At 59.5% G+C, this 111786-nt stretch carries 112 protein-coding genes, 1 tRNA gene and 2 pseudogenes (2 of these 115 only partly in view); 65 read left to right on the top strand and 50 right to left on the bottom strand.

Annotation, left to right across the window (positions count from 1 at the left end; translation table 11 throughout):
- Window positions 1–682, bottom strand: the 5' portion of a protein-coding gene (locus INS80_RS02230; RefSeq protein ID WP_192964007.1) for a manganese-dependent inorganic pyrophosphatase. It extends 239 nt beyond the left edge of the window; 682 of the gene's 921 nt are visible here — the first part of the coding sequence; it begins with the start codon at window positions 680–682; its stop codon lies off the left edge, out of view.
- Between the two features lie 210 nt (window positions 683–892).
- Here INS80_RS02230 and INS80_RS02225 point away from each other — a divergent pair, with 210 nt between their 5' ends.
- Entirely contained in the window at window positions 893–1402 is a 510-nt protein-coding gene (locus INS80_RS02225) for a hypothetical protein (protein ID WP_192964005.1), read from the top strand.
- 108 nt (window positions 1403–1510) lie between these two features.
- Window positions 1511–2218, top strand: coding sequence for a DUF2161 domain-containing phosphodiesterase (locus INS80_RS02220; RefSeq protein ID WP_192964003.1), 708 nt, complete (start codon window positions 1511–1513; stop codon window positions 2216–2218).
- Here the strand turns inward: INS80_RS02220 and INS80_RS02215 are convergent.
- From INS80_RS02215 to INS80_RS02205, 3 genes are all read right to left on the bottom strand, one after another.
- The gene (locus tag INS80_RS02215) at window positions 2204–3262 is read right to left on the bottom strand and encodes an acyltransferase family protein (protein ID WP_192964002.1); all 1059 of its coding nucleotides are present in this window, start codon (window positions 3260–3262) and stop codon (window positions 2204–2206) included. The two genes, INS80_RS02220 and INS80_RS02215, sit on opposite strands and share 15 nt — an antisense overlap.
- A gap of 356 nt (window positions 3263–3618) precedes the next feature.
- Window positions 3619–4143, bottom strand: coding sequence for a VPLPA-CTERM sorting domain-containing protein (locus tag INS80_RS02210; protein ID WP_226892536.1), 525 nt, complete (start codon window positions 4141–4143; stop codon window positions 3619–3621).
- A 302-nt stretch (window positions 4144–4445) separates the two neighbouring features.
- Complete coding sequence (locus tag INS80_RS02205) at window positions 4446–5024, bottom strand: VPLPA-CTERM sorting domain-containing protein (RefSeq protein WP_192963996.1); 579 nt, start codon at window positions 5022–5024, stop codon at window positions 4446–4448.
- A gap of 530 nt (window positions 5025–5554) precedes the next feature.
- Between INS80_RS02205 and INS80_RS02200 the strand changes: the two genes are divergently transcribed.
- The 8 genes from INS80_RS02200 to INS80_RS02165 all read left to right on the top strand — a co-directional run bounded on the left by INS80_RS02200 (window position 5555) and on the right by INS80_RS02165 (window position 12437).
- Complete coding sequence (locus tag INS80_RS02200; RefSeq protein ID WP_192963993.1) at window positions 5555–5842, top strand: co-chaperone GroES; 288 nt, start codon at window positions 5555–5557, stop codon at window positions 5840–5842.
- Between the two features lie 63 nt (window positions 5843–5905).
- A complete protein-coding gene (gene groL / locus INS80_RS02195) occupies window positions 5906–7558 on the top strand; it encodes a chaperonin GroEL (protein ID WP_192963990.1) in 1653 nt (550 codons plus the stop codon).
- A gap of 330 nt (window positions 7559–7888) precedes the next feature.
- Window positions 7889–8596, top strand: a complete 708-nt coding sequence (locus INS80_RS19450) for an HNH endonuclease (RefSeq protein ID WP_369411354.1) — start codon at window positions 7889–7891, stop codon at window positions 8594–8596.
- A 4-nt stretch (window positions 8597–8600) separates the two neighbouring features.
- A complete protein-coding gene (locus INS80_RS02185) occupies window positions 8601–9263 on the top strand; it encodes a DUF3885 domain-containing protein (RefSeq protein WP_192963988.1) in 663 nt (220 codons plus the stop codon).
- Between the two features lie 176 nt (window positions 9264–9439).
- Window positions 9440–9688 carry a hypothetical protein gene (locus INS80_RS02180; protein ID WP_192963987.1) on the top strand — a complete coding sequence of 83 codons (249 nt, stop codon included), beginning with the start codon at window positions 9440–9442 and terminating at the stop codon, window positions 9686–9688.
- Between the two features lie 75 nt (window positions 9689–9763).
- The gene (locus INS80_RS02175; protein ID WP_192963985.1) at window positions 9764–10123 is read left to right on the top strand and encodes a hypothetical protein; all 360 of its coding nucleotides are present in this window, start codon (window positions 9764–9766) and stop codon (window positions 10121–10123) included.
- Window positions 10124–10161: 38 nt separating this feature from the next.
- Complete coding sequence (locus tag INS80_RS02170; RefSeq protein WP_439650926.1) at window positions 10162–11028, top strand: DMT family transporter; 867 nt, start codon at window positions 10162–10164, stop codon at window positions 11026–11028.
- A gap of 257 nt (window positions 11029–11285) precedes the next feature.
- Window positions 11286–12437, top strand: a complete 1152-nt coding sequence (locus INS80_RS02165; protein ID WP_192963984.1) for an alpha-D-ribose 1-methylphosphonate 5-triphosphate diphosphatase — start codon at window positions 11286–11288, stop codon at window positions 12435–12437.
- A 115-nt stretch (window positions 12438–12552) separates the two neighbouring features.
- Here the strand turns inward: INS80_RS02165 and INS80_RS02160 are convergent, their stop codons facing one another.
- The 3 genes from INS80_RS02160 to INS80_RS02150 form a co-directional block, all read right to left on the bottom strand.
- A complete protein-coding gene (locus INS80_RS02160; protein ID WP_192963983.1) occupies window positions 12553–13626 on the bottom strand; it encodes a 5-(carboxyamino)imidazole ribonucleotide synthase in 1074 nt (357 codons plus the stop codon).
- Window positions 13619–14119 carry a 5-(carboxyamino)imidazole ribonucleotide mutase gene (purE, locus tag INS80_RS02155; protein ID WP_192963981.1) on the bottom strand — a complete coding sequence of 167 codons (501 nt, stop codon included), beginning with the start codon at window positions 14117–14119 and terminating at the stop codon, window positions 13619–13621. The genes INS80_RS02160 and purE overlap by 8 nt, the downstream gene beginning before the upstream one ends.
- A 327-nt stretch (window positions 14120–14446) precedes the next feature.
- Window positions 14447–14671 carry a YdcH family protein gene (locus INS80_RS02150; protein ID WP_192963979.1) on the bottom strand — a complete coding sequence of 75 codons (225 nt, stop codon included), beginning with the start codon at window positions 14669–14671 and terminating at the stop codon, window positions 14447–14449.
- 179 nt (window positions 14672–14850) lie between these two features.
- Between INS80_RS02150 and INS80_RS02145 the strand changes: the two genes are divergently transcribed.
- The 5 genes from INS80_RS02145 (at window position 14851) to INS80_RS02125 (ending at window position 18740) form a co-directional block, all read left to right on the top strand.
- Complete coding sequence (locus INS80_RS02145) at window positions 14851–15264, top strand: Hsp20 family protein (protein ID WP_192963978.1); 414 nt, start codon at window positions 14851–14853, stop codon at window positions 15262–15264.
- Window positions 15265–15269: 5 nt separating this feature from the next.
- A complete protein-coding gene (locus tag INS80_RS02140; RefSeq protein WP_192963976.1) occupies window positions 15270–15494 on the top strand; it encodes a DUF1150 family protein in 225 nt (74 codons plus the stop codon).
- 76 nt (window positions 15495–15570) lie between these two features.
- Window positions 15571–16917 (top strand): peptidoglycan-binding domain-containing protein, encoded by a 1347-nt coding sequence (locus tag INS80_RS02135; protein ID WP_192963974.1) that lies wholly within the window; start codon window positions 15571–15573, stop codon window positions 16915–16917.
- 25 nt (window positions 16918–16942) lie between these two features.
- On the top strand, window positions 16943–17827 hold the full coding sequence (locus INS80_RS02130; RefSeq protein WP_192963972.1) for a PhzF family phenazine biosynthesis protein: 885 nt from the start codon (window positions 16943–16945) through the stop codon (window positions 17825–17827).
- A gap of 52 nt (window positions 17828–17879) precedes the next feature.
- Complete coding sequence (locus tag INS80_RS02125) at window positions 17880–18740, top strand: glycosyltransferase family 10 domain-containing protein (protein ID WP_192963970.1); 861 nt, start codon at window positions 17880–17882, stop codon at window positions 18738–18740.
- A gap of 36 nt (window positions 18741–18776) precedes the next feature.
- Here INS80_RS02125 and INS80_RS02120 read toward each other — a convergent pair whose 3' ends face one another.
- The 3 genes from INS80_RS02120 to trxB form a co-directional block, all read right to left on the bottom strand.
- Window positions 18777–19892 (bottom strand): glycosyltransferase family 10 domain-containing protein, encoded by a 1116-nt coding sequence (locus INS80_RS02120; RefSeq protein WP_192963968.1) that lies wholly within the window; start codon window positions 19890–19892, stop codon window positions 18777–18779.
- 147 nt (window positions 19893–20039) lie between these two features.
- The gene (locus tag INS80_RS02115) at window positions 20040–22115 is read right to left on the bottom strand and encodes a bifunctional sulfate adenylyltransferase/adenylylsulfate kinase (protein WP_192963967.1); all 2076 of its coding nucleotides are present in this window, start codon (window positions 22113–22115) and stop codon (window positions 20040–20042) included.
- 327 nt (window positions 22116–22442) lie between these two features.
- Entirely contained in the window at window positions 22443–23384 is a 942-nt protein-coding gene (gene trxB / locus INS80_RS02110; protein ID WP_192963965.1) for a thioredoxin-disulfide reductase, read from the bottom strand.
- 223 nt (window positions 23385–23607) lie between these two features.
- On the opposite strand from trxB, the gene INS80_RS02105 reads away from it, so the two are divergent.
- Window positions 23608–24108, top strand: a complete 501-nt coding sequence (locus tag INS80_RS02105) for an Lrp/AsnC family transcriptional regulator (protein ID WP_192963963.1) — start codon at window positions 23608–23610, stop codon at window positions 24106–24108.
- A gap of 48 nt (window positions 24109–24156) precedes the next feature.
- Here the strand turns inward: INS80_RS02105 and INS80_RS02100 are convergent, their stop codons facing one another.
- From INS80_RS02100 to lgt, 4 genes are all read right to left on the bottom strand, one after another.
- The gene (locus tag INS80_RS02100) at window positions 24157–24915 is read right to left on the bottom strand and encodes a Hint domain-containing protein (RefSeq protein WP_192963962.1); all 759 of its coding nucleotides are present in this window, start codon (window positions 24913–24915) and stop codon (window positions 24157–24159) included.
- Window positions 24916–25524: 609 nt separating this feature from the next.
- Entirely contained in the window at window positions 25525–26280 is a 756-nt protein-coding gene (gene pgeF, locus INS80_RS02095) for a peptidoglycan editing factor PgeF (RefSeq protein ID WP_192963961.1), read from the bottom strand.
- Window positions 26277–27344 (bottom strand): class I SAM-dependent methyltransferase, encoded by a 1068-nt coding sequence (locus tag INS80_RS02090; protein WP_192963960.1) that lies wholly within the window; start codon window positions 27342–27344, stop codon window positions 26277–26279. Before INS80_RS02090 ends, pgeF begins: the two co-directional genes overlap by 4 nt.
- Window positions 27341–28240: a prolipoprotein diacylglyceryl transferase gene (gene lgt, locus INS80_RS02085; protein ID WP_192963959.1), complete on the bottom strand. Its 900-nt coding sequence runs from the start codon at window positions 28238–28240 to the stop codon at window positions 27341–27343. The genes INS80_RS02090 and lgt overlap by 4 nt, the downstream gene beginning before the upstream one ends.
- A gap of 109 nt (window positions 28241–28349) precedes the next feature.
- Between lgt and INS80_RS02080 the strand changes: the two genes are divergently transcribed.
- From INS80_RS02080 to INS80_RS02060, 5 genes are all read left to right on the top strand, one after another.
- Complete coding sequence (locus tag INS80_RS02080; protein ID WP_192963958.1) at window positions 28350–28598, top strand: accessory factor UbiK family protein; 249 nt, start codon at window positions 28350–28352, stop codon at window positions 28596–28598.
- A 348-nt stretch (window positions 28599–28946) separates the two neighbouring features.
- Window positions 28947–29447 carry a type III secretion system chaperone family protein gene (locus tag INS80_RS02075; protein WP_192963957.1) on the top strand — a complete coding sequence of 167 codons (501 nt, stop codon included), beginning with the start codon at window positions 28947–28949 and terminating at the stop codon, window positions 29445–29447.
- 43 nt (window positions 29448–29490) lie between these two features.
- Window positions 29491–30306, top strand: coding sequence for a pyrroline-5-carboxylate reductase (gene proC / locus INS80_RS02070; protein WP_192963956.1), 816 nt, complete (start codon window positions 29491–29493; stop codon window positions 30304–30306).
- Entirely contained in the window at window positions 30299–30637 is a 339-nt protein-coding gene (locus INS80_RS02065) for a tRNA-binding protein (protein WP_192963955.1), read from the top strand. The genes proC and INS80_RS02065 overlap by 8 nt, the downstream gene beginning before the upstream one ends.
- Before the next feature lie 3 nt (window positions 30638–30640).
- A complete protein-coding gene (locus INS80_RS02060) occupies window positions 30641–31591 on the top strand; it encodes a 2-hydroxyacid dehydrogenase (protein ID WP_192963954.1) in 951 nt (316 codons plus the stop codon).
- On the opposite strand, the gene INS80_RS02055 is transcribed toward INS80_RS02060, so the two are convergent.
- On the bottom strand, window positions 31588–32190 hold the full coding sequence (locus INS80_RS02055; RefSeq protein ID WP_192963953.1) for a thymidine kinase: 603 nt from the start codon (window positions 32188–32190) through the stop codon (window positions 31588–31590). The two genes, INS80_RS02060 and INS80_RS02055, sit on opposite strands and share 4 nt — an antisense overlap.
- 376 nt (window positions 32191–32566) lie before the next feature.
- Here INS80_RS02055 and INS80_RS02050 point away from each other — a divergent pair, with 376 nt between their 5' ends.
- Window positions 32567–33037 (top strand): hypothetical protein, encoded by a 471-nt coding sequence (locus INS80_RS02050; RefSeq protein WP_192963952.1) that lies wholly within the window; start codon window positions 32567–32569, stop codon window positions 33035–33037.
- 47 nt (window positions 33038–33084) lie between these two features.
- Here INS80_RS02050 and INS80_RS02045 read toward each other — a convergent pair whose 3' ends face one another.
- Entirely contained in the window at window positions 33085–34209 is a 1125-nt protein-coding gene (locus INS80_RS02045) for a beta-ketoacyl-ACP synthase III (protein WP_192963951.1), read from the bottom strand.
- A 204-nt stretch (window positions 34210–34413) separates the two neighbouring features.
- On the opposite strand from INS80_RS02045, the gene INS80_RS02040 reads away from it, so the two are divergent.
- The 6 genes from INS80_RS02040 to INS80_RS02015 all read left to right on the top strand — a co-directional run bounded on the left by INS80_RS02040 (window position 34414) and on the right by INS80_RS02015 (window position 42124).
- Window positions 34414–34908, top strand: a complete 495-nt coding sequence (locus tag INS80_RS02040; RefSeq protein WP_226892535.1) for a MarR family winged helix-turn-helix transcriptional regulator — start codon at window positions 34414–34416, stop codon at window positions 34906–34908.
- Between the two features lie 44 nt (window positions 34909–34952).
- Window positions 34953–35963 carry an efflux RND transporter periplasmic adaptor subunit gene (locus tag INS80_RS02035; protein ID WP_192967155.1) on the top strand — a complete coding sequence of 337 codons (1011 nt, stop codon included), beginning with the start codon at window positions 34953–34955 and terminating at the stop codon, window positions 35961–35963.
- Window positions 35964–35973: 10 nt separating this feature from the next.
- Entirely contained in the window at window positions 35974–39015 is a 3042-nt protein-coding gene (locus INS80_RS02030) for an efflux RND transporter permease subunit (RefSeq protein ID WP_192963950.1), read from the top strand.
- 332 nt (window positions 39016–39347) lie between these two features.
- Window positions 39348–40220, top strand: coding sequence for a delta-class carbonic anhydrase (locus INS80_RS02025; protein WP_192963949.1), 873 nt, complete (start codon window positions 39348–39350; stop codon window positions 40218–40220).
- A 106-nt stretch (window positions 40221–40326) separates the two neighbouring features.
- Window positions 40327–40815 carry a hypothetical protein gene (locus INS80_RS02020; RefSeq protein ID WP_192963948.1) on the top strand — a complete coding sequence of 163 codons (489 nt, stop codon included), beginning with the start codon at window positions 40327–40329 and terminating at the stop codon, window positions 40813–40815.
- Between the two features lie 190 nt (window positions 40816–41005).
- Window positions 41006–42124, top strand: coding sequence for a class I SAM-dependent methyltransferase (locus INS80_RS02015; RefSeq protein WP_192963947.1), 1119 nt, complete (start codon window positions 41006–41008; stop codon window positions 42122–42124).
- 79 nt (window positions 42125–42203) lie between these two features.
- Here INS80_RS02015 and carB read toward each other — a convergent pair whose 3' ends face one another.
- On the bottom strand, window positions 42204–45566 hold the full coding sequence (gene carB / locus INS80_RS02010; RefSeq protein WP_192963946.1) for a carbamoyl-phosphate synthase large subunit: 3363 nt from the start codon (window positions 45564–45566) through the stop codon (window positions 42204–42206).
- 359 nt (window positions 45567–45925) lie between these two features.
- On the opposite strand from carB, the gene aspS reads away from it, so the two are divergent.
- Window positions 45926–47704, top strand: a complete 1779-nt coding sequence (gene aspS / locus INS80_RS02005; protein ID WP_192963945.1) for an aspartate--tRNA ligase — start codon at window positions 45926–45928, stop codon at window positions 47702–47704.
- Between the two features lie 93 nt (window positions 47705–47797).
- On the opposite strand, the gene INS80_RS02000 is transcribed toward aspS, so the two are convergent.
- Entirely contained in the window at window positions 47798–47938 is a 141-nt protein-coding gene (locus INS80_RS02000) for a hypothetical protein (protein ID WP_192963943.1), read from the bottom strand.
- 1 nt (window position 47939) lies between these two features.
- A complete protein-coding gene (locus INS80_RS01995; RefSeq protein ID WP_192963941.1) occupies window positions 47940–48659 on the bottom strand; it encodes a response regulator in 720 nt (239 codons plus the stop codon).
- A 203-nt stretch (window positions 48660–48862) separates the two neighbouring features.
- Here INS80_RS01995 and mce point away from each other — a divergent pair, with 203 nt between their 5' ends.
- Both mce and INS80_RS01985 read left to right on the top strand, forming a co-directional pair.
- The gene (gene mce / locus INS80_RS01990) at window positions 48863–49267 is read left to right on the top strand and encodes a methylmalonyl-CoA epimerase (protein WP_192963940.1); all 405 of its coding nucleotides are present in this window, start codon (window positions 48863–48865) and stop codon (window positions 49265–49267) included.
- Between the two features lie 54 nt (window positions 49268–49321).
- Window positions 49322–49597 (top strand): DUF1467 family protein, encoded by a 276-nt coding sequence (locus INS80_RS01985; RefSeq protein WP_192963939.1) that lies wholly within the window; start codon window positions 49322–49324, stop codon window positions 49595–49597.
- 181 nt (window positions 49598–49778) lie between these two features.
- Here the strand turns inward: INS80_RS01985 and INS80_RS01980 are convergent, their stop codons facing one another.
- From INS80_RS01980 to INS80_RS01965, 4 genes are all read right to left on the bottom strand, one after another.
- Window positions 49779–50471 carry an EI24 domain-containing protein gene (locus INS80_RS01980; protein ID WP_192963937.1) on the bottom strand — a complete coding sequence of 231 codons (693 nt, stop codon included), beginning with the start codon at window positions 50469–50471 and terminating at the stop codon, window positions 49779–49781.
- Entirely contained in the window at window positions 50468–51046 is a 579-nt protein-coding gene (locus INS80_RS01975; RefSeq protein WP_192963935.1) for a nitroreductase family protein, read from the bottom strand. The genes INS80_RS01980 and INS80_RS01975 overlap by 4 nt, the downstream gene beginning before the upstream one ends.
- Before the next feature lie 292 nt (window positions 51047–51338).
- Window positions 51339–51776, bottom strand: coding sequence for a nuclear transport factor 2 family protein (locus INS80_RS01970; protein WP_192963934.1), 438 nt, complete (start codon window positions 51774–51776; stop codon window positions 51339–51341).
- Between the two features lie 213 nt (window positions 51777–51989).
- Complete coding sequence (locus tag INS80_RS01965) at window positions 51990–52229, bottom strand: DUF8831 family protein (protein ID WP_192963932.1); 240 nt, start codon at window positions 52227–52229, stop codon at window positions 51990–51992.
- A gap of 166 nt (window positions 52230–52395) precedes the next feature.
- Between INS80_RS01965 and INS80_RS01960 the strand changes: the two genes are divergently transcribed.
- From INS80_RS01960 to INS80_RS01935, 6 genes are all read left to right on the top strand, one after another.
- On the top strand, window positions 52396–53118 hold the full coding sequence (locus INS80_RS01960; RefSeq protein WP_192963930.1) for a M48 family metallopeptidase: 723 nt from the start codon (window positions 52396–52398) through the stop codon (window positions 53116–53118).
- A 2-nt stretch (window positions 53119–53120) separates the two neighbouring features.
- The gene (locus INS80_RS01955) at window positions 53121–53483 is read left to right on the top strand and encodes a YigZ family protein (protein ID WP_369411353.1); all 363 of its coding nucleotides are present in this window, start codon (window positions 53121–53123) and stop codon (window positions 53481–53483) included.
- 102 nt (window positions 53484–53585) lie between these two features.
- Window positions 53586–53870 carry a DUF6455 family protein gene (locus tag INS80_RS01950; protein ID WP_192963928.1) on the top strand — a complete coding sequence of 95 codons (285 nt, stop codon included), beginning with the start codon at window positions 53586–53588 and terminating at the stop codon, window positions 53868–53870.
- Window positions 53871–53918: 48 nt separating this feature from the next.
- Window positions 53919–54191, top strand: coding sequence for a DUF6455 family protein (locus tag INS80_RS01945; RefSeq protein ID WP_192963926.1), 273 nt, complete (start codon window positions 53919–53921; stop codon window positions 54189–54191).
- 211 nt (window positions 54192–54402) lie between these two features.
- Window positions 54403–55815 carry a 30S ribosomal protein S12 methylthiotransferase RimO gene (gene rimO / locus INS80_RS01940; RefSeq protein WP_192963924.1) on the top strand — a complete coding sequence of 471 codons (1413 nt, stop codon included), beginning with the start codon at window positions 54403–54405 and terminating at the stop codon, window positions 55813–55815.
- Between the two features lie 136 nt (window positions 55816–55951).
- Window positions 55952–57901 carry an AsmA family protein gene (locus INS80_RS01935; protein ID WP_192963923.1) on the top strand — a complete coding sequence of 650 codons (1950 nt, stop codon included), beginning with the start codon at window positions 55952–55954 and terminating at the stop codon, window positions 57899–57901.
- Between the two features lie 99 nt (window positions 57902–58000).
- Here the strand turns inward: INS80_RS01935 and INS80_RS01930 are convergent, their stop codons facing one another.
- From INS80_RS01930 to INS80_RS01915, 4 genes and pseudogenes are all read right to left on the bottom strand, one after another.
- Window positions 58001–59497, bottom strand: a complete 1497-nt coding sequence (locus tag INS80_RS01930) for a phosphomannomutase/phosphoglucomutase (RefSeq protein WP_192963921.1) — start codon at window positions 59495–59497, stop codon at window positions 58001–58003.
- A gap of 19 nt (window positions 59498–59516) precedes the next feature.
- Window positions 59517–60350, bottom strand: coding sequence for a 3-deoxy-8-phosphooctulonate synthase (gene kdsA, locus INS80_RS01925; RefSeq protein WP_192963919.1), 834 nt, complete (start codon window positions 60348–60350; stop codon window positions 59517–59519).
- A gap of 4 nt (window positions 60351–60354) precedes the next feature.
- Window positions 60355–62022, bottom strand: a pseudogene (locus INS80_RS01920) (KpsE/RkpR family capsule polysaccharide export protein).
- Window positions 62000–62659, bottom strand: a complete 660-nt coding sequence (locus INS80_RS01915) for an ABC transporter ATP-binding protein (RefSeq protein WP_192963918.1) — start codon at window positions 62657–62659, stop codon at window positions 62000–62002. Before INS80_RS01915 ends, INS80_RS01920 begins: the two are co-directional and overlap by 23 nt.
- Window positions 62660–62978: 319 nt before the next feature.
- Here INS80_RS01915 and INS80_RS01910 point away from each other — a divergent pair, with 319 nt between their 5' ends.
- Together INS80_RS01910 and INS80_RS01905 are read left to right on the top strand one after the other, a co-directional pair.
- Window positions 62979–63569, top strand: a complete 591-nt coding sequence (locus INS80_RS01910; RefSeq protein WP_192967153.1) for a uracil-DNA glycosylase family protein — start codon at window positions 62979–62981, stop codon at window positions 63567–63569.
- On the top strand, window positions 63569–64360 hold the full coding sequence (locus INS80_RS01905) for an SseB family protein (protein WP_192963917.1): 792 nt from the start codon (window positions 63569–63571) through the stop codon (window positions 64358–64360). Before INS80_RS01910 ends, INS80_RS01905 begins: the two co-directional genes overlap by 1 nt.
- Window positions 64361–64633: 273 nt before the next feature.
- On the opposite strand, the gene yghU is transcribed toward INS80_RS01905, so the two are convergent.
- Window positions 64634–65509: a glutathione-dependent disulfide-bond oxidoreductase gene (gene yghU, locus INS80_RS01900; protein ID WP_192963916.1), complete on the bottom strand. Its 876-nt coding sequence runs from the start codon at window positions 65507–65509 to the stop codon at window positions 64634–64636.
- Between the two features lie 269 nt (window positions 65510–65778).
- On the opposite strand from yghU, the gene INS80_RS01895 reads away from it, so the two are divergent.
- Entirely contained in the window at window positions 65779–66297 is a 519-nt protein-coding gene (locus tag INS80_RS01895) for a YHS domain-containing (seleno)protein (protein WP_192963915.1), read from the top strand.
- Between the two features lie 169 nt (window positions 66298–66466).
- Here INS80_RS01895 and INS80_RS01890 read toward each other — a convergent pair.
- Window positions 66467–67386 (bottom strand): annotated as a pseudogene (locus tag INS80_RS01890) (IS5 family transposase).
- Between the two features lie 168 nt (window positions 67387–67554).
- Window positions 67555–68142 carry a GcrA family cell cycle regulator gene (locus INS80_RS01885; RefSeq protein ID WP_192963914.1) on the bottom strand — a complete coding sequence of 196 codons (588 nt, stop codon included), beginning with the start codon at window positions 68140–68142 and terminating at the stop codon, window positions 67555–67557.
- A 193-nt stretch (window positions 68143–68335) separates the two neighbouring features.
- On the opposite strand from INS80_RS01885, the gene INS80_RS01880 reads away from it, so the two are divergent.
- On the top strand, window positions 68336–69154 hold the full coding sequence (locus INS80_RS01880) for an ABC transporter permease (RefSeq protein ID WP_192963913.1): 819 nt from the start codon (window positions 68336–68338) through the stop codon (window positions 69152–69154).
- Between the two features lie 7 nt (window positions 69155–69161).
- Here INS80_RS01880 and INS80_RS01875 read toward each other — a convergent pair whose 3' ends face one another.
- A complete protein-coding gene (locus INS80_RS01875) occupies window positions 69162–70049 on the bottom strand; it encodes a DMT family transporter (RefSeq protein WP_192963912.1) in 888 nt (295 codons plus the stop codon).
- Between the two features lie 341 nt (window positions 70050–70390).
- Between INS80_RS01875 and INS80_RS01870 the strand changes: the two genes are divergently transcribed.
- Together INS80_RS01870 and argF are read left to right on the top strand one after the other, a co-directional pair.
- A complete protein-coding gene (locus INS80_RS01870) occupies window positions 70391–71566 on the top strand; it encodes an aspartate aminotransferase family protein (RefSeq protein ID WP_192963911.1) in 1176 nt (391 codons plus the stop codon).
- Window positions 71567–71637: 71 nt separating this feature from the next.
- The gene (argF, locus tag INS80_RS01865) at window positions 71638–72564 is read left to right on the top strand and encodes an ornithine carbamoyltransferase (protein ID WP_192963910.1); all 927 of its coding nucleotides are present in this window, start codon (window positions 71638–71640) and stop codon (window positions 72562–72564) included.
- A 101-nt stretch (window positions 72565–72665) separates the two neighbouring features.
- On the opposite strand, the gene INS80_RS01860 is transcribed toward argF, so the two are convergent.
- Both INS80_RS01860 and INS80_RS01855 read right to left on the bottom strand, forming a co-directional pair.
- Window positions 72666–74165 carry an inorganic phosphate transporter gene (locus INS80_RS01860; RefSeq protein ID WP_192963909.1) on the bottom strand — a complete coding sequence of 500 codons (1500 nt, stop codon included), beginning with the start codon at window positions 74163–74165 and terminating at the stop codon, window positions 72666–72668.
- An 88-nt stretch (window positions 74166–74253) separates the two neighbouring features.
- On the bottom strand, window positions 74254–74712 hold the full coding sequence (locus INS80_RS01855) for an NUDIX hydrolase (RefSeq protein WP_192963908.1): 459 nt from the start codon (window positions 74710–74712) through the stop codon (window positions 74254–74256).
- A gap of 225 nt (window positions 74713–74937) precedes the next feature.
- Between INS80_RS01855 and INS80_RS01850 the strand changes: the two genes are divergently transcribed.
- Window positions 74938–75702 (top strand): SDR family NAD(P)-dependent oxidoreductase, encoded by a 765-nt coding sequence (locus tag INS80_RS01850; RefSeq protein ID WP_192963907.1) that lies wholly within the window; start codon window positions 74938–74940, stop codon window positions 75700–75702.
- Window positions 75703–75826: 124 nt separating this feature from the next.
- On the opposite strand, the gene hrpB is transcribed toward INS80_RS01850, so the two are convergent.
- Window positions 75827–78301, bottom strand: coding sequence for an ATP-dependent helicase HrpB (gene hrpB / locus INS80_RS01845; protein WP_192963906.1), 2475 nt, complete (start codon window positions 78299–78301; stop codon window positions 75827–75829).
- 119 nt (window positions 78302–78420) lie between these two features.
- Between hrpB and meaB the strand changes: the two genes are divergently transcribed.
- From meaB to INS80_RS01825, 4 genes are all read left to right on the top strand, one after another.
- Entirely contained in the window at window positions 78421–79398 is a 978-nt protein-coding gene (gene meaB, locus INS80_RS01840; protein ID WP_192963905.1) for a methylmalonyl Co-A mutase-associated GTPase MeaB, read from the top strand.
- A gap of 179 nt (window positions 79399–79577) precedes the next feature.
- Window positions 79578–79868 carry a 50S ribosomal protein L28 gene (gene rpmB, locus INS80_RS01835; RefSeq protein WP_192963904.1) on the top strand — a complete coding sequence of 97 codons (291 nt, stop codon included), beginning with the start codon at window positions 79578–79580 and terminating at the stop codon, window positions 79866–79868.
- Between the two features lie 124 nt (window positions 79869–79992).
- Complete coding sequence (locus INS80_RS01830; protein WP_192963903.1) at window positions 79993–80343, top strand: hypothetical protein; 351 nt, start codon at window positions 79993–79995, stop codon at window positions 80341–80343.
- Between the two features lie 71 nt (window positions 80344–80414).
- Complete coding sequence (locus INS80_RS01825) at window positions 80415–80900, top strand: copper chaperone PCu(A)C (protein WP_192963902.1); 486 nt, start codon at window positions 80415–80417, stop codon at window positions 80898–80900.
- A 99-nt stretch (window positions 80901–80999) separates the two neighbouring features.
- Here INS80_RS01825 and INS80_RS01820 read toward each other — a convergent pair whose 3' ends face one another.
- Complete coding sequence (locus INS80_RS01820) at window positions 81000–81707, bottom strand: NAD-dependent deacylase (RefSeq protein ID WP_192963901.1); 708 nt, start codon at window positions 81705–81707, stop codon at window positions 81000–81002.
- A gap of 47 nt (window positions 81708–81754) precedes the next feature.
- Here INS80_RS01820 and INS80_RS01815 point away from each other — a divergent pair, with 47 nt between their 5' ends.
- Entirely contained in the window at window positions 81755–82207 is a 453-nt protein-coding gene (locus INS80_RS01815; protein WP_192963900.1) for a low molecular weight protein-tyrosine-phosphatase, read from the top strand.
- 7 nt (window positions 82208–82214) lie between these two features.
- On the opposite strand, the gene INS80_RS01810 is transcribed toward INS80_RS01815, so the two are convergent.
- The 3 genes from INS80_RS01810 to INS80_RS19245 all read right to left on the bottom strand — a co-directional run bounded on the left by INS80_RS01810 (window position 82215) and on the right by INS80_RS19245 (window position 85434).
- On the bottom strand, window positions 82215–83195 hold the full coding sequence (locus INS80_RS01810) for a LysR family transcriptional regulator (RefSeq protein ID WP_192963899.1): 981 nt from the start codon (window positions 83193–83195) through the stop codon (window positions 82215–82217).
- A 197-nt stretch (window positions 83196–83392) separates the two neighbouring features.
- The gene (locus INS80_RS01805) at window positions 83393–83701 is read right to left on the bottom strand and encodes a hypothetical protein (protein WP_192963898.1); all 309 of its coding nucleotides are present in this window, start codon (window positions 83699–83701) and stop codon (window positions 83393–83395) included.
- Window positions 83702–83931: 230 nt separating this feature from the next.
- Window positions 83932–85434: a hypothetical protein gene (locus tag INS80_RS19245; RefSeq protein WP_226892534.1), complete on the bottom strand. Its 1503-nt coding sequence runs from the start codon at window positions 85432–85434 to the stop codon at window positions 83932–83934.
- Between the two features lie 120 nt (window positions 85435–85554).
- Here INS80_RS19245 and lepA point away from each other — a divergent pair, with 120 nt between their 5' ends.
- On the top strand, window positions 85555–87354 hold the full coding sequence (gene lepA, locus INS80_RS01795; RefSeq protein ID WP_192963897.1) for a translation elongation factor 4: 1800 nt from the start codon (window positions 85555–85557) through the stop codon (window positions 87352–87354).
- 87 nt (window positions 87355–87441) lie between these two features.
- Here lepA and INS80_RS01790 read toward each other — a convergent pair whose 3' ends face one another.
- Window positions 87442–87729 carry a hypothetical protein gene (locus tag INS80_RS01790; protein ID WP_226892533.1) on the bottom strand — a complete coding sequence of 96 codons (288 nt, stop codon included), beginning with the start codon at window positions 87727–87729 and terminating at the stop codon, window positions 87442–87444.
- Between the two features lie 458 nt (window positions 87730–88187).
- Between INS80_RS01790 and INS80_RS01785 the strand changes: the two genes are divergently transcribed.
- Complete coding sequence (locus INS80_RS01785) at window positions 88188–88676, top strand: MmcB family DNA repair protein (protein WP_192963895.1); 489 nt, start codon at window positions 88188–88190, stop codon at window positions 88674–88676.
- A 93-nt stretch (window positions 88677–88769) separates the two neighbouring features.
- Here the strand turns inward: INS80_RS01785 and INS80_RS01780 are convergent, their stop codons facing one another.
- Window positions 88770–88958 carry a DUF6324 family protein gene (locus INS80_RS01780; protein WP_192963894.1) on the bottom strand — a complete coding sequence of 63 codons (189 nt, stop codon included), beginning with the start codon at window positions 88956–88958 and terminating at the stop codon, window positions 88770–88772.
- 102 nt (window positions 88959–89060) lie between these two features.
- Here INS80_RS01780 and INS80_RS01775 point away from each other — a divergent pair, with 102 nt between their 5' ends.
- The gene (locus INS80_RS01775) at window positions 89061–89543 is read left to right on the top strand and encodes a GNAT family N-acetyltransferase (RefSeq protein WP_192963893.1); all 483 of its coding nucleotides are present in this window, start codon (window positions 89061–89063) and stop codon (window positions 89541–89543) included.
- A gap of 44 nt (window positions 89544–89587) precedes the next feature.
- Window positions 89588–89664: transfer RNA gene (locus INS80_RS01770), tRNA-His, on the top strand.
- Window positions 89665–89749: 85 nt separating this feature from the next.
- Here INS80_RS01770 and INS80_RS01765 read toward each other — a convergent pair.
- A complete protein-coding gene (locus INS80_RS01765; RefSeq protein WP_192963892.1) occupies window positions 89750–90061 on the bottom strand; it encodes a DUF6476 family protein in 312 nt (103 codons plus the stop codon).
- On the opposite strand from INS80_RS01765, the gene INS80_RS01760 reads away from it, so the two are divergent.
- Together INS80_RS01760 and rpoH are read left to right on the top strand one after the other, a co-directional pair.
- The gene (locus INS80_RS01760; RefSeq protein WP_192963891.1) at window positions 90060–91094 is read left to right on the top strand and encodes an RluA family pseudouridine synthase; all 1035 of its coding nucleotides are present in this window, start codon (window positions 90060–90062) and stop codon (window positions 91092–91094) included. The genes INS80_RS01765 and INS80_RS01760 overlap by 2 nt on opposite strands.
- Before the next feature lie 169 nt (window positions 91095–91263).
- Entirely contained in the window at window positions 91264–92160 is an 897-nt protein-coding gene (gene rpoH, locus INS80_RS01755; RefSeq protein ID WP_192963890.1) for an RNA polymerase sigma factor RpoH, read from the top strand.
- Between the two features lie 590 nt (window positions 92161–92750).
- Here the strand turns inward: rpoH and INS80_RS01750 are convergent.
- Window positions 92751–93923, bottom strand: a complete 1173-nt coding sequence (locus tag INS80_RS01750) for a dipeptidase (protein WP_192963889.1) — start codon at window positions 93921–93923, stop codon at window positions 92751–92753.
- 159 nt (window positions 93924–94082) lie between these two features.
- Between INS80_RS01750 and INS80_RS01745 the strand changes: the two genes are divergently transcribed.
- Window positions 94083–94352, top strand: coding sequence for a DksA/TraR family C4-type zinc finger protein (locus INS80_RS01745; RefSeq protein ID WP_192963888.1), 270 nt, complete (start codon window positions 94083–94085; stop codon window positions 94350–94352).
- Between the two features lie 26 nt (window positions 94353–94378).
- Here INS80_RS01745 and INS80_RS19445 read toward each other — a convergent pair whose 3' ends face one another.
- The 4 genes from INS80_RS19445 to INS80_RS01725 all read right to left on the bottom strand — a co-directional run bounded on the left by INS80_RS19445 (window position 94379) and on the right by INS80_RS01725 (window position 98262).
- Window positions 94379–94804: a BLUF domain-containing protein gene (locus INS80_RS19445; RefSeq protein WP_192963887.1), complete on the bottom strand. Its 426-nt coding sequence runs from the start codon at window positions 94802–94804 to the stop codon at window positions 94379–94381.
- A gap of 210 nt (window positions 94805–95014) precedes the next feature.
- The gene (locus INS80_RS01735; protein WP_192963886.1) at window positions 95015–96835 is read right to left on the bottom strand and encodes a M3 family oligoendopeptidase; all 1821 of its coding nucleotides are present in this window, start codon (window positions 96833–96835) and stop codon (window positions 95015–95017) included.
- A gap of 122 nt (window positions 96836–96957) precedes the next feature.
- The gene (locus INS80_RS01730; protein WP_192963885.1) at window positions 96958–97917 is read right to left on the bottom strand and encodes an alpha/beta fold hydrolase; all 960 of its coding nucleotides are present in this window, start codon (window positions 97915–97917) and stop codon (window positions 96958–96960) included.
- Window positions 97918–97971: 54 nt separating this feature from the next.
- A complete protein-coding gene (locus INS80_RS01725; RefSeq protein WP_192967151.1) occupies window positions 97972–98262 on the bottom strand; it encodes an SCP2 sterol-binding domain-containing protein in 291 nt (96 codons plus the stop codon).
- Window positions 98263–98361: 99 nt separating this feature from the next.
- Between INS80_RS01725 and INS80_RS01720 the strand changes: the two genes are divergently transcribed.
- From INS80_RS01720 to INS80_RS01695, 6 genes are all read left to right on the top strand, one after another.
- A complete protein-coding gene (locus INS80_RS01720; protein WP_192963884.1) occupies window positions 98362–98937 on the top strand; it encodes a tetratricopeptide repeat protein in 576 nt (191 codons plus the stop codon).
- A 20-nt stretch (window positions 98938–98957) separates the two neighbouring features.
- The gene (locus tag INS80_RS01715) at window positions 98958–101897 is read left to right on the top strand and encodes a helicase-related protein (protein WP_192963883.1); all 2940 of its coding nucleotides are present in this window, start codon (window positions 98958–98960) and stop codon (window positions 101895–101897) included.
- A gap of 6 nt (window positions 101898–101903) precedes the next feature.
- Complete coding sequence (locus tag INS80_RS01710; RefSeq protein ID WP_192963882.1) at window positions 101904–102278, top strand: RNA-binding S4 domain-containing protein; 375 nt, start codon at window positions 101904–101906, stop codon at window positions 102276–102278.
- A 63-nt stretch (window positions 102279–102341) separates the two neighbouring features.
- The gene (gene fdxA / locus INS80_RS01705) at window positions 102342–102680 is read left to right on the top strand and encodes a ferredoxin FdxA (RefSeq protein ID WP_192963881.1); all 339 of its coding nucleotides are present in this window, start codon (window positions 102342–102344) and stop codon (window positions 102678–102680) included.
- A gap of 377 nt (window positions 102681–103057) precedes the next feature.
- Entirely contained in the window at window positions 103058–103567 is a 510-nt protein-coding gene (locus tag INS80_RS01700; RefSeq protein ID WP_192963880.1) for a CarD family transcriptional regulator, read from the top strand.
- Between the two features lie 90 nt (window positions 103568–103657).
- Window positions 103658–104431 (top strand): ion channel, encoded by a 774-nt coding sequence (locus INS80_RS01695; RefSeq protein ID WP_192963879.1) that lies wholly within the window; start codon window positions 103658–103660, stop codon window positions 104429–104431.
- A gap of 4 nt (window positions 104432–104435) precedes the next feature.
- Here the strand turns inward: INS80_RS01695 and INS80_RS01690 are convergent, their stop codons facing one another.
- On the bottom strand, window positions 104436–105191 hold the full coding sequence (locus INS80_RS01690; RefSeq protein WP_192963878.1) for an adenosylcobinamide-GDP ribazoletransferase: 756 nt from the start codon (window positions 105189–105191) through the stop codon (window positions 104436–104438).
- 101 nt (window positions 105192–105292) lie between these two features.
- On the opposite strand from INS80_RS01690, the gene cobT reads away from it, so the two are divergent.
- On the top strand, window positions 105293–106309 hold the full coding sequence (gene cobT, locus INS80_RS01685) for a nicotinate-nucleotide--dimethylbenzimidazole phosphoribosyltransferase (RefSeq protein ID WP_192963877.1): 1017 nt from the start codon (window positions 105293–105295) through the stop codon (window positions 106307–106309).
- 17 nt (window positions 106310–106326) lie between these two features.
- Here the strand turns inward: cobT and INS80_RS01680 are convergent, their stop codons facing one another.
- The 3 genes from INS80_RS01680 to INS80_RS01670 form a co-directional block, all read right to left on the bottom strand.
- Window positions 106327–108210: a monovalent cation:proton antiporter-2 (CPA2) family protein gene (locus tag INS80_RS01680; RefSeq protein WP_192963876.1), complete on the bottom strand. Its 1884-nt coding sequence runs from the start codon at window positions 108208–108210 to the stop codon at window positions 106327–106329.
- A gap of 105 nt (window positions 108211–108315) precedes the next feature.
- Entirely contained in the window at window positions 108316–109536 is a 1221-nt protein-coding gene (locus tag INS80_RS01675) for a PAS domain-containing protein (protein ID WP_192963875.1), read from the bottom strand.
- Between the two features lie 60 nt (window positions 109537–109596).
- Window positions 109597–110052, bottom strand: coding sequence for an Lrp/AsnC family transcriptional regulator (locus INS80_RS01670; protein WP_192963874.1), 456 nt, complete (start codon window positions 110050–110052; stop codon window positions 109597–109599).
- 146 nt (window positions 110053–110198) lie between these two features.
- On the opposite strand from INS80_RS01670, the gene hppD reads away from it, so the two are divergent.
- Window positions 110199–111299 (top strand): 4-hydroxyphenylpyruvate dioxygenase, encoded by a 1101-nt coding sequence (hppD, locus tag INS80_RS01665; RefSeq protein ID WP_192963873.1) that lies wholly within the window; start codon window positions 110199–110201, stop codon window positions 111297–111299.
- A gap of 228 nt (window positions 111300–111527) precedes the next feature.
- A protein-coding gene (locus INS80_RS01660; protein ID WP_192963872.1) for a GFA family protein crosses the window boundary here: on the top strand, window positions 111528–111786 show its 5' portion. It continues 176 nt past the right edge of the window; the window shows 259 of its 435 coding nt (coding positions 1–259); its start codon is at window positions 111528–111530; its stop codon lies beyond the right edge, outside the window.

The following is a 111786-nucleotide window of genomic DNA, read 5'->3' as shown; positions in this document are numbered from 1 at the left end:
GCACGACGCCCGGTGCGGTGGTTTCCAGAACCGAGACGCGGAACTTGGTGCCGTCGACCTCGTATTCCTTGGAATCCATGCGGATCAGCTCGGCGTCGGAGAAGGAGGAAACATCGGATTTCGCGGCAAACATCTCGGCGGCGTATTCGGCGATGTCGATGCCCAGATCGGCGGCCAGTTTCTCGGCCACGGCGCGGTCATGGTCGGTGGTGGTGGGCGAGCGGAATTCCAGCGTGTCCGACAAGATGCAGGTCAGTGCGGCGCCTTTGACGGCCTCGGGCATCTTGGCCATATCGTCGCCGATCAGGTCGTGCATGATTGTGGCGGTGCAGGCCAGCGGGCGGATGGTGATATCGATCGGGCCTTTGGTCTCCAGGCCGCCGACCAGCTTGTGGTGGTCGATGATCGCCTGAACGTCGGCGCCGTTGATGTTGGCGGGCAGCTCGGCCGGGTTGTTGGTGTCCACGATCACGACGGGCTGGTCGTCGGCCACATCGGCGATGATCTCGGGCTTCTCAAGACCCCAGCGCTCCAGCATGAAGGCGGCTTCGGTGTTCGGCTCGCCCAGCAGTTTGGGGGCGGCGTCGACGCCTTTTACCTCATTCAGGTACCAGGCCCAGACGATAGGGGAGCCGGTGGAATCTGTGTCGGGGGATTTGTGGCCGAAAACGAGCGTGGTCATGATGTAATCCTGTAGAAACGGGAGAATTTGCGCGCCTTATATCAGGGCGCGGGCGTTTGTCACCCCATCACCGCTGCGCTGCGGCGCATCGCCCATGGGGGCTGAGATTTAGAGAAGGAAAGCGTTGCGCGGACAGGCGGGTGCCTATTCACTTGATGGTTGTTAGATGCGGTATATGCTTGCCACATCAGAACGTAACGGTTGAGCCGGATGAAGACATTGAAGCCTTTTGTCAGTTTTGCCGTTCTCCTGGTGTTTTCCATGCTTGCAGCGACCGGACAACACGCGTCGGCAAGTGACGACAGCCATCGCAAAGTTCGGTTCGGTTCCTGGGGTGTGCCACCTGAGGCATACGAAGCGCTGAAGCGGCTCGATACGCAAAATGAAATTGACTTCGGTTTCTCTTCGTTGAACGGGAGCGATTATGACTTTTTCGTTGCTGTGCTGGATGGTATGGAAAATGTTGAGGATTTCCCGCATTTTCGGAAACTTAGGCTAAGTGAACGTGGACCTTACCCAAGTCATGAGCCCCTCGTCGAAATCCATTATCACCTGGATGGCAATGACGACTTCGTCTTGATCTTGATGGATGCCCAGTACTTCTCAGAAAAACACGTGGAGTGCATCGGAACCGTGATGTTCGAACTTATGACCGGGGAGAGATTGGTGCGTCGGAAGGGCAGTGAGATTGTGGGGTTCAGAAACTGCAACGCTCTGTAGGGGTGTCTCTCCCTGATTGCCTGCGGAGCACGGATGAGACATCGTGAGGGCCGGAGCGTTCGTACCTCTTGGCTTGTTTTGCCCCCCTCAAACTGTCAATCAATCCCTATGACACGCGAAGCCGACCTATACCCTCCGATCAAGGCGCTTTTTGAGCGGCAGGGCTATGAGGTGAAGGGAGAGGTCGGCGCTGCGGATGTGGTGGCGCGGCGCGGCGATGAGGATCCTGTCATCGTGGAGCTGAAGCTGCGGTTTTCCCTGTCGCTGTTCCATCAGGCCATTGCCCGTCAGGCGATCACGGATCTTGTTTACATTGCCGTACCCAAACCCAAGGGGAAGCAGGCGCGGCGGATGCTGAAGGACAACCTTTCGCTTTGCCGTCGTCTGGGCCTTGGTCTGATTACCGTTCTGCCGGACGGGCGTGTTGAAGTCCAATGCGATCCCGGACCTTACGCGCCGCGCAAATCCAAGGTTCGCACCCAGCGCCTGCTACGCGAGTTTGACCGGTTGCGGGGTGATCCCAACTCGGGCGGTGCCACGCGTAGTGGAATCGTCACGGCTTATCGTCAGGATGCGCTGGCCTGCGCGGAGTACCTGGCGGAACATGGCCCCAGCAAAGGGGCTGCAGTCGCCTTGGCCACTGGGATTGCTCGGGCCACGACCTTGATGCGGGACAATCACTACGGCTGGTTCGAGAAGATCGCTCTGGGGGTCTACCAGATCAGCGAAAAGGGGCAGCGGGAGCGATTGCGGTGGAGGGCCGAAGCTTCAGATGCAGAGACCAATGCGATGCCTGAGGGCTCAGAACCCAAGTAACCGAGCAACACGCAGTCGCTGCGCGAACAGGGCGAGGGCCACGGGGCCGAGGAGGCCGACGACTGTGCCTAGAAGAAGGTGCAGGTTCGGATCGCTTATGCCTGTTTTCAGCAGGACTATACGCATTGCGGCGCTAAAGGCGGTGTGCGCCAGAAACACAGCCATGGAATGCCGACCCAGAAACTGAATGCCGGACATGAGGTGCCCGCTTTGCCAGAAACGTGTGATGGATTGGCTCAAAGCAAGAAACAACAGCGTGACCAGCGCGGACAATATGTTCAGACCGAAAGACTTTGGGTCGGCATACTGTGCGATGAACTCAAGGCCGATGAAAGCCGCTGGTGCCCAAAGAAACATGTAGGGCGGAAGCCACATTTGGCCTTGCATCCAGCGGGCAGAAAACCCCAGCGCCACGCCCAGTGCGACAAAGGGCAAGTGCCTTAGTGTTTCCATGATCCAATCGACAAGCAGGGGCGGTATTTCAACGCTGTGCCAGAACAGGCTTGCTGCAAGTGCCAGGCCAATCCAGGCCGTGGGGGATTTGTGGAGGTGCGGCAGGGTTCTCGCCAGACCACCCCAGATCACCATGCATAAAAACATCGCCCACAGGAACCAAAGATGTTCAATCGGAGGGAGCGGCAGGACCAGCAAGGCTTCGCTGCCGACCGGTTTATTGGCTGCCGCGCCTGCCAAAATACGTAGACTGATAAAAACATAGGTCCACAGCACGAGCGGATACAGCAGGCGGCGGCTCAGGTGGCCGATGAATTGTCGTCCAGTGCCGCGTTGAGCCTGCTGCAGAAGGAAAGACCCGGTAAGCACAAAGAAGGCGTTCATGTGGAATAGGTAGATGAACCTGTCCAGGTGACCTTGCCAGCTATCGTCAAGTGAAATGAGGCCGCTGCTTTCAAGTCCGCGCCAGCAATGGGCAAGGACGACCAGAACGATTGCTAGGCCGCGTGCGGTGTCGACCCAATGAAGGCGACGAAACCCCGCTTCGCTTTGGGGCCGGGAAGTACTGGAAACGCTTTGGCTATTTGGCATTGGGGAATCGGTTGGCCTTTGAATGTGTTCTGATGTTCCGTTGCAGCTTGCGGATAAGATTTCCAGACAGGCAGATACGTCGAACCTGAGTTGATGAATGGATGATGTCCGGAAGCGGGTTTATCTTTGGTTGACGGGGGCAGGTTCACTTCGAATGATCCAGCAAATTTCCGTGCGGCCAGACCGGACCAAATGGTGTTTTTGCGAGACGCAAAGGAAACCCCGTCATCATGGTTGACTGAGCTCCGGGATTGGCGCGAGCGGGCATGCATTTCACCGCAACAAAAAAGGCGCCGACAGGCGCCTTTTCCTTGGGTCTTCAGACCGTGGCTTGTTGCTTGGCTCAACAGGCGGCCTCAGGCTGCAGCGGCTTTGGTCTTTGATTTGCGGCGCGCGCGTAGGGCCCCCATTCCAGCGATGCCAAATCCAAGCAGGCCCAAGGAGGCCGGCAGCGGAACAGGTGCGATCGAGTTGAACGAGACCGAGCCATAAAGGGTCCGCGATCCAAATTCATGCACGCTGCCACTGAAATCGAACAACAGGTTCAGGAACCCATCAGCAATTAGCGGCGCGAAATCAGCATTGGCGATAGTCGCGCTGCCAGTATGCAGGGAAGAGTATTGTGTTCCCTGGTCGCTTGCAAAGTCGAAGGCATCGTTGGCGCTGTTGTTGTCGAACACGCGTCCAAGGCTGAAACCCTCAATCGACACGTCAATGTACTCACCAGATGAGTTCAGGTCGTCGCGGACCGAGAACGTCAGGATCGCATCTCCGAGGATCGTTGTGGGTGTGGCGAGACTGAACGCTTGATTGTGACCAGTGCCGACGCCGGTCACCGGACCAAAGTTCAGGGTCGCAGCACTAGCTGAACCGGCAGCCATTGCAAGCACAGTGGAAAGGAGGAATCTTTTCATAATGACTTACTCACTCTAAAAAAACGTTGGAACGCCAATAAATTATGACGAATTTGGCGCAAAAGCAAGAAATGATTAATGCAGAGTTAACCGTAGTGTGCGGTTTGCCGGATCACATTCAGGCCCCGGCCGCACTGAACATCTGGTTTTCAGGCCCGAAGCCGCAGATGCTTTGAAAAAACAGGGGGGCTTAGCAATCCGACATTTCGATCGACTTGAGAAGAAAAAGGGCGCCATTTCAGAGGTTTGGTTCCCGGCATCGCGAGTCATCATCCCGACGCTGCAGCAGCTTTTGTCTTGGATTTGCGGCGCGCGCGCAGGGCCCCCATTCCTGCAATGCCAAATCCAAGCAGGCCCAGAGTGGCCGGCACCGGCACAGGTGCGATTGAGGCAAACGAGATGGATCCATATAGCGTGCGAGGGCCGGTTTTATGAACGTGGCCGCTGAAATCGAACAACAGGTTCAGGTATCCATCGGCAATGAGTGGTGCAAAATCAGCGTTGGCGATCGTCGCGCTACCTGTGTGAAGAATGCCAGATGAACTTCCTGATTGTGTTCCCTCGTCGCCGGGGGCAAAGTCGAACGCGTCGTTCGAGCTGTCGTTGTCGAACACGCGTCCCAGGTTGAAGCCATCAATAGACACATCAATAAATTCGTTGGCTGCGTTTAAATCGTCAGTGACCGAGAAGGTCAGTATGGCGTCGCCGACGATTGTTGTCGGGGTGGCTATGTTGAACAGTTGGTTGTGACCATTTCCACTGCCAGACACCGGTCCAAAATTGAGGGTGGCAGCACACGCGGAACCCGCGGCGACCGTGACAACAGCGGACAGGAGAAGACGTTTCATATGGCGAGGCTCGAATTTGTTAAGGATAGGAGTGAGGCCAATTGAAGAGAATTTTATTAAAATTGCAAGAAACTGTCACGCATGACGAATTGGCTTCACGCATCTGGACTGTTCTTTTTGCAGATCGGTGGCTATGCGGGCAGCGTTTTTCGGGTCCGGTCATGGGGCAAGGTCAAACACCTGACGGGCTGCGTTTGCCAGGCCAGAGCCATCTCTCTGGGTCGAAGATGCGGCGCCAATGGATCCAGCAGTTTTCCTGCCAGAGATGAAAGGTCATGTTTGGCCGGTGCGGGAGGCACACAGGCCTTAAAGCGGCGGAGCGCCTCGTCGAAAAAAAGACCGCACTCTCGGTGCCAACTTTGGTATCAGTTGATTTTTGATTTTTCTGGCGAGATGCGTGTTGACAAGGCGCGGCACCATTCCTAGCTTCCGTTTCGTTATCACTCACCCCATGTGAGTGATAACGCCTCTGCGAAGAGCAGGGGCCGACCAGATACAACAACCTTTGAGCCTATTAAGGAGCTGCAAAGATGGCATTGAAACCGCTTCATGACCGCGTGCTGGTACGCCGCACCGAAAGCGAGGAAAAAACCGCTGGCGGGCTGATCATCCCCGATAGCGCCAAGGAAAAGCCGTCGGAAGGCGTTGTCGTCGCCACCGGTGAAGGTGCTCGCAAGGACAGCGGTGAGCTGATCGCGATGGCTGTGAAGGCCGGTGACAAGATCCTGTTCGGCAAGTGGTCCGGCACCGAGGTCACCGTCGACGGCGAAGAGCTGCTGATGATGAAGGAAAGCGACATCATGGGCATCATCGAGTAAGCCCTCCGGCTTCTCTGATCCCCACTCGCTGAAAAACACAGATTTTCTCAAGGAGAAACCAAAATGGCTGCTAAGGACGTCAAATTCGACACCGATGCCCGCAACCGTATGCTCAATGGCGTGAACGTTCTCGCCGACGCGGTTAAAGTGACCCTCGGCCCCAAAGGCCGCAACGTGGTTCTGGACAAGTCCTTTGGCGCACCGCGCATCACCAAGGACGGTGTTTCGGTTGCCAAGGAAATCGAACTGGAAGACAAGTTCGAGAACATGGGCGCCCAGATGGTGAAGGAAGTTGCTTCCCGCACCAACGACGAAGCCGGTGACGGTACCACCACCGCGACCGTTCTGGCCCAGGCCATCGTCAAGGAAGGCCTCAAGCAGGTTGCTGCCGGTCTGAACCCGATGGACCTCAAGCGCGGCATCGACATGGCAACCTCCAAAGTCGTTGAAGCGATCAAGGAGATGGCCCGCCCGGTTAACGATTCTGCTGAAGTTGCTCAGGTCGGCACCATTTCTGCAAACGGCGAAGCCGAGATCGGCCAGCAGATCGCAGACGCGATGCAGAAAGTCGGCAACGAAGGTGTGATCACCGTCGAAGAAAACAAAGGCATGGAAACCGAGACCGACGTGGTCGAAGGCATGCAGTTCGACCGTGGCTACCTGTCGCCCTATTTCGTCACCAACCCGGACAAGATGATTGCAGACCTCGAAGACTGCATGATCCTGCTGCATGAGAAGAAACTCTCCTCCCTGCAGCCGATGGTTCCGCTGCTCGAGCAGGTGATCCAGTCCCAGAAGCCTCTTCTTATCATCGCTGAAGATGTTGAAGGCGAAGCGCTGGCGACCCTGGTTGTGAACAAACTGCGCGGCGGTCTGAAAATCGCAGCCGTCAAGGCACCGGGCTTCGGCGATCGCCGCAAGGCCATGCTGCAAGACATCGCGATCCTGACCGGTGGTCAGGTCATCTCCGAAGATCTGGGCATGAAGCTCGAGTCCGTGACCATGGACATGCTGGGCACCGCCAAGAAGGTCGAGATCACCAAGGATGAGACCACCATCGTTGACGGTGCTGGCGAGAAGGCCGAGATCGAAGCACGTGTTGCTCAGATCCGCACCCAGATCGAAGAGACCACCTCGGACTACGACCGCGAGAAGCTGCAAGAGCGCGTTGCCAAACTGGCAGGCGGTGTTGCCGTGATCCGCGTCGGCGGCATGACCGAAGTCGAAGTGAAAGAGCGTAAAGATCGTGTGGATGATGCTCTGAACGCAACGCGCGCAGCCGTGCAGGAAGGCGTGATCGTCGGCGGCGGTGTCGCTCTGGTTCAGGCCGGCAAAGGTCTCGAAGGTCTGGAAGGCGCCAACGCCGATCAGAACGCCGGTATCGCGATTGTGCGCCGCGCCATTGAGGCGCCGCTGCGTCAGATCGCCGAAAACGCAGGTGTTGACGGTGCGGTTGTCGCTGGCAAGGTCCGCGAATCCGACGACAAGAACTTCGGCTACAACGCTCAGACCGACGAATATGGCGACATGTTCTCCTTCGGCGTGATCGACCCGGCAAAAGTGACCCGTACCGCTCTGGAAGATGCGGCATCGGTTGCTGGCCTGTTGATCACCACCGAAGCCATGGTTGCTGACAAGCCCGCCAAAGAAGGCGCAGGCGCAGGCGGCGGCATGCCCGATATGGGCGGCATGGGCGGCATGGGCGGCATGATGTAATCATCCCGCACCTTTGCGTGAAACAGAAAGGGTCGCCTTGGGGCGGCCCTTTTTTGGTTTCAGGGTACCTGATGGACTGCGGGAGTTGACGGCCTGGAACTCGCCTTTCAGAATGGCTGTCAAAGACATTGAAGAGATGAATTACAACGACCAATGGCCAAAGCCGTTTTTATTCAATCCAGCCAGTCAAAGTACAATGACCAGCCTGGAGTAGCCTATCACTTTCCAAAGGCCAGCTATCTTCGAAAGGTTGAGCAGACTGTAGGAGATTGGGTGGTCTTCTAAGCTGGCAAGGCCGACGGCAGTCGTGGCTACTACGGTGTCCAACGGGTGCTACGCATCGAGGACGATCCAAGTGATCCAACGCACGCCTATGCGATACTGGATCGCAGAAGCGAATTGTCATTTGAGGTCAACGTGCCTCGGATCACGGCGGATAATGAACCCTATGAGACAGGCTTGCCACGGTTTGGCGGCTTTAACACCCAAGCAGTGCGGCTCGTGTCAGGTGCGGATCTTGACCGAATTCTTGCGGCGGGTTTTCAGCCCGAAGCGAACCCGGACACCTTGCCGCGCAGGGGGGCGCTGCGAACTGACGCAGGCGGCTTTGCGGAGGCCCCTACTGCTTTTGAACCCCGCGAAAATATCTTGGTCTCCCGTAAGTTGAGAGATCGTAGTTTCGCACGCCAAGTAAAGGCTGCGTATCGTGGGGTATGTGCGATTTCCGGTCTCGAATTGCGCAACGGTGGCGGGCGTCCGGAAGTCGAGGCGGCACACATCGTTCCAGTGGCAGAGAACGGACCAGATGTCGTGGCAAACGGCTTGGCATTTTCAGGAACCGTTCACGGGATGTTTGACCGCGGTTTGATCGCGGTTGACGAGGATAGACGTATCCTGATCTCCTCTGACGGTATCGCTGCTGACACGGCGTCGCGACTTATTGTTCCGGATCAACGCCTTATTCTACCTAGCAACCCTTATGCGCGACCGCATCAGTGTTATCTTGCTTGGCATCGAGAGCATTGTTTTAAGGGCTAGGCTCATGATACCCGTTGCGGAGCGCGCCCAGGGTGACCCGATGTCCGAGATCTTTGACCGTTTTAATACCAAGCTTAGACCTGCGGATCTTGCTGAACCGCTGTTTTACGAACATGACTACGCGCTGCGGTTTGAGCTGGGCGGAGAGGATGTGTCGACGGAATACCCCATACGTCGCTTTATTCAGGCGCACGCGCGGGCCGTGCGGATTGCGGAGGCGGTCTTCGCCAAATCTGCGCGGGTCTGGTTGCTCACGTGCGACTATGGTGGTGAGAAGCCGCGGAAGAAACACCTGAAACCGTTCGGGGAGATTGGAATCCGCAAGCGTCATTTTGACTATCTTGGGGCAGTCAAATGCGCGGGCGATCCGGATCTCTGCGATGAGATCACCCACTGCCACTGGCACGCGAAGGATATCTGGGATCGGCGTCATCTGGATGAGGCGCTCTGGCTGACACTCGGGGCTGAGCTGGGGGTTCGCCCAACCTTTCAGGGGCCGCTCTACGTGGTGGATTTTGATCGCAACATCGTGTTGTTTCCCTATGACGACCGGGGCATGGATCTGGTGGCGCTGGAACGTGCTCCGCTGGAGCGCGTATATCACGCCCATTCCGAGTGGCTGTTGGAGTGGAACCGGGAGGAAATTGACGCAGTTTTCCAGGGCTGACACCAGCGCTTTTTGCAGGGTCCGAACGCCAGGGCTTGGCCGTATGTGGTCAAGGAGCATGTCCGCGCGCTAGATCGTGTGCTGCGGATTGAGGCCGAACCTGCAGACCCAAGCCATGCCCAGGCTGGCAAGGCACCGTTCGAAACGGGTTCGCACTCAGAGGGACCGTTCGTTGGATGTTTGACCGTGGTCTCATCTCGGCGGGCGAAGAATACGAGATTCTCATAGCCCAGGATGGCATTGCTGAAGAAACGAGCCACAGGCTGATCACGGAAGACAAGCAGTTGTTGCTGCACCAACGCAGAGAGCTGTTGCTACATCAGGGATATTTGCGTTGGCTACCGGCGCAATGCGTTCAAAGGATGCTTGAGGCCAATGCCGCGCATTCGAAAGAGAGGCGTTTTCAATCTCCGTTAGGCACGTAACTGATTGTTCTTGGTGTTTTTGTGTGGCATCGCCCTAGGCTGGAGGTCTGTATCAATTGGAGTTTGGGGGGAGGCATGAAACGTTTGGGAAGTCTGGTTGTGGCGGCCACGTTGTTAGGGGCGGTGGGGCCCGTCGGTGCCGATAATCTGAAGTGGACGATTCGCAGCGACTATCCGCATATCGTCAGCCTGGAGTTTTACAGCCAGGATTACAGTCGGGCATGGCCGGGGGATGGTCAGGTCTACATTCTGGACGACTACGAACCGCGCGAGTACAACCTCAGTTGCGAAACCGGAGAAACCATCTGCTATGGCGCCTGGGTGCGCGGTGACAGCAACAAGTACTGGGGCGTCGGTCTCGACAACTCACAAAGCTGCAACGACTGTTGCTACACCTGCGGATACGGTGATACGGCCTTGCGTATTCTGAACTAAAAGGCGGGAACCTCCGGCCTGATTTGGAGAGGCCGGATTTGTATTTCGTCGGATTGGTCCTGATTGTTCTAATTGCCTTTGCGGCAAACTCCGTGCTCGGGCGCATGGCGATTGGTGGTGGCTATATGGATGCCATGGGCTTTGGTCTTTTGCGCCTGGCGTCAGGGGCGGCCATGTTGCTTCTCCTGCGCTGGAGGCAGAGCCTGCTCGGCTCTAGAACCGTTTCTGATGCACCAATAGTGAACCGGTGGGATGCCCTCAAGGGCGGTGCGGCTCTGACCCTCTACATGATCGGTTTTTGTCTTGCCTATCAGGGGCTTGATGCAGGTCTTGGCGCGCTGGTTCTGTTTGGCGTCGTCCAGATTTCGATGTTTGGCTGGGGGGCACTGACCGGCAATCGAACCGGTGCAGGGCAGATCCTGGGGGCGAGCGTCGCTTTCTTGGGCCTCGCCTATGTTGTCTGGCCCAGTGGCCCGGTGCATGTCCCATTGGGGGCCTCGCTGCTGATGGCCGCGAGTGGCCTTGGATGGGCAGCCTACACCCTGTTGGGGCGAGGAGCCCGTGATCCCCTGCAAGCCAGCGCGATGAATTTTCTTGTGGCAACGGCCATGATGGTCCCCTTCGTGCTGCTGACGCTTTCAGATTTGCGCCTCACATGGTCGGGCGTTGCTCTCGCTGTCCTGTCGGGCGCCGTGACCTCTGGCCTTGGCTATGCTCTTTGGTATCGTGTTTTGCCGCAGCTGCAGCCCGCAACGGCGGCAACAATCCAGCTGAGCGTGCCCGTGATCGCCATCATCGGCGGCGCGCTCGTTCTGGCAGAGCCAGTGGGGCTGCGATTGATGGTCGGCACGGTTGCGGTCCTCGGCGGCATCGCCTTGGTAATCTGGTCGGCTCCGAAACGGTGAAAACGGATTTCGGAATGCGTTTCTGACTACGGATGTGATGCAAGGGGCTTCGTTGCGGTTTTGGCGAGCGGGGCCTCGCCCGAAGCGCTTTCAGCCATGGTGAATGAAGCCCCGATGGTGAATGGGCACGGGTTCACTTCAAGTGCCACGATGGGCGGCACCCTAAATACGCGCTTTGGAAGGCGGTGCTTGGCTTGCCAGAAAGGCTGTGCGATGACAGGTCCGCAGCAGCGGCGAAGCGGTAGAGGATACAGCGCGTGAAGACCCTAGAATTGACCCTTCAGGGCGCGGATGTCCTGTTGCCGGAAGGGCTTGTCAACAATGGAGAACTGACCATCGCAGAGGGGCGCGTCGCCTCTGGGGCGACTGGTCGCGCTGTTGATCTGTCCGGCTATCAGGTACTGCCGGGTATCATCGACCTGCATGGCGATGGTTTCGAACGCCACCTGGCGCCGAGGCGCGGGGCGATGAAGCAGATGGATGAAGGCGTCATCGCCGCCGAGGCCGAACTTGCCGCAAACGGAATCACGACGGCGGTTCTGGCTCAGTTTCACAGTTGGGAAGGTGGGCTGCGCAGCCCCGACTACGCCGATGAGGTCTTTGCTGCAATCGCCTCCGTCAAGGAACGCGTTGTGACCGACATACAGGCACAACTTCGGTTTGAGACTCATATGCTTGGGGATTATGCGGACCTACCGGGGCGCATCGCCGCCACAGGTGTGTCCTACGTGGTCTTTAATGATCACTTGCCCCATGACCGGCTGGCTGATGGAAAGAAGCCGCCGCGCCTTGTGGGGCAGGCATTGAAGGCGGGACGCAACCCGGATGTCCATTGGCAGATGTTGAAAGACATGCATGCACGTACGGCCGAGGTTCCGGCGGCTTTGGATGCCATTTGTGCCGAGCTCGCCGCCATGGGCGTGCGCATGGGCAGCCATGACGATGACAGTGCCAATGCCCGCGCCCTTTGGCGCGAGCGTGGAGTGAAGATCAGCGAGTTTCCGGAAACTCTTGACGCGGCAGAGGCTGCACGGGCCGGGGGCGATTACATCATCCTTGGCTCTCCCAACGTGGTGCGCGGTGGCTCGCACAAGGGCAACGTTTCGGCGGTTGAGTTGATCGCAATGGGTCTGTGTGATGCACTGGCGTCGGATTATCACTATCCCAGTCCACGTCGTGCAGCCTTGATGCTGGCGCGCACAGGGCTTCTAGATCTGGTCGACGCCTGGAGACTGGTGTCGAAGGGGCCTGCAGTTGTTTTGGGGCTGGATGACCGAGGCGATCTTGCCGCTGGCAAGCGTGCAGACATCGTGATCCTGGAAAAAGACAATGGCCGTGTCGCGGCAACCCTGTCCGGAGGACGCGTCAGCTACATGAGTGGTGACGTAGCCGCCCGGTTCTTGGTGTAATACAGCAGAGCTAGAGGAGATGGCGCAGCGCATCCTGCCCGGCATGCGGGCCCTCTTTGCTGCGCGCGAAACCCGCTTGGGGCGGATTTCGCCACTGAGTTGCGAAGCGCAGCGGTTACTTGGTCCGGATGATCCGGTTGATGTGTCCCATCTTGCGCCCGGGCTTGGCCTCGGCCTTGCCGTATAGATGGATAGCGCAGTCGCGCTCGCGCGAGAGTTCTGGAATGCGCTCCACATCGGCGCCGATCAGGTTCTCCATCACAATGTCGCTGTGGCGCTGTCCGTCCCCGAGGGGCCAGCCTACGACGGCGCGGATGTGCTGTTCGAACTGGTCGATGGCGCAGCCGTTCTGTGTCCAATGGCCCGAGTTATGCACACGCGGCGCGATCTCATTCACGATGAGACCCTGTTGGGTGACGAACAACTCCACCCCCATCACGCCCACATAGTCGAGCGCATTCAGGATCTTGGCGGCGATCAGCACCGCATCCATGCGCTGGCTCTGGCTCAGGCGGGCTGGCACAGTGGTGGTATGCAGTATCCCGTCCCGGTGGACATTTTCACCGGGATCAAAACACGCAACTTCGCCGCTTGGGCTGCGGGCGGCAATGACCGAAACTTCGTGGCTGAAATCCACGAAGCCCTCAAGGATGGCCGCTGCGCCTGCCAAAGATGCAAGTGCTGGTGCAGCATCCCCGGCGGACTTGATACGGGCCTGCCCCTTGCCATCATAGCCGAAACGACGCGTCTTTAGGATTGCTGGGGCGCCGATCATTTCCAAGGCAGCATCGAGGTCAGACTGGCTTGCAATATCGGCAAAGGGGGCCGTTTTCAGACCCAGATCCTGAAGGAAGGCCTTCTCGGTCAGCCGGTCTTGCGAGACGCGTAGCGCTTCACGACCGGGACGGATAGGACGGTGTCGTTCCAGAATGTCCAGTGCCGCTGTTGGGATGTTCTCGAACTCGTAGGTGATCACATCAACCGACTTAGAAAAGGCGGTCAGCGCTGCCTCATCCTCGTAAGGAGCGGTCGTCACCCTGTGAGCGACATCGCCTGCGGGCGGGTTCGTACCGGGTTCAAAGATATGCGTTCTAAAGCCGAGACGAGAGGACGCGACCGAGAGCATGCGGCCCAGCTGGCCGCCTCCCAGGATTCCGATGGTGGCGCCGGGCTGCAAAGGATCAGTCATCGCTCGGCTCCTCGGGGATGGAGGCTGAGAGCGCTGCGCGCCAATCGTCCAGTCGCTGCGCAAGGGCGGGATCCTGCAAGGCCAGGATCCCGGCGGCCATCAGACCGGCGTTGGCAGCACCCGCAGCGCCGATAGCCATGGTGGCAACCGGGAAGCCTTTTGGCATCTGTACGATGGAATAAAGCGAATCCACCCCAGACAGCGCACGGGTCTGGACCGGGACGCCAACCACCGGAACGCGGGTCTTGGAGGCCACCATGCCCGGCAGATGCGCAGCGCCCCCGGCACCGGCGATGATCACCTGCAGCCCGCGTTCGGCGGCGGTCTTGCCATAGGTCCACAGCCGGTCCGGCGTGCGGTGCGCTGAGACGATCTTCGCCTCGAATGGCACGCCCAACTCATCCAGGATGGTGGCGGCTTCTTTCAATGTGGGCCAATCCGACTGGCTGCCCATGATGATGCCCACTTTGATATCGGCAGGGGTGTCAGGCATGTGATCCGGTCCTGTCATGCCGCAGGCCGCGCAGGACCTGCTCTGGTGGAAGGAGCGCGCACTATAGTCGAAGTCGCCTGCGGTGCAATGCGGCAATGAGGGACGAGGGCTGCGCAAAGGGTAATGCTGGGAGCAAGAAGCGGTGAAACGACCTATTCACGTTATCCGACAGGGCTGCATGGCGGTGCTGCAGCGCGCTGAGGCGCCCTACAGGACCCAAGACTTTTGCCAGCGGCAGCCAAGCTGCCGACCCGGAAAAGGCGCGGGAGTTTCCCCCTGCCTGGAGGGTTCCCGCGGCTTACCGTGTTTCACGACAGGTTCCAGCGATCAGGCGATAATATCCGGGGTCAGCCGGTCTTCGATCAGGGCGATCTTGTCTTTCAGGATCAGCTTCTGTTTCTTCAGCCGCCGGATGGTCAGCTGATCTGCCGTGCCGCGTTCCTGAAGGGCGGTGATGGCCTCGTCCAGATCCCGGTGCTGTCTGCGAAACACCTCAAGTTCAACCTTCAACACTTCGTCGGTCTTCATCGAGATATCGGTGGGGGCGTTCATTGGCGACTCGGGTAGCTGATGAATGATGGGAGTTGCAGGATACTTTGTTAACGGCTTTTGGGCTAGTCCTAGCCATGCACACTCTTGAGAATTCAAGGGAAGTTACCATATTCTGTAAGGGCGGTGCCCGAACCGGGGCCGCAAGACTATCCGTCGCTTTCGAACAAAGGACGAAACACGTGTCGAAACTTACCTTGGGCTCATACCCGCACATGTTGGGGTTCGAGCAGCTTGAACGCCTTCTGGAACGCTCGGCGAAGTCGGGCAACGAGGGCTATCCCCCCTATAATATCGAGCAGACCTCGGATCATTCCTATCGCATTACCCTGGCCGTTGCCGGGTTTGCCGAGGAGGATCTTTCCATCACAGTGGAAGACCGGCAACTGGTGATCCGTGGCCGTCAAGGCGACGATAGCGACGGTCGTGTCTTCCTGCACCGTGGCATTGCTTCGCGTCAGTTCCAGCGCATGTTCGTTCTCGCAGATGGGGTCGAAGTGGGCGAGGCGCTGATGGAAAACGGGTTGTTGCACGTCGACCTGACTCGCGCCCGCCCGGAAACCGTTGTTCAGACCATCAACATTCGTAAGGGGTAACTCAGATGCATACACCGTTCGATTTCAACGAGACCGGGAAGCGGATCGTTTATGTGAAGGCCGTGGATGTTGCGGATCTTCCCGCCGATGTGCAGGCCGGAGCTCAGGGGCGTAAGCAGCTTTATGCGGTGCATGACGCCGAAGGCGAGCAGCTGGCGCTTGTCGCCGACCGCCGCATGGCCTTTGTGCTGGCCCGCCAGAACGACCTGTCGCCCGTCACGGTTCACTGAGCCGGGCAGTTTCGGAAAACACTTGATTAATTGTTGCTCAGGCCTCCACATGGGAGGCCTGAAGTATTTTTGGAGAATGGATTTCTTGATCGGCACGACAATTGCCCGTGGGCTATTGCGCCTTTTTGTGGCCTCCGCTTTGGCGTCAGTATTGGCGTTGCCGGTAAGAGCGGATGTTTTTGTGGAATGTGTGCAAAGGCAGCTGGCCGCCCTGGAATACGATCCCGGGCCGATTGATGGTATTTTCGGAAAGAAGACGGCGCGGGCGTCGGATGCCTTGCAGGCAGAGCAAGGGCATCGATTTCTCCCCCGACTGAAGGATTTGCCGACGCTGAGCAGGGCCACAGCCATTCACTGGTGCAGGGAGCTGCCTCTCATCGATTCCCGTATCGCGGAATTTCGACCTTCGGCGCAGCCTTTGAAACTGCTGGCAAATTCCGAAGTGGCGGAGGCCGGAATTCAAAAAGCCTACGACTCGGTGAAGACGTACATGCGTCGGGTGCATGGTGTCGTTCTGGCCGGAAATATCGGCATCGCGGCCGGGGATGACTGGAAGACGCTGCGAACTCATGCGGTCCAGATTGAGGCCGAAATAACGACCGCGCGATCAAAATTCCATTCGGCAATCCGAATGCGCTGCGATGGTGAATATGCCTATTATGGTGCGGCCTTTCCAGATTGGATGTACTTCTGTTGGCGCCCGTATGATGGAACAGATGCGGAATGGTACGCCCAAGCCTTCACTTGGCTGGGTCGGCTCATGGCACATGAATACATGCATATCGTCCAGGCCGAGTTGAGCGGCACCCGCACCTCTGCGCGCGATGTAAAAACTCAGAACCGCCTGATGGGGCCTTTGTGGATGGTGGAAGGAGCCGCGAAGGTCATTGAAGCGCAATATGCGGACATCCATTTCGGGATCGATCAGCCTGCCCTGTTTCAATTGCGGAACTGGTCTCTCAGGGCGAAGCGAGATCTTCGCGATTTGAGGTATTCCGAGGCCGTCATGAGCGCCGAGGAATACGCCTTGTCACAACTGGCGGTTCGCATTCTTGCCGATGAGAAAGGTCATCATGTGCTCTTTGATTTCTGGCGCAGGCTCGGGAAGGGGCGGTCTTGGCAGCAGGCCTTTCGCGAAACATTTGGTGTTGAGTTGGAGGAATACGAACTGAGGGTCATGGAGTTGATCAAAAGGCCCTGGGACACGCTGGGCCTTCCCTCTTCTGGCAGTTATTGGGAAGCCTTCATGGCGATCAAGGTGCAACCTGAAATCTTGGAGTCCGCTATCAATACGGGAAGTTTCTCCGACAGAATGAAAACGCCCGGAGCAGTCCGGCTGAAAAACCTTCCTCGCATTAACAAGAAAGAGATCGTAAAACAGCTTATGGGACCCCAAAGGAACCTCCGCAAGGTTGGCGATTGAACCCTCTGATGAGATAGGAAACACCATGGCGGAATTTCAGTTCGATTGGGTCGATGCGTTTTCGGATCGCCCCTTTGGTGGCAACGGCTGTGCTGTTGTCCATGATGGTGCCAGCCTGCCGGTGGAGGTCTGCACCAGTTTCGTGCGGGAGACCTCCCTGGTGGAATGCACCTTCACCGGCCCGTCTGATGTGGCGGACATCAAGGTGCGCTATTTCTTGGCCAGCCGGGAAATTCCCTTTGCCGGTCATCCGACCCTGGCGACCGTAGCAGCCCTGAAGGATCGCGGATTGACCAAGGGCAGTTCGGTGACCTTGGAGACCGGCGCGGGCATCGTTCCGGTGCAGGTCAATGGCGATCTGATCGAGATGACGCAGGTTGCGCCGCAGTTCGGCGAGAGGCCGGATCCCGCGCTGGTGGCCGCTGCCGTTTCGCTACCCGTGGAGGCCATCGTGGGCGCGCCGCAAAAGGTCTCCACCGGGTTGCCCTTCTGCATCACCGTTCTGAAGGACCGTGCGGCGCTTGATGCGGCGCGACTGGATGTGGAGGCCCTGGCGCGCCTGACCGCATCACTGGGGGCGGCAGGCACCGACATGATGGAGCCCTTCCTGGTGGCGCTGGAGGGGGCAAGCGCGGCAGGGGACACCTATTCCCGCCTGCTAATGGCACCACCCAGCCCGCCGGAGGATCCTTTTACGGGCTCGGCCACCGGTGCGATGGCGGCCTATCTGTGGAAACATGGCCTGATGCAGAAGGACAGTTTTGCGGCAGAACAGGGCCATGGGATGAATCGCCCCGGTCATGCGCGGGTCACGCGCGTCGGGTCGGCTGATGCGCCAACGGGTGTGCGCGTGGCAGGTCAAGGTTTTGTCCTTATGCGAGGCGCGGTTGATCTGCCAACCGAGGCTTGACGCGACATGTATTTTGGCCGCATCTGCAGCCAGTTTCCAAAGGCCTGCCAATATGAGCGAACCCGCAATTGCCATTCTACCCTACGGTGGCAAGCTTGACCGTAGATTGACATCGCGCCCGCTAAGTGAGCTGCACTGGCCGCTCGGATGTCCTGCGCGTCTAATCGGGGGCGTCGTGGGGGATCTCGGGCCAGATGATCATCTGATTGTCTTTGCCAAGCGGGAAATGCATTTCCAACTCAGTTGGCACTGCCGGGCAAGAGTGTCCCTGATGATCATTGAGCCCAAGATCATGTCGGCGGCCCATCACCGTCTGTTGCGCCTTACTTACCGGCGTTTCTTTCGCGTTTTCAGCTATGATCAAGGCCTTCTGGCGCGCTTGCCCAATGGTGTTTCTCTTCCCTTTGGATCCACATGGGTGCCGGGCTGGCAGGATCTGGACATTCAGAAGACTGAGGATCTGTCTCTCATAGCCTCCGCCAAGCGCGACCACCCCGGCCATAAACTTCGCCATCAGGTGGTGGAATATCTCCAGCGCGAAGGCGTTCCGGCCAGGGTTCTGGGTAGAGGGTACGAGCCGTTTGAGGCCAAATCGGATGGTCTGGCACCCTTTCGCTATTCTGTTGTGATCGAAAACGTCCAGGAGCCGAATTACTTCACGGAAAAACTCATTGACGCGATCCTGTGTGAGACCGTGCCGATCTACTGGGGGTGCTCCAATATCGAGGAGTACTTTGAGCCGGAGGCGATGATCATTTGCAAGGATCGCGCCGATCTGGAGGCCGCAATTCGAAGTGTGAGCGCAGAGGACTACGAGCGTCGCCTGCCTGCCTTGCGTCGTCAAAAAGACGCTGCAGCCCATTTCGGAGATCTGTTGGGGCGTGCAGCCAAGGCTCTGCGCGACAACCTTTGAGGGTAGCTTCTTTCACCTACACGTGCGAAGCGTCGGCTATTGCGGCCTCTCCGTTTTTGCCAGCTTGCGCGCCCGGCGTTCGGATTTCTTGACTTCATACCAGTCCCGGAGGCGTCGCGTCTTGAGCTCGGCCTCGGGCGCAAACATGAGAATGGCATTGCGCAGCATCCATTCCGGCAGGCTGCCCCGGCAGCCTTCTTCGGGCCAAAGGGACCGTTCTGACCAGATGTAATGCGGGTGCGACGACCTTGGCTTTGTCGACCGATGGGCAGCTTCCTGTGCAAGATTTGCCATCAGTACCATGATGTTCTCTTCTTCCAGGACTGTTTCGCGGGCAGAAGCGATGGCAGATTGCGCTGCTTCCCAACGACCGTTCTGGATTTCCTGAACCATCCTGCTGGCTTCTGCCACCGGATCGTCGAGGTTGATCAGCTCAAAGCTATCCTTTGGGCAGTATTCGCCCACGTTGCTGCACCCTGCGTAGAATGGAAAAGACCAGCACAGCCACGGGTCTGTCAGCTTTTCTGTCCAGACATGTGGCCCTTCGCCATTCTCGACGGCAAGATTGTATTTGTAGGGCAGGAGGGCATCGGCCTTGTCGCCGATGGGTTTGAAGCCACGGCCATAAATCTCGATATGCTCTGGGATCTGCTCAATCAGTGTGTCGACGAGCCGCATGCGTTTGCGATGGTATTCGGTGTGCACCTTGTTCGACGTAACGATCGCGATCTTGTCCTGTTTGTCTTCAGGTGGCGTCAGAGTTTTGAACCAATCATATCCACGGTGCGCATGGTTGCCCGAGAAATCGTACCCGGCCCACCAGTACCAGCACACGGCCCGGTGCCGTTTTTCCGCAGCAAGAGGCTTTTCCGTGGTGGTCAGAACCAGTCCGAACTGGTTGAGAAAACGGCAGCTATAAGGGTGGATGACATCCGGCTCGGCGGCAATGAATATCGTGCGTTCCTTGGGCACATGTGTCTTGATCGTGTGGGAGGCCCGGTTGAAGGAAATCAGGACGTCGGTGTCATCCGGTACCGCAGTGCCGAAGGTGAAGGTTACGTTTCTTACATGCGGACTACAGCCGGGGGATTGCTTCAGAAAAGGTTGCCCCGTGGTGTCGGTAAAAACATGTGCCTTGATAGGGGCAACCATGGTGCGCCTCCGAAAATCCAAACTGCCCCGCCGTGTCTAAGCTGAAAATCGCACTCACAAAAGATTGAATTGCCTCTTCACGCGGCTGCAACGCATTCGGCCCGCCAATGGGCGGGCCGATAGAAAATGTGACAGGGGCGATCAGGATCAGGCGCTGATCAGGCCCATGCTTTCCAGCTTCAAGAGAACCTGGTGGGCGCAGTTGTCCACGTCGACATTCTCTGTCTCGACGCTCAGTTCCGGATTCTGCGGAACGTCATACGGATCCGAGATACCGGTGAACTCCTTGATTTTGCCTTCTCGGGCGAGCTTGTAGAGGCCTTTGCGGTCGCGGCGTTCGCACTCTTCGATGGAGGTTGCAACGTGGACTTCCACGAATGCGCCGTATTGCTCGATCTCTTCGCGCACATGGCGGCGGGTGGCCGCGTAGGGCGCGATCGGCGCGCAGATGGCAATCCCGCCGTTCTTGGTGATTTCGGAGGCCACATAGCCGATGCGCTTGATGTTGAGGTCCCGGTGCTCTTTGGAAAAGCCCAGTTCAGACGACAGGTTCTTGCGAACGATATCGCCATCCAGCAGCGTAACCGGACGACCGCCCATCTCCATCAGTTTGACCATTAGAGCGTTCGCAATGGTGGATTTGCCAGAACCTGAGAAGCCGGTGAAGAAGACGGTGAAGCCTTGCTGGCTGCGCGGTGGCTTGGTCTTGCGCAGCTCGGCCACCACTTCGGGGAAGGAGAACCATTCGGGGATTTCCAGGCCTTCGGCCAGACGGCGGCGCAGCTCGGTGCCCGAGATGTTGAGGATGGTCACGTCATCCTTGTCTGCGATCTCGTCGGCGGGTTCGTACTGGGCGCGTTCCTGCACATAGACCATGTGCTTGAAGTCCACCATTTCGCAGCCGATTTCCGACTGATGCGCGCGATAAAGGTCCTGCGCGTCATATGGGCCATAGAAGTCTTCGCCGGCGGAGTTTTTGCCGGGGCCGGCGTGGTCGCGGCCGACGATGAAGTGGGTGCAGCCGTGGTTTGCGCGGATAAGCCCGTGCCAAACCGCTTCACGCGGACCGGCCATGCGCATGGCAAGGTTCAAAAGGCTCATCGAAGTGGTGGCCGCCGGATACTTGTCCAGAACCGCCTCGTAGCAGCGCACCCGGGTGAAGTGATCCACATCGCCCGGTTTGGTCATGCCCACAACGGGGTGGATCAACAGGTTGGCCTGGGCTTCGCGCGCGGCGCGGAAAGTCAGCTCCTGGTGGGCGCGGTGCAGCGGGTTGCGGGTCTGGAAGGCCACGACCTTGCGCCAGCCCATCTTGCGGAAGTAGGCACGCAGCTCGTTCGGGGTATCGCGACGACCGCGGAAATCATAGTGAACAGGTTGCTGGATGCCGGTCACGGGACCGCCGAGGTAGATCTTGCCCGCGGTGTTGTGCAGATAGTTCACTGCCGGGTGAGCTTCGTCATCGGCGCCAAAGACCTTTTCGGCTTCGCGCGATTTGTTCGGCTCCCATTTGTCAGTCACAGTCATCGTTCCGAGGATGACGCCTTCTTGGTCACGCAGGGCGATGTCCTGACCCAATTCGATGGTGTCGGCAAAGTCTTCGGACACATCCAGCGTGATCGGCATCGGCCAGAGCGTACCATCTGCCAGGCGCATGTTTTCCACCACGCTGTCGTAGTCTGCTTCGCTCAGGAAGCCCTTCAGCGGGTTGAAGCCACCGTTCATCAAGAGTTCCAGATCGCAGATCTGGCGCGGTGTCAGGTCGTGGCTGGTAAGATCTGCCGCCTCGACCTTCAATTTTTGTGCGCTGTCGTAGGAGACAAATAGCTCGGGAATGGGGGCAAGGTTGTTGTCCATGAATTTGGTCCTATGCTTGAAAGGTTCTAGGCCGCTGGTCGTGCCGGTGAGCTCCGCGTGCAGAGCGTCATACTCGGCGAATTTGCGGATCAGGAAATTGTCTCTGAGGCGAATCTGCTCTGCCGCGCCCCGGGTCGTGATCTCGTAGGCAAAGCGCTGGCGCCTGTCGGGGCCATCGCGTTCGGTAATCTTCACCAGCCCTTTATCGGCTGCTGCCCGCAAAGCGGCGTTCAGGCGACCAAGGGACACACCCAAAGCCTTAGCAGTCGCACGCTGGGGGGCGTCCGGAGCCGCTTCAAGCTGGCGCAGCATCCGAAACAGGAGATCCTCCTCCTCCGGCGAGCTGGGTGGTGTGGTGGTTGGCATTGACGACTCAAAGTATGTTCACGGATGAACGCTTTGCATATGAGCATGCTGATTTGAAGCTTTTATTGTGTTGGCTGGTGGATTTAAGTCCGCTGTTTTCCCAATCCTCGTAGAAATGGAACACTGTGTCCCGTGAGTGGTCAAAGTCGGGACGGTACCTTGATCAAACTCGGGGGGCAGGTGGGTGAACGGCCTCAGTTGGCGGGCCGGCCACGCCGTCTTCGCTTGGGTAAGGCTTGAAGAATTGGAAAGGAGAGAGTGCCCACGAGAGGGCAATTCCGTCAGCACTTGTCCTGAGGGGCTGGTGCTGACGGATAACGGTGTGGCTTAGTCCTGCTCGGCAAGGAAGCGTTCGGCGTCCAATGCTGCCATGCAGCCCATGCCGGCGGATGTCACCGCTTGACGGTACTTGTGATCGGTCAGGTCACCTGCTGCAAAAACGCCGGGAACAGAGGTTTCGGTCGAGCCGGGCTTTACCTTGACATAGCCGCCGTTGTGCAGCTCAAGCACGTCCTTGACCAGTTCTGTCGCAGGGGCATGGCCGATGGCCACAAAGACGCCCTTGCAGGGGATTTCGGAAATCTCACCGGTTTGCACGTTCTTGACCTTCACGGCTTCGACGCCCAGCGGGCTGTCGGAGCCGACCACCTCATCCAGCTCGTGGAACCACAGGGGCTCGATCTTGGGGTTCTTCATCAGCCGGTCCTGTAGGATCTTTTCGGCACGCAGCTCGTCGCGGCGGTGGATCAGCGTGACCTTGGAGGCGAAGTTGGTCAGGAACAGCGCCTCTTCCACGGCAGTGTTGCCGCCGCCGATCACGACGATCTCTTGCCCGCGGTAGAAGAACCCATCACACGTCGCACAAGCCGATACGCCAAAGCCCTTGAACTTTTCCTCTGACGGCAGGCCCAGCCATTTGGCGCGGGCTCCGGTTGCCAGAATCACGGCATCGGCGGTGTAGGTGGTGCCGCTGTCGCCCGTGGCGGTGAAGGGGCGCTCGCTGAGGTCAAGATCGGTGACGATGTCGCCGATGATCTCGCATCCCATCGCCTTGGCATGATCCTGCATCCGCACCATCAGGTCGGGGCCCTGAACCTCTGTGTCGCCGGGCCAGTTCTCGACCTCGGTGGTGGTGGTCAGCTGGCCACCTGGTTCGATACCCTGCACAAGGATGGGCTCCAGCATCGCGCGCGACGCATAGACGCCGGCCGTATAGCCAGCCGGACCCGATCCAATAATCAATACCTTGGTGTGGCGCGTTTCGCTCATTTTGATTCCCCAGATGCATTGCCAAGCGGTCATGCCGCCATCAGGAACCGCATATAGCGTTAGAGCAGGGGCGCTTAAACCCCCGGCATTGTCTTCATGACGGTGCCGTTATCTTAGGCCGCTTGAATTCTTCTGCCGCAAAGAATATTTCGCCGCGGTGAAATATTATTGCGCGCTGCATTGGCGCTGATATAAGAAACGAAAAAAGACGGGAGCCTTCACAATGGTCACTACACGCCTTGATCCGATTGATCGCAAGATTTTGTCGGAGCTGCAGGCCGACGGGCGCATGACCAATGTTGAGCTTGCCAAACGGGTTGGTATTTCGGCACCGCCCTGCCTGCGGCGCGTGAGGGCTCTTGAAGAAGCCGGATTGATCCGGGGCTATCACGCAGAGGTCAACAGTCGCGAGTTGGGCTTTGAGGTACAGGTCTTCGCCATGGTAGGTCTTGAAAGTCAGGCCGAGGCAGAGTTAAGCGCGTTTGAGGAAAAATGCCGCAGCTGGCCGTTGGTGAGGGAGTGCCACATGTTGAACGGCGAGGTGGACTTTATCCTGAAATGCGTCTCACCCGACCTCAGTACCTTTCAGAGCTTTTTGACGGGGGAGTTGCTGACCACCCCGAATGTCGCCAGTGTAAAGACGTCATTGGTGATCCGCGGCGCCAAGGACGAGCCGGGTGTGCCCTTTGACGTTTTGGAAGATCGTCTAGCGCGTGAGGCCTGAGGCGCGCGTGGGCTTGAGAGCTAGCGCCAGCAACTGACTCGTCGTGACCTAGGTATCAGCGCGTTCGAATGCCAAAGGGCCAAAGTCCGCGATACAGTCAGCATGGCTGAACATGTTCAGGAACAGTGTTTTGATCGGGTAGCTGACCAGATGCAGCGCATTCGGCCCCGGATGATAGCTTTCGAAAGGAAGCCCTCCGACCTGGATCACGGCGTGTGCAGGCAGGCAGAGGTGATATAGCTCGATCGCTGTCGGCGGTGCGGTTTCAAAAATATTCATGCCGTCCTGAAACGCCTGTACGGGCGTAAGGAGTTCCGTGTCCTGAGCGTTTGCGCGCAAATGGGGTGGTGTACAAAGCAGCCTGGCGGCCGGACCGGCGACGACACAAGACATTGGCTTTTGCATTCCAAAGCTATCAGCCATGAAACTTGTGAGGGGGTGTCTTTGGCCTTTGGAATCTGCCCGGGCCGGCACCAGACTTGTAGAGCCTTTCCAGACCAGCGGTTGATGCTTGCCGTCTTGTGTCGCAATCCGGTCTCCCGGCCACAGGTCCTCCACGGCGACAGGGCCCATGTCGGTCTGCACCAGAGAGCCGCGCGAAAAAGCACAAAAGGCGTTCTCGAAAAGCGGAAGGGCGGGGGCGATGTGGCGGGTTTCTGCAATACTGCCATTGGACAGAAGTGCGCTCACCTCATAGCGGCGCAACTGTGGTCTGTTCGTCATGCGCAGAGCGGCAGGATCCTGCAACAGAGCCGTCGCTTCCGCGGCTGCTGCAGCCGCGTGTTGTAACGATTGTGGCGTATTCATGACGTCAGGCCTTTCTCACTTCACATCGCGCCCGAAACATGGCGCCCTGGCAGGCACCTGCCAGAACGAAACCGAACGCTCAGACGGATCAAGCGCGCAAGGCATCGATACCGCTCCCACCGCACAGAGGACCATTCATTCCTGAAGAAAACCCTACAAGGAAAGAAAGTGGTCGCAAAAAATCAGCCCCGAGCGTTCTGCTTTTCGGATTGCTGTCGGAGAATTCGCGCTTCGGATGTGCACGCTATTCTCAGGCATATCTGCAAAGACATAGGCTCGCCCTGCGCCGCCCGATGGTTGCGGCACGCACCGGGCCTCTTTGCCATGGCATCACGCAGGCCTCAGTTCTGGCAGTCGCAACAATCGATGCGAGGAATCGGGTTCTGGCTTTCATTGAGGGCTCCTGCCGTTTCCGTATTAGACCGTCTCGGTTCGAGACCCTTTATCGGTAATCAATGCGTCGCGAATATGGCGCAGGCATGGAAAAGGCCCGGCAGAACGCGCGGTCGGCGTCACCTTCGTTGGCCCCTAGGGAGTCAGGAGATGCACTGCCCCGTGCATTGGGAAAGAGCAGATCTCCGCGGGGAAGGAGCCGCTGTCGCGCTGGGCCTAAAGGCGAATGCAGGACATCAGTCTGCCATAGTCGGCCTGTTCTTCATGGGTTGTACGCCGGTAGGAGTAGAACCGTTTCGGGTCGCTGTAGGTGCAATGGCGGGTCCACTCGGCCTCAGCGATGCCGGCACTGCGAAGTCTTTGAAGACCAAGGCCAGGCAGATCAAAAAGGAACCTGTCGCCCGTACCATTGGCAAAGAAACGGGCATTGTCAGGGTTTTCCGCCATGAAATCTTCAAAGAATTCCGGCCCCACCTCGTAGGCATTTTGCGAGATCGTCGGGCCGATTGCGGCTTTGATGCGCTCTCGTTCGGCGCCCAGGTTCACCATCGCGTCGATTGTCGCTTCAAGGATGCCATCCAGCGCGCCCCGCCAACCGGCATGGGCAGCGCCAATCACTCCGGCTTCCTGGTCTGCAAAGAGAACGGGCTGACAGTCTGCCGTCAGAATTGACAGGGCAATGCCGGGAACGTTCGTGACCATGGCATCTGCGGAAACAGGCGGTTTTGTAGCCTCTTGAATCACGGCTACGTCTGCGGAGTGCACCTGGTTCACCCGCGCCAGATGCTCCGGAGAAACCTGCATGGCTGCTGCCACCCGTGCTCGGTTAAGCTCGACTGCCTGACGTTGGTCGGAGGACCCTAGACCGCAGTTCAGACCCTCAAAAATGCCGGAGGATGCACCGCCGCGGCGGGTGAAAAACCCGTGGCGGAGCGGCGACAGCAGGTCCGATGTAAGAATTTCCAGAGTCATGACTGCAGCCCCGGTGGAGGTGTCGCGGTGGCGGGGTAAAGGCCCAGCACTTTGAACAGGTTTCCCATTTCCTCGGGGTGCGTCAACCGCCTATGTGCTGCAATTAGGTTCTTCAGTGCGTCACCCTGCAGCGCCGCGGCAAGGGCGCGCGCGCGGTCAGTGATGCCAAGGCGTTCAAGGAAGACGCCTTGCGGGGTGAGACGCGAAAAGGCGCATCCTGCGGATTCTGCAGCAACGCATAGGGTTTCAAAGTCCACATGGGTGGTCAGATCGGCCATGCCAGACGCCTCCAGCGGGTCGCAAGGCGCGTGATTCCTTAAGGCCTGTAGCGTGTCTCCCAGCGAGCGCCAATCGCCATAGTCTATGATCAGCGCTGTACCGCCATGGGCGGCAATTCGCTCCGAGATGGCTCCAGTGATCGGAGCGGCGGCCTCACAGAGCTCAACCAGATCGCCATCTTGTGTGTCTTCAATGCGGTGGCTGAGCGCCGACTGTTCCACAATCGGACCAAGCCCAAAAGAGAGCGCCCCATCCGAAAGGCCGACGCGTCTTTCCCGCCAGCCGATCCCGTCGCGCAGGAACTGGCGTACTGGCAGGGCGTCGAAAAACTCGTTTGCCACCGCGAACAGGGGCTGCTGCGGCAGGGTCTCGATGCCGTCATGCCAATTCGGCGCATAGTCCTTTAGTGTGTCGGACTGGAGCTGCCGCAAGGCAGGCGACGCCTCGACAAGGTGCAGATCCAGAGCGTCGTGGAAGCCGGGAACGGCGCGGGTGGCCCGCAGCAGATCTGCCATCAGCGTGCCGCGACCAGGGCCAAGCTCGGCAAGAGTGAAAGGCGCAGGACATCCCTGATCAAGCCAAGTCTGCGCAAGGCACAGCCCGATCAGCTCGCCAAACATCTGGCTGATCTCGGGCGCAGTGATGAAATCCCCCGAGGCGCCGAGAGGATCTCGTGTGCTATAGTAGCCATACTTCGGGTTCAGCAGGCACTCGGCCATATAGTCAGCGAGGCTCAAGGGGCCGTCAATGTCGATGCGGGCGATGAGGTGATTCAGCAGGTTCATGTCGCAGGCCTTTTGCTGCGCACGGCATGGAAGGCAAAGGCAAGGCCAAGAGCGATCATCGGCAGTGATAGCATTTGTCCCATGGTCAGCCCGTAGCCATTCAAATGAAACGCGAGTCCAAGGGGGTTGCCCGGAGAAACAAATTGCGCATCGGGCTGGCGGACGAATTCGACCACAAAGCGCGCAAGCCCATATCCTGCGAGGAAGGTTCCTAGGGCAAGACCCGGCGCGAGAAAGGCCTTGCGCCGGAACACAAGCCAAAGCAAGGCAAGGCCAAGGATCAACCCTTCGAGTGCTGCCTCATAAAGCTGCGAAGGGTGGCGCGCGCAGATTTCTCCCAGCGCCTGCCCGCAGTCCTGAGCAGCCTGACCGGGAAAGGCAACGCCCCAGGGTAGGTCGGTCGGGCGGCCCCATAGTTCAGCATTGATGAAGTTTGCCAGCCGACCCAGCAGCAGCCCCCAGGGCACGCTAAATGCGACAAGGTCCGCTATCTGGAGTTTTGGGATGTCGTGGCGGCTCGCGTAGATCCATGAGGCCAGAACAACACCGATCAAACCGCCATGAAAGGCCATGCCGCCTTCCCAGATGCGCAGGATCTGCGACGGGTTTGCGAGGTAGTATTCGGGCTGATAGAACAGAACAAAGCCAAGGCGCCCGCCCAGGATGACGCCGAGAATGATCCATGTCAGCAAGTCCTCAACCTGGGCGGGCCGCATCGGAGATTGTCCGCCGGGCCAGAGCGCAGGACGTTTCAAAGCCATAACGGCAAGGCGCCAGGCTATCAAAATGCCGAAAATATAAGCCAATGCATACCAGCGCAGAGCAAACTCCATGCCAAATAGGGAGATGGAGAAAATCTCGGGCGAAAGGTCGGGGAATTTGATCATCGCGTGCATGGCCACTCAATGCCTTTGCCGGGGAAGGGAAGTCAACGGTGCTCGGCAATGGCTTGCCCATGGCCCTTAGGTTGCCCATATAGGGCATAAGCCTGAATTGGAGACAACGATGCAAAGCCGCAACAAGATCCTGGATGATATTTCCCAGTTGATGACCAATGCCATGGGTGTGGCCCACGGTGCGCGTGAAGAAGCCGAAACCGCGATGAAAAGCATGATCGACCGCTGGCTGGCGGATCGCGATTTTGTGACCCGCGAGGAATTCGATGCAGTGCGTGCCATGGCGCAAAAAGCGCGCGAGGAAAACGAAGCGCTGAAGGCTCGCCTTGATGCACTGGAGGCGGTGTCGAAGGGCTGACCGCGCCAGTGTGTCGCAGAAAGCAAGAAGGGCTTTTCTGCGCCCCATAGCGCAGGAGGCCCTTTTATTGGCTCATTCTCATGAACCTCTTGGTGGCGCTCTTTGGCTGCCACCTAACTCATGCAGGTCCTGCAAGACGTACCCAAGGCACCTTGCCGACATTTTGGGTCACTTTTCACTTCATCCACAACTTATTGCAGATATCCCCAAATAAAGGGTTGCCAGCCTGCTCCTGCACGGCCACCATATCTAGTATGGGAGCGGGGATGCCTCCCCGGTCCTTTGAGCGCAAAGCTAGCTCTTGCGGGCCCGTAGAGGTCCCATGCTAGATACCAGAGAGGTGGCATCATGGCCCTATCCGAGCATCATCTGGAAGACGACATTCACCCCATCGACATCGTCGAAAACATCGCGTCCCACCACGACTGGGATTTCGACCGTATCGGCGATGATCAGATCGCCATGGCGGTCGAAGGGCAGTGGCGCACCTACTCGGTCACCTTGGCTTGGTCTGGCTTTGAGGAAACCCTGCGTTTGGTCTGCAGCTTTGAAATGGATCCGCCCGAGGAGAAGCTGCCGCAGCTCTATGAGTTGTTGAACCTGATCAATGACCAATGCTGGGCCGGTGCCTTTACCTATTGGGCCGAGCACAAGCTCATGCTTTATCGCTATGGTCTGATCCTGTCGGGTGGTCAGGCGGCCAGCCCAAGCCAGATTGATGCGATGATCCATGCGGCCGTGTCCAACAGCGAGCGCTATTACCCGGCTGTGCAACTTACAACCTGGGCTGGCCAGTCCCCAAGCGAGTCTTTGCAGGTGGCCATTGCAGAGGCCTACGGTCGCGCATAAACCTGTGTCCCGAGGGTGAGAAACGAACACTGGGGGCAAAACCATGGACATGAATGCAATCGCTGGGCGGGGGCTCGTTCTGCTGGGCTGCGGCAAGATGGGCTCGGCCATGCTGGCGGGTTGGCTGGAGGGCGGGTTGCCTGCATCGTCGGTCTGGGTACTTGACCCTTATCCGTCTGACTGGCTGAAGGGCACGGGTGTCGCGATCAACCAGGGCCTTCCGGAAAATCCGGCCATCGTTCTGATTGCTGTCAAACCGCAGATGATGGGTGATGCGCTGCCAGCTCTCAAGGCGCTGGGCAATGGCGATACACTGTTCATTTCGGTGGCGGCAGGGATCTCCTGCGCGAGTTATGAGGCCATGCTGGGGGACAAGACGCCGATCGTGCGCGCCATGCCAAACACGCCTGCGGCCATCGGGCGCGGCATCACGGCCCTAATCGGGAATGGCCAAAGCGGTGAGCACCATATCGATATGGCCGAAGCCTTGCTGTCGGCCATCGGCCAGACTGTCCGTCTGCAATCCGAAGAACAAATGGATGCAGTAACCGGCGTCAGTGGATCTGGTCCGGCCTATGTCTTCCACCTGATCGAAGCAATGGCCGCCGCTGGCGAGGCGCAGGGCCTGCCTGCGGCTCTGGCTATGCAGTTGGCCAAGGCCACTGTGGCGGGCGCGGGGGCATTGGCAGAGGCGGCGGACGAAAGCCCTGAGCAACTGCGCATAAATGTGACCAGCCCCAATGGAACCACGCAGGCCGCGCTCGAGGTTCTGATGGACAAAGAGACCGGGTTTCCGGACCTCTTGACCCGTGCGGTGGCGGCAGCGGCCAACCGATCCAAGGAGCTGTCTGGTGGCTGAGATTACCTTTGATGATTTCCTGAAGGTCGATATCCGCGTCGGCAAGGTGGTGCGGGCAGAGCCTTATCCAGAAGCGCGCAAGCCGGCGATCAAGATGTGGGTCGATTTCGGCGACGAGATCGGTGAAAAAAAGACCTCGGCTCAGGTGACCGCGCACTACACGCCGGAAACGCTGGTGGGGAAACAGGTGTTGGCCGTGGTGAACTTCCCGCCCCGCCAGATTGGCAAATTCATGTCCGAGGTGCTGGTTCTTGGACTGCCGGATGCGGCGGGCGAGATCCGCCTGATTGGCCCCGACGGACCGGTTCCCCTTGGCGGAAGGATGCATTGACCCATGAAACTCTGGATCACACGGCCGATGACCGCCGCAGTCGAAGCACGGGCGCGGGCTGAATTCGATGTGGATATTCGCCCTGATACAGGCGTGCTCAGCCGCACGGAAATGGAGCGTGCCCTGCGGGATTATGATGTCGTGATGCCGACGCTTGGCGATCTGTTCTCGGCTGATGTGGTGTCGAGCGTTCCTAATGCGCGCTGCCGTTTGCTGGCCAATTTTGGAGTGGGATACAATCATATAGATACACAGGCAGCCGAGGCTGCCGGTATCGCGGTAACGAATACGCCCGGTGCTGTCACCGATGCCACCGCAGATATTGCCATGACCCTGATCCTCATGTCGGCACGCCGCGCGGGCGAGGGGGAGCGGCTGGTGCGCTCGGGCAAATGGGAGGGCTGGCACCCGACCCAGATGCTGGGGCAGCACGTGACCGGCAAGACCGTTGGCATCATCGGCCTTGGCCGTATCGGTGCGGCCATCGGGCGGCGCTGTCATTTTGGCTTTGGTATGAACGTGCTTTACACCGCGCGCAGCGAAAAGGAGCCGGGCTACCCTGTTACCCGCTGCGCCTCTGTGGTCGAGATGGCCTCTCAGGTCGATTTTCTGGTGGTCGCGGTGCCGGGCGGCCCCCAAACGCTGCACATGGTTGATGAAGGCGTTCTTGCCGCGATGCAGCCGCATGCACATCTGATTAATATCGCCCGGGGCGAGATCGTGAAAGAGAGCGCTTTGATTGCTGCGTTGCAGGACAAGCGGCTTGCCGGGGCGGGGCTTGATGTCTACGAGTTCGAACCCAAGGTGCCGGAAGCCCTGCGAGAGCTGGATACTGTGACCCTGCTACCACATCTGGGAACCGCGACGGAAGAAGTGCGCACGAATATGGGGCATATGGCCCTGGACAACGTTGCTGCCTTTATGGCGGGCATGCCTCTACCCAATCCTGTTTAACAGGCTCGGGAGGCGGTTCCTCTATCGCCGACGGCCTCACGCCAGTGACGGCGGCAGAGTGAAACATAGGTCTCATTGCCGCCGATCTGCACCTGATCGCCCGTCGTGATGGCGCGGCCTTGCTCGTCTTGACGAATGACCATGGTCGCCTTCTTTCCGCAGTGGCAAATGGTACGCACTTCGCGCATTTCGTCGGCGAGGGCCAAGAGCGTGGCAGATCCGGGAAATAGCTTGCCCTGGAAATCGACCCGCAGCCAATAGCACAAGACCGGGACACCCAGGTCGTCCACCACGCGGGCCAACTGCCAGACCTGCTCGGGAGAGAGAAACTGCGCTTCATCAACAAAGATGCTTGCCAGTTTCCCTTGATCCAGACGGGTCTTGATCCGCTCGAACAGATCATCATTCGCCGAAAACACATCTGCTGTCTCGCTGATGCCGATCCTCGAGGCGATCCGTCCTTGCCCGGCGCGCTCATCGATCCGTGCGGTCAGAAGGTAGGTTTCCATGTTGTTCTCGCGGTAGTTGTGCGAGGCCTGAAGCAGCACCGCCGATTTGCCCGCATTCATGGTTGAGTAGTGAAAATAGAGCTTTGCCATGCTCGCGGTTTAGCCTCTGGTTTCAAAGGAGTGAACCGCAAAAACGAATTGCGCCCTTGCACGGGCTCTGTCTGATCCGGGCCGCAGCAGGCCCTGGGGATGGATAGAACAAAAACCGACAAGGACGCAGAAACCAGAAGGCGGCGCCTTACGCCCACGCACACAGGCAGGCGTCGCCTTCGACAATAGTTAGAAGCCCAACCTCACTCACAAAGGTGCTTCTTCCCAAAGGATGCAAGAAATGGCATCGGGGACACTGGTTAAATCCCTGAAAACGCAAGGGATGGATCAAGTATTGCAATTCAGATAAAACAATAGCATGGGAAATTGATGATTTCGTTCCCCGCCCCGGGGAGCCGCGATTTAGTGAGACTACATGGCAGATATTTGTACGTACCTGAAGAAGCATACTGAGGCCCTGGTCAAGGACGTCGGCATTGAGGCTGCCTGTCAGATAACCGGCAAATCGAAGGCCACGCTGGGCCGCTATTATTCCGACAATGCCGAACATGCCGAGCGTTTCATGCCGGTGGATTCTGTCGCCAAGCTGGAAGGTGCAGCATCTTTTCCGCATGTGACCGCGGCCCTTGCAGACCTCAAGAATATCACTCTGTCATACGCCAGTTCTGACGATGAAGAGGGAACTGCGACGCGGAGCAATGGCGGTGTGAATGCCGACGTGATTGCGCTCAGTCAGCGGTTTGCGACTCTGATGAGCGAGTATCAGGAAGCCATCGCCGATGGCATCATCACTGTGAATGAGGCAAAGCGGTTGCTGCGCGAGACCGTGCTGCTGCAACAGGTCCTGCTGGAGATGAAACTGCATCTCGAAGAAGAAAGCGCCTGATCGCTGCTGGCGCAGAGGCTGCGACAATCAGGCGGCCAACTCGCGGCTTAGCTATGTCGGCGCAGCAGGACTGAGCCGACAGAATACCCTGCGCCAAAGGAACAGATAAGGCCCATCTCTTGATCGGCCATATCGTCGGAGTTCTGCGAAAACGCGATGATTGATCCGGCCGACGAAGTATTGGCGTACTCCTGCAGGATGTTGGGCTGCTCTTCGGCAGTCGGGGTGCGGCCGAGAACCTTTTTACCGATGAAATCGTTCATCGATTTGTTCGCCTGGTGTAACCATAGCCGTTTCAGATTGTCGCGTGACGCGCCGCTGTCGCTCAGATGCCGGGTGATGTGGTCGCTGACCATGGGCAGCACCTCCTTGAACACCTTGCGCCCGTTCTGCATGAACTGCATGTCGCGGCGATCCTTCACCCCATCAGGGCGGGAGCGGCGCAAGAAGCCGTTATTGTTGCGGATGTTGTTGGAAAACTCGGTGGCGCAGCGGGTTGACAGTATCTCGAAATGAGGGCCTTTGGCATCTTCGATGCGCTCCACCAATGTTGCGGTCGCCACATCGCCAAAGATGAAATGGCAGTCGCGGTCGCGCCACTCCAGATGGCCCGAGCAGATCTCCGGGTTGACCACAAGCGCTGAGCGTATGCTACCGGATCGGATCATGTCCGCCGCCACCTGCAAGCCAAAGGTGGCTGAGGAGCAGGCGACGTTCATGTCAAAAGCAAAGCCATTGATGCCAAGCAGCTTCTGAATCTCGATGGCCACCGCCGGGTAGGCCCGCTCCATGTTGGAAGCAGCGCAGATCACGACATCCACGTCCGCAGCCGTTTTTCCGGCCTGCGCCAGAGCCTTGTTCGCGGCATCCACGGCCATTTCCGCCATGATACCGGGCTCGTCATCGCTGCGCTGGCGCAGCAGGGGGTGCATCACCTCGGGGTCCAGGATGCCGGATTTGTCCATGACATAACGCTGCTCGATACCCGACGCCTTGAGGATGAATTCTTCGGAGGAATGCTGCATCGGCTCCATCTCGCCTGCAGAGATCGCTTCGGCATTCTGTGCATTCATGCGGTCGGCATAGGCGTTAAAAGCTTCCACCAGCTCTGCGTTTGTGATGGACTGTGAGGGGGTAAAGACCCCGGTGCCGGTGATGGCAGCTGTGAACATTGCGAGGAACCCAAAATGTTTGAAGTGCCGCATATGTGGGCACTTTGAGGATGGAACGTCAAGGGCCGTCCGTACTTGCCCCTGGGGCAAGATCAGCGCGATGTGTGAACTTATTCACGTGAAAAGTTCAGCTTCTGAAGTAATGTGGTGCGAATCCTTGAACCCTCCGATTATTTGCAATCTGCAACAAGGCGCACACACACCATGGCGGAGAAACAGATGAGCGAGGACGCGCCCTGCCTGTCGCCCGAGATCTGCGCCATGATGGGGATCTATGCGTTTTCCTGGAAGATGGACAATGCCATTGACGAGGCAGCGCTTGCGCCGCGTCTGGGCCGGATCGAGACACGGCTTCTGATCCAGTTGGATCGCCCGCGCAGGATGGGGGCCTTGGCGCACCTGCTAATGATCGGCGCGCCCTCGGTTACGGCGGCCGCAGACCAGTTGGAAGGGCAGGGGCTGGTCGAACGTACGGCAGACCCGGAAGACCGTCGTGCGCTCCTGTTGCAATTGACTGAGCGGGGGCAGCATGTACGCCTGATGTTGCAAAGACAGCTTGGTGATCTTTTTCGCAGTGTTTCCGGCCTATCAGCCTCGGATATCGACCGGTTCGCGGCTCTATCCAAGAAAATCCATGATACGATTCTGGGACAGGGGGCGCATTCGGCAGCTTCGGTCCCCAAAGGAGATAATGAATGAAACGGTTCAAGAAATTGACGACGCGGTATGCGTTTTTCCTGGCGATGGCCTCTTTCCTGCCAGTTGCGGTCCTGGCTGCAGAGGATGTGGCCAAACCGGTGAAACTGCTCCAGACGCAGACGGGCAGCATGACGATCCAGCGGCAGTTCTTTGGCCAGGTTGCCGCAAAGCAATCCGTGGATCTGGCCTTTCAGGTTGCCGGGCAGGTCGTGAAGTTTCCTGTCGCCCAGGGCTTTGTCGTGCCCAAGGGGCAGATGGTCGCGCAACTGGATCTGGAGCCATTCGAGCTGCAGTTGGAACAGGCGAGATTGCAGAAGGAACAGGCCGATCGTACTGTAGCGCGGCTTGAAAAACTAGCTGGGACGGTCAGTCAGGTGTCGATCGATGATGCCGAGACCCAAGCCGGCCTGGCTGGGGTTGCCCTCAGAAATGCAGAATACGAGTTGAAGCATGCAACCTTGACGGCCCCTTTTGACGCCTTGGTTTCAAGTCGCGAAGTCGACAACTTCACCACCGTGGGCGCCGGAACGCCCATCGTGCGCCTGCACGACATGTCCGAACTGCACGTCAAGGTAGATGTACCCGAGATCCTGTTCCAGCAGGCAGACCAAAGCAATGAGGTTGAATTTACCGCGTCCTTTCCGGGTTGGGATGCGACCTACCCGGTGGAGATCCTCGAATTTGATGCCGAGGCCAGCAGCGTGGGACAGACCTACCGCGTGACCTTCCGTCTGGCACCGCCCGAAGACCGGCAGATCCTTCCGGGCGCGTCGGTTGCCGTGCGCATAGAGGTGGAAACTAATGCAGAAGGCATCGTCCTGCCTGCAACCGCCATCGTGACATCCGCGGAGGGAAATACCGGTGTGATGGTCTTTTCGCCGACTGGGGCCGATCAGGGAACCGTGACCTGGCAGCCCGTAACGGTTTCGCCCACACACGATGGTGGATTTTCAATAGAAAGCGGCCTTGAAGGCGGCGAGGAAGTTGTCCTGACAGGTGGCAATGCTCTGAGTGACGGTCAAGCGGTGCGCCGCTTTGCCGGTTTCGCGAACTGAGGGCGGTACAATGGACATCGCACGCGGGTCGATCGAAAAGCCACTTTACACGTGGTTGATCATGCTGATCGCTCTTTTCGGAGGGATCTGGGGTTTTCTGTCGCTTGGACGGCTTGAGGACCCCGCCTTTACAATCAAACAGGCGGTCATCGTCACCCAGTATCCGGGCGCAACGGCAGAACAAGTCGCCTTGGAGGTTTCGGAGCCTTTGGAGTCGGCCATTCAAAAAATGGCCGAGGTGGACACAATCACTTCTATCAACCAGCCCGGTCAGTCGTTGATCGAGGTTGAAATCAAATCGACCTATGACGGCAGTGAGCTGCCGGCGGTCTGGACAAAACTGCGTGCCAAGATACGCGATGCCTCCAGATCTTTGCCCGATGGCACCAGCCAGCCCTACGTGAATGACACGTTCGGAGATGTGTTCGGCCTTTTCTATGCCGTCACTGCCGAAGGCTTCACCGACGCCGAGAAACACGAGTTGGCTACATTTTTGAGGCGGGAATTGCTCACGGTGGACGGCGTCGCTGATGTGGATGTCTCAGGCCTTCCGGACGAGGCAATCTATGTGGAGCCGGATCTTGCGGTTTCGGTCAATCTTAACGTGCCCATGAATGCCATCGCCAATGCCATCGCCACGTCAAACTCGGTGCGCGAGGCGGGTAAACTGGACGCTGGTGACACTGACACGCGCATGATTGCGCCTGACGGATCAGACAGTGTGTCCGAGATCGCCGGGCTGTCCGTCGGTGTGCAAGGCGAGGTCATCAATGTCGTGGACATGGCCAAGGTTCATCGCGGCCGTGTGGCCGACCCCAGCTTGATCGTGCGCTATAACGGCACTGAAGCCTTTACGCTTGGGGTTGCGGGCATTGCATCTGAAAACATCGTTGATGTGGGTAACAACGTCGATGCCAAATTGGCGCAGCTGGACAGCGACATCCCCTTTGGTGTGTCCCTGCAGCCGATTTATCAGCAGCATGTGGTGGTGGATCAGGCGTCAAACGATTTTCTGGTGAACCTTGCCATGTCCGTGGCCATCGTGGTTGTGGTTCTGGGACTGTTCATGGGGGTGCGGGCCGCGGTCGTCGTGGGTGCAACGCTTTTGCTGACGGTCGTAGGCACACTGCTGTTCATGAACCTTTTCAGCATCGAGATGGAGCGCATTTCGCTCGGCGCTTTGATCATTGCCATGGGCATGCTGGTGGACAATGCGATTGTTGTGGCCGAAGGCATGCAGATCGCAATGTCGCGCGGCAAATCCTCGCGCGATGCCGCGCAAGAGGCCGCAAGCAAGACTCAGATCCCGCTGTTGGGCGCGACGGTGATCGGGATCATGGCCTTCGCAGGCATAGGCCTTAGCCCGGACGCAACAGGAGAGTTCATGTTCTCGCTGTTCGCGGTGATCGCGATTTCACTGCTTTTGAGCTGGCTTTTGGCGCTGACGGCGACACCGCTTTTGGGACACTACTTCTTCAAGACCGGGACCGGCGGGGGCGGCGATGAATATGGTGGTTTGATCTTCCGGGCCTATGGCACCACCTTGCGCCTTGCGCTCAAATTGCGCTGGTTTGTCGTGGTGGGGTTGGTCGTGCTGACCGCGGCCTGCTACGTGGGCTTTGGGCAGGTGAAACAGGCCTTCTTCCCTGACTCCAACACGCCCCTGTTCTTTGCGCATCTCAAGCTACCGCAAGGCACCTCGATCCATACGACATCACATAAGCTCAGCTTGGTCGAAGACTGGCTCTCTGATCGTGACGACGTCATTTCGACCTCGGCCTTTGTGGGGCAGGGTGCGACCCGCTTCATGCTAACCTACTCGGCGGAGAAGGCAAATCCGAGCTATGGTCACCTGATCATTGAGGCCACCAGTCTTGAGGCGATCCCGGCGCTGCAGGCGGAACTCGAGGCTTTTGGCAAGGCTGCACTGCCCGAAGCGGAGTTCCGCACGAAAAGACTGGTCTTTGGCCCCGGCGGCGGCGATCCGATCCAGGTCCGCTTCTCTGGGCCGGATCCAAAGGTGCTGCGCCAACTTGGCGATGAAGCCATGGCCCGCCTCGAGCAAAGCTCCGACGACATCCTGAGCGTGCGTCATAACTGGCGTGAACAAGAGCTGGTGTTGCAGCCCATCTACGCAACAGATCGTGCCCAAACGGCTGGCATCGCGCGCGAAGATATCGCAGATGCCTTGCAATTCGCCACCGATGGCATGACGGCGGGGGTTTTCCGCGAGCGGGACCGACTGATTCCGATCATCATTCGCCGCGCGCCGGACGATCCAGCCAACATCATGGACCAACTGGTGTTTTCATCTTCGTCCAGCAGCTTTCTGCCCCTGGAACAGATGATCGATGGAATCGAGGTTCAGGTTCAGAACACGCTTGTCCATCGCCGGGACCGGGTTTTCACTCTGACCGTAGGTGCCGATATCTCGGCAGATGTGACGGCCGCAACTGTCTTTGGCCAGATCCGCTCCAGCATCGAGGACATGGAGTTGCCGCTTGGATACCAGATGGAATGGGGCGGGGAGCATGAGAGTTCCGCAGAGGCGAACCAGAGCTTGGGCGCGCAACTGCCGATCTCATTGTTGATCATGGTTCTGATATCCGTGCTTCTGTTCAATGCGATTCGCCAGCCGGTGATCATCTGGCTGCTGGTTCCGATGTCCGTGAACGGCGTGGTGATCGGCCTCTTGGGAACCGGAATGCCCTTCACCTTTACCGCGCTTCTAGGGCTGCTGAGTCTCTCGGGCATGCTGATCAAGAACGGGATCGTTCTGGTCGAGGAAATCGACCTGGTTCGCGCCGAGGGGCGCCCGCTGCGCGAAGCGATCGTCGAAGCCTCGGTGTCGCGTCTGCGGCCCGTCATGCTGGCGGCGGTGACGACGATCCTCGGTATGTTGCCGCTGCTGAGCGATGCCTTCTTCGTTTCGATGGCGATCACGATCATGGGCGGTTTGGCCTTTGCAACGGTTCTCACGCTCGTTGCAGCGCCTGTCTTCTATCTGATCTTCTTTTCCCGCGACGAAAAACGTCAGTCGGTAGCAGCCTGACCCTGCACTATTTGGAACAGACAATACGAAAGGCCCCGGTGTGATCCGGGGCCTTTTCTACGAGTGACAGTATAGGCGATCTCAAATCAGAGGGATCAGAGGAATGTCACAAGCAGATAGGGTCAGCAGCCCGGCAATGATGAGAAACAGGCGCATTTAGATGAGCTCCTAAGTCAGTGGGGTGCTGACCATCAGACCCCAAAGCGCAGGGCTGGTCAAACCTGCTTGGCCTTTAAGGCAGCGCCAGATTTGTCATTTGCGCAAACTCATGCGAAGATTGACGTGTAAAACACACGCGCGCGAAGGTTCAACGCCCGACGAGGGAGATCCTGATGTCCTCGAGCAAACAGACGTGTTTCACTGCGGTATTCGTATCGGCCTGTGTGCTTGGTGCTGCGCCTTTTGCCGCTTCATCCGGTGCGCATGATGTCGACGACACTGTGATCGCAGAGCAGCGGCGCAGTCTCTCGGAAAATACGCTTTTTGCAGGCTACGGCCCTCAGTCCCCGCGTGATATCGACAGCAGCGGTGGTAGTAACCGTGTCCGGTTCGCGTCGGCGCCGCCTCACACTGAAATGAACCTGTGTAACATTCATTTCCACGAAAGCGCCGAGCACCGTGGAGGTGAGTTCACCACTTACGCCGGGAACGGGGACGGACAGGGACACGGCACAGGTTTCAAGTATTCGGGCGACCTTAGTATTGCGGAACGCGCGCCGCTGGATGAACCCGTGGCACAAACCGAGCATGGCAGTCTTGTGCCGGGTGACACGATCGAGCTGCATTATGTCTTCACCACAGCCCGCGTTGATCCGGGGCCAACACTGGGATCTTGCTTCAGTGAGGCGATCAAGAATCCGCAGCTGCGGGTCGAGGCTCAGGTCTTAGTGCTGGTCAATGACGAGGAGGCGCTTGATTTCACTAAACTGACACGACTGCAAAAGATGAACGGCCTGACGCAAGCCGTGAATATCCCCTCCGATACCGGGCGCCCCGTCGAATATGCCGGCTCAACCACCGGGCCGGGATACAACGAAAGAGGTTCTCCCTTTCAGGTGACGTGGTCGGTGCGGCCCAAGGTAGCCAAGGTCAGCATCCAATCAGTGGCCCGGTGGCTGGCGTATAACCCCTTTGATGAAGACCACGCCCATGGCGTGCGCAACCTTGTCATCAACCCGGATCTCTTGTCGGATTTTGGAAGGTAGAAACTGACGAGGGGACCGGTTGCGGGGCTGTGCCTGTCGCGAGCGTTCCGCAACCTGGTGTTTCGTAGGTTTGAGATCTTCAAAACTTGATAGGATCCGAGAAAGAATGAACCACTCAGAATATGTCATTGACCGTGGAGCCCGGGATAAGGCTTCGCAGATCTTTCGCGGCTTAATCTCTGGAAAAATATCCAACAATGCCTTCGCTGACGCATGCCCCGGAACGGATGATCGCGCGGTGCTTGCAATCTGGGATACGGCTTGGCTTTTCTATAATGATTTCAAAGACCATCATCTGACCGGACGATATCGGCTTTCACCTGAGCAGAGACGCGCCTGCGTGCGTTGGAACCTCTTCTTGCAGGGTGATCTTCCATACGTTTGGCCAGACATTCGCTTCTCAGGAGCAGATCCTGCCGCGCGGGTTGAGCCGAGCGTTCTTCGGCGGTTGCTCTTTTCGTCGAGTACCATTGATCCAGAGCGTGCAGCGAGTTTCCTTGCGGCCGGGCATTATCCGGTCTGGCCATTTCAAAAGGTGGCTGACTACAAGCAAAACCTGACTGCACCCAGGCTCCTCGCAGGGCACAGAGGATAGGTGTACCGGCTTGGAAGCGGGTGCGCGAACCAGCCTTTTCTGTTTCAGTCTTTACGCTTTCTAGACGCCTGCATTGAATATTCGGTCGAAAGCATTTGCCTAGAAAGGGAAGAAAAGCTTGCACCACGACCAAGGGCCTCAGGCCGCTCGAACTGCCCCTCACTCGATTTCACAAGACGTTGCGAAGCTCATGGAGAGCGCTAAGTCCACCCCGCTGACAGATGGAGGCCTGCGGACATCGCAGATCCTGACGGAAGTGCTTGAACTGGACCCCCAGCATCACGAGGCGCAGATTCTGAAAGAGAGGCTGCACCAGATGTTCGTGCCCCGCTGGCACTTTCCCATGATGGCGGACAAGGCGCGCAACAGGGCCTATGCAAAGGCGATTGCGGCCAAGGTCCAGCCGGGGGATATCGTGCTGGACATTGGCTGCGGGGCGGGCCTCACGGCCATGATGGCGGCGCGCGCCGGGGCAAAACATGTCTACACCTGCGAACAGCAGCCCCTTATTGCCGAAGCTGCGAAACAGGTCATTGCCGACAATGCACTGAGCGATCGCATCACCGTTATCCCGAAGTGGTCTCATGAAATCGTGGTTGGCGAAGACATGCCAGAACCTGCGGATGTGGTGATTTCGGAAATCGTCGATACCGTCCTGCTGGGGGAGGGGGCTTTGGCGACATTGACCCACGCCATGGGGGCGCTGGCCAAACCCGGTGCCCGTGCCATCCCTGAACGTGGAACTCTGATGGCGCAGCTGGTTGAAAGCGAAAACCTGGTGCAGCAGTGGCAGCCGCAGGAGGCCGAAGGCTTTGATATCAGCGCCTTCACGCGCCTCGTGGATGTCGCGCAGATCACCCCGAACGATTTTGCCGCATCGGGCTTGCGGCCTCTGGGGCCGACGGCGGACCTGTTCCACTTCGACTTTGCCCGGCCCAATCTCAATCCGGCCCGCGTGACCGAAGACCTGATATGTGTTGGTGCCGGAACCGTCCATGCGGTGCTTGTCTGTTTTGACATGGAGCTGGCGCCCGGCATTTCGGTCACCAATGACATATCGTCTGACGGGCACTGGGGGCGCACTGCCTATCTTTTGGACACTCCGAAACAGGCACAAGCGGGCGATTACCTACGGGTAACGGCACAACACGATTCATCCCAGCTCAGCCTGTCTGTGCATGACGTGTCCGCCAATTCAGAGGACGCTCATCGCACTGCCGCGTGGATGTCTCGCGCGAAAATGGCCAGCGCGATGGTGCGGGGGCGCGGTGATGCAGTGGCACGTTCTGCCGGTAGCAATGTCGCCTAGATCGCACCCTACCCAATAGATGAAACAAGAAAAGCCCCGGATCCTATCCGGGGCTTTTGCTCATCTGGTCAATGGGATCTTAGCCTTGCAGGCTTTTGACCTGAACCTCGCCTTCGGCCTGTGCCTTGATTGCCAGGGCGGCAGCATGGGCAGCGGCGGCTGTGGTGAAGTAGGGGATCTTGTCATAAAGCGCGACCGAGCGCATTTCCTTGCTGTCCTCGACAGCCTGTGTGCCTTCGGTGGTGTTCATCAGGATCTGCACGTGGCCGTCCTTCAAGAGGTCCACAACGTGTGGGCGGCCTTCATAGACCTTGTTGACGCCCTCGCATGGCACGCCGTGACCGTCCAGCCAGTTCTTGGTGCCGCCGGTAGCCACCAGGGTAAAGCCTTGATCAACAAGGATCTTTGCAGCCTCAAGCATGGTGGCTCCCTTGTCGGCATCCTTGATGGATATAAAGGCGCGCCCTTCTGAGGGCAGCACCATGCCCGCGCCCATCTGTGCCTTTAGGAAAGCGCCAGCAAAGGAACGATCCCAGCCCATAACTTCACCGGTTGATCGCATTTCAGGGCCAAGGATCGTATCGACGCCGGGGAAACGGGCAAAGGGCAGCACGGCTTCCTTGACCGAGAACCATGGCATGTCCGGATCGGCCAGCGTCATCGGGTCCGCCATTGGCACGTCGACGTCATAGCCCGCATCCGGCTCGTAGGGCGCGCGCTGCGGGAAGGTCGCCAGTTTTTCACCTGCCATGATGCGCGCGGCAATCGAGGCGATGGCGCTGTCGGTGGCCTTGGCCACGAAGGGCACGGTGCGGCTGGCGCGCGGGTTCACCTCGATCAGGAAGATATCACCATCCTTGATTGCGAACTGCACGTTCATCAGGCCAACCACGTTCAGCGCTTTGGCCAGCGCGTGGGTCTGGGTCTTGATCTCTTCGATCACATCCTTGGACAGGGAGTAGGGCGGCAGGGAGCAGGCACTGTCGCCCGAGTGCACGCCGGCCTCTTCGATGTGCTGCATGATACCGGCCACATGCACGTCGGTGCCGTCGCAGATCGCGTCCACATCCAATTCGACGGCGCCTGCTAGATAGCTGTCCAAGAGAACCGGGCTGTCGCCCGACACCACCACGGCCTCGTTGATGTAGCGTTTGAGTTGATCCATGTCGCGCACGATCTCCATCGCCCGACCACCCAGAACATAGGACGGGCGAATGACCAGCGGGAAGCCGATCTCTTCGGCAATCTTCAGCGCCTGTTCATCGGTGGAGGCAATGCCGTTATGCGGCTGCTTGAGCCCCAGCTTGTTCACGAGATCCTGGAACCGCTCGCGGTCTTCGGCCAGGTCGATGGCGTCGGGCGTGGTGCCGAGGATCGGAATGCCTTCGTCTTGTAGCGCGTTGGCCAGTTTCAGCGGGGTCTGGCCGCCGAACTGCACGATGACCCCATGAAGGGTGCCGTTCTCTTGCTCAGCGCGCAGGATTTCCATCACATGTTCAAAGGTCAGCGGTTCGAAATACAGCCGGTCCGAGGTGTCATAGTCGGTCGACACGGTCTCGGGGTTGCAGTTGATCATGATGGTCTCATAACCCGCATCGGTCAGCGCATAGCAGGCGTGACAGCAGCAGTAGTCGAACTCGATCCCCTGGCCGATCCGGTTCGGGCCGCCGCCAAGGATCACAACCTTCTTGCGATCGGAAGGACGCGCCTCGCATTCCACTTCGCCCATCATCGGGGTTTCATAGGTGGAGTACATATATGGGGTTTGCGCTTCGAACTCGGCAGCGCAGGTGTCGATCCGCTTGAAGACGGCATTGACGCCAAGATTCTGGCGGGCGCGGCGCACGTTGTCCTCGTCGCGCCCCGTGAGTGCGCCAAGACGGGCATCGGTGAATCCCATCATCTTGAGCGCGCGCAGGCCTTCTTCGCGCATCGGCAGGCCGTTTTTACGCAGATCGCGCTCTGCTTCGACGATCTCGCGGATGCGGGCGAGGAACCAGGGGTCGAACTTGGTGACCGCTTGGATCTCATCATCGCTGAGGCCGTGGCGCATCGCCTGGGCAATGGTGCGCATCCGGTCCGGGGTCTGCTGGCTGATCGCTTTGATCACGGCTGCCTTGTCATCGCCGGTTGCCTCGTCCCAAAGGCCCACGGTCATGCCGGGGATCGCAACCTCGTCAAAACCGGTCAGGCCCGATTCCATCGAGGCCAGCGCCTTTTGCATGCTTTCGTGGATGGTGCGGCCAATAGCCATGGCTTCGCCCACGGATTTCATCGCAGTGGTGAGGTAGGGCTCGGAACCGGGGAATTTTTCGAAGGCGAATTTCGGTATCTTGGTGACGACATAGTCGATTGAGGGCTCGAACGACGCGGGCGTCACCTTGGTGATGTCATTGTCCAGCTCATCGAGCGTGTAGCCTACCGCCAGTTTCGCGGCGATCTTGGCAATCGGGAAGCCGGTTGCCTTGGAAGCCAGCGCGGAGGAACGCGACACCCGCGGGTTCATCTCGATCACCACCATGCGGCCATCGGCGGGGTTCACCGCCCATTGCACGTTGGAGCCGCCGGTTTCCACACCGATTTCACGCAGCACCTCGATCGAGGCGGTGCGCATCATCTGGTATTCCTTGTCGGTCAGCGTCAGGGCAGGGGCCACGGTGATCGAATCACCGGTGTGCACGCCCATGGGGTCCACGTTTTCGATCGAGCAGACGATGATCGCGTTGTCCGCCTTGTCGCGGACCACTTCCATTTCATACTCCTTCCAGCCCAGAAGGCTCTCGTCCACCAGGATCTGGTTCACGGGCGAGGCATCCATACCCGAGCGGCAGTAGTGAATGTAGTCTTCGCGGTTGTAGGCCACGCCGCCACCTGTACCACCAAGAGTAAACGCTGGGCGGATGATGGCGGGCAGGCCGACCTCATCGAGGGCGTCAAGCGCCAGCTGAACGCCTGCCTCAAGGTCGGCTGTTCCGTTGTCGCGGGTGGGGGCGGTGATGATCGTGGCGCGCGGGTTCTCGAGGCCAAGGCGGTCCATCGCTTCGCGGAACAACTTGCGGTCTTCTGCCATTTCAATGGCTTCGCGCTTGGCGCCGATCATTTCGACGCCGTACTTCTCCAGCACGCCCATTTCTTCGAGCGCCAGAGAGGTGTTGAGGCCGGTCTGCCCGCCCATGGTCGGCAAAAGCGCGTCGGGGCGTTCTTTTTCGATGATCTTGGCGACGACCTCGGGCGTGATCGGCTCGATGTAGGTGGCGTCTGCCAGACCCGGATCGGTCATGATCGTGGCGGGGTTCGAGTTCACCAGGATGACCCGGTAGCCCTCTTCGCGCAGCGCCTTGCAGGCCTGGGCCCCGGAATAGTCGAACTCGCAGGCCTGCCCGATGATGATGGGTCCCGCACCAATGATCATGATCGACTGGATGTCGGTTCTTTTTGGCATGGCCTGGCTTCCTTTGATTGTGCGTGCGGAATGTGGGTCGAGTCACCGGGCGCCCCCATGCGCCCAAATTGTCCTGCGTTATAGGGACAGAGCGAAAAGGTGCAAGGGGGATCGGGGCTGCGCTGCAATTTGGCTCATTTCTCTGTCTATCTCATCGTCCGCGTCAAGGGCAGCAACTTGCAAGACTAAGGCGTGCCTGGGTGTCCAACAGCTTCTATGCAGCGTTAGGGAGCATTGGGAAACACGGCCCAAAACGCCTCAGCCCTTGACTTCCGCAGGCACAGCAGGTGTATCGGCGCAAAGCTTTCGGAAGATTTCCGACCCCAATAGCACCGTTCCAGCCGATAAGAGGCCAACCCATGCACGCATATCGCAGCCATACCTGCGCCGAACTGAACAAATCCAACGTGGGCGACACCGTGCGCCTATCCGGCTGGGTCCACCGTGTCCGCGACCACGGCGGGCTGTTGTTCATCGACCTGCGCGACCATTATGGCATTACACAGGTGATGGCGGATCCCGACAGCCCCGTGTTCGCCGAGATCGAAAAGGTGCGCTCGGAATGGTGTATCCGTATCGACGGCAATGTGCTGGCGCGCGACGAAAGCCTGGTGAATCCCAAGATCCCCACCGGAGAGATCGAGGTCTTCATCCGCGATATCGAGGTTCTGGGCAAAGCCGAGGAACTGCCGCTGATGGTCTTTGGCGATCAGGAGTATCCGGAAGAAACCCGTCTGCGCTATCGCTATCTCGATCTGCGTCGCGAGAAGATGCAGAACAACATGGTGCTACGTTCGCAGATGATCCAGTCGATCCGCAAGCGCATGTGGGACAAGGGCTTCAACGAATACCAGACGCCGATCATTACCGCGTCCTCGCCTGAAGGTGCGCGCGATTTCCTGGTGCCGTCCCGTTTGCATCCGGGCAAGTTCTACGCCCTGCCGCAGGCGCCGCAGCAGTTCAAGCAGCTGATGATGGTCTCGGGCTTTGACAAGTACTTCCAGATCGCGCCCTGCTTCCGTGATGAGGACCCGCGTGCAGACCGTTCGCCGGCAGACTTCTACCAGCTCGATATGGAGATGTCCTTTGTCACTCAGCAGGATGTCTTTGATACCATCCAGCCGGTGATGCAGGGCGTGTTTGAGGAATTCGGCGGGGGCCGCAAGGTCGATAGCGAATGGCCGCAGATTTCCTATAAGGATGCCGCCAAATGGTACGGCACCGACAAGCCGGACCTGCGCAACCCGATCAAGATGCAGGATTGCTCCGAGCATTTCCGCGGCTCGGGCTTTGCGATCTTTGCCAAACTGCTGGAGCAGGAAGGCACCGAAGTGCGCGCCATCCCCGCACCGACGGGCGGTAGCCGCAAGTTCTGCGACCGCATGAACAAGTTTGCGCAAGGCGAAGGCCTGCCGGGCATGGGCTATATCTTCTGGCGCGATCAGGGCGAAGGCATGGAAGCCGCAGGTCCGCTGGCCAAGAACATTGGCCCCGAGCGCACCGAGGCAATCCGCCAGCAGCTCGGTCTGGGCGTGGGCGATGCGGCCTTCTTCCTGGGCGGCAAGCCGAAGGCGTTTGAGGCCGTCGCGGGCCGTGCGCGCAATGTCATCGGTGAAGAACTGGGCCTTATCGACAAGGACCGTTTCGCCTTTGCCTGGATCGTGGATTTCCCGATCTACGAACAGGATGAGGAAACCGGCGCGATTGACTTCGAACACAACCCCTTCTCCATGCCGCAGGGCGGGATGGAGGCGCTGGAGGGCGATCCTCTGAAGGTTCTGGGCTACCAGTATGACCTGGCCTGCAACGGCTATGAGCTGGTGTCGGGCGCGATCCGGAACCACAAGCCGGAAATCATGTTCAAGGCCTTCGAGATTGCTGGTTATGGCAAGGAAGAGGTCGAGAAACGCTTTGGCGGCATGGTCAACGCCTTCCAATATGGCGCACCGCCCCACGGCGGCTGTGCCGCGGGTATCGACCGGATGGTAATGCTGCTCGCCGATGAGGCCAACATTCGCGAGGTCATCATGTTCCCGATGAACCAGCGCGCTGAGGACCTGATGATGTCGGCCCCGAGCGAGCCGATGGCCGAGCAGCTGATGGAACTGGGCCTGCGCGTGATCCCGCAGGACCAGTAAACCGACCGGTTGTTGCTGTTAGAACGAAGAAAAGCCCGGAGCGCTGTCTCCGGGCTTTTCTTCGTTGAGCAGGAGTTTTTGAGATAGGGGTGCTTAACGCTCGGTGCGATAGAGCACCATCGGTTCATTCGGGGAACGATCACGATTTTCGCGTATTTCACGGGCCGCCTGGCGGGCCTGCAGGTAAAGGGCAATTCCCAAGGTGGCCAGAGCGATCAGAATGATTTCAAGCATGTCAGATTGCGATTTTCCGTTCTAGACGTTCCTGCACCATCCCCGCGAGGACGGCGGTTTCCGTACCCACTGGTAGGCCTTTGACGCGTGATTTGGCGAGGTTGGCGGCTGCCGTGGCAAGCGGCGCATCGCCGGCACTGCGCGCCACGCCTGCGACGAATTGCGCGAGATAATCCAGGGTCTTTCCTTCCTGGTCCTCACTTAGCACATCGGCGGCATGGGCCATGTCATCACGGAAGGCCAGAAGGTCCGGTTCGATTGTTTCATCCGTCAGCTCGTGCAATCCTGCAGGCTGGCGATCTGCTGGCAGACGGGACAGGATTGCCTGCTGGAAGGCCGCGAGCGAGGTGATGGGCTTGGCCAGGAAACCGTCCGCGCCGGCCTCCAGTGCTTCGGAGGCCTTGGTCTCGTCGCCCGAAATTGCAAGGATGACCGAAACGCGGGGGGAAACGTGGCTGATCTCGGAGATGAGCTCGGTGCCGGAGCCGTCCGGCAATCCCACGTCGGCAATTACCACGGAGGGGCGGTATTCTTTCAGGTGGCGGCGAGCCGACTTCAGACAGTCCGCGCGGCGAATGCGTGCGCCACTTCGCAGACAGAGAAGGCGCAAGGCCTCGCAGGCAAAGCGGCTGTCCTCGACCACCAGAATGGTGAGGCCGAGAAGGGGGCGCCGCTTGGTGGGCAAACGCTGAGCGGCAGCAAACAGTTCCGAATCGTCCATAACTCATACTCCTTGCGGGATACGGGCTCGACGCTATGGATTTGAGGCTAATTACAGGTTAACGCGCGGTAGGCATGTTCGTGAGACTTTGCCGCAGGGGGCTGGAGGCAGACGCCACGTCCCGTGCGATTTGGCGCACTTGCCAGGTGGAGCGTGCTGCCCGTATTGAGGGGCGAACAGTTTGTCAGAGGAGAACACCCGTCATGATCGGTCGATTGAACCATGTTGCCATTGCCGTGCCGGATCTTGAGGCCGCTTCAGCCCAGTACCGTGATGCGCTCGGCGCCAAGGTGGGCGCGCCGCAGGATGAGCCTGATCATGGCGTGACGGTTGTGTTTATCGAATTGCCCAACACAAAGATCGAGTTGCTGTACCCCCTGGGAGATGACTCGCCGATCAAGGGCTTTCTGGAAAAAAACCCGTCGGGCGGCATTCACCATGTCTGTTACGAGGTGGAGGATATCCTGGCAGCGCGCGATCACCTGAAAGAGCAGGGCGCGCGGGTGCTTGGGTCGGGTGAGCCGAAGATCGGCGCACACGGCAAGCCGGTTCTGTTCCTGCATCCTAAGGATTTCAATGGCTGCCTGGTGGAACTGGAGCAGGTTTGACCCTATCTGTACCGCGCGCTGAGCATAGCGCGGGGCTAGTGGAGTGAAGGCGCGATGGGAATTACATCCGGACTGGTGCTGTATGCGGTGATTTGGTTCATGACCTTTCTGATCGTGATTCCGATCCGTCTGGAAACTCAAGGGGACAAGGGCGAGATCGTACCGGGAACCCATGCCGGAGCGCCTGAGCACCACTATCTGAAGCAGAAGGCCTGGATCACCACTGTAGCCTCTTTGGTCATATGGGCGGTGGTCGCAGGGATTATCCTTTCTGGCGTGATCAGCGTCAACGATTTCGATTGGTTCGACAGGATCCCCGATCCTGAATGAGTGTCGCAGGGCAGTTCGGCGGATGCTACCGTCCGTCGTCCGTCGTCCGTCGTCCGTCTTTTTGAGAAAGACTTCCTTCCGTTGGGCCCGGCGCCGCGCATCGCGAGGCGCCGGGCCCAAGCCTGTGAAGGTGTAAGAGCCTTGGGCTGTGCGCCTGCGGGCGCGGGAGTGCCTCGTTTTCCTAGTCGTGCCTTGGCAGGCCGTGGAAGATATGTGTAAACGTGGCAGCCCCGAGGATCGGGATAACGAGGTTCAGGAGCGGAATGGAGAGCGGCATCGCCATCAGCGTTCCTGCAAGCCAGATCGTGCCCATGTGCTTGCGGCGCAGTTTTCGCGCTTCTGGCATGCCAACCCTGCGCGCAGCGGCAAGCGTGAAGTACTCCCTGCCGAGGAAGAACCCATTGAGGCCCCAAAAGATGAACATGGCCACTGGTGCGAACATGAAATAGAGCGCCAAGGCCAAAAGGTTGGCCAGGATCAGGACCCCGAGGAAATTGACCGTATCCCGCAGCCCTTCAAGGAAGGTTGGCTCTGTGGCTTTTGGTAGGTTCGGATAGTGACGATCCTCTACGGCCTGTGCGACCTCGTTCAGAAAAAGTGAGGTAATGGCCGAGGCAACCGGGATCATCAGAAACACGGACAAGACCATCATCAGAAAGACCGAGCCGATGGAGAGGAAATCATCCAGCCAGGTGACCTCCCCGAGGATCGGGAGGGTGACCTGCGGGCCGACCAGCCATTGCACTCCAAAAAAGAAGAGCACGTAGGCAGCGATCAGCAAGGTCAGCGTGAGGCCGACCCCAAGTAGAAGGACCCGGCGAAAACGCGGGTCTCCGGTTTGCGCCAGCGTCTTGAAAAAGGCGTCAAATATCATTCGCTTATCCAACTGGTGATACGCTTGAGATCCGGGCGGGGTCTCTCAGGCGGTTTTGTGGCTTCAGTTGCAATGTGGATCAGCCCGGCAATCCGTTCGTTCTGAGCCAGAGCAAAGGCGTCTTCGCAGAACTGTCGGTCATGGCTGACCCAGCCAGACAGCCAGTTCGCACCCCAGCCGGCGGCAAGGGCTGCATTCAAGAGGGCGAGGCAAACGGCACCGGCAGAATAGGTCTGTTCGATCGCAGGGATCTTCGGGCTTTCTGTCGGAACTTCGACCACAACAACCGCAAGCTGCCCAAGATCAAACTGGCTGCGCCCCTTCGCGATGTCTTCGGGAGATTTGCCCAGCCGCTCTCCGGCGGCGGTTGTCAGTTCCGCCAGTCGTGCCATGGCTGGTTTTTCCACCACGATAAAGCGCCAAGGCTCCAACTTCCCGTGGTCGGGGGTGCGCGCCGCGGCAGTCAGCAGCGGCACGAGCTCTTCGCGTGTCGGGGCTGGCGCCATCAGTGTTTTTGCAGGCCGCGACCGGCGGGTCAAAAGGAACTCCAGGGCGGCATCATTGCGTTCAGGCATATGTGAAACCTTTTTACATTCGTGCTTCATATGTTGGCCAGCCAAGCTGTTTTTCAAGAGCCCGGGACCCGGCTGAGGTCGATCACGATGATGGACGTGCGCAATTTCGCACTGTGTGCGGGTGAGTTTGCAAATGTCCCGGAGTGTTCATGGTCCCGAAGCGCGATTGACCTTAATTCGCTTTGGGACGGGGTACAAAGAGGTTTTGCTGCAGCTCTTATGTGTCTGGTTTCAGGGATACTATGGACATTCCCATCTCAGGCTGACCGTTGGGAATTGTAAATCCACTGGGTCACGATTTCCACGTCAGGCGCTGCCCACTGAGGCAGGCATGCAGAGCGCCAGATGGGACCAATTCAAGCTGCTCGAAGAATGTCAGGTAGTCCATATGGCCGATATACTCGGCTATGCGGTCCCCTTCAAAACGCACCAGCAGGCAGTCGTACCCGGTAACGGTCTTGTCGGACACCAGACACTCGGCTTTGATTTCAAGGCGCAAGGATAGCCAGTCGCCTTGTGAAATGACATTCAAAGGCTCGAAAGTCGCCGGTCCCACCAGCCCTCGGATCACATGCGAGAATTCGGCCCACTCCAGCATCGGAATTCTGCGTCCGCCGGTTATGGGGCCACAAAAGGTCGCATCCTCAGTGATGCTGTTTTTTATGTCTGCCGGAGGGGTATCACCAAAGGCTGCGCTCAGGAACTTCAGGAGACGTTGTTCTTTGTCCATAAGGCCAGGCACCGAAGAAAACAAAAAATCAGATTGAAAGGCAGGAGGCACGTCACACTGTGAAGTGATGCGCGTGAACTGTATAGTAACTTTTGGATGCGGGTAGCAAAGCGTGATGCGCTTTAGCGAATATTTATCGGGGTACTTGGCCGCACGGGAGTTTATTGGAGTGTGCTGCGACAGCTCGAGGTGCGCAGACACGGTCTGTCAGGGCTAAGAGTCTTCCGGGACGAGCCGATAGACACCCTCTGGCAGGTCCAGCGCTGCTGCCAGATCACGTAGCTGCCCGTAGGACAGGGTAATTTTCTCCACGCGATCAGTTCGCGGGTCAAACTGTTCTACTGTGACGCATTCTGAAAAGGCGTTGATGACAATATCTTCCAGCAGCGGGGCCTCGCCCTCATCAACCAGTGTCACAATGGTAGAGTCGAATTCGTGTTCGATAGTAAACATATGGCGATGTTGCCACTCAGGGGCCTCGATTGGCAAGTGGCTGCTCTGGAGAAAAGGGGATGCGCCGGGTAGAACACGCTCCGTGCATCGAAATCGATGTGGGGCTGCGGTTGATCCTTGCGGTACCGGGATCATATGACTGCGTAACCAAGACAAGGATTTCAAGATGCGCTTTGTAGTTTTGAGTTTTGTCCTCGGCGTACTGGGAGCCTGTGCGGTTCCGGTGCCCCCGCTATCAACGCTGGATGCGCCCCAGGTCGGTCAAGGACCGGCGGTTGCCGGACTGTCTGAGCAGCAAGCTCAGGCAGCTTTTGCCACGGTCAAAGCGCGCGTTGAGCCTGTCGCGGAACGGACGTGCCGAGCGCAGACGAGCGGCATGAACTGCAATTTCGCCATTGGGATTGATCCGGACCCACAAGCGCCGCCAAACGCATACCAGAGCCTTTCGCGCAACGGGCAGCCCGTGATCACCTTTACCCGCGCGATGCTGGTGCAGATCGCAAATCAGGATGAGCTTGCCTTTGTCATGGCTCATGAGGCGGCTCATCACATAGAGGGGCATCTGGCGCGCCAGCAACAGAACGCGGTTGCAGGTTCGGTGCTTCTGGCGGGGCTTGCCAGTCTGGCCGGGGGCAGCGCGGCGGATATTTCTAACGCGCAGGATCTAGGCGCAATTGTCGGCGCGCGCAGTTACTCCAAGGAGTTTGAGCTTGAGGCCGACAGGTTGGGTACTCTCATAACCCACAAGGCCGGTTACCGTCCCAGCGTCGGCGTGAAATTCTTTGACCGTCTACCTGATCCCGGGGACAGGTTTCTTGGCACCCATCCGGCCAACCCAGACCGGGTGCGCATCGTGCAGGAAACCATCACACGCTACGGGCTGAACTGATCGTGGGGGAGATCCAGATAAGAAAACTGGGCGTGGTCCTGACGGATCGCGGATCCCGCTATGCGGTTAGCGGCGCACCTGTTTCATCGCGCGGGGATGTGGATGCGGTGCTTGGGGAACTCAAGACCGACCGTGCCTACGCAAAGGCAACGCACAACACCTGGGCGGCCATGCTGCCGACTGGCGGCCTCAAGGCGGATGACGGAGAAAGCGGCGCCGGCATGGTGATCCTGCGCATGATGGAACGGGAGGATATCAGTAATCATGTCATCATCGTCACTCGCTGGTACGGTGGCAAGAAACTGGGCGGGGACCGCTTCCGGCGGGTACAGGACGCGGTGCGCGCTTATTTGACAGACCTTTAACGTTGTGCGCGGGACCCGTGTTTTGCAGCCTTGACCTGTATCAAGGTGGCCGAGTCCTGTCCTGCTACCCTTATGCATGAAACGCATCTGGGAGAACGCGCGATGGATGATAGTTTGCGACAGCAAGGCGACAAACTAAGAACGCATGCGGCCCTGTTTGATGATATGGGGCAGGCGCTGGGATTGGATCTTCAGGAAGAAGCCATCGCGGGTCGGCTGAACTTTGATGAGATCGGTGAGGCAGTCTTGCGTTGCACGCGTTGCGCGCACCCGGAAAAATGCCAAAGCTTGCTGCAGACCTCAAGCAAGCCGGGTGTGCTGGCAGAGACGCCGGATTATTGTCGTAACAGGGACCTGCTCGGCTATCTGAGCGAGCCATCCTTGTGATGGGGGAGGCGTTAGGCGACATCGCCGGAGAAAGCGAGAGGGTTTGCCATGCAGCCGCTGGGTGATGCGCTCGTCCATCTGAGACTGTTGGGGCTCATGGCGAAAACAGTAGACGTGGATCTGGCCAAGGCCTTTGCCGAAGGCGAGATCACCCCGGAGGACTGGGCTAATATGGTCAACCGTTGCAGAGCCTGCGATTGCGTCGAGAAATGCGAGCGCTGGCTGGCGACGCACGAGCATGCCCTCGAAGCACCTGTGGAATGTAACAATGCAAATTGCTTGCGCAGTCTGCGCGCCTCAGAAGACGTTTCCCAAGACTGATTTTTTGGACGCGAAGCTCGCGCTTTGATCCCCGACCGCAGGGAGGGGTAAAGGCAAAGTGCTCCTGCGCCCGCGCCCGCCTTGGCTGCGCCGAAGACCCTCTGGCCGCCTTGGGCCGGGCGCTGCTGCGCAGCAGGGGGCAGCGTTTGGCATGTGGAGCCCGACAAATCATCCATTCCCAAACCCAGGCCCGCGTACTATATGCGCTGCCATGACCAGCAATCCGCCAGATCTCCGCCCCGACCTCGCCCCGAAAGCTCAGTTCGGTGATGCCCCCCGCCAGGGCCAGCCGACCCTTGGCATGGTGTCACTCGGCTGCCCCAAGGCACTGGTGGACAGTGAGCGGATCCTGACTCGCCTGCGCGCCGAAGGGTATGGCATCTCGGCTGATTACGCAGGCGCAGACGCGGTGATCGTCAATACCTGCGGCTTCCTCGACAGTGCCAAGGCTGAGAGCCTGGAAGCCATCGGCGAAGCGCTCAAGGAAAACGGCAAGGTCATCGTCACCGGCTGTCTAGGGGCCGAACCGGATTACATTCGCGAGCACCACCCGCGCATCCTGGCCGTCACCGGCCCACACCAGTACGAACAGGTGCTGGATGCCGTGCATGCCGCAGTGCCGCCAAGCCCTGATCCCTTTGTCGATCTTCTACCTGCCACCGGCGTCAGCCTGACACCGCGCCACTTCAGCTATCTGAAGATCTCGGAAGGATGCAATCACAAGTGCAAGTTCTGCATCATCCCGGACATGCGTGGACGGCTTGCCTCGCGGCCCGCTCATGCGGTGCTGCGTGAGGCGGAGAAGCTGGTGGACGCGGGCGTGCGCGAGCTATTGGTGATCAGCCAGGACACCTCGGCCTATGGTCTGGATCGAAAGTATGACGTGAATCCTTGGAAAGACGGCGAAATCCGCAGTCATATCACCGATCTGTCCCGCGCTTTGGGCGCGTTGGCACCCGCTTCTGACCTCTGGGTGCGGCTGCATTATGTCTATCCGTACCCCCATGTGCGTGAGTTGATCCCGCTGATGGCGGATCCGGACAACGCGCTGCTGCCCTATCTGGACATCCCGTTTCAGCACGCCCACCCGGATGTGCTGAAACGCATGGCGCGCCCGGCGGCGGCTGCCAAGACGCTGGATGAAATCCGCGCCTGGCGGGAGACCTGCCCCGATATCACCCTGCGCTCCACCTTTATCGTCGGCTATCCCGGTGAAACCGAAGCCGAATTCCAGCACCTGCTGGAGTGGATGGATGAGGCGCAACTCGACCGGGTTGGCTGCTTCAAATACGAAAACGTCGCCGGAGCGCGGTCGAACGATCTGCCGGACCACGTGGCGGAAGAGGTCAAGCAGGAGCGCTGGGAGCGGTTCATGGAAAAGGCCCAAGCCATTTCCGAGGCGAAACTGGCCGCCAAGGTCGGCCAGATCTGCCAGGTGATCGTAGACGACATCGATGAAGACGGCATCGCCACCTGCCGCACCAAGGCCGATGCGCCCGAGATCGACGGCAACCTCTTCATCGACGAGGGCACCGAAGGGTTGAGCGTTGGCGACCTGGTCACGGTCGAAGTGGACGAGGCCGGGGAATATGACCTTTGGGGAGCGTTGGTCGCGGGCGAGTAATCGTCGAGCAGTGCTGCCCTAAAATGAAACTGTCATGCGGCCTCAGCCGAGCCAGTCATTTTTTGGCTACTCACCCCGGCTATTGCACCCTTCCCGCCGCTCTGTATCCTTGGCTCAACAGGCAGGGGAGGGCGCTATGCGGCTGATCATTCGGGTTCTTTCGGCAATAATCCTGACAGCGGCTTTGCTGATTGGCGTGGTTCTTATGCTGCCGGGGGAAAGGGTTGCTTCGCTTGCCGCGCAGCAGCTTGAGGCACAGACCGGGCGCAAGCTTGAGTTCAAGGGCGAAGTGGGCTTCACTCTCTGGCCGGTGCTTGGGGTCCGGACCGAAGGAGTTACGCTCTCCAATGCCGATTGGGCAGGTCCTGAGCCGATGCTTGAAGCCGCGCGCATGTCCATTGGCGTCTCGGCAGCGGATCTGCTGCGCGGAGAAGTCAGGATAACGGAGATCACGGCGCTGTTGCCGCAGCTTAACCTGGCGACTCGTGCAGATGGGACCGGCAATTGGGTGATGACACCGGATGCGTCTGTGGCAGATCGCTCTGATGCGGCTCAGGTCGCGGCAGAGACCGCGACCGCACCATTGCCAGTGCAGATTGAAAAGCTCGCCCTGACAGGGGCCTCTTTGCGCTATGCGCCATACGGAGGCGAGGTCTTCGAAATGAAGGCGATCGATCTGGCGCTCAACTGGCCTGATCCAAGCGGTACCGTGAATATCGAGGCGACACTGCGGCCGGTGCAGGTTCCGGTTCAGATCAAGGGTGAGGTGGGCACTTTTTCGGAGTTTCTGGCGGGAAAGGTGTCTTCTGTGGGCGCAACGGTCACGGCGCCGGGGGGCGTAATGCGTTTTGACGGGCGCGCCGGGATCGAAGGGGCAGGCAGCGGACGCGTTACCCTCAAGACATCAGACACGGCTGCCTTTGCGTCAGCCTTCGGCGCTGCAGGTGTGAACCTGCCGAAGGGGGCGGGTCAGGCTGCCGTGGTTGGCGCCGATGCCACCTACACCCCGGATGGGCGTCTTGCGCTGCGAGATCTCTCGCTGGATCTGGATGGGAACCTGATCCAAGGCGCCATGGATCTTGTTCTCAAAGATGTTCCCGAAGTCACAGCGCAGCTCTCGGCGGGTGCCCTTTCTTTCCCGGGGCTCTCGGAGACCACCCCGGGGGGCAGTTCCGCTTCCGGCGCTGGGGGCAGTGACGAAGGCTGGCCGAAGGAACCGATCGATGCCTCTGCGCTGTCGGAGCTGAATGCGACTGCGGTCCTGTCGTTCAAAAGTCTTGATGCAGCGGGCTACAGACTTGGCGAAAGCAAGCTGACGCTGACAATTGATCGTGCCCGTGCAGTGTTGAAGGCGCAGCCCGCAGCCCTTTTCGGCGGGCAGGTGACGGGTCAGCTGGTCGCAAACAACCGAAGCGGTTTGTCAGTGGGGGGCAAGCTGGCGTTCAACGATATTCAGCTTGAACAGGCTCTGGGTCAGACTGCGGGCTATACGCGGCTGCATGGTGCGGCTTTGGGTGAGCTAGAATATTTGGGGGTGGGTAATTCGATTGACGCGATCATGCGCTCGCTCAGCGGCAAGGGCTGGCTTGAGGTGGGCAAGGGCTTCTTTACCGGCTTTGATCTGGAGGGATTGATGCGCGAGGGGCGCGGCAATGGCGGCAGCACGGTTTTTGAGAGCCTGACCGGAAGCTATGCGATCACCGATGGCAATCTGAACAATTCCGATCTTTTGTTGTCGATCAAAGGGTTAAGGGCCGATGGTGCCGGTCGGGTCGGTCTCGGGGCGCGGGATCTCGACTACCGCTTTACGCCAACCCTGCAAGGTTCTGACGGTGGGGCTGGGTTGTCGATCCCTGTGGCTATCACCGGCCCTTGGAGCGCGCCCAGGATCCGTCCCGATCTGGAGGGGGCGCTGCGCCCCAAGGTTGAGGAGATCGAAGATGAGGCCAAAGAACGGGTGCGAGAAAAGCTGAGCGAAGAGCTGGAGACCGAAATAGCCCCGGATGCGGACCTCAACGAGGTGATCAGGGACCGGATCGAACAGGAGGCCAAAGAGCAGCTCTTGCGGCTGTTGCAGGGGAACTAACGTAAAGGTGCGCGGGAAAAGAAAACGCGCCCACCAAAGGTGGGCGCGCCGGTCGACTGGCGCAAGCCAGGCGAAAAACCTCAGATCGCCGTGCGGGGATCAAATGGTCTGATCATAGTCTCCGACCAGCGGCTCGGTGCGTATCACCGCGTCGATATCGGCAAAGATCGCACGCATTTCCTCTTCGCTTTCACTGCTCTCACAGACCACCACCAAGTTTGGCGTGTTGGATGACGCACGCACCAGCCCCCAGGAGCCATTGTCCAGGATCACGCGGGCCCCGTTGACCGTGACGACCTCTTTGATCGGGCGCCCCGCAACGGTGTCGCCAGCTTCGGCCTTGGCGACCAGTTTCTCCACCAGTCGCTCCAGAACGGTGTATTTCTCGGTATCGGCGCAATAAGGGGACATTGTCGGGGTCGACCAGGTCTTCGGCAGAGCTTTCCTCAGATCCGACATCTTCATATCGGGGTTGCGATCCATCAGCTTGCAGATCTCCACCGCCACACGCATACCGCAGTCATAGCCGCGCCCGACCGGTTCAGCGAGGAAGTAGTGGCCGGATTTCTCGAAACCCGCCAGCGCGCCGATTTCCTTCACACGCCGTTTCATGTGGCTGTGGCCAGTCTTCCAGTAATCCGCCGTGACGCCATTTTTCTGCAGCTCGGGATCGGAGGCAAAAAGGCCTGTGGACTTCACATCCGCAACAAAGGTCGAATTCGGATAAAGCTTGGAAAGATCGCGGGCCATTATGACGCCCACCTTGTCGGCAAAGATCTCTTCGCCCTCATCGTCCACCACCCCACAGCGGTCGCCATCGCCATCAAACCCAAGCGCGAAATCTGCGCCCGTGGCTTTGACCGTGTCTGACATGTCATGGAGCATCTCCATGGCTTCGGGGTTCGGATTGTAGTTGGGGAAGGTGTAGTCGAGTTCATTGTGGCTGGGCACGACCTCCACACCGATCCTCTCGAACAGTTCGGGACCAAAGGCCGAGGCGGTGCCGTTTCCGGTGGCGCAAACCACCTTGAGCTTGCGGGACATCTTGAAATCGCCGACCAGATCGTCAAGGTAGGCTTCCTTGACACCATCGACGAACTCGTAAGAGCCGCCCTCGCGCGCGACCCCTTCGCCGTTCAGCACGATGTCGCGCAGCTCTGCCATCTCATCGGGGCCATGGGTAAGAGGGCGGTCAAAGCCCATCTTTACACCGGTCCAGCCGTTGGGGTTGTGGCTGGCGGTGACCATGGCCACGGCAGGAACATCCAGATGGAACTGTGCGAAATAGGCCATAGGCGATACGGCGGGACCGATGTCCTTGACCTTGATGCCTGCCTGCAGAAGGCCAAGGATCAGCGCCTGTTTGATAGCCAGCGAGTAGTCACGGTAATCGTTACCCACGGCAATAACCGGAGCGATTCCGCGCTTGTGCATCTGGGTGCCAAGGCCAAGGCCAAGGGCGGTCATGCCGGGAAGATTGATTTCCTCGGGGTACTTCCAGCGTGCGTCATACTCGCGAAAGCCGGTGGGTGTGATCATCGGATCGCGCAGAAAGGACCAGGTGTTTGGTGTAACCGGCGAGATGGGTTTAGTCATGAAAGGTCCCTTTCGGGTTCTAAATCGTAATAGGGTTTGCTTTTGCCAAGCGGTCGAATGCCATGAGCGTTTCAACCAATTTTGGCATGTCATCAAGGTAAATCATATTCGGCCCATCCGAGGGCGCGCTATCGGGATCTTCGTGTGTTTCAATGAAAACGGCGGAGATGCCCAATGAGACGGCAGCGCGGGCCATAACGGGTGCAAATTCACGCTTGCCGCCAGAAGATCCACCCTGTCCGCCCGGTTGTTGCACGGCGTGGGTTGCGTCCATGACAACCGGATAGCCGGTTTGCGCCATGATCGGCAAAGAGCGCATATCGGCCACCAGTGCATTATACCCAAAAGAGGCGCCGCGCTCGGTGAGAAGTATCTTGTCGTTGCCGGTGCTTTCGACCTTGGCGACGACATTGGCCATATCCCAGGGTGCAAGGAACTGCCCCTTCTTGATATTGACCGCCTTTCCGGTGCGCCCAGCTGCCAGCAGCATGTCGGTCTGTCGGCACAGGAACGCGGGGATTTGCAGGATATCCACAGCTTCGGCGGCCACGGCGCACTGTTCCTCGGTGTGGACATCGGTCAGCACGGGAACATCGAATTCACGGCGAATTTCGTCGAGAACCCTCAGCCCTTCCTCAAGCCCAAGGCCGCGTTTGCCGGAGAGCGAGGTCCGGTTGGCCTTGTCATACGATGCCTTGAAGACATACTGCGCCCCTGCGGCTGCACAGGCCTCTTTCATTTTGCCGGCAATCATGCGGGCGTGATCGGCGGTTTCCAGCTGGCAAGGACCGGCAATCACTGTCAGGGGACAGTCATTGCCGATGGTCAGCCCGGCGATATCGATGTGTTTCATGAGATTAAGAGGATACCTGTTCCCGGAGAATGGATGCTGTGAGCGAACACATCAGGTAGATACCGGAAAAGATCAGGAATGCCAAAATCGTATTTTCGAACTTGCGCGGTTAAGTGGCTTCTTCGCTCGGAACAGGTTCAACGGCGGTGGTCAGGTAACGCACCTGCCGGTTGGCTTCCATGCGCGTGGTTTCCACTTGCTGCAAGGCCGATTGCAGCATCAGATCGCGGGTCGCAAGGTCGGCCTGAGCCATTTGAATCTGAACGCTCAGGTTGGCTAGCGAGTTTTCGCCTGCAGAGGCGTTGGTCATGCGATCATTCAGCCGCTGGATCAGCGCTTCAAGCCGGGCGATATCCGCTTCGGCCCCATCAACCTTGGCGCGGTTGGGACGGGTGTTGTCCATGAGAGCCGCCAGTTCCAGTTGCTTTTCCTGGAGTTGCACTTCGAATGTCGAGATCTGCGAGCGCAACGACATGATCACGCCCTCGGGGTCCAGCACAGCCCCCTTTTGCTGAAGACGGACAAGGCGTTCCTGCGCTTCGCGGCGCTGGGTTTCTGCAAGCGCAAGCGCCGCCTCTGCTTCGCCCACCTGATCGGAGCGTTTCTGCTCTGACAGCTGGTTCACCTTCTCTTGCGCATAGGTGATCAGGCGGCGAGAGAATTCTGCAGAGACGCCGGGATCGGCTGCAGTCACTTCCATGCGGATCACGCCCTCGGTCGGATCATAGCCGATTTTCACGTTTCGCTGGTAGGTCTTGTAGGCTTCCTCATTGGAGGGATCCGTGGTCAAGCGCTGGATGGGATCGATCCAGTCCTGTGTGAAATGTGATTTGAAACCGGCCTCGTCGTCAAGGCGCAGCATGGCTTCTTTGGATTGCAGATAGCTTTGGACAGCGATCGAATCCTGACTGGTGGCGAATTGCGTTCCGCTGAGCAGCCCGCCGAGGCCACCGCCACCTGCGCTGTCGGCTTTGAGTACCAGAAATTCGGATTTGGCCGCATACATCGGTGTTGCGACCTTGTAAAAGTAGTATCCTGTGATCAGCGTTGGCAGGATCACGAAGAACGCGAGCCGGGCTAGGAGCAGGCTCAGCTTGCGTCGACGTCTGCGGGCAAGGTCCCGTTGGATTTCCTGGATTTCACGGTTGCGACGCTCGGCCGGGCTTAGTTCGGTCGACGGCAGTGTCGTCTTGCCTGCGGGGACCGTCTGCGGCAACTGCACCGCGCCCGGTGTCGGGGTGCCTTCAGGGCGTGCCGAGTTCTGCGGGACCACCAGTTCAAGCATGTTGGCGCGTTTGAAGGGGTCGATGCCCTTGAGGCGGAGCAGGCGCACGGCTTCGAAATCGGATGTTACGGGCAGGTTGTGCTGCTGAGCCACCCGGCGTGCAAGCCGCAGTTGCCGTCCCGTAAGCCCCTCGCGCCGGATGTCGTCGATATCGGTCGACGCCTTCATTTCGCGGGCGCTGCTGACCTGGCCAGTGCGTACGGGATCTGCAGCCCCCTGTGCCGAGGAGGCAGCCGCAGGCCGGGCAGAAGCGCTGGCAGCCTGAGCGCTGCTTCCGGGGCCTGGCGTCTCGACGGGACGTGCTGCCGCGACCTGGCCGCCTTGCCCTCCGGCAGCGCTTGAGCTGCGGCGGATCCGAAACTTTTTAGCCTTGGGTTTGGTAGTCATAGAGCTGTTTCGCTTCTTCCAAGGTTTCAAACATGTGCAGATGTCCGTCGACCAACACGGCTGCGGAACGGGCAAATTTCTCCAGCGTCTTGGGCTGGTGGGATACGATGACAATCGTTGTGGTTTGCAGACGCTCTTGCAGGATCTCACCCGCTTTGCGGTTGAACTCCACGTCGGTCGTACTGGGCATCCCCTCGTCAATAAGATAGATATCGAAGTCCAGCGCCAGCATCAAAGAAAAGCTGAACCGCGCCCGCATCCCCGAAGAGTAAGTGCCAAGCGGTTGATCGAAGTATTCGCCCAATCCGCAGAGCCAGCGACAATAGGCTTCGACATAGTCCGCGTCGAGGCCATAAAGCTTGGCGATGTAACGGCTGTTGTCCATGCCCGATAGGCGGCTGATCACGCCGCCCATGAAACCCAGCGGAAACGAAATCTTGCAGCCGCGCCGGATCTCACCCTCATCGGGCTTTTCCAGACCGGCCATCATGTTGATCAAGGTGGTTTTGCCAGTTCCATTGGGAGCGAGTATGCCGACTGATTTGCCAAGCTCGACCCGAAAGGAGACCCGGTCGAGAATCACCTTGCGCTGTTTGCCCGTCCAGAAGGACTTGCTGACATTTTCAAACTCGAGCATCGCGTCTTCCGGTCTTGCCTGTTCTTGCCCGCTCTCCGGCGCTGGTTGTTGTTTGGGCCACTTGATCTACCGGGGCGGCAGATGGGGCAGCCTGGTCTCATCCTGCTTGTATCTGTTGTGGATAGCTGAATAATATTAACGTCCTACGCGGGAAATCAGGCTTTGTTGTGTCAAATTGTGTTCCTTTTCCGAAACGAAGCCTTAACGTCTTGCTGTGCTCTTTGTCGCAACGGGGAGGGTGAGATATTTGTTCCGCCAATGAGCCTCTTTCCGTTAGTCTATTCTTTTTGTTGCCAAAAGTGAAACAGTGATGGAGCGCATGAACACTGTTCGGGCCTTGCAGCGGCAGATCTGCGACTGTCGATTGTGCGCAGATCGTTTTGCGCTGACGGCAACGCATCATGCGCCTCGTCCCGTAGTCTGGTTTCGCCCTTCGGCCCGCATTCTCATCGCAGGGCAGGCGCCCGGTGCGCGGGTTCATCAAAGCGGGCGCCCTTTCACGGACGCATCCGGTGATCGTTTGCGCCAGTGGCTTGGAATGAGCGAAGCCCAATTTTATGACCGCGACCGTGTCGCCATTGTCCCTATGGCCTTTTGTTTTCCCGGCTATAATGCGAAACAGGCGGATCTGCCGCCCCCGCCGGTTTGCGCCCGCACCTGGCGAGAACAGGTGATGCAGGCTATGCCAGAGGTTGAGCTTACCATTGTGGTCGGTGCTCATGCCCAGCGGTATCACCTTGGCGGAGCGGGGCGTGTCACTGATCGGGTCAGGGGATGGCGTGAACATGCGCCGCAGATCTTTCCCTTGCCTCATCCGTCCTGGCGCAATACCGCATGGCTGAAACGCCATCCCTGGTTTGAAACGGACCTGCTGCCTGCACTGAGGTTGCGGGTCAAGGAGCTGATATAATGTCGTTGCCTACCCAATTGGACCAAGCTCATGCCCGGATGGAGGCCGATCCCTCCTCGGATGCGGCGCGGCTGCGGTTTTACGAACGTCTGTCCGATTGTGAGCTGTTCCTGATGCTGGACAAGGAGGTCGAGGGAGAAACGATCGAGCCTGCTTTGTTTGACACGCCGGACGGGCGATTTGTTCTTGTCTTTGACAGGGAAGAGCGTCTGGCAGAGTTCGCGGGCCGTGCGGTGCCCTATGCGGGGTTGTCGGGCCGCGGGATCGTGCAGATGCTGGCGGGGCAGGACATTGGCATCGGTGTGAACCTTGAGGTGGCGCCCTCGGCCATGTTGATCCCGCCGCAGGCTGTGAGCTGGCTGCAGGAAACCCTTGGTCATGCGCCGCACGAGGTAGAGGCGGAGGTCGAGAGTTTCCTGCCGCCCAAAGGCTTGCCAGAGGCTTTCCTGACCGCGCTGGATGCGAAACTCGCCACTGCTGCAGGGCTGGCACAAGCGGCCTATCTTGTGGGCGTGACCTACCACGGTGGGGGCAGGGGGCACCTGTTGGGCATTATTGATGCCAAAGAAGGCGCTCAAAGCGCCTTGGCCAAGGCGGTCAGCGAAGCGCTGACGTTTTCCGGGATCGAGGCCGGTGCGCTGGATGTGGGCTTTTTTGCGGGAGCCGATACCGCGGCAGCAAGTCTGGCCCGCGTGGGCCTGCGCTTTGAGCTGCCCCAGCCGCAGGAGGCGCAGGTCTATCAGCCGTCCATGCCGGGCAGTGACCCGGACAAACCACCCCGGCTGAAGTAAAAAGGGCGCTCCCAGAGGAGAGGCGCTCCCGCCCGTCAAGAACCGCCCTATGGACGATCCTTTCCCGTTGGGCCCGGCGCCGCGCTATCCGCGGCGCCTTTGGTTCGGCGCGAGCAAACAAGTTTTATGAGCGTAAGACTTGTTCCCCCAAGCGATGGCCGTGCCGCTGCTTTGCTGGGTGACGCTGGGCCAAAGGGCGCAAAGGCTCAGGAGGGCCAAGGCCGACCTGAGCCTGCGTGCGTGGGAGCGTTGCGGTGTGGGACAAAAGGGGGGTCAGGATTCTTCGGCTTCAAGCTTGTCCTGCGTGCGGGTTTCAAAGTCGCTGGCGTCGTGGCGTTCGCGCAGCTGGGTGTGCAGCTCTCCAAAAGCGCGGTTTACCATGCGGCCGCGGCTGACGGCCGGGCGGGCGTCAATGACCTTGGCCCAACGCATCACGTTCTTGTAGCTTTCCACGTCCAGGAACTCGGCTGCCTCGTAGAGACGGCCCAGAACCAGTTGGCCGTACCACGGCCAGATCGCGATATCCGCAATGGTGTACTCGTTTCCGGCAATGAATTCGTTGTCGGCCAATTGGCGATCCAGCACGTCAAGCTGGCGTTTGGTTTCCATTGCAAACCGGTCGATGGGGTACTGCCATTTTTCCGGTGCATAAGCATAGAAGTGGCCAAATCCGCCGCCCAAATAGGGCGCGCTGCCCATTTGCCAGAACAGCCAGTTCATAACCTCTGTGCGCTCAGGCCCGGACGCTGGCAAAAACTCCCCGAACTTTTCCGCCAGATGCACCAGGATCGAACCGGACTCAAAGACACGCACCGGTGCATCGCCGGAGCGATCCATAAGTGCCGGTATCTTGGAGTTCGGATTGATATCGACAAAGCCCGATCCGAACTGATCGCCCTCGCCGATATTGATCAGCCAGGCGTCATATTCGGCGTCGCCATGCCCTTTGGCCAGCAGCTCTTCGAACATAACTGTGACCTTGACGCCATTTGGGGTCGCCAGCGAATAAAGCTGGAAGGGATGCTTGCCTACGGGCAACTCCTTGTCGTGAGTCGCGCCCGAGATGGGACGGTTTATGGAGGCAAAACGTCCGCCGCTCTCCTGATCCCAAGTCCAGACTTTCGGCGGGGTGTAGCTGGTGTCGCTCATGTGATGGGCCCTGTTTGGTTTGCTGGCTGGCCGCAAGATGCGGTTGCCGGTTCAAGTGATCGTCTTCGACGTAGGATAGTTTCGAAAAATTCCAATGACTGGAAGGTGTGGTTGGCCTCTTTTTCGTGCAAGTGTGCAGAGAAGAGCCTGCACTCACGCAGGGACACAGGGGCGTGAGGGCCGGTTCGCAGAGCGGATGAAGGCGATATGCTGAAGCGATCGGTAGGTGGTCCGCAGATGGGCCGGGAACAATCTGGAAAGGACGAGCTATGAAAAGTATTGCATTGGGCGCCGTGGCAGCGCTTGTTCTGTCAACCGGCGCATTCGCTGGAGAGCAATATTTGGATGGAACGGGTTTTGCCGTCTCGGGCTATGATGTGGTGGCCTATCGCAACCTTGAACAGGCGCCGGTTGGAACGCCTCAGCCCGCTGCGGTTCCGGGGCGCGCCGATATCACGGCCAACTACAATGGCGCGCGCTTCGCTTTCGCCAACACTGAAAACCGGGATCGGTTCCTCGCCAACCCAGGCTACTATGCGCCTCAGTACGACGGCCATTGCGCTTATGGTGTGGCCAAAGGGGGCAAGGCGCCCGGCAACCCGAACCTTTGGCGGATCGTGGACGACAAGCTGTACCTGAACGTGACCCGCAATGTGGTGGGCTTCTGGGAACAGGATATCTCTGGAAATCTGAATCGCTCAGAAGCCAATTGGCCCGGTATCGAGCCGCAGTCGGCCTCAGATCGTTCGATCCCAGGCTTTCAGTCGGCCGCGCCCACAGGTGGCTAAGCGTGGTCGGACTGAGACAATGGGGAAGGCTTCCGTTTTGTCAGCAGATAGAAGGGTCTACGCAACAGAGTTGTGTCATGAAAACGAGGGTGGCGCGAACAGCCGCCCGTTCAGGCTTTGTGGCAATACAATCGGGTTTTGAGCGCACGCGTTCTTTCCCGGGACACGCTTATCCCGCGAGCGCTGTGACGGGTATGCCAAGCGCGGTTTGGCGGTCTAGCGCCGCGATCCAGATCTGGAGCTCAGTGACCTGTCGGTCGAAGTCGTGGGCCACGATGCTTTGGCCAGCAAGTTTGACTCAGTTCATCTTCGTCTCTGCGCGGCTTCGGCGAAAATATCCAGTCATCTTTCGACAGAGTGTCTGTTCAAGCCAGTTGCAGACCCTCACTGCTTCGTCTCGCGCGATGGTTCCCGCCGTGGCTTACTTGCAAAGTCGGGCATTCTTGCGCTGCGGGATGGGGCGGCGGCTCCGCGAGAAGTAACCGAATTGCGGCATCTGCGCGTGTCACAGGCCCCAGTCTGCGGTCACGGTGGCAATTTCTAGGTCGGGTGGGCTCTGATCCAGCAGGTCCGGCAGCATAGATGCGCCGTCGACAGTGCCGATCGTGACGCCAACCGCGTGGATCTCCAGTGTTTCTTCATCCATGCCGAGATGCCGCTTGCGCCACAGGTGCTTCTTTTGACCAACACGCTTGTGGCGTTCCACTCTCCTTGACCCTCCTTTTTTCCCGCGCGGTATTGTCCTCGGACCAATTGCAGAGAATGCCTTGCTGTCGATCAGCAGGTGCAAGGAAGCTATTCCTCCGCGATAGGAGATGGTGACGCTCAGCGTGTTCTGGCGGCGACAAAGGGTGCACAAGTCTGGCCTTGTCCGGTCAAGACCTGCCAGCCGCAACAAGCCCTCGACGGCCTTCGTCGTCTGTTGGAACGGCATGCTGCACAGCGACTTCATCTTAAGACAAACTCGGATTGCCGGGTCGCTGGATCCGCGCTGGCGACCGCGCTTGGCGGGGGCGCCGGAGCATACTATTTCACCTCGACATCAAACCAGATCGACAGCCAATCGCGCTCCCTCAGTGGGGCGACCATCGTGCTTGAGCCAATGGCGCATAAATGGCCGACTGTCCGCAGACCAGTTTCTGATCTTGTGCATCGTAGAGGGGCAAGCGCCTGTACCCGTTGCTAACCCACTGAATTCAAGCAAGGGAAACCGCATGCCCGTCGTGCAAGAAAAGGGGTCTCCGGTAAAGAGAGCCCTTACCGTTTGCGGTCGCGGCGCGCGCTCATGGGCTGGAAGGCGACGCCCACATGCGCTTCGCAGTAGGGTTTGCCTTGCTGAACGGGCAGGCCACAGAACCAGAAATCTTCGGTCGCGGGATCGCCCACGGGCCATTTGCAGGTGCGCTCTGTCAGCTCCATCAGCGTCAACTTCTTCGCCTTCTTCTCGACTTCGTTGACTTTGGCCAGAGCTTCGGGGCTGATCTCATTGGCCGAAGGCTGAGGCGGCAATGGCTGCCCGGCCGGGATGATCTGCTTGCGCGCTGGAATGGCCGCCTTGGTCTCTGCCGAGGCTGCCGGAGCCGGGGTGGCAGGGCGCGCAGGCTCTGTCTTTGGCTGAGGCTTGGGCTTTGGCGCGGGTTTGGGCGCTGCTGCTGCGGCAGGCTTTTCCTTGGGTTCGGCGGCTTTCGATCCGCCGGTCGCGCGATTGGACAGACCGAGGCGATGCACCTTGCCGATCACGGCATTGCGGGTCACCCCGCCCAGTTCTTTGGCGATCTGGCTAGCCGACTGGCCTTCGCCCCACATTTTCTTGAGCAGTTCGACGCGCTCGTCTGTCCAGGACATATGTTGCCTTTCCAAGCTGAAAGCGGCCCCAGAATCCTGCGGCCGCCATCGAGTTCCGATTTAAGCGTCTATTTTAATCACTGACGCACGAGTTACAAGGCGTCTTGCGCCTCGCCGCTCAGGGGTTATGCAAAGGGGGTCCATTCAACCTTTCGGGCGGCATATAGGCAACGGCACAAAAGGAGCGAACCCCATGAGCGAGATGAAAACCACATATCGGGTCGGAATGGGTGAGCGTCGCTTTGGCGCCGTCAACTGGCTTGGCCTTAAGACACTTGCCGGGCGGGAGATCAAGCGCTTCACCGTGGTCTGGACGCAGACCCTACTTGCGCCTCTGGTGACGGCGGCCCTGTTCCTCATGATCTTCAATATTGCCATCGGGCCAAAACGGGGCGACGTGATGGGAGTGCCCTTCCTGACCTTTCTGGCGCCTGGCATCATGATGATGACGGTTATCCAGAACGCTTTTGCCAATACCTCGTCTTCGATCGTGATTTCCAAGGTGCAGGGCAATATTGTAGACACCCTAATGCCGCCCTTGTCGGGGCTTGAACTGCTGCTCGGTTATCTCGCGGGCGCTGTGGCGCGCGGTGTGATCGTTGCGGTGGCAATCGCAGCGGGATTGATGCTTGCACTGCAGATCGTGCCCGAGCACCCCCTGATCGCTCTGCTCTTCGTGATACTTGGCGCGGCCTTTCTTGGTGGGCTTGGCATCGTTGCGGGTGTCTTTGCGGACAAGTTTGACCAGATGGCGGCGATCACCAACTTCATCGTGACGCCGCTGGCCTTCCTGTCCGGCACATTTTATTCGGTCGAGTCGCTGCCGCCGGTGCTGCAGGCAATTTCCCACGCAAACCCGGTCTTCTACCTGATCGATGGCGTGCGCTACGGGGTGATCGGCACCTCGGACAGCTCGCCAATGCTGGGCTTTGGCGTCTGCCTTGCGGCGACAACTGCGATTTGTTTTTTGGCATGGGTGATGCTGCGCAAAGGCTACCGGCTCAAGGCTTGATCGATATTCATGCCATCTTTGCTTGCCGCCCTTCGCGCCAGGCAAGGATGGCAGCCCCTGCAAGGATAATGCCTGCTCCCAAAAGGGTGATGGCATCCGGCACCACGTTGAAGCCCATGAAATCATAAAGCGCAGCAAAGATAAGCGTGGCATAGCTGAAGGGAGCAACGAAGGACGCGTCTCCGCGCGCCATCCCGTTGACGAAACAGGCCTGTGCGCAGGCCATCAGCAGGCCAAGAGTGGCAAGCGCTGCCCATTGCTCAGGGGTTGGCATTTGCCAGACCGGCAATACGGCCAGGCTGGCAATTAGCACCCCAATGGTGTTGTTGATCCAGAGGATCTGGAGTGGCGCCTCGCGCCCCGACAGCTTCTTGATGAAGATCAGCTCCATTCCCATCACGACGGCTGCGCCAAGCGCCATAAGGGCGGCGGGCTGAAAACTGTCCGGGGTTGGGCGCAACAGGATCATCGCGCCGACCAAGGCGACCCCTGCCGCGCCCCAGCGCCAGGGACCGACGCGTTCGCCTAGCAGCGGAATTGCCAGCAGCATGCAGAACACGGGGTTGAGAAAAGTAATCGCCGTTGCATCGGCCAGCGGGATATAGGCAACAGCTGCAAACATCAGTGTCACGCCACCCCAGCCAAAAGTGGTGCGTCCGATGTGCAGCCCCCAGTGTGGGCGCTGCAGCCTCGGGCGCAGGGCGATCACCACCGAGGAGATCGCCATGAATGCGAAAAGGAACCGCCCATGAGAGACCTGCAGGGGGTGGAGCGGCGGACCCAGCGCATCACTGCCCAGTGTTTTGGCCATCAAGGTGGTGCCCGCGATAAAGGCTGTCGCCAGCAGGATAAGCGCGGCTGCCAGCGTCGGGTTCTGAGGGGGTGAATGGGTCATGACGCAAGCGGTGCGCCCGTTATCGTCAAAGTGCAAGAACAAAAGCTGCGGCTTCAACTGAAGCGGTTCATTTCACCAGATACGGCAGGGCAGGGTGGCTGCGCCATTTTGAGCACTATGGTGTGACAAAAGGGGTTTCATTTTGCTCAAAGCTCCCTTATGGACCCATACCATGATCAAACGTGCACATATCACAACGCTACGACGCCGACGCTCTTTTGCGTAACCGGCCGCTTTGATCTTGCGTGCCCGAAAGAGGGCACAGACACCCTTCTACAGTATTGACCCTTCGGCCCGGCTATGCACAGCTTTGGCCTCCATGTTTGAAAAGGATGATCCTGATGATCCCGTCCGTTCTGCCGACCTACAATCGTGCTCCGCTTCAGTTCGTCAAAGGCGAAGGCGCCTGGCTGATCGAGGCGGACGGTCGACGCTTTCTGGATCTGGGCGCCGGGATCGCGGTCAATGCACTGGGCCATGCCCATCCGGCACTGGTTGAGGCGCTGACCACCCAGGCGCAGAACCTCTGGCATGTGTCGAACCTTTACCAGATCCCGCAGCAGCAGGCGCTGGCCGACAAGCTGGTGGCGCATACCTTTGCCGATACGGTGTTCTTCACCAATTCGGGAACCGAAAGTTGCGAACTGGCCGTCAAGATGGCGCGCAAGTATTTCTACGACAACGGCCAGCCCGAGCGGGTGGAGATCATCACCTTCGAAGGCTCCTTCCATGGGCGGTCCTCTGCCGGGATCGCGGCGGCGGGATCGGAAAAGATGACCAAGGGGTTCGGCCCCCTGCTGCCGGGCTTTGTCCATCTGCCCTGGAACGATCACGATGCGGTCGCCGCCGCGATAGATGAAAAGACTGCTGCTATCCTGATCGAGCCAGTACAGGGTGAGGGCGGGATTCGCCCGCTTCCGGACGCCTGCCTCAAGGGGCTGCGCGACCTGTGTGATGAACACGGTATCCTCCTGATCCTGGATGAGGTCCAGTGTGGCGTCGGCCGTACCGGTAAGCTTTTTGCCCATGAATGGGCGGGGATCGAGCCGGACATCATGATGGTGGCCAAGGGGATTGGTGGTGGTTTCCCGCTGGGTGCGGTGCTGGCGAGTGAAAACGCAGCCAGTGGCATGACTGCGGGAACTCACGGCTCGACTTATGGCGGCAACCCGCTGGGCTGCGCTGTGGGCTGCGCGGTGATGGACACGGTTGCGGATCCCGCATTCCTGGCTGAAGTGAACCGCAAGGCGGGTCTGTTGCGCCAGAAACTGGAGGGGCTGATCGCAAGCCATCCCGAGGTATTTGAGGGAGTGCGCGGCTCCGGCCTGATGCTGGGGCTGAAATGCAAGGCCGCGAATATGGATGTGGTCAATGCAGGCTACGACAATGAAGTCATAACCGTGCCTGCAGCCGACAACGTGGTCCGCCTGCTGCCGCCCTTGAACCTCACGGATGAGGACATCGCCGAGGCCTGTATGCGCCTTGACAAGGCCGCATCGCAAGTGAGCGCCGCTTAATCCACCTTTGAATTGCAATATGACAGGCAAGGCCCGGCTTTTGGCTGTCAGATGACTAGAAGTGACATGACATGAACCATTTCCTCGACATCCACAAAACCGACGCGGATGCCCTGCGGGGCATCATTGATAACGCGGGCGCGATGAAGCAGTCTCGACTTGGTCGTCCAAAGGGCGCGCCTGATGACGAGCAGCCGCTTGCGGGCCGCATGGTTGCGCTGATCTTTGAAAAACCCTCGACCCGGACGCGTGTCTCCTTTGATGTGGGCGTGCGCCAGATGGGCGGCGAGACGATGGTGCTATCGGGCAATGACATGCAGCTGGGACACGGTGAGACCATCGCCGATACCGCCCGCGTCCTGTCGCGCTATGTGGACATGATCATGATCCGGACCTTCGATGAATCGGTGCTGATCGAAATGGCGGAATATGCCGATGTGCCGGTGATCAATGGCCTCACTGACCGTACCCACCCATGCCAAATCATGGCCGACATTCTGACCTATGAAGAGCACCGCGGCCCGATCAAGGGCAAGAAGGTGGTCTGGACCGGCGACGGCAACAATGTCTGCGCCTCGTTCCTGCATGCGGCGGCTCAGTTCGGCTTTGACCTGACCTTCACCGGCCCCGCACAGCTGGATCCCGAGGATGAATTCGTGGGTCTTGCGCGCAAGGCGGGTGCGAAAGTGGTGATCGAACGTGATCCGGTCAAGGCCGTGGAAGGCGCCGATCTGGTGGTGGCCGATACTTGGGTCAGCATGCATGACAGCCAGTCCTCGAAAGAGCGCCGCCACAACATGCTGCGCCCTTACCAGGTCAACGATGCGCTGATGGCCCACGCCAAGGAGGACGCCCTGTTCATGCACTGCCTGCCTGCTCATCGCGAAGAAGAGGTGACTTCTGCGGTGATGGACGGGCCGCAATCGGTGATCTTTGACGAGGCTGAAAACCGCTTGCATGCCCAAAAAGCGATCATGCGCTGGTGCCTGGGCGTCTGATCCGCCTGACGAAACCAAGGTGGCTTGGCCCGGACTGAAAACGATGAACCCCTCGCAGCGATGTGCCGCGAGGGGTTTTCTTGTCAGATCTATTCTGGGTGTCAGCCGATGATCGTCGTCAGCACCCAGAAGGTTACGCCGGACAACAGGGCGGCTGCAGGCACAGTGATTACCCAGGCAGCAACGATCGTCATGAAATGGCTGCGGCGCACCAGTTTGCGGCGGCGGCGCTCCTCGGGGGCGATGCGCAATTCCGCAGGGCGTTGCAAAGCGAACTTGCGCAACCGGTTCTCGGCGTGCCATTCGCGGAAAAAGCCGACGCCAAAAACCGCGCCGACCGCGATATGGGTCGAAGAAACAGGCAGGCCCAGCCAACTGGCGACAATCACGGTAATGGCCGCTGAAAGCGACACGCAATAGGCGCGCATCGGGTTCAGCTTGGTAATCTGGCTGCCGACCATTCTGATCAGCTTGGGGCCGAACAGGAACAGGCCAAATGAAATGCCGAAGGCGCCGATCACCATGACCCAGGTCGGTATGGCGACCTTCGTGGCGAAGTCTCCGAACTCGGATGCGTGAACGATTGCTGCCAGCGGTCCCACCGCATTGGCCACGTCGTTTGCCCCGTGGGCAAAGGACAGCAGCGCGGCCGAGATCACAAGCGGGATGCGGAACAGGATCTTGAGCGACTTGTTGCGGTTCTCAAGACCGACAGACTGGCGCGCGATCAGCGGCCGGGTGATCATCCAACTGCAGACCCCAAAGGCCAAGCCGATCAGGAGAGCGGAATGTAGGTCGATCTTGACGATCTTCTTGAGGCCCTTCAGGGCCAGGTAAGAGGCAAAGGCACCTGCCATGATCCCGACCAGGATCGGAACCCATTTCCGGGCCGCCGCGATCTTGTCTTCCTGGTAGATGACCTTCGCCTTGATGATAGCCAGGAACAGGGCGGCTATGATCCCGCCCAACACAGGAGAGATGACCCAGCTTGCGGCGATCTTGCTCATAGTGGCCCAGTTTACCGCGGACATTCCTGCGGCTGCGATACCAGCTCCCATGACGCCGCCCACGACCGAATGGGTGGTGGAAACCGGCGCACCGATCCAGGTCGCCAGGTTGACCCAAAGCGCCGAAGAGACCAGCGCAGCCATCATCGCCCAGATGAAAACATTTGTCGTGGCAACCGCCTGCGGGTCGATAATGCCTTTGGAAATGGTGGAGACCACATCGCCACCCGCCAAGAGCGCGCCTGCGCTTTCGGCGATGGCGGCGATCACGATTGCGCCGCCCATGGTCAGCGCATTGGCGCCCACCGCAGGCCCCATATTGTTCGCCACATCGTTGGCGCCGATGTTGAGCGCCATGTAGGCGCCAAAGACGGCGGCCACGATGACCACGTAGTTCACCGGGGCGCTGCCCAGCAGCACTGCCGCCGCAATACCTGCGAGAACGATGAAAGCCAGGGCAATCCCCGGACCGACCAGCGGTCGGGCAACATAGGCGGTCGCCAGCTCCAGCTGGGAAATCCGGTTCAGATCCCGGTCGAGCGTTTCCCAGTGTTTGCTATCTACTTTTTCGCTTTGTTGCTCATCCGCGCCCATGTCGATGCCTCCGAATATTGCTTGGAGGTGCGGTAGACGTATAGACGCAAGCGAGCAAGGGCGCTGTTACAAATAGTTTACAATACCGTTACAATTGACGCAGTATGTCCTGCAGTTCCGGCTCCTGCACCAGGTTGGCAGCCTTTTGCGCTGGCATCCACACGCGTTTGCGCTGGTGCGCCTCGGGATAGTCATCCTTCATCCGTTTGACTTCGGCGACATAGACCAGCGTTTCAACCGGCTCGCTCACCCCGTTGTTACGTTCCTTCGAGTAGGCATAGGTGCCAAGCGGCGCCTGCTCGATGCGGGCGTCGGCAACACCAGCCTCTTCCCAGGCTTCCTGCAGCGCGGATTCAGGGCCGTTTTTACCGCGGATGGGCCAGCCCTTCGGAATGATCCAGCGGCCGGTTCCGCGGCTGGTGATCATCAGCACATCCGTACCAGCGCCGGTCTTGCGGCAGCAGAGTGCCGCGACCTGCACCCTTTTGGGGCGGAAGATCATGGGGCGAAGGAATTCTTCCCATGCCTGTGCAAGGAGCGTGGTCATGCCTGAACTGCTTTCGGTCGTATTGTTATTGTCGTCTTGCTCGTGCCGTCTGAACGCGTCTCGCGCTTTATTGGGATGCAAACATATGTGGATAAGACGCATTTTTCAATCCCAGCTTGAGTTTGCACCGAAATTGTGAGTTTTTCGCAGCATCTGTGCCCACGCCGGAGGCTCCGAGGGCGAGCAAAGCGCTACGGCACAGATCACTTTGCGGAGGAGGCGGAAATGAAAACGGCTTTGATCACCGGGGGCGCACGGGGGATTGGCCTTGCGACGGCAAAAGGGCTGGTTGAGATGGGCTGGAACGTGGCCATTCTCGATCGCGACGTCGAGGCCTTGGAGGCTGCTGGACAGGAGGTCGAGACCGTGACCCAGATTGCAGCGGATGTGTCGCGCCCTGAGGATGTCGCGCGTGCGGTTGCAGAGATAACGGAGGATTTCGGGCGGCTTGACGGCTTGGTGAACAATGCCGGCGTTGCTGATTTTGGTCCCATACGTGAGACGACATTCGAACGCTGGCGTCGGGTGATGGAGACGAACCTTGATGGCCCTTTCCTGATGACACAGGCCTTCACGGATCTGCTTGCCGCCGACGGAGGCGGGGCCGTGGTCAACATCACGTCGATTTCCGGCCTGCGTGCCAGTACGTTGCGGGTGGCTTATGGGACGTCCAAAGCGGCGCTTGCGCAGCTTACTCTGCAACAGGCGGCAGAGCTGGGCGAAATCGGGATTCGGGTCAACGCAGTGGCTCCCGGGCCGGTGGCGACCAAGCTGGCGATGGCGGTGCACAGCCCCGAGATCATCGCGGCCTATCACGATGCCTTGCCGCTCAATCGCTACGGCAAGGAAGAGGAGATCGCGGCTGCAATCAATTTTCTGCTGTCAGACAAGGCGAGCTTCATCACCGGACAGATCCTGGCAGCGGATGGCGGGTTCGAGGCGACGGGGATCGGCCTGCCCGCCTTGCGTGCGGATGCAGCAAAGGAATGAACTTTCGCGGAGACGGCGGGGCTCCGGCCTACGGCCCGCCGCATCAAAGATGCAACAGCCGCAGTTTGGCCCGGCAGCGCGCAGGGGCGCTGCGGTTGTGCGATATGCTGCGTATGCGTTGCTCTCAGGACTTGCGCCGGTTGGCGCGTAGCGTGGGATCGGCCTCGGTTGGATCTTCGGGCCAGGGGTGTTTCGGATACTGAGCCCGCATATCCTTGCGTACATCGGCGTAGGATCCGGCCCAGAACCCCGGTAGATCGCGGGTGATCTGGATCGGGCGTTGGGCGGGCGATAGGAGCGTTACCTTCAGAGGCACGCCCGCGACGGTGGGATGTCTCGTGACGCCAAACATTTCCTGCAGGCGCACGGCAATCTCGGGCACCTCCTGTCCGTAGTCTATGGGGATCTTGCGCCCGAGGGGTGTTTTGAAACTGCCCGGTGCTTCCCGGTCCAGAAGCTGCGTTTGCTCCCAGCTGAGCGCGCCGCGCAGGGCGGGTAAAGGGTCGAACTGTTTCCAGTCCTGTGCGGTTTTTACACCAGTCAGCATGGGCAAGAGCCAGTCGTCGAGCGCATCCATCAGGCCACTGGCCGAAAAATCCGGCAGATCGTGCCCTTCGGCGCGCAGCAGTTCGACCCGGGCCACCAGCCGCGCCGCGGCGCCCTCTAACCGCAGGCCGAGGTCGCGCACCCCGTCGAGCATGGCCTCTGCCACCGCCTCGTGAGGGACATCCTTCCAGATGCGATCCTCCAGGACGATGGCGCCAAGACGTTCCTGGCTCCGTGCGATCACACGGCGCTCGCGTTTGGACCAGGCGCAGCCGTCTTCCCATGCGATCTGATCGGCAAAGAGATCGCGGATTTCTCCGAGGGTAATCTGCGCCGCCATGCGAATTTTTGCTTCTCGCGGGTTTCCGTCGGTATCCAGCGCCACGAGGAAGGAGGCTGCGGATAGGGTATCCTCTGGCGGCAGCACGGCGCCCTTTCCGCCAGAGAGCACGTAGCGGGGCGCATCGCCCGTGCGGCGCTGGCCGATGCGATCGGGGTAGGCCAATGCGGCAAGAGCCGCGGGAGTCAGGCGGGAGTTCCTGGCCAGGTCGTTCTTGCGCAAATGCTGGCCAAGCCTGCGGGCCTCGGCGCGGATGCGCTCGATTACGGGCAGCGCGACCTGATAGGGTCGTTTGCGCTGAAAGCCCTTTGCATCCCTGATAGCCTCAAGCCGCAGCATCAGGTCCGATGGGGCGCCGCGCAGCGGATCGCGCTCGGCCAGAAGGGCGGCGAGAGTGGCCGCCTCTGCGTGCTGCGCCGGGCCGACCTGCAGGAGCATATGCCCAAGGCGCGGGTGCAGGGGCAGGGCAGAGAGCGCCTTGCCGTGATCCGTTATGCGCCCCTGTTCATCCAGCGCGCCGAGAAAGGTCAGTAGATTGCGGGCCTCCTGCAACGCACCTTCCGGGGGCTGGGTCAGAAAGGCAAGATTGCTCTCCGATGCTCCCCAGAGTGCCAGCTCCAGCGCCAGGCCCGCAAGGTCGGCAGAGGCGATCTCGGGCGGGGGAAAGGTGGCGAGTGCGCCGTCCTCGCCCTTGCTCCAGAGACGATAGCAGACCCCTTCGCTGACGCGCCCGGCACGACCCTGCCGCTGGGTGGCCTCGGCGCGGGTAACGCGGTCTGTCACCAGCCGCGACATGCCGGAGCCGGGATCGAAGCGAGCACGGCGCGATTGGCCCATGTCCACCACCACGCGCACGCCTTCAATGGTCAGCGAGGTTTCCGCGATGGAGGTAGCCAGAACCACTTTGCGCCCCGATGCGGCGGGCTGGATGGCAGCACGCTGCTGGGCAAAGGGCAGGGCGCCGAACAGGGGGTGGACCGAACAGTCACCTGGCAGGCGGCTGTCCAGCGCAGCTGCGGCGCGGCGGATCTCGCCTTCGCCCGGCAGGAAGACAAGGATGCCACCGCCCTCCTTGCGCGTTTCAGCTTCGGCCTGCACAACCAGATTCACCAGCGCGTCGATGCGGCGCACGTTCGCGGGCAGGGGGCGTTCCAGCCAGCGTGTTTCGACGGGGTAGCTGCGTCCCTCGGAGGTTACAAGCGGCGCCTCCATCAGGGTGCTTACCGGTTCCGCGTCGAGCGTTGCGGACATGGCGAGCAGGATCAGATCGTCCCGCAGGGCTCCCGCCACTTCAAGACATAGCGCAAGGCCAAGGTCGGCGTTGAGCGAGCGTTCGTGGAATTCGTCGAAGATCACTGCGCCGACGCCGGGCAGATCGGGGGCCGATTGCAACATGCGCGTCAGGATGCCTTCGGTGACCACCTCAATTCGGGTTGCCTTGCCGATCTTGGCTTCGCCGCGAATACGGTAACCGACGGTTTCTCCGACCCGTTCGCCCAGGGTATCGGCCATGCGCTCAGCGGCGGCGCGTGCGGCAAGGCGGCGTGGCTCCAGCATGACGATGCGACCGTTGCAAAGCCCCGCCTGTTGCATGGCCAGTGGAACCTTGGTCGTCTTGCCGGCACCGGGAGGTGCCTGCAAGACGGCACGGCCATGGGCGCTCAGGGCAGAGATCAGATCGGGCAGTACGTCGTCAATGGGCAGGCGTGTCATATGCGCCTTATCGCCAATGCTCTGGTCCGGGTCCAGAGGGCGACTGCGGCCGCCTGGGTACTGGACAACCCGGCCCCGCCTGCGTCAAGTATGCGAAACTTTCTAAGACGGGGCAGGCCATGGATATCGCGCAGATGGAAGAGAGGATCCTTAAGGGGGACCGGCGGGCACTGGCGCGGGCCATCACCTTGGTGGAAAGCGGCCGGAGCGATCACCGCGAACAAGCCCTTGCCCTGCTCGAGCAATTGGCGAAATCCGGGCGGCAGTCTTTGCGCATTGGTCTTTCCGGGACACCTGGGGTGGGAAAATCCACCTTCATCGAAAGCTTTGGCATGATGCTGGTAGAGCGAGGCCTCAAGGTCGCTGTGCTGGCCGTAGATCCCAGTTCGGCACGCTCAGGCGGGTCCATTCTGGGCGACAAGACACGGATGGAGCATCTCAGCCGCCAGAAGAATGCGTTTATCCGCCCATCGCCCAGCCAGACGACCCTTGGCGGGGTGGCGCGCCGCACGCGCGAGGCGGTTTCCCTGTGCGAGGCAGCTGGGTTCGATGTGGTGTTGATTGAAACTGTCGGGGTCGGGCAATCGGAAACCGTGGTGGCACAGATGTCGGATCTGTTCCTGCTGCTGCTGGCGCCTGCCGGCGGGGATGAACTGCAGGGGGTCAAACGCGGCATTATGGAAATGGCCGACATGATTCTGGTGAACAAGGCTGATGGCGATCTGAAACCGGCGGCCACACGCACCTGCGCCGACTATGCCGGGGCGCTGCGGCTTTTGCGCAAGCGCCCGCAGGACCCGGAAGGTTTTCCCAAGGCGATGATGGTTTCCGCCTTGGCGCGAGAGGGGCTAAAAAGCGCGTGGTCCGACATCGAAGCGCTGGCAGGCTGGCGGCGAGAGAGTGGCCACTGGGACCGTACACGCGCCGAACAGGCCCGCTACTGGTTTGCCGAAGACGTGCGTCAGGCTTTGCTGGCAAGGCTGGAGACACCCTGGGCGCGCGGGCGCATGGCGGAGTTGTCAGAAGCCGTTGCGGAGGGCGCGCAGACACCTGCGGCAGCGGCGCGCGACATGCTGAAAGGCCTGGGGCTGGAGTAAGGCGGCACTTTCCTGCGAAGGAGGGCAAAAAACCGGCCATATGGCTTGACCCTGCCGATGATTCCTCCTAAACGCATCCAACCAGTTTTCGGGCGCAGCCAATGGCAGCGCCCCTTGTGATTTGGCGGCAGATACGGGGGTATTCCCGGCACGCCGCCCCAGATACGAAGGAAGAACCCATGTCGCGCCGTTGCGAACTGACCGGAAAAGGCCCGATGACTGGCAACAATGTCAGCCACGCCAACAACAAAACCAAGCGTCGTTTCCTGCCGAACCTGAACGACGTTACCCTGCAGTCCGAGATTCTGGGCCGTGGCATCAAACTGCGCATCTCCGCAGCTGCCCTGCGTTCGGTCGATCACCGTGGTGGTCTGGACGCCTTCCTTGCCAAAGCGAAGGACGAAGAGCTGTCCGCAGCAGCCCTGAAAGTGAAGAAAGAGATCGCCAAGGCGCAAGCTGCTCAGGCCTGATCCGCTGCACTGATCCAATTTTGAAGCGCCGCGCCGGATCGTCCAGCGCGGCGTTTTGCCGTTATGTGGGCGGTGAGATGTCGCTTGCAGTTTTCCTCGCCGATGGGCATATCGGCGAATGATGATGCAATCCCTTCGCATATTCCTCGGGATCTTCCTGTCCTTGGCCGTGGTGCTGACCGCCCATAGCGCAGCTGCGGCGCGCGGGGCGCAGGATGTATCCGGTCAGATGGTGATCTGCACCGGTACGGGGCCGGTGACGATCTATGTCGATAGCGAGGGGCAGCCGACCCGTCCCCCTCATTACTGCCCCGACTGCATTATGCACCTCCTCGATGTGGCTGCGCCTGTCGCTTTGGGGCTGCCCGTGCCGGCTGATCTCGGAAGCTATACACTTGTATTCTATGTTGGCGCTGACTGGTGCGCCTCCCGGGCGTCTGGTGCCTTCGCGCGTGGGCCTCCTGTTCCTGTCTGATCTCCAAACCAGATCTTTTCCGGCCAAACGGGCCGGGTGTTCAGACAGACTATGATAACAGGAGACCTCTGATGTCTTTCAAATCCTTCGTATTCGCAGCCACTAGCGCCACCGCAATAACCCTGGCTGGAGCCGCCATGGCAGGGGGCATGATGGTGCAGGACGCCTATGCGCGCGTTTCCACCAAGATGTCTGCAAGCGGCGCCGCCTTCATGCAGATCATGAATCACACCGGTGCAGATGACCGGCTGGTCGACGCCCGTTCGGACGTGGCAGAGCGGGTTGAGCTGCACACGCACCTGAGCGACGCCAACGGTGTTATGAAGATGGTTCACGTTGAGGAGGGCTTTGCCATTCCCGCAGGCGAAACTCACATGCTCAAGCGCGGTGGCGATCACGTCATGTTCCTTGGCCTCAAGGAATCCCTTCATCACGGAGACTTGGTGTCGCTGACACTTGTGTTCGAAAAGGCAGGCGAAGTGAGTGTGGAGGTTCCGGTCGATCTGGAGCGCAAGCCCAACCACGGCGGTATGAAACACGGCAAGCACTCAAACTGACGCCGTGTTGAATCACTGTCGCGCAGCTTGCTGCGCGACCCATTTGGCCAGCCCAGCAGGTTGGCCATTTGCATTGCTACGATACGGTCGTGCGGCCCCTTAGGCCCCGGACAAAAGCTCGTTTGTCCAGGCCGGAACAATCTGCGTGGCGGGGCCTAGGCGGCGTTCCCCAAAGCTGGAAGCCCCGGCAGATGGCTCAAGGTTCAGCTCGATGGTATGCGCCCCGGCCATGCGCGCCTCTTGGACAAAGGCGGCGGCAGGGTAGACCTGCCCAGATGTGCCGATCGACGCAAACATCGTTGCATCGCCCAGGTGATCGTAGATCTCTTCCATGTCGTAGGGCATCTCTCCGAACCAGACGATATCGGGACGCGTGCTGGTCGCACGGCAGGCCGGGCAGGTGTCCGACGGGTGCATTTCGTCCGGGGCTGGCCAGCGGTGGTCACAGCTGGCACATAGTGCTCCGTCCAGAACACCATGCATGTGCAGAACCTTTGAAGCGCCCCCCTTCTCATGCAGACAGTCCACGTTCTGGGTGATGATCACAACTTCGCCGGGCCAGTTCTGCTGCAGGTTTGCAAGCGCAATATGGGCCGCGTTCGGTGTGGCCTCTGCCGCCTGTGCCCTTCGCGCGTTATAGAAGCGGTGCACCAGTTCTGGATCGCGGGAAAAGCCCTCGGGGGTTGCAACATCTTCGATCCGGTGCTGTGCCCAGAGGCCGCCTTCGTCTCGAAATGTCCCGAGACCGCTTTCGGCAGATATTCCGGCGCCGGTTAGAATGACGATTTTGCCCTCGCTCTTTCCCATCGCAACCAAGCCTCCTACTTATGAAGGTTCGAAAAGGAGTATTTATGATGCGTAAACGGATTTTGTTCGTCTGCCTAGGCAACATTTGCCGCTCGCCTGCGGCTGAAGGAGTGTTTCGGGGCCTGGTGCCAGAGGCGGAGACGGACAGTGCGGGCACGGCGCGCTATCATGTGGGTAAGCCGCCCTATGGCCCAATGCAGGCCGCCGCGCGGGCGCGCGGGGTCGAACTTTCGGATCTGCGGGCGCGTCAATTTCAATCGGATGACTTCTTGCGTTTCGATCTGATCCTGGCGATGGACAGCGAAAACCTGGCCGATATCGAAGCACAGCGTCCGCGCGACAATAATACTCCAGTCCAGCTGTTTGCGCCCTTTGCAGCGGGGGATGGCGACCAGGATGTGCCGGACCCTTACTACACGCGAGATTTTGAAGGATGTCTTGACCTGATAGAACGCGCGGCGTCGGGACTGGCATCACATTTGCAGGGCGGCGCGCTGTAAAGCGGCCTTACGGATCGATGACATGAAAATCATTGGTCAGCCAGGGGAAGCGGGTCAAGGCCGGTTCGATGATCTGGCTCTGGATCAGGTGCCGCATGGTCTGTGACACGTCCCGCGGTACACTGTCGGCCCAGTCCGAACTGGTGAAAAGAGAGATCGTGCGGGCTGCGCTGCCAAAAGGCAGGGCATAGGCTTCGATCTGATCATGGAAGCGTGCGGCGCGCATCAGCCCAAGAGGCGTCGTGATCGCCCAGCCGACTCGCCGCGCTACCATCGCCATGAGCGCCAGGTGGGAGCCGATCTCGAAGCGGCTTTCAAAGCTGAGGTTCTGCTGTCTCAGGTGCGTGTCGATTTGCTGGGAAATCAGCTGCTCGGAGGCGTATCTCAGGAAGGGCAGAGTGTGCATCTGCTCCATGTCGGTGCGCGCCGAACCCTTGGCATGGGGCTGGATGAATCCCTTGGGGGCCACCAGGATAAATGGGTCCCGCACCAGCGGATATTCGATTATGCCATCGCGCGCGGTTCCAAGGCTCGCGGCAACGGCTATATGAAGCTCCTTTGCCTCCATGGCGCGGATGATGTCGTGGCTTGGCGCGGTAATCATCTTGAAGCGGCATTTGGTCAGGCTGTCCGCCAGGATGGAAACCAGCCGCGGGGTCAGGTCGTTGTCGAAATCATCGATCAATCCCATTGCGAGGGCTGGAAGATGGCTGAGGTCCACGACGGTCAGCTCGCTTTGCGCAAGGCGCAGTTCGGACAGGACGGCCTCGGTCCTGCTCAGGAAGGTTTGTCCGGCGGGTGTCAAGACCATCGGCCGTCGGCCATGGTCCACCAGATCGGCTGCTAGGGCCTTTTCCAGATTGCGCAGTTGCTGGCTCACGGCGGGTTGGCTCAGTCCGGTGATTTCGGCCGTCTGTGCAACGGATCCGGTCTTGGCCAAGGCTTCAAAAACCTCAAGACCTCGCAGGGTTACGCCCTTCATCAACATGAATTAGCTCCGAAAAATGCCGTTCCTTTTTCCGCGAGCGCATGCCGTCAGGTCAAGGGGGCGAATGCTTGGGTTTTTCCCATGTTCGGGTGAAACCGGGGCAAAATGGGTATGAAGAGGCGATCCTGCCGTGTTTTTCATCACAGCAGGAGCCCGAGGCATGATCGTATCGGGATATGCGTGGATCGGCTGCTTTGTTATCCGCAGGCGCGAGCTGCGGTTTCGCCAAAGGCCTTGTAGCGCTCCCAGAGGCGCTCGTCACTGCGACGGTCGGACTGGCGGACCACCTGTGCCTGATGGGGGTCCGCAAACCACTTGGAGACAGTGACCCGCTCAGAGCGCGTGAGGCGTTGGTCTGCAACAGCCTGGATGCAGCTGCACAGGCCTGCCTTGTTATAGGCCCGCTCGGACTTGCGGCAGGCCTGCTCGATCACGCCAGCCTGGGCGGCGGGCAGGTTGACGGTCCAAATGGCCGCAGCACATAAAAAAGAGGTCACAAAACGCATAAGGATTGTCCCGTCCACTGATCTGAAGAAGGCCCGCTGGCAGGCGGTTGGAGCAGACTATGCCGCAGGGGGGGCAAGCTTTCAATCGTGGTTAAGCGCAGATGAAGAATGCGCGGGAATCTGCCGCAGGTCCCGTATGGGGGAACGTCCTGCCCGGACGCAAGACCGGGCCGCGCATGCCTGCCCCCCAGCAGGCGCACTGCGCCCGCCCAGTCAGGCGCGGACCTTGGTTAGAGGACGCCCAAGATCCGCAAGCCGATCTGGACCAGATTGTAAAGAATAGCGCTGACGCCGCCGAGTGTTGTTACGGTGAGACCGCCCAAGCGGATGGTTTTCACAAGGTCGCTGTCAAAGGTCTGCGCGCCTGTCTTTGCCAGCTTCTTTGCGTTGTCGACAAGCAGCGCCATCTTGGACACCCGGCTGAAGATGCGCGTTGTTGCGTCGGCCCCGGGCAGGACGGGCGCACCGGTGGGCAGGGGAAGAACCGCGTCGTTGATCAGCTCGGGAATGTCCTCGGCAAAATCTTCAGCCATGGCGCCTTCGCTGATCGCGATGAGCAGCGGCTGGGCCTGTTCCAGAACCTGTTTGTCCTCTGCCGAGAGTTCGGTCAGAGCCTGCTGGGCGAGCTGTTCCCGGTTGGCAGCGACCTCGGGGTGGTTGGCCCGGATCCCGCGCACGCCGTCCTCAACCGCATCCAGCAGTGCAAGGTTGTCTTCATTGTCGGGCAGCTCACGGCTGTCATGGATCTGGCGGCGCAGACTTTTGGCGACGGTGGTCAGCGTCAGTTCCGCCTGCTGTGGATCGTTGCCATAGCGAGTAATTACGCGGCCCAGCTTGCGGATATCGCCGGAGCGTTCCGTCAGTCCGTTATGGCCATGCAATGCGTCTTCGGTGGCATCCGCAATCTGGGTCAGCAGCGCCGACATCAGCGGGGCATTCTCCACGGGAATAGGCACCGCACGGAACTTGGAGGTGTCCGGGCTAACCTCGATGGTTTCGGCCAGGGGGAGGCGCTCGGTCAGATATGCGGCCTTGATGCGCTCGATCTCTTTGGCGACCGCCTCGGGGCCTTGATTCCAAATGGCATCGTCGATCAGGGCAACGCGGCGTTGTAGCTCCCAGTCAAGTGGTTTTCCGTCTAGGAAGCCTTGGTACCAGTCTCGCCAGAAGGCCCACACGGATTGCTTTTCAGAAGTATTACAAAAGGTCGCCCAGCATTCGCTAGCTGCATGGTTGATTGAATACTCAAACAGGTTTTGATCGAAGAGAGTTTTGCCGTGGGTGATGAACGAGAGATCACGTCCGCGATCCTCCAAAATTGAAGAAAATACCTCTTCATGGCCAGTGGAGATGTCCGAAGGCAATTGTTCATAGAAGTAGGAGCACTCACCGACGACCTTATGAACGTCCTCGGCGGCTGCTGGGTTTCCATCCCGAAGGCCAAAATACAGCCTTGGTGCTGCGGAGGCTCCAAGAAGCTTGCTGGCCATGTAGGCAGGGTTGATGAAACCTTGGCTTTCGCGTGGGGTAACAAACTGTCCGAGCAGAAGTGCTTCTCTCGTTATCGCGGAGAATATTGGTTTGTTGCAGATAGCCCCCTGCAAGACGGCTAGCATCGCAAGCCGAAAGGTGTTCAGGAAATGTCTGTCACCATAGCGTTTAGGCTCTATCGGCTTGCTTGGAAGTAGATAGGGAAGCGCCCGAAGCATCATCCTTTTGCTGACGCTCAGCAACCCTTCGAGGTCATTTGACAAACCGTCGAACTCTGGAGGCAGGTGTGAGTCCTGAACGTCTTGTGCCACTTGTGCAAACTACCTTGACCAATGCGTGATTCCGAACCATATCCCCAAACCATGACAGAGCTCTCCAAGATCCGCAATTTCTCCATCGTCGCTCATATCGACCATGGCAAATCCACCCTCGCTGACCGGCTTATCCAGGAGACCGGCACGGTTGAGACGCGCGATATGAAAGAGCAGCTTTTGGACTCGATGGATATCGAGCGCGAGCGCGGCATCACCATCAAGGCCAACACCGTTCGGATCGACTACAAGGCCGACGATGGGGAGACCTATGTTCTGAACCTCATCGACACACCCGGCCACGTAGACTTTGCCTATGAGGTCTCCCGCTCCATGCGCGCGGTTGAAGGCTCACTCTTGGTGGTGGACAGCACCCAAGGGGTGGAGGCGCAGACGCTCGCGAATGTCTATCAGGCGATCGAGGCGGATCACGAGATCGTGCCGGTGCTGAACAAGATCGACTTGCCGGCCTCCGACTGTGACCGTGTGGCCGAGCAGATCGAGGATGTGATCGGCATCGATGCGACCGACGCCATTCAGGTTTCGGCCAAGACGGGGCAGGGCATCCACGAGACGCTGGAGGCCATCGTCCAGCAGCTGCCCGCACCCGAAGGCAACCGCGATGCGCCGCTCAAGGCGATGCTTGTGGACAGCTGGTATGATGCTTACCTTGGCGTGATAGTTCTGGTGCGCATCATGGATGGCGTGCTGAAAAAGGGCATGCGGGTCAAGTTCATGTCGAACGACACTCTGCACCACGTGGACCGGATCGGCGTCTTCCGCCCCGCGATGCAGGTGGTGGACGAGCTGGGGCCGGGCGAGATCGGCTTCCTCACCGCCTCGATCAAGCAGGTGCGCGACACCCGCGTCGGCGACACCATCACCAATGACCGCAACGGCACCGAAGTGGCTCTGCCCGGCTTCAAACCGGCGCAGCCCGTGGTGTTCTGTGGTCTCTTCCCGGTGGACAGCGCCGAATTCGAAGACCTGCGCGATGCTATCGACAAGCTGGCCCTCAACGATGCGTCGTTTAGTTTCGAGATGGAGACCTCGGCGGCGCTTGGCTTTGGCTTCCGCTGCGGCTTCCTGGGTCTGTTGCACCTTGAGGTGATCCGCGACCGGATTGAACGCGAATACAATATCGAGCTGATCACTACCGCGCCGAGCGTGATCTACCACGTTTACATGAAGGACGGGGAGCAGATTGACCTGCACAACCCCGCCGACATGCCCGACATGTCAAAGGTGGACCATATCGAAGAACCGCGCATCAAGGCGACCATTCTGGTGCCGGATGAATACCTTGGCGATGTGCTGAAGCTGTGCCAAGACCGCCGCGGCATTCAGGAAGACCTGACCTATGCGGGCACCCGCGCCATGGTGGTCTATGATCTGCCCTTGAACGAGGTGGTCTTTGACTTCTACGACCGTCTCAAATCGGTGACCAAGGGCTATGCCTCCTTTGACTATCACCTGACCGGTTATCGCGAGGACAACCTGGTGAAGATGTCGGTGCTGGTGCACGACGAACCCGTGGATGCACTGTCGATGATGGTGCACCGGGACCGCGCCGAGATGCGCGGCCGCGCCATGTGCGAAAAGCTCAAAGACCTGATCCCGCGCCATATGTTCAAGATCCCGATCCAGGCGGCCATCGGCGGCAAGGTGATCGCGCGCGAAACACTCTCGGCGCTGCGCAAGGACGTGACCGCGAAATGCTATGGCGGCGACGCCAGCCGGAAACGCAAGCTGCTCGACAAGCAGAAAGCGGGCAAGAAGAAGATGCGCCAGTTCGGCAAGGTCGACATCCCGCAGGAAGCCTTCATCTCGGCGCTGAAGATGGATAACTGAGGCTATCAACCCTTATGGAAGTTGAGGGGGCGCCTTCGACTAGGAGTGTTTTGCCCCCAACAGCCTTTTCGCGATGTATATCTATACTCACTCTGCGAAGCTTCTGTCTCCGAACACCAAAATCCTTCCATCTGCCTCTTTGATGCAGCTGATTGTAAAGGATATGGATCCGTCTTCGTATCGCGAGGTGAGGGTAAAGGCCAACTCCAGTTGACCCTCTTTCATAGTTTCAAATTCGAACTCTGTTGTCAGTGTGACCTCAGTCATCTCCTGATCTGAGATGTGAATCTCTGCTTCCTGATCGGCGCAGCGGCTTAAGAAACTGACAATCTCGACCGGGTTGAATGAGGCGAAGATTGGACCTTCCGGATACATGTTCAAAAGGTCAGTGTCTATTTGTGCACCCTTTAGCTCAGATAGCCATGATGTTGCGATTTCTGTTTGCCGCTGATGCTTCGTAGATATGTAATTCAATAGTCATGTCTTATGAATGTTGTGAGATGCCTTTGTCTCGCAATAACTAACTGAAAATAAATGAATAATATTTCATTCTTGGCTATGGGAAGTGGCGGGACCACCAGGCAACCGTGCGGTTTTGATTCCCGAGGACCTGTATGTACAGGTGGGCGCCAGGTAAACGGACCAGGATCCGAACAGAGCCAGCTCCCTCGGAATTGCTTAAGGCCACTGGAATGCTACCTGTCACGAGAAGGGCAGAACCCGCCGCTGTTCTAGTTAGTGTGCCCCGCGGGCCGGAGCAAGGGGCAAGTGCCTAGAGTTTTTCGGGGCCGGCCGGGCTTGCATTTTGTTCCCCAATTGTTCACATCTGGTGCATGGCAGACGATCACGACTTGGCAGGGTTTCAGGCGGGGCAAAGGCTGGCCCGCGGTGTGGCGCGATATTTGCGCTCGCTGGGGTTTGTCTCGGTCGAGGAATTTGTGCCCACGCGGGGCCTGCGCGTCGATCTGATGGCGCTGGGGCCAAAGGGAGAGATCTGGGTAGTGGAGTGCAAATCCAGCCGCGCCGATTTCCAGTCCGACAGCAAGTGGCAGGGATATCTGGAGTGGTGTGACCGCTATTTCTGGGCGGTGGATACCGAATTCCCGGTGGAGATCCTGCCCGATGAAACCGGGCTGATCATTGCGGACGCCTATTACGGCGAAATCGTTCGCATGGGGCCCGAGGACAAGCTGCCAGCCGCGCGGCGCAAGAAGATGACGCACAAGCTGGCCATGGATGCGGCGCGGCGCCTGCAGTCCTTGCGCGATCCACGCTTTGGCCAGGAGGGTATTCTGCCGGGATCTGAAGGGGGCGAAGCCTAGGGCGGGGGCACTCCCGCGCCCGCAAGCCACCCGGCTGCGCCGGATGTCTTTGGCGGCCTTGGGCTCGGCACCGCTGACGCGGTGCGGTTGCGCTTATCCGCTGATGCTGCGGGCGGCCTGGGCGGCAGCGCGGATCTCGTCGGCGATTTCCTCGGCCTCTTCGGGCTCGAAATCCATCGGGATCTCCACGCCGTCGGCCTCGATATAGATGCGCACCATGCCAAGGTCGGTCGGGCCGATCTGCATGTTCGCCTCGATATCGCGTTCGCTGTTGATACCCATCGCAGCCTCCTTCGTGCGGTCTATTGACGCCATTCCTGTCTGGGGATCCCTGCTAGCCCGCTGCCTGTTGAAAGGCAAGCGCGCTTCGTGGTGAGGTGAGCCATGAGCGAAGTGACCCTGCGCCGATTCGAACCTGATGACAGCGAGTGGCTGGTGGAGCGTCACCAGACTCTTTACGCTCGGGATGAAGGCTTTGATGACACCTTCGGCCCGCTGGTGGCCGAGATCCTGAAAGAATTCTGCGCCTCGCACGATTCGACCTGCGAGCGCGGTTGGATCGCCGAGGAAAACGGGCAACGGCTCGGCTCGATTTTCTGCGTGCGCTTGACGGACACCACTGCCAAGCTGCGCCTGTTCCTCTTGACGCCGGAGGCGCGCGGGAAGGGGTTGGGCAAGCGCCTGCTGCAGACTTGCATGCAGTTCGCGCGCGATGCGGGCTACAAGGACATGACGCTCTGGACCCATGAAAGCCACGAGGCGGCCTGTGCCCTATACGCGGCTTTCGGCTGGGAACTGGCAGACAGCAAGCCCGTGCATTCTTTCGGACAGGATTTGATCGAACAAAGCTGGAAAACTGTGCTTTAACCCCCTTGCGCTCGGGTATCGGACAGGCTAAATCGCCCCCCAGTGCCGCCTTAGCTCAGTTGGTTAGAGCGCTGGATTGTGGATCCAGAGGTCCCCTGTTCAAGCCAGGGAGGCGGTACCATCCTATCCCGATGAAACTCTGGTTCACAGCTTGCTGGTGCTACAGTCCAACTGCCGTTTGGGGGCATAAGGAATATTGCTTCGTGCTATCGTGCAGGTTGCAGGGCTATCTCCTGCCGAATGGCGCCGGTCTCGGAATCCAGAATAAGGATGCGCTGATCCTCGGTAACCACCGCCATCCAGCCGGTGCCAAAGGTGACCGCTTGAGCTTTCACTCCCGCGGGCAGGGTGACCTGGCTCGGAAAGCTGGGGCCGTCATCAGACAGGCGGATGACAAGCAGTGTGATTACCACTACAAGCCCGCCAATCATGACCGCGGTCAGCGTGGTCACCAGTCGGCGCAGGAACTTCAGCTGCGGCGGCTCGTCTTGCAATTCGGGCTGGGAAGGATCTGTCATGGAGCGCCGCCGGATAGAGTTCGTCATCGCGGAAAACCCGCCTAAGCGCCTTGATAAAGCGGTTTCGCGCGATGTGCCAGAGGAGGCGACGCTGTCGCGCACCCGGCTGGCACGGCTGATAGACGAAGGGGCCCTGTCGGTCGATGGCGTGGTAACGCGCGATCCCAAGGCACGGGTCGAGGCGGGCGCGGTGATTGCCGTCACGGTCGAGGAAGCCAGCGACAGCCACATCGGCCCTGAGGATATCCCGCTCGATGTGATCTATGAGGATGACGATCTGATCGTTGTCAATAAACCGGCGGGCATGGTGGTGCACCCGGCGCCGGGAACGCCCTCGGGCACCTTGGTAAACGCCCTGATGCATCATTGCGGGGAGAACCTCTCGGGCGTCGGTGGCGTGAAACGCCCCGGTATCGTGCACCGGATTGATAAGGAAACATCGGGCCTGTTGGTGGTCGCCAAGTCGGATGCAGCGCATCAGGGGCTGGCCGTACAGTTCGAACGTCACACGGTGGAGCGCTACTACCGCGCTGTCTGTTACGGAGGGCCCGATGGCAATGATCCACGCCTGCGCGGAGTGAAGGGCGCCAGTTTCGAACCCGGCAATATCCTCAAGCTCACCACCCAACTGGCGCGTCACAAGACGGATCGCCAGCGCCAGGCCGTCTTGTTTCATGGCGGGCGTCACGCCGTCACCCGTGCGCGCATTGTCGAACCCTTTGGAACGCCACCGGTGGCGGCGCTGATCGAATGCTGGCTGGAAACCGGGCGCACCCATCAGATCCGAGTTCATATGGCTCATGCAGGTCATGGCCTGATTGGCGACCCCACCTATGGCGGCAAGCGCAAGCTACCCCTCAAGGCTCTGAGCGAAAAAGCCATTGCGGCGGTGCAGACTTTCCCACGCCAGGCGCTCCATGCAGCCGTTTTGGGCTTTACCCATCCGGTCAGCGGGGAGGAGATGCGGTTCGAAGCCCCTCTGCCGCAGGACATGCGTGACCTGCTGGACGCGCTGCGCACCCCTCAATGTTGACGGATCGCATTTTTGTGATGTCCCCTGTGATCAAGGTTACAGACCGCATCAGACCGGTTAGAATAACGTAAGGTTATCGGAAGGGCTTGAAACGGGAGATCCTCCTCCCCATATCCCTTCCACAACGACGCTGATGTTAAGTCCTTAAACATTGGGAGGGACAGACCGAATGGCGAATTATGCGAACCTGCCTGCACCGACTCCGGAAGGTGGCCTCAACCGTTACATGCAGGAAATCCGGAAGTTCCCGCTTCTGGAGCCGGAAGAGGAGTACATGCTGGCCAAGCGCTGGGTGGAAAAGCAGGATACCGAAGCGGCGCATAAAATGGTCACCTCTCACTTGCGCCTGGCGGCAAAGATCGCCATGGGCTATCGCGGGTATGGGCTGCCTCAGGCCGAGGTGATTTCCGAGGCGAACGTGGGCCTGATGCAGGCGGTTAAACGGTTTGACCCGGAGAAAGGCTTCCGTCTGGCCACCTATGCCATGTGGTGGATCCGTGCCTCGATCCAGGAGTATATCCTGCGGTCCTGGAGCCTTGTGAAACTGGGCACCACCTCGGGGCAGAAGAAGCTGTTCTTCAACCTGCGCAAGGCGAAGGCCCGCATTGGTGCTTTGGAAGAGGGCGACCTGCACCCCGACAACGTCAAGAAGATCGCAACCGATCTTGGCGTGACCGAGGATGAAGTAATCTCGATGAACCGGCGCATGTCCGGCGGCGATGCCTCGCTCAATGCCACCGTCGGCAGCGAGGGTGAAGGCACCATGCAGTGGCAGGACTGGCTTGAGGACGAGGATGCTGACCAGGCCGGCGATTACGAAGAACGCGATGAGTTGGAAGCGCGGCGCGAGCTGCTGGCGCAGGCCCTGGACGTGCTGAACGACCGTGAAAAGGACATCCTGACCCAGCGCCGTCTGGCAGACAAACCGGTGACGCTGGAAGAACTGAGCACGCAGTATGACGTCAGCCGCGAACGCATCCGCCAGATCGAGGTCCGCGCCTTTGAAAAGCTGCAGAACAAGATGCGGGAACTGGCCTCTGCCAAGGGCATGCTGACCAGCGCCTAAGGGTGCACAGGCTCATAGATAGTTGATGAAAGGGGCTGTCCATCGGGCAGCCCCCTTTCATTGGTGCCGCCTCAGGCCGAATAAACAAGTTGGATGGCCTCTCGCGTGACGGTCGAAAGCCTGACTATGAGGCGCATCCGGATGCGGGAGGGCAAGTCCGCGAACGAGCTGATCAAGCTTTTCGGAGGCATAGAGAAGGCTCAGAGCTGGCAGGGCGGGCGGCTGGCTTTCTGAAAGACCTCTCGGAGCCCTCTGATCAACTGCTTGCGAAAGGCTGGCTGGGATCGGTGTGCGCTGGCGAGATGCTGGCGGTGTGTGGCTGGCTGGAATTCGGGTGGCTGGCGGTGCTGGCTGTCTGGCTGGGAGCCGATGCGGCGTCCTGGCTGGAGTAGCTGGCTGCGTGCTGCCTCTGATTCTGGCTTGCTGCAGATCTTGAACGTTAGATAGGCCCTGCCGCGGGTGGGGTCAATAAAAATGTTTAAATTCAGATAGTTGACTAGTTTTGTCGGGTTTGGGCTGGGGGGCTGCCTCAAATAACAAACGCCGCCCCGGAGGGCGGCGTGCAAAAAGTCATCAGGAGCAGTGCATGGTCAATCCAGCCGCGCCCTAACAACGCGCAGCATGTTTTCTCCGGCCACTTTGCGGATCTGCTCGGGGCTAAGGCCCGCCTCCAGCATGGCATGGGTGAGGGCCGAAAGTTCTGAGGTGTCAAAGGTGGTTTCCACCGATCCGTCAAAATCCGAACCCAGCGCGACGTGATCCTCCCCGACCACCTCGATGCCAACCTTCACGGCCGCTGCGACCCCTGCGGGGCTGTCATCGCAGATTGCGTCTTTCCAGTAGCCGATGCCGATCACACCGCCGTTTGCGGCGATGGCGCGCATCAAATCATCTTCGAAGTTGCGCTTGACCGGGCAGCCCTTGTGGATGCCGCCATGTGAGACGACCAGTGGGATATCGGTCATCGCCAGCACATCCCGGGCGACCTGTGGGCTGGAATGCGCCAGGTCCAGGATCAGGCCCCGGTCCACCACGGCCTGCACGACGCTGCGGCCAAACTGAGTTAGCCCTGCGTTATTGGCGCCATGGAGCGAGCCGCCAAGGTCGTTGTCAAAAAAGTGGTGCAGCCCCACAAGCCTGTAACCTGCGTCCTGCAGCCGTTGCAGGTTATCGAGATCGCCCTCCAGCGGATGTGCGCCTTCGATGCCAAGGATGCCGCCCACAACGGCTTCACCCGACAGTTTGCGCTCCAAGAGCGCGTCCAGATCGGCCTCTGATTTGATGATGCGCAGCTGGCCGTTTGAACGTGCCTCGAACCCGTGCAGTTTTTCCGCCTGATAAACAGCGCGTTCGAATAGCGATCCCCAGGTTCTGATCGGCCACATCTGGGCGAGGGCGAGCAGGGTGATATTGTCCATCGCGTCGGCCTCGTTGTGGTCGTAGTTCTGGCCGGCAGGCGATTTGGTGACCGCCGTAAAGACCTGCAGCGCCACATTGCCTTCGATCAGGCGCGGGATATCTACCTGACCCCGATCGCTGCGCTTAGTCAGATCGCGCTTCCAGAGCAGGGGATCGGCGTGCAGATCTCCGATCAGCAGGGTGTCATGCAGGGCCGCGGCCTGCGGACTGACGGGGTAGGGGGCATGCTCGGCAACCACATTCCGGCCACGCTCGATGTATCCGGGAACAAAGATCAGCGCGCCGATCACCAGAAGGACCAGCAGGATTGCCAGTCGGCCCACCCATTTCAGAAATCCACCCATGACATTATCCTCCCTGAAATCACGTATATGAAACTGGGGGCAGGCTACTGCGGCCAAGGGATGGCGCAAGGAAAACGTAGGGGCAGCCGCCGGTCTTGCGGTGCGGTTCCCTGCGGCCTAGGCTTCCCGGCACCCGAGAGGAGAGCAGGAGGGCAGAGCATGGCAGGCGGATGGGCACGCGACGGCGCGGTGACCGAGCAGATCGAAGCTTCGATCAGTGACGAGTTGGCGCGGATGAAGGCGCAGAAACAGCCCGTGGGCGACAGCCTGACCCATTGTGCCGACTGCGAAGAGGAGATCCCCGAAAAACGCCGCCTCGCCCGCCCGGGTGTAAAGCTCTGCATCGATTGTCAGGAAGAACGTGACGGGATGCGCGCACAACGCGGCGGCATAAACCGGCGTGGATCGAAGGACAGTCAGCTCAAGTAGGGCGCGTGAAGCAGGAAATGTCCCGTCTATGCGCTTAGTGGTGTCTGGACATCGTTTGCCATTCTCTGACACATCTTCAACAGGGCGGAAGCGGTCATCAACTCGGGTTGAAACCGCGCTCCCGCGAAAAAGCCGCCGTATGTGGCAAGCGAGGCCTGATTGTGGGCCACATAGTGCATATCCCAGGCGGAGAACAGGCGTTCATCGACCTGCTCAAACCTGCGCAGTTGAAGCCTTTCATGCCGTTGGTCATGTCCAATCAAGATCAACCGTCGAGACAATGCGTCACAATTACCTTCAATAACCTGCAAAAAGAAGTCGCTGGTAAACACGAGCATTCCGGTCAGGTTGTCGCGCTTATTGTTCCGCCTCGATGTCTTCAAGATGTCATCTATGTCGGCCGGTCCAATGGATTTGGGCACAGACGTGTAGATAAGGCGATGTAACGACATAACTGGTTACCTCCACATACAACACGTGCAAAGGGTAGCCGAAAAGTCTTTATCTGAGCTTAAGCTGTGCCAGGCGACCGAGCGTGGGCCGCCATTGAGAGGCCAAAGCATGCCGCATTGCCTGTCTCCCTCAGGCCCCCCGAAGCCCCATCGAGTATTTGCAACGAGAAAGGCTCAGGCGGGCGCTGGGCACCCGCCTGAAGCGCGGGATCAATCTTCCATCGCCTCCAGCTCGTCGATCATGCCAGAGATCATCGACAGGCCCTTGTCCCAGAACTTGGGGTCCGAGGCATCAAGGCCAAAGGGCGCCAGAAGCTCCTTGTGGTGCTTGGAGCCGCCCGCCTTCAGCATGTCGAAATACTTCTCCTGGAAGCCCTCGGGGTTCTCCTCGTAAACCGAGTAGAGCGCGTTGACCAGCCCGTCGCCGAATGCATAGGCGTAGACGTAGAAGGGCGAGTGGACAAAATGCGGGATATAGGCCCAGAACGTCTCATAGCCGTCCATGAAATCAAAGGCTTCGCCCAAGGATTCGGCCTGCACCGACATCCAGAGCGCATTGATATCATCGGGGGTCAGCTCTCCGCCGCGGCGCGCTTCGTGCAGTTTGCACTCGAAGTCATAAAAGGCGATCTGGCGCACGACCGTGTTGATCATGTCCTCGACCTTGCCCGCCAGCAGCACGCGGCGCTCGTTCTTGTCCTTGGCTTTCTCCAGCATCTTGCGGAAAGTCAGCATCTCACCGAACACAGATGCGGTTTCCGCCAAGGTCAGCGGGGTGGAGGACAGCATCTCACCCTGCCCGGCGGCCAGCACCTGGTGCACGCCATGGCCCAGCTCATGCGCCAGCGTCATCACATCGCGCGGTTTGCCGAGGTAGTTCAGCATCACGTAGGGGTGCACCTCGGTGACGGTGGGGTGGGCAAAGGCGCCCGGCGCCTTGCCGGGTTTCACGCCCGCGTCGATCCAGCCCTTGTTGAAGAAGGGATCGGCCAGATCCGCCATGCGCGGATCAAAGGCTCCATAGGCCTCCATCACGATATCGCGGGCCTCGTCCCAGCCGACGGTGCGGGTGACTTCCATCGGCAGGGGGGCGTTGCGGTCCCAGACCTGCATGCGGTCAAGGCCCAGCCACTTGCGCTTGAGCTCATAATAGCGGTGCGACAGCTTGGGGTAGGCGGCCACGACCGCCTCGCGCAGGGCCTCGACGACCTCTGGTTCCACGTCGTTGGACAGGTGGCGGCCCATCTGCGCCGACGGCATGCCGCGCCAGCGGTCGACGATTTCCTTTTCCTTGGCTTGCGTGTTGTGCACGCGGGCAAAGATCTTGATGTTCTCGGCAAAGACACGCGCCAGTTCACGCGCGGCGGCCTCGCGTTTGCTGCGGTCCGGGTCGGTCAGGAAATTCAGCGTGCTTTCGATGTTAAGCTCTTCACCGCCGACGGTGAAGGTGAGGCCCGCGATGGTTTCATCGAACAGCTTTTCCCAAGCATCGCCAACCACGCCCAGATCGTGCAGGAATTTTTCCAGCTCATCGGACAGCTGGTAGGGCTTCATCGCTCGGATGCGACGGAACACCGGCTCATAGCGGGCAAGGTCGGCGTTTTCCGCAAAGAGCGCCTTCAGCTTGTCGTCCTCGATGCGGTTGATCTCCAGCGTGAAGAAGACCAGCGGCGTGGTGAATACGGTGACCTTTTCCTGGCAGTCCGACAGAAACTTGGCGCGGTCCGCATCTGTGGTCAGCTGGTAATAGCGCAAGCCCGCATAGGACATCACGCGCCCGGCGATGGCGTTGATCTTCTCGTTGCGCAGAACGCAGTCCAGCAGCCCTTTGGCATCAAGATTCGCCAGCTTGCCTTCGTAATCGGCTGCAAAGGCGCTGCACTCCTGCTCCAGCCAATCCAGATCGCGGGCCAGTTCGGGGGCGTCGACCGCCGTGTAGAGATCGGTCAGATCCCACTCGGGCAGATTGCCGAGGCTGTCGGGGCCAGAGCCTGCATTGGCGTCGCGAAGGGGGAAAGGGAGTTGGAACATGGGGCCTCCTTGAAGGGTCATGTGAAAAGACGGGGCGCAGTAGCTTGCGCCATTTCCCAAACATCTAAGCAGGGCTGCACGGGATCACAAGCAATCAGCCGTTGCCAATAATTGATGCGATCTCAGCCACGGTACTGATCGAAGAGCGCGCACATGCGGTCAAAGGTATGCTGGCGGATGGCGGGGCCTTCCATCACCACCTCGTGCTGGGCGCCCTGAACCAGATCCAGCTCGCCTCCGGGCCAGCGGCGCATGCGGTCGTGAATGGCTTCGGTGTTCACGATCTGCTCGTCACTGCCAAGGAAGGTGATGCAGGGCAGCGCTGGAGAGGGCAGAGCAGCTAAGCGGGCGCATTCTTTCAGGCTTTCGCTCAGCCAGTGCACCGTCGGGCCACCAAGCGTGAGGTCAGGCTCAGCTTCAAGCTGCTCCTGCATGAAGCGGTACATGTCCGCATCGTTTGTCAGGGTGTTGCCCTCGTAAGGGGCGGTCTGAACGTAGTGGGCCTTGGTGGTCGTCGGCGCGCGCATGGCACTGAAGCCAAGGACAGGGGCCAGCGCGCCCAGCACGTGCGCCACGGGTTTCATGGCAGCGGGGATCTGGATCCCCCACATAGGCCCGGTAAAGGCGCAGGCCTTGACCGGCAGCCCTTCGATCAGGGCGCGCAGGCCGATCGCGCCCCCCATGGAGTGTGCCAGCAGGAACCAGGGTTTGGGCAACTCCAGCGCCTCGGCCAGTCTTACCATCGCACGCACGTCGCGCTGGAAATCGGGGAAGTGATCCACGTGACCCAAAAGTCGGTCGTCCAGCATGCGATCTGCGATGCCTTGGCCGCGCCAGTCAATCGCAAGGCTGGCAAAGCCGCGCTTGCCCAGATCGACCGCAGCGGGGCCGTATTTTTCAACATATTCGGTGCGGCCGGGAAAGATCAGGACGGTGCCCTTGATCGCCTCGCGTGCCGTATCCTGTGGCAGCCAATGGCCCACGCGAATGCGCAGGCCATCTTCGCAAGAGACCCAATGCGCCGCTCCCCCCTCCGGTCCGTCAGCGATTTCACCGAAATACGGGGCAGGGGTCAGCTCCATCAAGGGTCTCCTTTGGTCGGCCCAGTGCTTGGACCGTAGTGTAGGGTTCAGCGATCAGGCCAGGGCCGAGGCCAGCTTCATCGCGGTGCCCATGTCGCCGTCCACGGTCAGTTTGCCGGACATGAAGGCGGCGGTGGGGTTCAGTTCGCCCGACAGGATCGCCTCAAATGTTTCAGCATCTGCGGACATGGTCACGTCAGTCTCGTCATCGCTGACACGCGCGCCGTCGCTGTCCAGCACGATTGCACCCATGTCTTCGATCTGGAACTTGGCGCTGCCGTCAAATCCGCCGCCGTCCATTTTTGCATTCAGGGCTTCCGCGGCTTGTGTCAGGGTGTCGGTCATCAGTTTTTCCTCGCTCATTTGCAGGGGCATCGCATTTTTGTGTGAAGCATTTGTCTACGCCACTGGTAAATACGCTGCCTTGGGTTACATTGAACCATCATGATTGCAAATGTTCTGAACCTCAAAGCTATCGTGGCGGCAACGGCGCTGACAGTCACGTTTTCCCTGCCTTCCATGGCGGCGGGGCAGCCCGGTGCAACTGTTCAGGAGGCTGAGCTGCTGAGTGAGCTGTCGCGGGCTGATCCGGTTGATGCGAATGCCATTGAACGAGAGTTGCAGGCGATTTGGGGAAAAAGCGGATCGCCAGCCATGGATCTTCTGCTGAAACGGGGCATGCAAGCGATGGAACGGGGGGAGACCGCAGTCGCAATCGAACACCTGACCGCGCTGACCGATCATGCACCGGGCTTTGCTCGCGGCTGGTATGAACGCGCGCGGGCCTATTTCGTGGCGGGGCTTTATGGCCCGTCGGTGGCGGATCTTGAGCGGGCGCTGGCGCTCAATCCCAATGATTACGATGCGATCTTTGCGCTGGGCACGATATTTGAACAGTTCCGGGATCCCGAAAACGCCTATCAGGCTTACTTGCGCGCCAAGGCTATACATCCGAACCACGAGGAAGTAACCAAGGCGCTCGACCGATTGGCGCCCCTGGTCGAGGGCAAGGAACTTTAGGCCCCGCCGGGGTGGCTCTTATGGCAAACGCATCACGGGTCGTGGCCGTTCTTGGTCCGACCAACACAGGAAAGACCCACTATGCTATCGACAGGATGCTCGGCTATCGCACCGGCATCATGGGCTTTCCTCTGCGCCTTCTGGCGCGTGAGGTCTATGACAAGGTCGTCGCGGCGCGTGGCCCATCCGTTGTGGCGCTGGTCACCGGCGAAGAGCGCATCGTGCCGCCCCGTGCCCAGTACTGGATCTGCACTGTCGAGGCGATGCCCGAAGGAATGGGCTGCGATTTCCTTGCCTTGGACGAGATCCAGCTGTGCGCCGATCCCGAGCGCGGCCATGTTTTCACCGACCGCCTTTTGCGCGCGCGCGGCACCCATGAGACACTGTTCCTGGGCGCCGACACCATGCGCGGGCCGATTCAGGCCTTGGTGCCGGGCGTGGAGTTCGTCCGCCGCGAGCGCATGTCAGATCTGGTCTATGCGGGATCGAAAAAGATCAGCCGGATGCCGCCGCGCACCGCCATCGTTGGGTTTTCAGTGGACAACGTCTACGCCATTGCCGAGCTGATCCGCCGCCAGAAAGGCGGCGCTGCCGTGGTGATGGGGGCGCTCAGCCCGCGCACGCGCAATGCGCAAGTGGAACTCTATCAGAATGGCGAGGTCGATTACCTGGTGGCCACCGATGCCATCGGCATGGGGCTGAACCTGGATATCGACCACGTCGCCTTTGCCTCGACCAGCAAATTCGACGGGCGCCGCATGCGCCCCCTTGCCCCCAATGAGCTGGCCCAGATCGCGGGGCGTGCCGGGCGAGGGATGAGCCATGGTTCGTTTGGCGTGACCGGCGATGCCCGGCCCCTGGATGAGGGCACGGCACAGGCGATCATGGAACATCGGTTCACGCCGCTGAAGAAACTCAACTGGCGCTCTGCCGCCTTGCAGTTTGGCTCGGTTGAGGCATTGATCCGTTCGCTGGAGGCCAGCCCGCAGGATGAGGTTCTGATCAAGGCGCGCGAGGCGGATGACCTGTTGGCGCTGAAGGCGCTGTCGCAAGACCCTGAGATTCTGGCTCGCACCACCAATGCGCCTTCGGTTCGCCTGTTGTGGGATGTCTGCCGAATCCCCGATTTTCGCGGTATCAGCCACAGCGAACACGCCTCTCTTTTGCGGGGGATTTTCGATCATCTACATGGTGGCGGCGTTGTGCCCGACGATTGGATGGCACGGCAGATCAAAAGGATCGACCGAATGGACGGAAATATTGACGTTCTGTCCAAACGGCTGGCATTTATCCGCACATGGACCTACGTGGCCCAAAGGAAAGTCTGGTTGCGTGATGAAAGTCATTGGCGCGAGCACACACGCGCTGTAGAAGACAGGTTGTCGGACGCACTGCACGAGCGGCTGACTGAAAAATTTGTGGACCGGCGCACATCCGTGCTTTTGCGCCGGCTCAAACAGAAGGAGGCCCTTTTGGCCGAAGTGAATGACAAGGGTGAAGTGACCGTCGAAGGCGAATTTGTCGGACGGCTCGATGGGTTCCGGTTCTCGCCTGACAAGGGCGCAGAAGGCGCCGAGGCAAAGGCGCTGAAATCCGCGTCTATGCAGGCGCTGGTGCCGCATTTTCATCTCCGGGCAGACCGGTTCTACAACGCACCCGATACCGAGATCGATTTCACCGAACAGGGCGGCCTCATGTGGGGCGACAGCGCGGTGGGCAAATTGGTTGCCGGGGCAGATCCGCTTACGCCGGGTGTGCAGGTCTTCGTGGATGATGCCGCCGGTAGCGAGGTTGCTCAAAAGGTCGAACGCCGCCTGCAGCATTTCATCAGCCGCAAGATTCAGGCCCTGTTCGAGCCGCTTTTGAACCTGCAGAAGGACGAAGAGCTGAACGGTCTGGCCCGCGGGTTTGCCTTCCGCATGGTCGAGGCGCTGGGCCTTTTGCCTCGCCACACCGTCGCGCAGGAGGTCAAGGATCTGGATCAGGACGCCCGCGGCGCCCTGCGCAAACATGGGTTGCGCTTTGGTCAGTTCACCATCTTCATGCCGCTGCTGCTGAAACCCGCGCCGACGCGGCTGCGCCTGGTGCTCTGGTCGCTTGCGAACGGCCTGCAGGAATTCCCCGAGGCACCACCTCCGGGCCTTGTGACCGTGCCGACGATTAAGGATGCGCCGGAAGGCTATGACACCATGTCTGGCTACCGCGCCGCTGGTGAGCGGATGATCCGCGTTGATATGCTGGAGCGTCTGGCCGACATGCTGCGCGCCGAGGACAGCCGGGGCGGCTTTGAAGCCAAGCCTGACATGCTGTCGATCACTGGCATGACGCTGGAGCAATTCGCCGACCTGATGCAGGGGCTTGGCTACCGCGCCGAAAAGGGGGAGCGGGAAAAAGTCAAACCCGTGGATGCGGTTGTGGCCGAGACCGGCACGCCTGCGGAAGGTCAGCCCGTGATGGACGCCGCAGCCGAGGCAGAGAACACGCCTGCGGCCGCTCCGGCGGGCGATGGGGAAGTGGCTGCGGCCGATGTTGTACCCGAAGCGGCTGCCATCGAGGACGCAGGCGTTGCGCCCGTCGCCGAAACAGCACCCGAAGCTGAAGCTGCAGAAGCTGTTTCTGAGGTCGCCGAGAACGAAACCCCAACGGGCGCTGCTGCGGATGCCGCAGTCGATGCGCCTGAAATCGAGGTCTTCTACACCTTCACCTGGGGCGGTCGTGCCCGTCAGCAGGGCGCTGGCAACCGTGGCCAGCGCCGGGGGCAGGATGCTCGCGGCGGTGCAGGCGGCAAGGGCAAACCCCGTGGTGCCAAGGGCGGCCCGGGCAAGCCCGGCGGCAAGAAGGGCGGACGCTCGCAGCAGGGTGGCAAGACCTATTCGGCCCGTCCACCCAAGAAGGAAAAGCAGATCGATCCCGACAACCCCTTCGCCGCAGCGCTGATGGGGTTGAAGCAGGGCGACTGATTCGCGATGGAGGGCGGAGCCGCCAAGATCCGTATCGACAAGTGGCTATGGCATGCGCGGTTCTTCAAGACGCGCAGCCTGGCCGCGAAACAGGTCGCTGCGGGGCATGTTCGGCTCAACTCCGACAAGATTTCGAAACCGGCTCAGAACGTCTCTCCAGGGGACGTTCTGACCTTTCCGCAGGGACGGCAGATTCGTGTCGTCCGCGTTGAGGCCATCGGTGAGCGGCGGGGTCCCGCCCCCGAGGCGCAGGCGCTCTACCATGATATGACTGAAAAGCAGGAAACCGTTCCGGACAATCCCCGGTTCGAGGGAAAGGGGCGGCCTGACAAGAAATCCCGCAGAGCGCTTGATCTTACCCGCGGTCGAGACATCTATTGACGTCTTGAAGATGACGCCGCGCTGGATTAGCTAAGCGTCAAACAGAAAACGGGACCTGGCCTCATGACCTATGTCGTTACGGAAAACTGCATCGCCTGCAAATACACCGACTGTGTCGAAGTGTGCCCGGTCGACTGTTTTTACGAGGGTGAGAACACTCTGGTGATCCATCCAGACGAATGCATCGACTGCGGCGTCTGCGAACCGGAATGCCCCGCCGATGCGATCCGTCCCGATACCGAGCCTGACATGGAAAAATGGGTGGAGTTCAACCGGAAATATTCTGAAATGTGGCCGGTGATCGTTTCAAAGAAAGACCCGCTGCCGGAGGCCGAAGAGCGTGACGGCGAAGAAGGCAAGATGGAGAAATACTTCTCCGAAGCGCCCGGCGAGGGGGGCTGAGACTCGGGGATTAGCGGCCGGACCGATTGTTGGATCTGTGTCCTCGCGCGATTCGCTCAACACGTCCCTTCGGCATGTGTGTGTGTCCTTTACTGAAGAGTCTTTCACCTGTGAAATGCCTTTAAATTAAGCGTTTGCGTCAGGTGCCTGCCGCTGAACGCGGCCGCCTTCCGACAGGCCGCGTTTTGTGGTATTATTGTTTTTAGATACCCAGAATGAGAGAGATGTGCCTGACCTGCCGGATGCGTTCTTGTGCAACTTGGGCAGTTTTTCTGCGGCTATAGCGTGAGCGCGGATCGCGCGAAGTGATCCGCCTTAGGTGCTTTTGTCGTTGTTGTGTCGGCCGGCCAGCCGACGAAGTGCAAGGAAAGACCTGTATGACCAAATCGAAGAAGCTCGAATTCCGCCCTAATGATTATGTGGTATACCCGGCCCATGGTGTCGGGCAGATCATCTCGATCGAGGAGCAGGAAGTGGCCGGCTTTGCGCTGGAGCTTTTCGTGATCACCTTTGAAAAAGACAAGATGACGCTGCGTGTGCCGACCAACAAGGCGGTCGAAGTGGGCATGCGCTCGCTCAGCTCGCCCGATGTCATTAGCCAGGCCATGAAAACCCTCAAGGGCAAGGCCAAGGTCAAGCGGGCCATGTGGTCGCGCCGTGCCCAGGAGTACGAGCAAAAGATCAACTCGGGCGACCTTATTGCCATCGCGGAAGTGGTGCGCGACTTGCATCGTACCGATGATCAGCGCGAACAGAGTTACTCCGAGCGTCAGCTCTATGAAGCCGCGCTGGAGCGTCTGACCCGCGAGGTTGCGGCGGTATCGGACGGGGATGAGATCTCCGCCGCCAAACAGGTGGATGAGGTCCTGACCTCGCGCGCGGCCTAAATCAGCGCTAAGACTTTTGAAACAGGGGTCGTGCCGGGAACTGCGCGGCCCTTTGTCGTGCTGGTCCCTGCGTCTTGAAAGACCAATCCCATGCTAAAGCTGAAATCGCGCCTCGCCGCGCTGTATGAGGGCACATCAAGAGGTGCCGTGCGCTTTCGCTACAGCGTCATTACCTTTGATGCGCTCACCATTCTGTTCTTTATCGCCACGGCTCATGTGGAACACGGGCTGCTGCTGATTGCGATCAGCCAGCTGCTGGGCGTGATTATCGGTATGGACCTGACCGCGCGGCTGTGGATCGCCAAGAACCGCAAGGCCTTCTTCTGGCAGGTCTACACTCTGGCCGACGTTGTGGTCATCGTGACCCTTCTGCTCGATCCCTTGTTTTCGGGCAGTCTCGCCTTTTTGCGGATCTTGCGGGCTTTGCGCCTGATCCATTCCTACCATTTGCTCCGGGATCTGCGGCGAGACAGCACCTTCTTTCGCCGCAACGAGGATGCGCTGTTGGCGGGGATCAACTTGTTCGTGTTTATCTTTGCCACCACGATGGCGGTGCTGATCTTTTTTATTGATGAAACCCAGACCCAGTCGCCTTACATCGATGCGCTCTACTTTACCGTCGCCACGCTGACCACGACCGGTTTTGGTGACATCACCATGGCATCGCCTGCAGGCAAGATGTTCTCGGTCTTTGTCATGGTTGTCGGGGTGGCGCTCTTCGTGCGGTTGGCACAAGCGATCTTTCAGCCGCAGAAGGTGCGTTATACCTGCCCGACCTGTGGTCTGACCCGCCATGACATAGATGCGGTGCACTGCAAGCACTGCGGGGAGCAACTAAAAATCCTGACAGGCGGCGTCGACTGAACCGTCAGAGGGCCAGCAACGCCAACAGGCCGGCGATCTCGCAGATCTGCTGTGTCGCGCCCAGAGTGTCGCCTGTTTGTCCCCTGATCTTGGCACGAGCAAGGGCTGCCATTCCTAGCGTCGCCGCAAGCATCGCTAGGGCTGCACAAAAAAGGGCGACAGGCCCCAGGACCGGCATCGAGATGCCCAGCGCGATTCCAGCGCCAAGGATCACAGGATTTTTTCCGGGGCGGCCAACCCCGTGGGACAGTCCCGCCTGCCGTGCGTTTGGAAGGGCATACATCAAAGTCGGCATTGCCGCGCGGCTGAGGGCGGCCAGTGCCAGCAAAGGCCACGGGCCGAGGGCCTCCAGAAGCGTGGCAAAGGCTGTCCAGCGCAGTCCCAGCCCCAGGATCAGCGCCAGAACACCATAGGTACCAATCTGACTGTCCTTCATGATCTCGAGCCGACGCGCAGTGTCAAATCCGCCCCAGAACCCATCTGCGGTATCAGCCAGCCCGTCCTCGTGCATGGCGCCGGTGAGTAGGATCTGCACGGCCAAGGCCAGCCCGGCCGCAACCATATGGGGCAGGCCGAGGCTCAGGGCGAGCGAAGCCACAAGGCAGGCGGGCAGCGCAACGGCAAGGCCTGCTACGGGAAAGGCCCAGACCGCAGAGGATTGCCGTTTGAAGGCCGCTTTTGGCAGATGCGGCAGTGGCAGGCGGGTCAAAAGAACCAGCGCTAAAAGGATATCGGCGGCGCGGATGTCGTATTTTCGCATTTGCGGGCCTCTTGCGGGACTTGCGGCGCGGGGGCGAGCGGTTAAACAGGTGCGCAACCGCTTTACCCGCGTCACGCCAACCTTTGCAACGAGGCTGATCCATGCTGCCCCAGATATCTTCCCTTGATGACTTTCGTGCCCAGCTCAATGCCGCACCGAATGCCGATGGCGCTGCGGCGGCCGGGGCAGAAGCGCGCAATGGCCAGCTGACCAAACCGCCGGGGGCACTGGGTCGGCTCGAGGATCTGGCGATCTGGTACGCAGGCTGGCGCGGCAGCGAGCGCCCCGAGATCACGGCCCCGCAGGTGATCGTCTTTGCGGGCAACCATGGCGTCACCGCGCAAGGGGTGTCTGCCTTCCCGGCCGAGGTGACGGCACAGATGGTGCTGAACTTTGATCATGGCGGGGCGGCGATCAACCAACTGGCCAAACTGGCCGGGGCCCGCATGGATGTGCACGCTCTGGATCTGGATCGCCCCACGCAGGATTTCACCAAAGCCCCGGCGATGAGCAAGGATGAACTGTTGTCCTCCCTGCAAACCGGCTGGAATGCCGTTGATCCAGAGGCCGATCTTCTGGTGGTGGGCGAGATGGGCATTGGTAATACCACCGCCGCTGCCGCACTTGCCTGCGCGCTGTTCGGGGGCGAGGCCGCGGACTGGACTGGCCGGGGCACCGGCGTCGACGATGCGGGGCTGGCGAACAAGGCCCGCGTCGTGGCAGAGGGCGTCGCCCTGCATGGGGCCGATATCAAGGATGGGCTTGATGCGCTGATGCGTCTTGGCGGGCGCGAGATTGCCGCCATGGCGGGCGCGATAGCCGCTGCGCGGGTGTTGCGTATCCCAGTGATTCTGGACGGCTATATCTGCTGCGCGGCCGCCGCCTGTTTGATGAAAATCGCTGGGGGCGCGCTGGATCACGCCGTTGCGGGCCACAAGGGGGCGGAGGCGGCCCATTTCGCGCTGCTCGAGAAACTGGGAAAAGAGCCGCTTTTGACACTGGGCCTGCGCCTTGGCGAAGGGTCAGGGGCCGCACTGGCGATCCAGATCCTGAAAGGCGCAATTGCCTGTCACAGTGGCATGGCGACCTTTGCCGAAGCAGGGGTTTCGGACGGCTGAGCGGGCTGGGGCCGGGATCAGGAGGATTTGTGGTCCTTCTGCTCGGCCAGCTCCAAAAGGGCCGTTTCCAGATCCTTTTCCAGCTCACGCGCCCGTTTGATATAGGCCGGGTTCTCGCTGGCTGGTTTGCCGGGGATCCAGTGTTTGGCGAGTTCGCGGATGGTCAGGCGGTCATGGGCATAGAAAGTCTGTTCCGCCTGTGCAGCCTCGTATTCGCTGAGGCCGATCCGCTCCAAAACATAGCGACCGGCACGTAGCGAGCTGTCGAACATTTCGCGGACGATGTCATTTGCGCCGGCCTGGTACAGTTCGAACACGTGGTGGCGGTCATAGGCGCGGGCGATGATGTGAATGTCCGGATAGTTGCGGCGCACGTATTCCACAAGTTTCACGGTGTTTTCCGGATCATCCAGCGCCACCACCAGGATTCGGGCTTTGGCGATCCCGGCGGCTTTCAGAAGCTCAGGCCGCGTCGGATCACCGAGGAAGCTCTTCACGCCAAAGCGGCGCATCAGTTGCACTGCTTCCATATCGTTGTCCAGCAGGACCGTCTTGAAGCCGCTGGCTCGCACCAGACGGTTCACGATCTGCCCAAAACGGCCAATTCCGGCAATGATCACTGGGCCTTGCTCGTCGATCTTGTCCGGTTCCTCATCCGCGGTGCGCGGGTCTGTCACGCGCTTGGACAAGAGGTCATAGAGAATGAACAGCAGTGGCGTGATGAGCATCGACAGCGCAATGATCAGCAGAAGTTTTTCTGACAGGGCTGCAGGGATGACGTTGAGCTGCCTTGAGAAAGCCAGAAGGACGAAACCGAACTCCCCGGCCTGGGCCAGGCTCAGGGTGAACAGCCAATGGGCACGTTTGCGCAGGCCAAAGGCACGGCCAACAAAGAACAGCACCAGTCCCTTGGCCACGATCACCAGCAAGGCCAGTCCGATCAGATCGCCGGGGCTAGCAAGGAACAGACGGTAATTGATCCCGGCACCAACGGTTATGAAGAAGAGGCCAAGCAAGAGCCCCTTGAAGGGGTTGAGGTCGCTCTCCAACTCATGCCGGAACTCCGAGTTGGCCAGAACCACACCAGCCAGAAAAGCACCGAGCGCGGGCGAAAGTCCGACCAGCGTCATCAGGAAAGAAATTCCGACAACGATCAAAAGGGCCAGGGCTGTATACATCTCGCGCAGGTTAGAGGCGTGGATGAAGCGGAACAGCGGGCGCGTCAGGTAGATGCCCGCCAGAATGATGAATGCAATGGCACCAATGGTAATCAGGGTCACCGCCCAGCCGGGCATGCCTTCGACGAGCGACAGCGATCCGTGTCCGCCGCCATGCGCGGCCTCCTCGCCGCGCCGGATGGATCCGTCATTGCCGATTTGAGGGCCCAGCCCGGTCGCAAGCAGCGGCAGGAAGGCCAGGATCGGGATCACCGCGATATCCTGTGTCAGCAGCACCGAAAAGGACGCCCGCCCGCCGCCGGTCTGCATGAGACCCTTTTCCGAGAGGGTTTGCAGCACGATCGCGGTTGAGGACAGAGATAGGGCGAGGCCAATTGCAAGGCTGACCTGCCAGGTTTGGCCCGCCACCATCGCGGCGCCCATCAGGGCCAGGGTGCTGAACAGGATCTGAAGGCCACCAAGGCCCAGCAGCTTGTGCCGCATCGCCCAAAGCGCGCGCGGCTCCAGCTCCAGCCCGATCAGAAACAGCATCATCACAACGCCGAATTCGGCGAAATGCTGCAGGTCTTGCGTCTCAGATCCGACCAGACCGAAGACCGGCCCGATCAGAATGCCGGCGGCGAGGTAGCCAAGCACCGACCCAAGGCCGAGGCGCGCGGCGATTGGCACAGCGATGACTGCGGCCGCAAGATAGATCGAGGCTTGATAGAGAAACGTGTCCATACTGTTGGTATCGCAAGCGTCGGCGGTCTTGGCAACGCAATTGGGCGCGCCTCCGCCGGTGCGTGTGCGGATGTCACAATACTGTTTCGGCAGTGGGCGCTGTTGTTACTTTTCGTGAATGCGAATGTCGCCGGACAGCTTTTCGATCCGCTCCAGCCTTTCGGAAATGCGGCGCTGGAAGACACCAAGCTGATCGATGATGTCAGACAGGGTTTCGCCCGATTCGGGCAGGCGCGCGCTCTCGATCTTGCACAGTACGCGTGTGGAGCTGAGGCCCAGGAACTGACGGTGCATGACCTGACAGGCGTGCATGATGCGATCGGCTTCGTGGTTCACGTCTTCCTGGCCCTTGCGGCCGCGCGCCAGCAGATCGGCCACCATCTGTTTCAGAACAGCGCGTTCATGGGCCATGTCGATGCCTTCAATGGCGCGGCGTTCCATGCTGAGCTGATCGTCGCACTCCTTGAGGATGCGGGTTGTGCATTGCACCATAAGGCTGGTGTTCACCGTCGATTTGATGGTGGCAAAGGTGCTGTTGTCGCCCATGACATGGGCCGCAAACCAATCCGACATCTCACGCGACATGGCGCCATAGTTCTGGGACAGCACGGTAACCGGCCCGCCTGCAGGCTCGATGCGGGATGCAATGACACGCAGATTGTGCGGGATGGTGTGCATCGCGTCGAAATCCTTGACCAGACCCTCGGTCTGTTCGACTAGGGTTTGCGCGCTGTTGAGCATTTCAGCCAGAGAAAGAAGGGTTTCATCCTCCGGGTTGCCGAGCGCGGCATCACGGCACTTGAACTCTTCGCACAGGGCATGGGCGCAGAACTGATCGTAATCTTCAAAACCTTTGCTGCGTATCCACTCCATCATCATGGCCGCGCTTTCCTCGGGCGAAAGACCCTCCTGCTGCTCGGCAAGCAGCATGGTTTCGTAGGATTTGCGCACGTCTTCGAACAGTGGGCTGGACGGTTTTATACGCGCTGACAGATAGCCATCCTTGTAGGGGACGACGACAGCGAAAACCCAGTAATGCAAGCCATCCTTGGCCTGGTTCTTGACGTAAGCGCCGATGGTCTTGCCGGCCTGGATGGTTTCCCAGAACATATGAAAAACACCGCGCGGCATGTCTGGGTGGCGGATCAGCTTGTGCGGCGCACCAATCAGTTCTGACCAATCGAAGTGGGCGACACGTTTGAAAATATAGTTCCCGGCCTGGATGACACCCCGTTTGTCCGTGCGGGAGAAGAAAACCTCATTCAGTTTGAATGGAGCTTCACCGCTGGAGGGGCGGGATTCAAGACGGCGATCGACAAATGACATAGGTGTCCCCAGAATTAGGCATGCGCCCTGCATCAATATCTGGAGAATCTTCCTGTATCGTTAAGTGGGCAGCGGTGCGTCGCGCTTTAATTGGGCCATGACAATCTGGCTTTGCACGCGGGCAACTGCAGGATGTGTGAGCAATACTTCGTGGATCAGAGTGTTGAGCGCCTGGAGGTCGCGACAGTAGACGCGCAGCAGGTAGTCTGCCTCGCCGGTCATGGTCCAGGCCGACGTGATCTCGGCCCGCGTGCTGACAAGCCGGGCAAAGCTGGCCGATTGCTCCGGCCCGTGACTGCCCAGGTGAACCTGCACGAAGCCTTGAACGCTCAACCCCAGTTTCGCCGCGTCCAGCCGGGCCGCATATCCTTGAATGTAACCTTCGGCTTCAAGGCGCTGTCGCCTGCGCCCGGCTTGGCTGGCCGAGAGGTTCAACAGCTCTCCCAGCTCTTGTGCGGTAAGGTGGGCATCCTTTTGCAAGGCAGCCAGCAGTCGAGTGTCGGTGGAATCGAGCACGTGCGGAACTTTCCTGTAATTTCGCCATTTGGCGCGGGATATACGCATACTTTCTTATCATGCTGTGGGAATACGCGCAAATATTGCGTTTGGAATGCGGTACGCTCGGGATCAGAAACGAAACGCGCAAGCCAGGAGGAGCTCCCATGGGTCCGTTCCCGCACAATGCCCCGAAATCCGTTATCAGCGAAGAGAACCCCGCAGGCACCGACGGGTTCGAATTTGTAGAATTCGCAAGCCCCGAGCCGCAGGAGCTGCGCGATCTCTTCACCAAGATGGGCTATGAGCTGGTGGGGCGTCACAAGACCAAGCCGGGGATCGAGCTGTGGCAGCAGGGCGACATCACCTATATCCTGAATGCTGAAAAGGGCAGCTTTGCCGAAAAATTCGTTGAAGAGCACGGCCCCTGCGCCCCGTCCATGGGCTGGCGCGTAGTGGATGCGCAAAAGGCCTTCGATCACGCCGTTGCCAAGGGCGCCGAGCCCTATGAAGGCAACGACAAGACCATGGATGTGCCCGCGATCAAGGGCATCGGCGGCTCGCTCATCTATTTCATCGACCAGTATTACGAGACCTCGCCCTATAACGAGGAATTCGAGTGGTTGAAACAGTCCAAGCCGCGCGGCGTGGGCTTCTACTACCTCGATCACCTGACCCACAATGTCTACAAGGGCAACATGGACAAGTGGTTCAAGTTCTACGGCGATCTGTTCAACTTCAAGGAAATCCGCTTCTTTGACATCGAGGGCAAATACACGGGTCTTCTGAGCCGTGCGCTGACCTCGCCCTGTGGGCGCATCCGTATCCCGATCAACGAGGATCGCGGGGAGACCGGCCAGATCGTCGCCTATCTCAAGAAATACAAGGGAGAGGGCATCCAGCACATCGCCGTCGGCACCGAGAATATCTACGACTCCACCGATGAGATTTCCGAGCGCGGCATCAAGTTCATGCCCGCGCCGCCGGAAACCTATTATGATCTGAGCCACGACCGCGTGGTGGGCCACGAGGAGCCGCTGGAGCGGATGAAAAAGCATGGCATCCTGATCGATGGCGAAGGCGTCGTGGACGGCGGCGAGACCAAGATCCTGCTTCAGATCTTCTCGAAAACCGTGATCGGCCCGATCTTCTTTGAGTTCATCCAGCGCAAGGGCGACGACGGCTTTGGTGAGGGCAACTTCAAGGCGCTGTTCGAATCCATCGAGCAGGAGCAGATCAACAACGGCGAGATTCAGGCCGCCGAGTGATCCGGTTCAGGTCCGGCTTGGCTCTCACCGGACCCGTGGCAATAAACCGTTTGGTTTGAACGTGGATAGACCGGCTCCTTCGGGGGCCGGTTTTTTGTTGGCGCAGATCGCAGAAAACTCGAATGCCGACAAACGCCTTTGCGCCAGATCAATCACTTGTAAGTTGTAGCCGCTAGTATCGGCTGTGTTTACAATCTTTGATTCTGGAATTTTCGGAAGGGAAGGCGAATGGCCGAACAAACAGGTTTGTCGGGTAGCTGTCTTTGTGGAGCGGTCAAGGTGTCAGCCGTGGCACGCAAGCCAGAGGTGGCCGCCTGTCACTGCGATATGTGCCGCCGCTGGTCGGCTGGCCCGTTCATGGAAGTGACTGGGGAGGAGGTTAAATTTGAAGGGGTAGAAAACATTGGTCTTTACCAGTCGTCTGAATGGGCCGAGCGTGGCTTTTGCAGGCAATGCGGGTCAAACCTGTTCTACCATATCCTTGGAG

Origin of the sequence: Phycobacter azelaicus, assembly GCF_014884385.1 — a bacterium.
Taxonomy (GTDB): Bacteria; Pseudomonadota; Alphaproteobacteria; order Rhodobacterales; family Rhodobacteraceae; genus Phycobacter; species Phycobacter azelaicus.
This window is presented reverse-complemented; position numbering and strand designations above follow the sequence as displayed.

Coding starts and splice junctions, on each gene's coding strand:
- INS80_RS01695 (WP_192963879.1), top strand. CDS start 103,658: ATGCTAAAGCTGAAATCGCGCCTCGCCGCGCTGTATGAGGGCACATCA.
- INS80_RS02045 (WP_192963951.1), bottom strand. CDS start 34,209: ATGTTCACAGCTGCCATCACCGGCACCGGGGTCTTTACCCCCTCACAG.
- INS80_RS01860 (WP_192963909.1), bottom strand. CDS start 74,165: ATGGGCGCGGATGAGCAACAAAGCGAAAAAGTAGATAGCAAACACTGG.
- INS80_RS02160 (WP_192963983.1), bottom strand. CDS start 13,626: ATGACTGATCCTTTGCAGCCCGGCGCCACCATCGGAATCCTGGGAGGC.
- hrpB (WP_192963906.1), bottom strand. CDS start 78,301: ATGACACGCCTGCCCATTGACGACGTACTGCCCGATCTGATCTCTGCC.
- INS80_RS01690 (WP_192963878.1), bottom strand. CDS start 105,191: ATGCGAAAATACGACATCCGCGCCGCCGATATCCTTTTAGCGCTGGTT.
- purE (WP_192963981.1), bottom strand. CDS start 14,119: ATGCCTGACACCCCTGCCGATATCAAAGTGGGCATCATCATGGGCAGC.
- INS80_RS02150 (WP_192963979.1), bottom strand. CDS start 14,671: ATGAACGCCCCCACCGATATCTCGATGAAGACCGACGAAGTGTTGAAG.
- carB (WP_192963946.1), bottom strand. CDS start 45,566: ATGCCAAAAAGAACCGACATCCAGTCGATCATGATCATTGGTGCGGGA.
- INS80_RS01780 (WP_192963894.1), bottom strand. CDS start 88,958: ATGGGTATCAACAGCGAACGCGATATCGAGGCGAACATGCAGATCGGC.
- INS80_RS01775 (WP_192963893.1), top strand. CDS start 89,061: ATGAGCGAAGTGACCCTGCGCCGATTCGAACCTGATGACAGCGAGTGG.
- INS80_RS01700 (WP_192963880.1), top strand. CDS start 103,058: ATGACCAAATCGAAGAAGCTCGAATTCCGCCCTAATGATTATGTGGTA.
- INS80_RS02020 (WP_192963948.1), top strand. CDS start 40,327: ATGAACCACTCAGAATATGTCATTGACCGTGGAGCCCGGGATAAGGCT.
- fdxA (WP_192963881.1), top strand. CDS start 102,342: ATGACCTATGTCGTTACGGAAAACTGCATCGCCTGCAAATACACCGAC.
- INS80_RS02050 (WP_192963952.1), top strand. CDS start 32,567: ATGGCAGATATTTGTACGTACCTGAAGAAGCATACTGAGGCCCTGGTC.
- INS80_RS02115 (WP_192963967.1), bottom strand. CDS start 22,115: ATGCCAACCACCACACCACCCAGCTCGCCGGAGGAGGAGGATCTCCTG.
- INS80_RS02130 (WP_192963972.1), top strand. CDS start 16,943: ATGGCGGAATTTCAGTTCGATTGGGTCGATGCGTTTTCGGATCGCCCC.
- INS80_RS01875 (WP_192963912.1), bottom strand. CDS start 70,049: ATGACCCATTCACCCCCTCAGAACCCGACGCTGGCAGCCGCGCTTATC.
- INS80_RS01765 (WP_192963892.1), bottom strand. CDS start 90,061: ATGACAGATCCTTCCCAGCCCGAATTGCAAGACGAGCCGCCGCAGCTG.
- INS80_RS01975 (WP_192963935.1), bottom strand. CDS start 51,046: ATGCCTGAACGCAATGATGCCGCCCTGGAGTTCCTTTTGACCCGCCGG.
- INS80_RS02025 (WP_192963949.1), top strand. CDS start 39,348: ATGTCCTCGAGCAAACAGACGTGTTTCACTGCGGTATTCGTATCGGCC.
- INS80_RS02040 (WP_226892535.1), top strand. CDS start 34,414: ATGGCGGAGAAACAGATGAGCGAGGACGCGCCCTGCCTGTCGCCCGAG.
- trxB (WP_192963965.1), bottom strand. CDS start 23,384: ATGAGCGAAACGCGCCACACCAAGGTATTGATTATTGGATCGGGTCCG.
- proC (WP_192963956.1), top strand. CDS start 29,491: ATGGACATGAATGCAATCGCTGGGCGGGGGCTCGTTCTGCTGGGCTGC.
- INS80_RS01885 (WP_192963914.1), bottom strand. CDS start 68,142: ATGTCCTGGACAGACGAGCGCGTCGAACTGCTCAAGAAAATGTGGGGC.
- INS80_RS02105 (WP_192963963.1), top strand. CDS start 23,608: ATGGTCACTACACGCCTTGATCCGATTGATCGCAAGATTTTGTCGGAG.
- INS80_RS01935 (WP_192963923.1), top strand. CDS start 55,952: ATGCGGCTGATCATTCGGGTTCTTTCGGCAATAATCCTGACAGCGGCT.
- lepA (WP_192963897.1), top strand. CDS start 85,555: ATGACAGAGCTCTCCAAGATCCGCAATTTCTCCATCGTCGCTCATATC.
- INS80_RS02000 (WP_192963943.1), bottom strand. CDS start 47,938: ATGCTTGAAATCATTCTGATCGCTCTGGCCACCTTGGGAATTGCCCTT.
- rpoH (WP_192963890.1), top strand. CDS start 91,264: ATGGCGAATTATGCGAACCTGCCTGCACCGACTCCGGAAGGTGGCCTC.
- INS80_RS01730 (WP_192963885.1), bottom strand. CDS start 97,917: ATGGAGCTGACCCCTGCCCCGTATTTCGGTGAAATCGCTGACGGACCG.
- INS80_RS02200 (WP_192963993.1), top strand. CDS start 5,555: ATGGCATTGAAACCGCTTCATGACCGCGTGCTGGTACGCCGCACCGAA.
- INS80_RS01680 (WP_192963876.1), bottom strand. CDS start 108,210: ATGGACACGTTTCTCTATCAAGCCTCGATCTATCTTGCGGCCGCAGTC.
- INS80_RS01950 (WP_192963928.1), top strand. CDS start 53,586: ATGGATGATAGTTTGCGACAGCAAGGCGACAAACTAAGAACGCATGCG.
- INS80_RS01725 (WP_192967151.1), bottom strand. CDS start 98,262: ATGACCGACACCCTGACACAAGCCGCGGAAGCCCTGAATGCAAAAATG.
- INS80_RS02090 (WP_192963960.1), bottom strand. CDS start 27,344: ATGAACCTGCTGAATCACCTCATCGCCCGCATCGACATTGACGGCCCC.
- INS80_RS02100 (WP_192963962.1), bottom strand. CDS start 24,915: ATGAATACGCCACAATCGTTACAACACGCGGCTGCAGCAGCCGCGGAA.
- argF (WP_192963910.1), top strand. CDS start 71,638: ATGAACCATTTCCTCGACATCCACAAAACCGACGCGGATGCCCTGCGG.
- aspS (WP_192963945.1), top strand. CDS start 45,926: ATGCACGCATATCGCAGCCATACCTGCGCCGAACTGAACAAATCCAAC.
- INS80_RS01735 (WP_192963886.1), bottom strand. CDS start 96,835: ATGTTCCAACTCCCTTTCCCCCTTCGCGACGCCAATGCAGGCTCTGGC.
- INS80_RS02055 (WP_192963953.1), bottom strand. CDS start 32,190: ATGGCAAAGCTCTATTTTCACTACTCAACCATGAATGCGGGCAAATCG.
- INS80_RS01945 (WP_192963926.1), top strand. CDS start 53,919: ATGCAGCCGCTGGGTGATGCGCTCGTCCATCTGAGACTGTTGGGGCTC.
- INS80_RS01855 (WP_192963908.1), bottom strand. CDS start 74,712: ATGACCACGCTCCTTGCACAGGCATGGGAAGAATTCCTTCGCCCCATG.
- INS80_RS01915 (WP_192963918.1), bottom strand. CDS start 62,659: ATGCTCGAGTTTGAAAATGTCAGCAAGTCCTTCTGGACGGGCAAACAG.
- cobT (WP_192963877.1), top strand. CDS start 105,293: ATGCTGCCCCAGATATCTTCCCTTGATGACTTTCGTGCCCAGCTCAAT.
- INS80_RS02175 (WP_192963985.1), top strand. CDS start 9,764: ATGAAACGTTTGGGAAGTCTGGTTGTGGCGGCCACGTTGTTAGGGGCG.
- INS80_RS01870 (WP_192963911.1), top strand. CDS start 70,391: ATGATCCCGTCCGTTCTGCCGACCTACAATCGTGCTCCGCTTCAGTTC.
- INS80_RS01830 (WP_192963903.1), top strand. CDS start 79,993: ATGCAATCCCTTCGCATATTCCTCGGGATCTTCCTGTCCTTGGCCGTG.
- lgt (WP_192963959.1), bottom strand. CDS start 28,240: ATGCACGCGATGATCAAATTCCCCGACCTTTCGCCCGAGATTTTCTCC.
- INS80_RS02225 (WP_192964005.1), top strand. CDS start 893: ATGAAGACATTGAAGCCTTTTGTCAGTTTTGCCGTTCTCCTGGTGTTT.
- INS80_RS01760 (WP_192963891.1), top strand. CDS start 90,060: ATGGAGCGCCGCCGGATAGAGTTCGTCATCGCGGAAAACCCGCCTAAG.
- INS80_RS01745 (WP_192963888.1), top strand. CDS start 94,083: ATGGCAGGCGGATGGGCACGCGACGGCGCGGTGACCGAGCAGATCGAA.
- INS80_RS01970 (WP_192963934.1), bottom strand. CDS start 51,776: ATGGACAAAGAACAACGTCTCCTGAAGTTCCTGAGCGCAGCCTTTGGT.
- INS80_RS02140 (WP_192963976.1), top strand. CDS start 15,270: ATGCATACACCGTTCGATTTCAACGAGACCGGGAAGCGGATCGTTTAT.
- yghU (WP_192963916.1), bottom strand. CDS start 65,509: ATGAGCGACACCAGCTACACCCCGCCGAAAGTCTGGACTTGGGATCAG.
- INS80_RS01805 (WP_192963898.1), bottom strand. CDS start 83,701: ATGCGTTTTGTGACCTCTTTTTTATGTGCTGCGGCCATTTGGACCGTC.
- hppD (WP_192963873.1), top strand. CDS start 110,199: ATGGGTCCGTTCCCGCACAATGCCCCGAAATCCGTTATCAGCGAAGAG.
- INS80_RS02210 (WP_226892536.1), bottom strand. CDS start 4,143: ATGGCTGCCGGTTCAGCTAGTGCTGCGACCCTGAACTTTGGTCCGGTG.
- INS80_RS02030 (WP_192963950.1), top strand. CDS start 35,974: ATGGACATCGCACGCGGGTCGATCGAAAAGCCACTTTACACGTGGTTG.
- INS80_RS01720 (WP_192963884.1), top strand. CDS start 98,362: ATGATTGCAAATGTTCTGAACCTCAAAGCTATCGTGGCGGCAACGGCG.
- INS80_RS01965 (WP_192963932.1), bottom strand. CDS start 52,229: ATGTTTACTATCGAACACGAATTCGACTCTACCATTGTGACACTGGTT.
- pgeF (WP_192963961.1), bottom strand. CDS start 26,280: ATGACTCTGGAAATTCTTACATCGGACCTGCTGTCGCCGCTCCGCCAC.
- INS80_RS01980 (WP_192963937.1), bottom strand. CDS start 50,471: ATGATATTTGACGCCTTTTTCAAGACGCTGGCGCAAACCGGAGACCCG.
- mce (WP_192963940.1), top strand. CDS start 48,863: ATGATCGGTCGATTGAACCATGTTGCCATTGCCGTGCCGGATCTTGAG.
- INS80_RS01790 (WP_226892533.1), bottom strand. CDS start 87,729: ATGTATCCGGAAGGTCCAATCTTCGCCTCATTCAACCCGGTCGAGATT.
- INS80_RS01910 (WP_192967153.1), top strand. CDS start 62,979: ATGAACACTGTTCGGGCCTTGCAGCGGCAGATCTGCGACTGTCGATTG.
- INS80_RS02220 (WP_192964003.1), top strand. CDS start 1,511: ATGACACGCGAAGCCGACCTATACCCTCCGATCAAGGCGCTTTTTGAG.
- INS80_RS02015 (WP_192963947.1), top strand. CDS start 41,006: ATGGAGAGCGCTAAGTCCACCCCGCTGACAGATGGAGGCCTGCGGACA.
- INS80_RS01960 (WP_192963930.1), top strand. CDS start 52,396: ATGCGCTTTGTAGTTTTGAGTTTTGTCCTCGGCGTACTGGGAGCCTGT.
- INS80_RS01995 (WP_192963941.1), bottom strand. CDS start 48,659: ATGGACGATTCGGAACTGTTTGCTGCCGCTCAGCGTTTGCCCACCAAG.
- INS80_RS01750 (WP_192963889.1), bottom strand. CDS start 93,923: ATGGGTGGATTTCTGAAATGGGTGGGCCGACTGGCAATCCTGCTGGTC.
- INS80_RS02075 (WP_192963957.1), top strand. CDS start 28,947: ATGGCCCTATCCGAGCATCATCTGGAAGACGACATTCACCCCATCGAC.
- INS80_RS01930 (WP_192963921.1), bottom strand. CDS start 59,497: ATGACTAAACCCATCTCGCCGGTTACACCAAACACCTGGTCCTTTCTG.
- INS80_RS02215 (WP_192964002.1), bottom strand. CDS start 3,262: ATGCCAAATAGCCAAAGCGTTTCCAGTACTTCCCGGCCCCAAAGCGAA.
- INS80_RS02125 (WP_192963970.1), top strand. CDS start 17,880: ATGAGCGAACCCGCAATTGCCATTCTACCCTACGGTGGCAAGCTTGAC.
- INS80_RS01825 (WP_192963902.1), top strand. CDS start 80,415: ATGTCTTTCAAATCCTTCGTATTCGCAGCCACTAGCGCCACCGCAATA.
- INS80_RS19445 (WP_192963887.1), bottom strand. CDS start 94,804: ATGTCGTTACATCGCCTTATCTACACGTCTGTGCCCAAATCCATTGGA.
- INS80_RS02135 (WP_192963974.1), top strand. CDS start 15,571: ATGGATTTCTTGATCGGCACGACAATTGCCCGTGGGCTATTGCGCCTT.
- meaB (WP_192963905.1), top strand. CDS start 78,421: ATGGATATCGCGCAGATGGAAGAGAGGATCCTTAAGGGGGACCGGCGG.
- INS80_RS02120 (WP_192963968.1), bottom strand. CDS start 19,892: ATGGTTGCCCCTATCAAGGCACATGTTTTTACCGACACCACGGGGCAA.
- INS80_RS02060 (WP_192963954.1), top strand. CDS start 30,641: ATGAAACTCTGGATCACACGGCCGATGACCGCCGCAGTCGAAGCACGG.
- INS80_RS01880 (WP_192963913.1), top strand. CDS start 68,336: ATGAGCGAGATGAAAACCACATATCGGGTCGGAATGGGTGAGCGTCGC.
- INS80_RS02205 (WP_192963996.1), bottom strand. CDS start 5,024: ATGAAACGTCTTCTCCTGTCCGCTGTTGTCACGGTCGCCGCGGGTTCC.
- INS80_RS02185 (WP_192963988.1), top strand. CDS start 8,601: ATGATACCCGTTGCGGAGCGCGCCCAGGGTGACCCGATGTCCGAGATC.
- INS80_RS01785 (WP_192963895.1), top strand. CDS start 88,188: ATGGCAGACGATCACGACTTGGCAGGGTTTCAGGCGGGGCAAAGGCTG.
- INS80_RS01820 (WP_192963901.1), bottom strand. CDS start 81,707: ATGGGAAAGAGCGAGGGCAAAATCGTCATTCTAACCGGCGCCGGAATA.
- groL (WP_192963990.1), top strand. CDS start 5,906: ATGGCTGCTAAGGACGTCAAATTCGACACCGATGCCCGCAACCGTATG.
- INS80_RS01850 (WP_192963907.1), top strand. CDS start 74,938: ATGAAAACGGCTTTGATCACCGGGGGCGCACGGGGGATTGGCCTTGCG.
- INS80_RS01815 (WP_192963900.1), top strand. CDS start 81,755: ATGCGTAAACGGATTTTGTTCGTCTGCCTAGGCAACATTTGCCGCTCG.
- INS80_RS01710 (WP_192963882.1), top strand. CDS start 101,904: ATGGAGGGCGGAGCCGCCAAGATCCGTATCGACAAGTGGCTATGGCAT.
- rpmB (WP_192963904.1), top strand. CDS start 79,578: ATGTCGCGCCGTTGCGAACTGACCGGAAAAGGCCCGATGACTGGCAAC.
- INS80_RS01985 (WP_192963939.1), top strand. CDS start 49,322: ATGGGAATTACATCCGGACTGGTGCTGTATGCGGTGATTTGGTTCATG.
- INS80_RS01810 (WP_192963899.1), bottom strand. CDS start 83,195: ATGTTGATGAAGGGCGTAACCCTGCGAGGTCTTGAGGTTTTTGAAGCC.
- INS80_RS01715 (WP_192963883.1), top strand. CDS start 98,958: ATGGCAAACGCATCACGGGTCGTGGCCGTTCTTGGTCCGACCAACACA.
- INS80_RS02180 (WP_192963987.1), top strand. CDS start 9,440: ATGTTTGACCGTGGTCTCATCTCGGCGGGCGAAGAATACGAGATTCTC.
- INS80_RS01675 (WP_192963875.1), bottom strand. CDS start 109,536: ATGTCATTTGTCGATCGCCGTCTTGAATCCCGCCCCTCCAGCGGTGAA.
- INS80_RS02080 (WP_192963958.1), top strand. CDS start 28,350: ATGCAAAGCCGCAACAAGATCCTGGATGATATTTCCCAGTTGATGACC.
- kdsA (WP_192963919.1), bottom strand. CDS start 60,350: ATGAAACACATCGATATCGCCGGGCTGACCATCGGCAATGACTGTCCC.
- rimO (WP_192963924.1), top strand. CDS start 54,403: ATGACCAGCAATCCGCCAGATCTCCGCCCCGACCTCGCCCCGAAAGCT.
- INS80_RS01895 (WP_192963915.1), top strand. CDS start 65,779: ATGAAAAGTATTGCATTGGGCGCCGTGGCAGCGCTTGTTCTGTCAACC.
- INS80_RS02035 (WP_192967155.1), top strand. CDS start 34,953: ATGGCCTCTTTCCTGCCAGTTGCGGTCCTGGCTGCAGAGGATGTGGCC.
- INS80_RS01905 (WP_192963917.1), top strand. CDS start 63,569: ATGTCGTTGCCTACCCAATTGGACCAAGCTCATGCCCGGATGGAGGCC.